The organism is Paraburkholderia sp. BR10882 (assembly GCF_040948855.1).
Lineage (GTDB): Bacteria > Pseudomonadota > Gammaproteobacteria > Burkholderiales > Burkholderiaceae > Paraburkholderia > Paraburkholderia nodosa_A.
Map to the genome: position 1 here is coordinate 229,991 of NZ_JBFPKP010000007.1, position 115,343 is coordinate 345,333.

Here is a 115,343-nt window from a genome sequence, read left to right on the forward strand (position 1 = left end):
TGCGGCGCATCGGCTACGCGCTGGACGATATCCGCATCGAGAAAATTGGGCCCGCGCTGTTTCAACTGTTCGGCAGAGAGCAGTTCAGGCTTCGCAGAAGGCACGAAGGACCAGCGCACCGTGCTGTCCTGCCCGGCCGTGTTGGTAAAGACAAAGCTGTCGAGGCTGTTGAACTGCTCCTCGGCAAACGAGGACGTCATCGGCGTCTTCGTGAGCCACGCGCCGAAAGCGGGGAACTCCGGGTGAGCTGCAATGAACTGCTTCATCGCGTCGGGGTCGTCCTTCTTTCCCAACGCCTGCAGCAACGCATAGAACGCCTCGGGCGTCGACACTGCAAAGAATGGCGCATCGATCATGGCAGAGCGCCACTCGCTGCCGTCAGGGGTGACGACGCGCAGGCCGAGTCCGCGCACCCGAACCGCCGCATCGGCCGCCTTGGGATCGGGGGAACCGAGATTGAAACGCCCGGTCACGGGATAGGTGCCGGCAACGAACATTGGCGCCTTCGAAACGGACGCCGCCGCGCCGCTGGATTCGAATACACCCGTGAAGCAAATTCCCTTGGCGTGATTTCGCCGGAATCCGGGCGCAGCTCCACCGGGCGGCGCGAGCGCGTCGATGAGTTTGGCGGGCGTCAGCCGGCTGGGAGAAAGCCAGCCTGCCGTGAAGCAAAACGCGATGACGATCACCACAACGGCAAGCACGATGATGACGACCGAACGTGTCTGTGAGCGCGCGGTATTCGGCTTGGTATCCATCTGGCCCTCCCGATCGACAAACCGCTGGATGGTGATTGCTGCTCGCAGATTATGCGCTTTCTCGAAACGTCGCCGCTCCCAGTGTGCCCGCGCAAAGCGTGCGGAAAGGAAAATCGGCAAATTTCCGTTCATCCCCGAAATCCATCGTATGTTTTTGAAAGAACCTCGATGGTATGCGGCGTAGCATCAACGCGGATTCATTTCGATTTCGTTTCGCCAAACAACGGAGGTGCCGTGATGAAGATTCAACAGGTAGTGACCGGATGTTTCGCACTGCTGTTTTCGTCGATGGTTTTTGCGCAGAACGCGGTCGAGTCGTCGGGTATGGTGGGAGCCGAGGCGAATGGCGATGCTGTGCAGAAGGCATCAAGCAAGTCATCCGCGCGCGAGGCGAATCGTCAGTTCGCACGCACCGTTCAGCGCGCGATCTATAAGGACCGCGCCCTTGGCGAAGCAGACATCATCGTTTTTGCCAATGCGGGAACGGGCAAGGTGGTTCTCGTCGGGCTGATCAACGATCCGACCCAGGAGCGCACCGCGATCGATGTAGCGCGTCAGGTTGCGGGGGTCACGGGAGTCACGAGCAAGCTCAGTTTGCACGAGGAAGGTAATTGACGAGCGTATGCGCTGTTGCGCTCGATCGGCATCGAATCGGGTTCGAATCGCCCTCGGCTCCGTCAAGCGGCCTCGGGCTTTTCGAACCAGTTTATTTTGCTGGGCCTATTTGTTCATGCTGTCCAACTTCTTCAGCAAGGCATGTGCGCCTGGTCCCGAGGATGCCGGATTCTGCCCCGTGATGAGCAATCCGGCTTCGAGAACGTACGGTTGCCAGTCTGCGACGCTCGAATAGTTGCCGCCTTTTGCCTTGAGTTCGTCTTCCACGAGAAATGGCACGACGTGTGTCAAGCCAACCGCGGCTTCCTCGGAATTGGAAAAACCTGTCACCGGCTTGCCTTTGACCATCGGTTCACCGTCCGCCCCCTTGACGTGACGCAGGACGCCGGGCGCATGGCAGACGAGCGCGACGGGTTTGCCTGCGCCTATCGTTCGCTCGATGAGCGAGATCGAATCCGCGTCTTCGGCGAGATCCCACATCGGACCGTGGCCACCCGGGTAGAAAACGGCGTCGAACGCGTCGTCGTGGGCAATATCTTTCAGTATCGCGGTGCTTGCGAGCGCCGCTTTCGCACTGGCGTCGGCCTCGAAGCGGCGAGTCATGTCGGTCTGGTTGGCGGGTTCGTTGCTCTTGGGATCGAGCGGCGCCGCGCCGCCCTTGGGCGACGCCAGCGTCAGCTCCACGTTCGCGTCCTTGAACACGTAGTACGGTGCGGCCAACTCCTCCAGCCAGAAGCCCGTCTTGCGGCCCGTATTGCCGAGTTGATCGTGCGACGTCAGGACTACCAGAATCTTCATGACTTTCTCCTTGCCCGGTGACGGGCGCTAGGGGGGACATCGAGGAGGTTTCATTGTGACTTGGGTTTGCCTGTCGTTGCTTCCGTAAATCGAGGCGTTATTTCGCTTTTGCACTGAAGACGTCAAACCGTGGCGAGTGCGCTGGCGATCGGATCCCTGCCGCCCGCGAAGCCGATGACCTTGCGCGACAGGGCCGCCTTGAGCGCTTCGACGACGACCTCGGCAACGTCTTCGCGCGCCACCGGTGGGTGCGGCGATCCCACGTTCGAGACGATCTGGATCGTGCCGACGCCGGGCTCCACGCTCAACTGGCCGGGCCGCAATACGACGTACTCCAGAGCGCTGGCAATCACGTAGTCGTCGGACGCTTGCTTCATTTCAGCGTAATGGCGCAGCGCATCCGGCGCGCGCTTCGGATCAAACGCCAGCAACGCGCTGACGACGAGAAAGCGATGCACGCCTCGCTGCGTCGCGTAGTTCGCCGCGTGAATAACCGCGTCGCGGTCGATCTGACGCTCCTGATCCGCGCCTTCGGTTTCGGCCGAACCGGCGGCATAAACAACGGCGTCTATCCCCTCGAAAGCGTGCGAGAAGTCGCTGGCAAGGTCCGCGATCGCTGTTTCGGCGCCGAGGCGGTGGAATTCATCGGCTTTTGCAGCGTTGCGTATCAGCGCCCGAAAGGGGATGGCTGCAGCGTGCAGCTTTTGCGCGACCGGCCGGCCGGTGCGACCGCTCGCGCCGATTAGCAAGACCTTCATGACGCTCTCTCCTGGGGTTCATGGTCAGTTTCCGCAGTCTAGTCCGATCCGCACTACGCTGCTTAGCAGGCGTAGCGATGTTATCGATCCGCATGGCTTGCCGATTCAAACTGTGCGCAGGGGGTATTGCGCCAACTGCTTTAGATTCCAGGGGACAGCCCACACTTTCCGCAGTTTCAGGCTGGAGAGCCGACATGACGTTGCGATGTTCCATCGTGACCGTGAGCGTGACGCTGGCATGCGCCGCAGGACCGGTTCGAGCCTATTCCGTGACTAGCTATGAGGCGCTCGGTGCGAGCCGGGTCGAGGCGTGTTCCACGGCCCAAAAAAAAGCAGAAGCTGACACGGATGAGCGAGCCCACGGGCGACTGGAGAGCGTCGGCGGCTGTCAATGCAGCCATGAGAGCGACCCGAAGGAATCGGGACAATGGCGATGTTTCGTCGAAGCGATCCGCAGCAAATAGGTCATGTCGCCGGAAAATCGGCACATCAACCGAGACCCGCAAGGAGGTAGCGCATGTCAACCGATGCAACGTGTCCGTTCACCCATGCGGCGGGAGACGGGACCAACAACCTCGAATGGTGGCCGCATCGGCTTCGACTGGATCTGTTGAGCCAGCACTCGAGCAGATCGAACCCATTGGGATCCGAATTCAATTACGCCGTGGCCTTCGGGAAGCTCGACTTCGCTGCGCTGAAGAAAGACCTCGCTGCGCTCATGACCGACTCGCAGGAGTGGTGGCCCGCCGATTTCGGCCACTATGGACCGTTCTTCATTCGCATGGCCTGGCACGGCGCCGGCACGTACCGCACGGGTGACGGGCGCGGGGGCGCGGGGCGCGGCCAGCAGCGATTTGCGCCGCTCAATAGCTGGCCGGACAACGCGAACCTCGACAAGGCGCGACGTCTGCTTTGGCCGATCAAGCAGAAATACGGCCAGAATATTTCCTGGGCCGATTTGCTGATCCTGACCGGCAATGTCGCGCTCGAAACCATGGGCTTCAAGACGTTCGGCTATGGCGCCGGCCGCGAGGATACGTGGGAGCCCGACGACGAAATCTATTGGGGAAGCGAGAAGACCTGGCTCGGTGGGGACCTGCGTTACGGTAAGGGCGCCGCCCCTCGGGACGACAGCAAAGACGGCACACTCGTGGCCGATGTGGCGATTCACGGCGAGGAAGCAACCCGCACCGCAAGCGGCCGGCATCTGGAAGCGCCGCTTGCAGCCGTGCAGATGGGGCTGATCTACGTGAACCCCGAGGGCCCGGAGGGCAACCCCGACCCGGTGGCCGCTGCGCACGACGTACGCGAAACATTCGCACGCATGGCGATGAACGACGAGGAAACGGTCGCGCTGATCGCAGGCGGCCACTCGTTCGGCAAGACCCACGGAGCCGCGCCGGCCAGCCATGTCGGTCCCGAACCGGAGGCGGCGAGTCTCGAGCAACTGGGCCTGGGCTGGAAGAACAACTTCGGAACCGGCAACGCTGCCGACACGATCACGAGCGGTCTGGAAGTCACGTGGACGAACACCCCAACGCAATGGGGCATGGGCTTCTTCATGAACCTGTTCGGCTTCGAATGGGAACTGACGAAGAGCCCGGCTGGCGCGCATCAATGGGTCGCGAAGAACGCGAGCGCAACGATTCCCCACGCGCATGACCCGTCGAAGAAGCTGTTGCCGACCTTGCTCACTACGGACCTTTCGCTGCGTTTCGATCCCGCCTACGAGAAAATTTCGCGCCGCTTCATGGAGAATCCCGATCAATTCGCCGATGCGTTCGCGCGGGCCTGGTTCAAGCTCACGCATCGCGATATGGGGCCGCGCGCACGCTATCTCGGACCGGAAGTGCCGACCGAAGAACTGATCTGGCAGGACCCGATTCCGGCTGTCGATCACGAACTCGTCGACGAAAGCGACGTCGCCGCGCTCAAGCAAAAGATAGCGGACTCGGGGCTTACCGTTTCGCAACTGGTTTCGACGGCCTGGGCGTCGGCGTCGGTGTTTCGTGGCTCGGACAAGCGCGGCGGTGCCAACGGCGCGCGTATCCGCCTCGCGCCGCAAAAGGACTGGGCCGCGAATCAACCCGCACAGTTGGCGCAAGTGCTGGAATCGCTAGAAGCTATCCAGCGCACGTTCAACGACGCGCAGTCCAGCGGCAAGAAAATATCGTTGGCAGACCTGATTGTGCTGGCGGGCGGCGCGGGCATAGAAAAGGCGGCGCAAGACGCGGGCCACAACGTCTGCGTGCCGTTCTCGCCGGGCCGCATGGACGCTTCACAGGAACAGACCGATGCGCACGCGTTCGAAGCGCTGGAGCCGTTTGCCGACGGGTTCCGTAACTTCCTGAAGGGACCATGCAGCGTGCCTGCCGAGCACCTGCTGATCGACAAGGCGCAATTGCTCACGTTGAGCGCGCCGGAGATGACCGTGCTGACAGGTGGCCTGCGCGTGCTGAACGTGCATCCGGAAGGAGAGGCTCACGGCGTGTTCACCGAAAGACCGCAGACGCTGACCAACGACTTCTTCCGCAATTTGCTCGACATGAATACGCAATGGACGCCACGTTCGCCCGCGCAGGATGTCTTCGAAGGGCGTGATCGCAAAACGAGCGCGCTGAAATGGACCGGCACACGCGTCGATCTCGTCTTCGGTTCGAACGCGCAATTGCGTGCGCTATGCGAAGTCTACGCAAGCGACGACGCGCAAGAAAAGTTCGTGAGCGATTTTGTGTCCGCGTGGGCGAAGGTCATGAACCTCGACAGGTTCGATCTGGCATGATTTGCCGCGAGACGTCGGACCTCGTCTCGCGAAGAGCGGATCATTCCGCTCTTCGAATCGTCATGGTGGCCACGAGGCCCGGATTATTGTCGGCGAACACCAGCGTGCCCTGATGGAGCGTAGCAACGGCCTTGACGAGCGCGAGCCCCAGGCCGACGCCTGGCGTACCTCTGCTGCGGTCGCCGCGATAGAAGCGTTCGGTGACTTTCGAGCGCTCGGCGACGGGGATGCCGGGGCCGTCGTCGGCAACCGTAATCTCGATCGAGTCTGAGGATTCGTCGAGTGAAACCGCCACCTCGCCGCCTTCCTGCGCGAACTTGAGGGCGTTGTCGATGAGATTCCCGATCGCTTGCGCCATCAACAGCGGATCGACGACGGCCATCAGCTTGCCTTGCTTGCGCAAATGGAGCGAGAGTGAAATGCCGCGCAACTCCGCGACGGGTTGATAGAACTCGACCGCATCGGAAACGATGGCGGTAAGGTCGGCTTCGATAAACCCCGAACGGCGCACGCCGGCGTCGATCTCGGCGAGGCGCAGCAGCGCATTGAAGATGCCGATGACGCGGTCGACGTCGGCGACGGCAACTTCGAGCTGATTCAATGTCTCGTCGTCGCCTTTCTTTTTCAGTCCGAGCATCAGGATTTCGAGTCGCGAGCGTAGCTCGGCTAGGGGCGTGCGCAGATCGTGAGCGATGGCGTTCGAGACGTGCTTGACCGCGCCGAGCACTTCGAGCAAGGCGTCCTGGGCGCGAATACGTGTCTTGATCTCCTCTTCGAGCCGCACGTTCTGCTCCTGCTGCGTGCGTTGCAGCGCGCGCAGCTTGAGATGAGTCTGCACGCGCACAGCGACTTCTTCCATCTGCAGCGGCTTGGTGACGAAGTCCATCGCCCCTACGCGGAACCCGTTGATCTTGTCCTCGGTCTGCGATAACGATGTCATGAAGATGACGGGGATATCGCGCGTTACCGGATTTTCCTTGAGCGCGCGGCAAGTTTGAAATCCGTCGAGGCCCGGCATGATGACATCGAGCAGGATGAGATCGGGCTTGACGATTTCGGCGCGGCGCAGCGCCTCCTGGCCGTCACGCGCCACCGCCGCGCGCAGACCTTCGGCTTCGAGCGTTTCGACGACGAGACCCAGATTCGCCGCGGTGTCGTCCACGACGAGCACCACGGGAGCGTCATCGCTCCTTATTTCTCCCATTGTCCTTTCCCTTCACTGTTGAGATAGCGTTCAATCAAGGAAAGCAATGCCTGCGATTCATAGGTCATCGCAAGCTGCCGCAAACGCGCGGCGAATGGTTCGTATCGCTGGTTCAACGCCACCAGGTGATCGGCGTGCCGATGGATGTCGCGCATGGAGCCCAGCAGTGCGTAGCGGTGCAACTGCGCCAGTTCGCTTTGAGGCGGCACGACGATCGGCTGGGCATGTTGTTCCAGGTGGGCCGCCTTGTCGGATTGCGACGTGGCTTGCTGGAGTGTCATGCCGAGCAAACCGGCGATCGCCTGTAGCAATTGGGCGATATCGATTGGTTTGTCGAGGAAGAGACTCGCGCCAGCCTCGATATTGGCGCGTGCGTTCTGTTCGGATGCGTCGGCGGAGACGACGATAACGAGCATTGCCGCGAGATCGACCGACTTGCGCAGGTTGCGAAGCACTTCAATGCCGCCCATCACGGGCATGACCGTGTCGAGGATCATCAGATCCGGTTTGTTCGAGGCGATTTTATCGAGCGCGTCGCGTCCATCCGCGCTTTCGATCACTTCGAAGCCCATGCGCTCCAGCACGTCGGCGAGCAGGCGCCGGTTGGTCGCCACGTCGTCGACGAGGAGAATGCGCCGTCCTGCGCCGTCCAGATTGCCGCTTTCGAGGCTCGTTGCGCGTGCATCGACCTCGAGCGCGGAAGCGGGCGCCGCAAGTTCGAACCAGAACGTGCTGCCTTCTCCCACGGTGCTCGTCACAAAGATCTCGCCGCCCATCATGCGCACGAGCTGCCGGCTGATTGCGAGGCCGAGCCCTGCGCCGCCGGTGCGCCGCACGTGATCGCCCGCCTGCTCGAACGGTTGAAAGATCGCCTCCAGCCGATCGGCGCTGATGCCGACGCCGGTATCATGCACGTCGAAGCGCAACCGGTCTGCTTCGCCGGGTCTCACGGTAAGCCGGATTTCCCCGCGATCAGTGAATTTGACCGCATTGGCGAGCAGATTGAGCAGCACTTGCCGCAGACGGCGTTCGTCCACGCGCACCACGGCGGGCAGGTCGAGCGCCGGAACATAGTTGAGGACGAGATTCTTCTGTTGCGCTCGCACGCCAACGATCTCGGCGATCGTTTCGAGAAATGCGCCGAGCGACACCTCCGTCACCTGGAGTTCCAGCTTGCCCGCGCCAAGGCGCGTAAAGTCGAGAATGTCGTTGATGAGCGTGAGCAGATGGTGACCGCTCTGTTCGATTACACCGACGCCGGCCAGTTGCCGCGCATCGAGCGCCGAGTCGCGCAGCAGCATCTGCGCATAGCCCAGAATGCCGTTCAGTGGTGTGCGCAGTTCGTGGCTGATGTTCGCAAGAAACTGGTCCTTGGCCCGGTTGGCGGATTCTGCCGCTTCCTTTGCAACACGCACTGTTTCTTCGAGCGCTTTGCGTGCCGAAATATCCTGGATGATGGCGATAACGTGACTGGGCTCGCTGGCTGTGCCGTGCTGAAGCGCGAGCGAGAGGCTAACCCAGATCAGTGCCTCGTCGGCGTTCACGAGGGGCACTTCTTCCGAGTAATGGGCGATTTTCCCTCCCGTCAGCAGGCGGAATTTCTCTTCGCTAGCCTCCCGATAATCCGCATGAACGAGCGCCTGCAGTCGCGTGTGCTGCAGTGCGTCCCGCGCATGGCCGAAGATTTCGCACGCGCGCTGATTGACGCGCAGGAAGCGGGCGTCCAGATCGCAATGCGCGACGCCCACGGCGGCGTTTTCGAACGTGCCGCGAAAGCGCTCCTCGCTGGCGCGCAGCGCCTGCTCGGTATGCTTGAGTTGAGTGATGTCCACGATGCTGCCGACGAAGCGCACCGGCTTGCCGCTCGCATCGTGCCGCGCCGTGCCGCGAACCAGCACCCAGCGGTCCGTTCCGTCGCGATGCCGCAGCCGGTTTTCGATTTCGAATATGCCGTGACTGTCCGCGAGAAATGTCTCCATGGCGCGGTCGGTGCTCACGCGATGGTCGGGGTGGAGAACGCTCATGTAGGCTTCATAGTCGAGACGCGCCTGTGGCGTCCCGAAGCCGAGCCATTCGTAGATATTCGAAAAGCGCGCAAAGCCCCGCTTGTAGTCGCCCTCAGGCATATCGATTTCCCACACGCCCACGTTCGACCCGTACATCGCCATTTCAAGCCGTGCATTCGTCTCGCGCAGAATCTCGGCTTCCTCGGCGCGGCGCTTTTGTGTGGCGTCGCGAAACACGATGACGACGCCGACGGTCTCGCCGCGTTCGTCGGTCATGGGTGTGCCGGTGCTCTCGACCGGTATTTCGCTGCCGCTGGGCGTCAGCAGGACGGCGCGGGCGGGCAGCCCGCTCTCGCGGTCGTTGCGCAGGACCGCGGCCATCGGGTCCGCAATCGGGGCGCGCGTGAGTTCGTCGAGCAGGCGGAACACGCCGGCGAGCGGCCGCCCGACGGCGTCGCCGCGTCGCCATCCGATCAGCACCTCGCCTGCGGGGTTCACGAAGGTCACGACCCCGGCAGCATCCGTGGCGATCACACCGTCGCCGATGCTCGAAAGCGTGACGGCGTAGCGTTGCTCGCTCTCGCGCAAGCGCCGTTCGGCGCGGTACTTGTAGAGCGCCATCTCCACGACGGTGCGCAGCTGGATGTCGTCGAACGGCTTGAGCACGTAGCCGAACGGCTCCGCCTGGGTGGCGCGCTGAACGGTTTCGTCGTCGGCATAGGCGGTGAGAAAAACCACCGGCACGTCACGCAGTTCGCGAATCCGGCGCGCCGCGTCGATGCCGTCGAGCTTGCCTTCGAGCCGCACGTCCATGAGCACCAGTTCGGGCGTGAGGCCGTTCTTCGCCTGCGCCACCAACGCAATCGCTTCCTCGCCGCTCACCGCGCTGCCGACCACGCGGTAGCCGCTGCGTGTCAACTGTTGCGCAATATCTCGCGCAACAATCCGGTCATCCTCGACGATCAAGATTCGTGCGGTCATGGCGAGTGTCGATCAGGGTTCGGCGGCGTCGAAATGAATCGTGAATGTGGTTCCCTGTTGCTGGCTGACGTCTACGCTGCCGCGCAGTTGCAGCACGAGATCGTGCACGAGCCGCAGGCCCAGCGTTTCGTCGCGCTCGAACGAGAATTCCGGCGCGAGCCCCACGCCGTCGTCAGCAACGCGCAACTCGCAGCGATGGCCGTCTATCGCGCGCAGGCCGATGTTCAGTACGCCCCCGCGCTGGTCGGGGAAAGCATGCTTGAGCGCATTGGAGACGAGTTCGTTGATGATGAGGCCGCACGAGACGGCGCGATTCATGTCGAGCTGGACGTCGTCGACGGCGATCTGCATCTCGACGCCCAGCCGTCCCATGTCGTAGACGCGCGCAAGATGGCCGCACAGTGTTTTCACGTGCACCGTCATGGGAATGCGCGCGAAGTTGCCCGCGCGGTACAGGTTCTCGTGAACCATGGCCATCGAGCGCACGCGATTGCGGCTGTCCGCGAACAGCTCGGCGACGGCTTTGTCTTCGACGCGTTCTGCCTGCAGGTTCAGCAGGCTGCTGATGAGCTGCAGATTGTTTTTGACGCGATGATGCACTTCGTGCAGTAGTGCGTCCTTTTCGGCGAGCAACGTCTGCTTTTCTTCGAGCGAGGCGTTTTCGAGTGAAATCGCCGCTTGGGAAGCAAGCAGCCGGAGCACGGCGAGCCTTGCCGGCGTGAAGGCGCCGGGCGCGAGTTCATTTTCCAGGTAGAGAACGCCTATCAGTTTCGACTGCTTGACGAGCGGCAGTGAGAGCACCGAGCGCGAGCGGTTGGCGACGAAATACTCCTCGGCATAGAACGCTTCATCGGATGAAGCATCGTCGATCAGCACCTGGCGGCGCGTCCTTATGCTTTCGTGGAGCACCGCTTCGGCCAGTTCCAGCGGCGAGACCGGCTTGCGCTCGATGCTCACGTCCGTTCCCTGGCGCGTCGCCACCGCCACGGCTTCTATCCAAAGCTTCTCCTCACGCGGCAAAACGAGCAGGGCGCGCCGTGCCCCGGCGTGTTCGAGCACGATGGTCATCAGCGTATGGATCAGGCGGCCGGGAACAAGTTCGGCCGAAATCGCCTGAGAGGCCTTCATGACGGTATCGACGTCGATGTGGCCTGCAACGGTGTCCGGAGCCGGTCCGTATGCCGCCTGCTCGCGAAGCAGTTCGGGATAGCGCCTGTCGAGTTCTTTTACCCGCGTAATCGCACCCCAGCGCAGCCAGTCGAGTCTTGCATTGCGCAGATACATACCGGCAATGGTCGTGAAGCCGCGCTCCAGATAGAACATCGCGGCAATGTCTTGTGCGAGCGCTTCGTTGTGGATGAAACCATATTCGCGTGCGAGCCGGATGGCTTCTTCGTAGCAGCGCATTGCATCGAAATCGTGGCCTTGAAGGCGGGCGATTTCGCCGCGCACCAGAGCCGCGCGGCTACCGAAATTGCTCGGGCAGTGCGTGGCCCACAGTTCGAGCTGCTGATGGTGGGCCGCCAGTTTCTCCAGATTCTCGGCTTGTTCGTCGCCTGGTGCCTCGGCGTGCCAGCGTGCGCGCGTGAGCGCAGCGAAGAACTGGAATTCGGCCATTTCGAAGTGCCCGGAGGACGTCCACAGGAGCGGGGCCGCCTTGTTCCCGGCATCCATCGCATTCCTGATGTCGCCGGCCAGATAGCGTGCCTGCTGCTTGCGTATCCAGTACCAGCAGGCGGCGATTGCGAGGCTCGGGTCGCTTTCGAGGCGCCGTTCGAACGTATCGTCACAGAAGGGGACATGTTCGTCGCCAGGATCGGCTGTGCCGGCGCGCAGCGAACGGATCAAGGCCAGTTGCGCCGTGATGATATCTACGATCAGGCCGAATTTTGCCGCCTGGACGATCTGCAGACGCCGTATCGCCTCCTGTTCCACCTCGCCGAGCGACTCTCCTGCGGCGAGCAGCGTGGTGACCGTGCAGCAGCTGCTAAAGCCGATATAGGTCAGGTCGCCGGCTTCGCTTGCGGCTTCGAAGGCGAGGCGCAGCAGCGGAATGCCCGTGCGGATCGGCTTGGTCCACGGCGTGACGTGATAGGCGAAACACATGTAGACGCGCGCCTTGAATCGGTCGAGCCCACGCTTGTCGACGAGCGCGAGCCCGAGCTGGCCAAAGCGGTAGCCAGCGTCGTAGTCGTCGAATAACGGTCCCGCAACCATGCCGAGGTAGGCATAGCCGAGCGATGAAGCGTCGCTGTTGCCGTGTGCGAGGCTCAGATTCGCCATTCGGCAAAGCACGAGGCAGACGAGATTCTCGTCGCTGAAGAACGCCGGCGGCAACACGGCCGTGAGCACGTTCATCGTCGCGGTCATTTCCGTATCGCCGAGCAACGGGAGATCGACGAGCGCTTCGATCGGCACATTGGCGATGCCATCGAGGAGCCGATCGTATTCCTCGCGCGCGGCGCTACGACCGGGATGGGCAACCCAGTCGATGCCGACATGCCGCAAATAGCTTAGACAGGTTTCGACAGCCACGTTGACCTGATCGAGCGCGGTATAAAGCGTGATGCGCAGGAAAGTGATGGCTGCGCGGTCGCATAAGGTGCGCGCGCGCTGATCGAGCATCGAGAGCCGCTCCTTGCTGCTCTCAGTGGCGCCGGTCAGGAATTCGCATTCGGCGCGTTGCGTTTCCAGCAGAAACTTGCGCGCGTAGTGATGATCCCATTCGTCGTCGCCGAGCAGTTCGCTGCCAACGGAAAGGTAGGTGAGCGCCGAGCCGTACGCCGATGAAGCGCGAGCGCGTCGCCCGGCCTCGAGGTTGAAGTCGACGACCCGTTCGCGCTCCTGCGAGGTATCGATGAGCGCGAGGACGCGGTTGTACTGGTTGACGATTTCAAAGACATCGCGCTCCTCGTCGGTCGGCGCCTGCGCGGCGAGAATGCGGCCAATGCGCAAATGGGCGCGCTCGCGCTCGTCTTCGCGAATCAGATCGTAGGTCGCTTCGTGCACGCGGTCATGGACGAAAGCGAAACCATTGCGGCGGCGATAAAGCAAACCCGCTTCCACGCCGCCGGCGAGTGTCGCTTCCACATCGGACTCGGTCATGCCGCTGATGCGCGCGAGCAGCGAGGAACTCGCGCGGCCGCCCAGGCAGGCAAACTGTGTGAGCAGTTGCTGAGTTGGCGCCGGCAGTCGTTCGATCTTCTCTACCATGAGATCCACGATGCTTTGCGCGAAGCTGGCCGCGCGCAACCTGTCGCTGTCCCAAAGCCAGATGCGGCGTTCGCGATCGAACACGAGATGATGCTCGTCGCTCAGGAACTTCAGGAACTGCACGACATAGAACGGGTTGCCTCCCGTTCGTTCGAAGACGAGTTTGCTCAAGTCGCGCAATTCGGCGCGCGTGGTTTTGAGGGCGTCGCCGATCAGTCGCAATACGTCGTCGAATTGCAGCGGCGCGAGCATGATTTCATCGACGTGCGTACCGGTCTGCCGGATCGAATCGATCGTCTGCCTCAGCGGATGCGTGAATCCCACTTCGTTGTCCCGATACGCGCCCACCAGCAGGACGTTTCGCACGTCGGACTGGCATAGTCGTTCGAGCAAGGCGAGCGTTGCAGTGTCGCTCCACTGCAGGTCGTCGAGAAACAGCACAAGTGGCCGCCCTTCATGCGGAAACGCGCCAATGAAGCGCGTAAAAACGGCGAGAAAGCGCGTGCGCGCGTCCTGGGGCGGAAGCTCCTGAACCGGTGCCTGCGGACCGATGATTTGTTCAAGCTCGGGAATCAGGCTGGTCATGAGTACGCCGTTTGCGCCGAGCGCTTCGACGAGGCGCGCGCGCAAGCCTTCGCGCGCGGCTGGACTGCCGTCGATCACCTGCCGGATCAGGTCCTGGAACGCTTGCGCGAGCGTGGCGTAGGGAATATCGCGCTTGTAGCGCTCGAACTTGCCGGATGCGAACCACCCGCGCGAGCTGGACCCCGATGTCGCGCGCAGGCTGTTGACGAGCGTCGACTTGCCGATTCCCGAATAGCCGGAAACGAGCGCAAGCACGATCTCTTTATGTCGAACCACGCGGCTCAGTGCGGCTTCGAGCATTTCGACCTGCTTTTCGCGGCCATACAACCGAAACGGATATTGCAATTGGTCGGGCGAATCGGCCGCGCCCAGTTCGAACGATTCAATGCGGCCTGACTGGCGCCAGGCGTCGAGGCAGCATCGCAGGTCGTGTGCAAGTCCCTCTGCGGTCTGATAACGCCGCGCGGCGTCCTTGGCCAGCAAGCGCGCAATGATGTTGCTTACCGGATCGGGCACGGCAGTGCCTATGCACTCGGAAACCGGTATGGGCATTTGCGCGGTATGGCAATGCAGCCATTCCGAAGGCGAGCTTGCGCGATAGGGCAATTGACCCGTAAGCATTTCATGGAGGACGATGCCCAGCGAATAAAGATCGGCGCGCGAATCGGACCATCGGTTCATCAGGCCCGTGCGTTCGGGAGAAAGATAGGCAAGCGCTTCGCTCGCGAGTATGGGCAGATCGCGTATGGGGCGCTCGCGCGGCTCCGCTGAAACGAGGCCTAGACCGGTGAAGGCGACTTCTTGTGTCTGCTCATCGAGAAGGATGTTGCCTGGCCTGATGTCGTTGTGCGTGAGCCCACGGTCGTGCAGCGTGCACAGCGCCGCTGCGAGGTTTGTCGCGACCGTGAGAAAACGTTCGAGTGAAAACGGGCCTTTGAGCGCGGTGCGCAAGGGTATGCCGCCGGGGTCTTCCAGTACGAGCGTGACACTGCCGTGGTCTTGCAGCAGCGAATGCGGCGCGGCAACCCGTGCGTCCTGGAGCGCGGCGCGCATCCGGTAGGCGCGTTCGAGACACTCCTGACTTTCGGGCAGCGGCCGGTAGGCGGACAACGTAACGGTGAGCCAGCTCTGGCTTTCCCCATGACTGCGCAGGCGCGACAGGACGAACTGGCCGTCGTCGCTCAAGTTCGTTCGATCGTAGTCCGTGAGCCTCATGGTTGCGCCCTCGCGAGAGACGCCGCGATTCAAGGATTGGCCGTCAGCATGTAACCCGCATTGCGGACCGTCCGGAGCATGGACCGCTCAAAACCGGTGTCGATCTTCTGACGCAGTTTGCTCACGTGCACGTCGATGACGTTGGTTTGCGGATCGAAGTGGTATTCCCAGATGTTTTCGAGCAGCATCGTGCGCGTCACGACCTGCTCGGCATGGCGCATCAAATACTCGAGCAGCTTGAACTCGCGAGGCTTGAGGACGAGCGCCTTGCCGTCACGCGCGACCTTGCGCGAGAGAAGGTCCATGCATAATTCCCCGACTTTTAGGGTCGTATCATAGTGATTGTCCTGGCTGCGCCGCGCCAACGCCTCAAGCCGCGCGACGACTTCGCCGAAGGAAAACGGCTTCACGACGTAGTCGTCGCCGCCCGCCTTCAGGCCGCGAATGCGCTCGTCCACTTCGTCGAGTGCGCTCAGGATCAGCACCGGGACCTTATTGCCGGATGCGCGCAGCGCCGCAACGATGCCAAGTCCGTCGATTCCACCGGGAAGCATGCGGTCGAGAATAATGGCATCGTAAGCTTCGCCGATTGCGAGTGCCATGCCATCGCGGCCATTGTCCGCCCAGTCGACGACATGGCCGGTTTCGTGCAAGCCCTTTCTCAGGAAGCCTGCCACCTGCTGATTGTCTTCGACCAGGAGAATTTTCATGTCCATTACTCGCGGTCAGCGCAACGAGCGTAAGACGTGCGCTGTCACAAGACCACTGAAACATGGCGGGCGGGCGCCCGGGATCCTGCCGCTTCGAGCACCTATTATCGCGCGGAGCGCGCGGACGGGGCTTCGACCGCAGATTAAATTTTTTTAACGTAGCCGCCTCGCCGGACCGAACTTGCCCGGCTAGTGCCATGAGAGAAGGTTGAGATGTCGCCTTAAATAAGATTAACGTTTCGGCCACCTTCTGCATAGCTGCGTCGGCCTAACATGGCAGCGTGATCTTTTCCGTGTAGCGCCATGAGCGAGATCGTCTTTACGTGCCAGGCGGAGGAAGTGGCGGGCGCGCCTTCCGAATGGAGTGCGCCTTGGGCTCAACCTGCTTTCGAAATCCTAACGATTAATGGCGTGACGCGTGAGCTCTCGCTTGCTGAGGGGAATATGCACCAGGGGACGATCCGCGCGAGAGCAGTTTTCGATTCGGTGTTTGAATTCGGACCGTTTACTTTCATGCCGGCGCGGCGGCTGCTGCTCGACGGCGAATCGCGCGTGCGGATTGGAAGCCGTGCCCTGGAGCTATTGGCGGTGCTGGTGGAACGTGCCGGCGAAGTCGTGACGAGGCAGGAGTTGATGGCGCGCGGCTGGCCGAGGTCCGTTGTTGACGAGGGCAATCTCAAGGTTCAAATCGCTGCCTTGCGCAAGGCGCTCGGAGAAACGAGTCTCGGTGAATGCTATCTGGCGACGGTCGTGGGGCAGGGTTATCGGTTTGTGGCGCCAGTCAGGACGACGACGCCGCTTGCAGACAATCCGCGGCCCTGCGAACGCCAGGGTGCCGCGCACAACGTGCCCGCGGGCCTCATGCGGCTGTTCGGGCGCACGGCAGACATCGTAGCCATTCTCGCGCGGCTGCCGTGCACGCGCATCATGACGGTCACGGGCGAGGGCGGCGTCGGCAAGACGAGCATCGCGCTGGCGGTCGCCCGATCGATCGTTGAAACGTCCCACTACGACGTTTGGTACGTCGACCTTTCCGCGCTTCCTGATCCGCGCTTCGTGCCGTGCGCGATCGCAACCGCGGTTGGCTTGACTGCGCATTCAAGCGATATCGCCTCGGCGCTCTCGGCATACCTTTGCTCGCGCAGCCGTCCGCAGTGGCTCGTCCTCGACAACTGCGAGCATGTCGTCGAAGCGGCGTCGGCCATCGCAGGGCGCCTGGTTTCGGCGGCGCCGCGCATGCGGATTCTCGCCACGTGCCGCGAGCCGCTTCATGCGACTGGAGAAAAGGTGTACCGGCTCGCGCCGCTCGCGAGTCCGGTCGAATCGGCGGGGCTCGGCGCGAGCGAAGCGCTCCAGTACCCGGTGATCCAGCTCTTCGCGGAGCGCGCCGCGGCTCGCTGTAGCGACTTTGCGCTGTGCGACGACAACGCGCCCGTGGTTGCAGAAATCTGCCGCCGGCTCGATGGCATTCCGCTGGCGATCGGACTGGCGGCGGCGCGTCTCGATGCATTTTGCGTTCGCGAACTGCTGGCTCAGCTCGACGACCGTTTTATCGCTCTCGGCAGCGGTCAGCGTACGGGAGCGCAGCGGCACAGGAGCTTGCTCGCGACGCTCGACTGGGGCCATCAATCGCTGACTGAACTCGAGCGTCTCGTCTTGCGGCGCCTCGGCGTGTTCGCCGGTGCGTTTTGCCTCGATTCTGCCATTACGGTTGCTGCCGACGAGGAACCTCGGGCGGCTCGAATCAGCGACGCGCTGGCGAGCCTGGTTGAGAAGTCATGGGTAACGGTCGAACTGAATGGCGAGAAGGTGCGCTACCGGCTATTGGAGACGACGCGCCATTATGCCCGCCGCAAGCTCGCGGAGGCAGGCGAACTCGAACTGGTAACCCGCCGATAAGCGTTGAGACTGGTTGTTGAGCATTCCTGGGTGACGGTAGCTGGGGCGAAGATGAATGTGCTGCTCGCGGTAGACAATGTTCGCGTTGCCCGCCATCTCGAGGCTGGGTTGCTGAAAGCCGGCCATTGCGTGGAATTCGCCGAGACCGGGCGCAAGCGAATCTTTCTTGCTGCCATTGAAACCTACGATGCAATCATATGGAACCGGAACCTGCCCGGCACGATTGCCGGCATCGGCGTTGTGTCGACGCTGCGTAGTTCAAGCAACGAGATACCGATTCTTCTAATCAGCGAGCCCGCGTCCGCAAGCGAGCGCGCACGAGATTCAACCGAAGGCGCGACCGATCGCGATGACGATCCGGCCCAGTTTGCGGAACTAGTCGCGTGGCTGGATGTATTGATCGGCTCGTCACGCGGCCGCACACCTGAAGCCGGGCGAAGCTACGGGAGTTTGCGCCCCGGAAATCGGGAGACAATACACCCGCAAACGCGGCTGGATGCGATCGAATCCATGCTCGCTCAGGTGCAGAGACTGAGCGAGACGGAAAGTTGGTGGTGGAATATTGAAACGGGTGAAATATGCCCTTCTTTGAAAATCGGGGCAATGCTTAGACTCCTCGCAAAAGGGACACCACATCAAACGATAAGCGGCTCGCTCGAGGCCATCCATTCGGACGACAGGACACGTGTTTCAGCGGTGATTTCCGAGGCGATAGAGAAGCGACAGGATTTCGACGTGCAGTTCAGAATCGTTGACGAGGATGCAGTACGATACTTTCGCACTGTTGGCGAGGGGCGAAGACGCCAAAACGGTGACCTGTTCTACCTTTGCAGCAGCATGGACGTGACGGGGCGAGAGCGGCGCAAGGAAGCGTTGTGCCGCGCCGAAGCGGAGATTGCGCATCTGGCGCGGGTGCATGCGCTCGGAAAGGTTACGTCGTCTATCGTGCATGAAGTGAATCAGCCTCTTTCCGCCATCGTGACCTACGGTACCGCCGCATTGCACTGGCTGCACCGCGAACCACCGGATGTCGACGAGGCAAGCATCGCCATGAACAGAATTATCCGCGATGCCACTCGCGCGAGGGACGTCATTACGCGAATACGCCGGCTGTCAAAGAACGGAATGCCGCAGAAGGCCCGATTTTCGATTACTGAGATCATCGAAGAGACGTTGACGTTGCTCGCCCGCGATCTTCACACGAGACACATAGCGATCGAATACGCCGTCTCGCACGCACTGCCAGCAGTCTCGGGCGATCGCGTGCAGATCCAGCAAGTCCTTATCAATCTCATTCTGAATGCCATCGAGTCACTCGAAGCAGCTCATTCGCAGATTCGGATAATTACCGTTTCGGCAGAGGCGGTGAACACGGGTCAACTGCGCGTGGTCGTGCGTGACAACGGCCCGGGCGTCGCCCCCGACGCCAGGGAGCGCCTGTTCGAGCCATTCTTTTCGACCAAGGACGAAGGCCTTGGCATGGGGCTTTCGGTCTGTCGGTCGATCATTGAGGCACACAACGGCGCTCTGGCATTGTTGTCGATGGAAGAGCCCGGTGCGGCGTTCGAATTCGTGCTGCCTGTCACGCAAACTCCTTGAACGAAGGGTGTATCGGGCGCTTGCGCACTTCCCCGTGCGCTTTGGAAAGCGCCAGCAAAACGCCGGACGTAACATTCTCTGGGCCGGAAGCGTGGCGCGCCTGGGCGGGCGCGCGTATGCGTGAACAGGATCGGCAAGGGGAAAAAGTTGCGTGTTCAACATTATCGTGGAGACGGCGATGAAGAGTGACGTGGTGGCACTGGAGGATGGATCGGTATCGCGCAACCCGGCAACGGGTCATCATGACCTACCCGCTTCAGCGGCCACACGAAGTCGAGCAGATGCTGGCGGACAACGCGGCTGCCGCGAGAAGCTGGCGCGCCACGGCGATGACGGAACGCGTCAGCTGCTACCGGCGGCTCGCAACGACACTGCGTGAAAGAATCGAGCCGCTGGCGCTGCTGGCCACGAGCGAGATGGGCAAGACGATCGGCGCCGCTCGTGCCGAGGTCGAAAAGTGCGCGGCGGCGGTGGACTGGTTCAGCGAACACGGTCCCGCAATGCTGGCCGACGAGCCCGCGCCCGTGGATAACGGCGATTGCGTGTACGTGTCCTTTCTGCCGATCGGCACTGTGCTCGGCGTGATGCCGTGGAACTTCCCGTACTGGCAGGTCATGCGCGCAGCGGCGCCCATCATGTTGTCGGGCAACGGGTTTATCCTGAAGCACGCGCCGAACGTCATGGGCTGCGCGTATGCGCTTCAGCAAGCCTTCGAGGCGAGCGGATTTCCGAAGGGGACGTTCGGCATCCTTCACGTAGGCAACGAGATGGTGGCGCGGGTCATCGAGGACCCGCGCACCTCGGCCGTGACGGTGACGGGCGGCATGCGGGCCGGTTCCGCAGTCGCGTCGATCGCGGGTAAGGCGCTCAAGAAGAGTCTCCTCGAACTCGGTGGCGCCGATGCGTTCATCGTGCTCGCGGACGCCGATCTCGACCGCGCAGTGGAAGTCGGCATCGAGGCGCGTTTCCAGAACGCGGGGCAGGTGTGCCTCGCCGCGAAGCGCTTTATCCTGGAGCGGCCGATCGCGGAAGCATTCACACGCAAATACGTCGCCGCGGCGTCAAAAGTCAAGACCGGCAATCCACTCGACCCCGCCACGACGATCGGACCGATCGCACGCAGCGATCTTCGTGACGGCGTGCACGACCAGGTCGTCAGAACGATAGCGAGCGGCGCGACAGTGCTGCTCGGCGGGAAGATGATCGAAGGCCCGGGTTTTTTCTACGAACCCACGGTGCTGGGCGATGTCGCGCCGGGAATGGCCGCGTTCGACGAGGAGATTTTCGGACCCGTCGCCGCGCTCACGGTGGCGGACGATCTGGAGGATGCGATCCGTCTTGCCAATATGAGCGACTACGGGCTGAGCGGCAATCTGTGGACGTCGGATACGGCGAAGGCGAGCGAGATCGCAAGGCGGCTCGAAACCGGGGGCGTGTTCGTGAATGGGTTCAGCGCTTCGAATCCGCGCGTTCCGGTGGGGGGCGTGAAAAAGAGTGGGTACGGTCGGGAGCTCTCGCATTTCGGTTTGCGCGAATTCGTCAATGCGCAGGGCGTCTGGGTCAAGAAGGTGCCGTGAATAAAATGCGTGCGTTACCGAAAGAACGATAACGTTTGCCTCGATACCATGATGGTGTGTTGGTTGCTTCAACCATCGTCCTGAAGAAAAGGGGAAATCGTGGCTACATCAAGCGCAAACCATTCATCGGATCGCCGGTACGTGTTGACCGCCGGAGCGGGCGCGGCAGTCGCGGCAATCGCGGCGCCGGCCGTTGCCATGGCAGAAGCGACTGTTGGAAACGGGCACACGCACACCGCTTCCCGCCATGCCGCCGACTCGGTCATGGCCAAAGACGGCACGCGAATTTTCTTCAAGGATTGGGGCAGCGGCAAGCCGGTGGTGCTTTCGCATGGCTGGCCGCTCGACGCGGACGCATGGGATGCCCAGATGCTGTTCCTCGTGCACAACGGCTACCGCGTCGTCGCGCACGATCGCCGCGGCCACGGGCGCTCTGGCCAGTCCGCGTCGGGCAACGACGTGGACACCTACGCCGACGATCTCGCAACCGTGATCAACGCACTCGACCTGAAGGGGGCGGCGCTCGTTGGCCACTCGATGGGCGGCGGCGAGGTTGCACGCTATATTGGGCGCCACGGATCGTCGCGGGTGGCCAAGGCCGTGCTGATCAGCGCCGTCGTGCCATACATGGTCAAGACCGACAACAATCCGGACGGCTTGCCTGAATCCGCATTCGACGGCATCCGCAAGAACCTGACCGGCAACCGGTCCGTGTTCTTCAAGAACCTGGCGCTGCCTTTTTACGGCTTCAACCGGCCCAATGCAAAAGTCGAGCAAGGCACCATCGACGAATTCTGGCGCGAGGCGATGGGCGGGTCGATCCTTGCACAATATCAATGCGTCAAGCAGTTCGAGGTGGATTACACCGGGGACCTGAAGAAGTTCGATGTGCCGACGCTGGTCCTTCACGGCGACGACGACCAACTCGTGCCGGTCGACGTTGCAGGGCGGATGACGGCGAAAATCGTGAAGAATGCAACCCTGAAGGTTTATCCGGGTGGGGCGCACGGCATGTGCACGACGGAGGCCGACAAGGTCAATGCCGATCTGCTCGCCTTCTTGCAAGGCTGATCCACGCTTTCCTCGATGGTGCGAATGCGTTGCGTGGCGTGTTCGCATTCCTGTTGGGAGGGAGAACAAGCGAATAGCGTGCGGCTCCGATCCGTGTCGCGACTCGACACCGCCCAAAGGCGTGATAAAAAAGTGCATAGTTTGCTGCGTCTATCCCATCAAATCGTGAAATGAACGGTTCGGATCTTTCCGCTCTCTCGCTGTTTGCCCGCGTTGCCGAGCAACAAAGCTTTAGCGCCGCCGCGCAGGCGCTCGGTATCTCCAACTCCGTCGCGAGCTACACGATCCGGCGACTGGAGGATCAAGTCGGCACGAAACTCTTCAATCGCACCACGCGAAGCGTCAGCCTGACCGAGGCGGGCAGCGAATTTCTGAAGCGCATCCAGCCCTTGATGGAGCAACTCGATCTTGCGTTCAACGAGGTTGGTCGCGCATCCAGCGGCACGATGGGCACGCTGCGGCTGAACGTGCTGCGAGCGTCGATCGCGCTGGTCATCGCGCCGGTGCTAAAGGATTTCCTGAATGCCTACCCGGATATGAAAATCGACGTGATATCCGATAACAGCCTCGTCGATATCGCCAGCAAGGGCTACGACGCCGGCATTCGCTACGATCATGTTTTGGCGCTGGACATGGTGGCGGTGCCGATCGTCTCCAATATGCGCTTTTGCGTTGTGGCGTCACCGGAATATTTGCGAGGCAAGTCGTTGCCCGGCCATCCGCGCGATCTACTCAAGCACGACTGCATCAACTACCGGAGCGCCGACACCGCGGCCCTCTATCGCTGGGAATTCGAAAAAGACGGAGAGAAGATCAGTATCGCGGTAGCGGGGCGTGTGGCGACCAACGATAACGATCTCCTGCTGCAGGCCACGCTCGATGGCCTTGGCTTCGGCTACCTCCAGCATCGTCTCGTGGAGCCGCACCTCAGTACAGGCCGGCTCGTGAATGTGCTGGACGAGTGGATTCCGCACGGTGCGCTATACCTCTACTACTACAATCCAAACGGCTTGCCACGCAAGCTGCGGGTCTTCATCGACTTCGTGCGTGAGCGTCTGAAATAAGGCGATGCGAAGGGCGCGGCGATCGCATCGAGTGCGCCCTGCGGGCAAGTGAGCTTGATATTCCCGCGTGTTGGCCGCTGCATCTGGAGGCGCGCATTATGCGAATTCATCGCATTGCGCATTCGGCTTGTGCTGCTTTTTGATAAGCAAGCGAGCTCCTATACTGCGACGCCATGCCGGAGTGAAACAGCATCCGGCGCGAAGGAGTTGGCGGCTTGCACGCCCCGAAAGTCCTGCCTTATCACGAAGCATTAGCACGTCTTTTTAGGGATCTACCATGTCATCATCAAACACCCCCGTCTGGTTCATCACAGGTTGTTCGACAGGCCTTGGGCGCGCGCTCGCCACGCTGATCGTCAAGCGAGGCTGGCGAGCCGTCGTCACGGCACGCGACGTCGCGAGCGTCGCCGACATCGTGAGCGGCGCGGAGAACCGCGCCATGGCGCTTGCGCTCGATGTCACGAAGCCGGCCCAGATCGAAGCGGCTGTTGCGGCAACGCGCGAGAAATTTGGCCGTATCGACGTGCTCGTGAACAATGCCGGCTACGGCTATCAGAGCACGGCGGAGGAGGGCGTGGAAGACGAGATCCGCGCACAATTCGACGCCAACGTATTCGGCCTCTTTGCGATGACCCGCGCCGTGCTGCCGCTCATGCGCGCGCAACGCAGCGGCAACATCATCAATATCAGCTCAGTGGCCGGCCTGATCGGTTTTCCGGGGTCGGGCTACTACGCCGCCTCGAAGCACGCGGTGGAGGGTTGGTCGGACTCGCTGCGCGCCGAACTGGAGCCACTAGGCATAGGCGTGACGTGCGCCGAGCCTGGTCCGTTCCGTACCGACTGGGCAGGCCGCTCGCTGCGCCAGACGCTGACCCAAATCGACGATTACGCGGAAACGGCTGGCAAGCGGCACACCGGCACCAAGCAGACGAGCGGCACGCAACCGGGCGACCCGGTGGCGGCCGGGGAGGCGATGATCGCCATCGCGCGGAACACGCAAGCGCCGCGTCATCTGGTGCTGGGCGCATGGGGCTTCAATACGGTCGTCGATTACCTGCAGAAGCTCACGAAGGATATCGAAAGCCAACGCGATTTGAGCCTCTCGGCCGACTTTGACAGCCATTGATGCATCGTTGCTGACTGGGGCCGCCGCGAAGCCGACATCTGAGCGGGGTCGCGGCGGCCCTTGCCACATCCGCATTCCTGATTTGATTTCAGCGTAGCGATCGAGCTTCAATTCCAGTGCGTTTCAGGAAGATCGACGCGCGAAGCCGTCCCATACTTTCCTCGACAGGTTAGATAGCGCCTGCTGTCGCGCCAGCGGACGCGTCGAGCCATGCGATATCGCCTAGCGCAATGTTGGTTGTATTCGCGCATAAGAGGAAAGCAAATGAACCGCAGACAAATGATGCAATCGACGCTTCTCGCATCGCTCGCCGTGGGTGGCAGTTCCACGTGGGTATCGGCGGGGGGCGCGGAGCAACCGGAGCCCGCCGCGGGCTTTCGCGAGGAAAGCGATAGTCTTGGCGTCGTCAATGTACCGGCAGACAAACTGTGGGGCGCACAAACCCAACGCTCGCTCCAGCATTTCAGCATCGGCGACGATCTGATTCCGCGTGAAATGATCATTACCTACGCGATTCTGAAAAAGGCGGCAGCCAACGTCAATTTCAAGGAACAGCGGCTTGGAGCGGTTCAGCACGATCTCATCGTCAAGGTATGCGACGAGATACTCGCCGGCCAGCATCACGACATGTTTCCGCTGCACGTATGGATGACCGGCAGCGGTACGCAGTTCAACATGAACGTCAATGAGGTGATATCGAATCGCTGCTGTCAACTAGCCGGCACACCGCTCGGCAGCAAGACACCCGTGCATCCGAACGATCATGTGAACATGTCACAATCGTCGAACGACTCGTTTCCGAGCGCCATGTACATGGCAGCGGCAATCAACGTCAAGGAGCGGCTCGCGCCGACGGTTACCGCCTTGCGCGACGCGATTGGTGTGAAAGCGATTGCCTGGAAGGACATCGTCAAGATCGGGCGGACCCATATGCAGGACGCGACTCCGATCACTCTGGGACAGGAGTGGTCTGGCTACGAGGGCATGCTCACCGATAACCTGGAGCGACTCGACGACGCGCTAAAAGGTGTCTATCGCCTTGCGCTCGGCGGCACGGCGGTCGGCACAGGCCTGAATTCCACGCCTGAATTCGCAGGCGCAGCCGCTGCCGAGATTGCCCTCTTGACGAATCTTCCGTTCGTCACAGCCCCGAACAAGTTCACCGTGCAAGGCGCGCACGATGCGCTCATCCATTTGTCCGGCACGATGCGCACGCTCGCATGTTCGCTCTACAAGATCGCCAACGACATTTCGGCTGATGTCCTGTGGGCCTCGCGCCGGATTCGCAGAACTGATCATTCCTGAGAACGAGCCGGGTTCGTCGATCATGCCTGGCAAGGTCAACCCTACGCAGGCCGAGGCGCTCGCGATGGTCGCAACGCAAGTGATCGGCGACGATGTGGCAACGGGTATCGGCGGCGCGAGCGGCTATCTGGAGATGAACGTCTACAAGCCGCTGATCATCTTCGACATCATGCACTCCATCGCTATCGTGAGCGACTCGTGCACGAACTTTCGGAAGTTTCTGGTGGAAGGCACGAAGCCGAATCTGAAGAAAATCCAGGAAGATGTCGATCGTTCGTTGATGCTCGTAACGGCGCTTTCGCCCGTTATCGGCTATGATAAATCGTCGAAGATCGCGCACTACGCATACGATAACGATCTCACGCTCAAGCAGGCAGCCTTGAAACTCGGCTATGTGACGGAAGCGCAATTTGACCAGATCGTCGATCCCAAGAAGATGGTCAGACCGTACGTTGCGCATCAATGACTGCCGATCGCGAGTAACATCTGCTGGATCCAAACGCCACCTGGCTGCTGCAGGCGCACGCGGATCGCCCGGATTTTCGTGCTGCGCTAAGTGCGCTTCGAAAGCGCTCGAGCGCGCCAGGCTGCGCCTTCTTGGCGATAATTGAGCATGACGGTGTTATGGACAACCTTGCCAGGCTGGTATCTATCGTCAGTCGCCGGACTTTCAGGGCTGAAGGTCATGTCTTCGCCGTCACGCCCGAGCGAGTGGCAATTGCGGAGGGCGTGCGCGCCGCCGTGGCGATGGCGCCGATGCTGGCCGCGGCAGTGCTGCTGGCACGACCTGAGGTTGCGCTTGGCGCCGTTGCGGCTTTCTGGAACTGCCTGTGCGATCCCCAAGGGGAGAAAGCCGCGCGCCTCAAAGCGATGGGCACCTTCACGATCCTCGGCGGCATCGCCATGCCGCTCTCTGCCTACGCAGCGAGTTGGGGCTATTTCGCAAGTCTCGTCACGTTGTTTGTCCTGGTGTTCCTGTGCGGACTGGCGCGATCCTACAAACCGGCGCTTGGCCCGATGCCCACGCAGGCGGGCCTCGTTGCCTCGCTTGCCGTCGTCATTGGGGTTGCGTTAGCGAGACCCCTGTTCGGCGCGCTCGAATTAGGCGGATATTTTTTGCTCGGCTCCGCCTGGACCATGCTGTTCTGTGTCTTCCTCTGGCCAATTCCATTCCGGCAATCGGCCAATCTGATGCTTTCGACGATCTTCGGAAGGCTGGAGATCATGACGGGTTTTTTGCTGGTGCTGGATCCGCTCCCAGGCGCGAATGTCACTGGTTGGGAGGAGTTCGATACGGTGCACCGCCGGGGTGTACGCATGTCTATCGAACGGGGCAGGGCGTTGGCGGCCCTCGACACCAGCAATGGATCGCGGCTTGGGCCGTATATCGATACGGCGGCTAGAATATTTTCCGCGTTGATTGCCATCGGTCACTCTCGGCGCATGTCAGAAACGGCCCTCAACGCGAATTCGCGCGACCTGCTGCAAGGACTGCTGCAGGTGCTTCAGGAACTGAGCGCCCACGCTCTGCTGGATCGTCCGCTTCCCGATGCGGTTGTCGTGCAGTCGAACGCTCTTGTGCGCCAGGCTGCGGGTCAGGACGACATGGCAGCACGCGCCGTGGCGTTTGCGGCAAGCGCCATTGTTCGCCTCGCGAAGGGTGGGTTAGCCTCAGTCGTCGGCAGCAAGGCCTCCCCGGTCGCTGCAGCGCATATGCGCCAGTTAGTGGACTCGCTGGTTTGGCGCCACGCGCTAAGAGTTGCGATCGCGACGGTAATCGCTTTTGCGATTGGTACCTGGCTAAACGTCACGCTCGCCTATTGGGGCGCGCTGGCCGCAATCATCGTGACGCAACCGATTTCCTCCAACACATGGCTGCGCGTTCTGGAGCGAGCAATCGGCAGCCTCATTGGCGGACTGATTGCTGCGGCACTTCTGGCGACGCTGCCGGGTCCTGGCGCAATGCTCCTCGCCATTCTGCCGCTTGCCGCCGCGGCCATTGCCTCGAGGCTGGTGAGCTACGGCTTGTTCGTGATCTTTCTGTGTCCCATGTTCATGCTGGTTTCCGACTTCATTCACCCGACAGGCGGCTTGATTGCTGCACGCTTTGTAAATGAGGTCATTGGCGCCTTTGTGGGCGTGGCGGCCAGCTTCCTCTTGTGGCCTGAGCGGAGCAGCGACACGCTTACAGCGGCGGTTTCCGCCGCGATCTCTGCGAACATGCGCTTCGCGTCAGCCGCGCTACGCCTGGACGCCGGCTCGGCAACCACGCTTGATAACCTGCAACGAGACGCCGGGCTCGCGAGCACTCGCCTGGAAGCTGCACGAGAGCGCCTGCTCCTGGAGGGGCGTTGGCGATCTGCGTGGCTCGAGCACCTGCGAGAGGTCATCGTGGCCTTGCGCTCGGTTTGCGGTGCTGCTGCGGTGCTCGAGGTCCTGCGGGAAGGAGACCCCGGCGCAGTAGATCGCCAAAGGGCTGACGGCTACGATGCGATGACCGTACAGCTGCTGCACGCGCTGGCCTCCCGGACTACCTGGCAGTTACCGGCGGCTCAACCGGCCGGCGTTGCCGAAGACGATCTCGGGCAGGCGATCCTCAACTTTGTAAGTGCTTTCAATGCGTACGTTTCCAGATAGCTGGGATACGTGCATTTCGATAAAAAGCATGTCGTTTTGGTCATCGCTACTTTGCCGATCCACATAGAATGACTTCGGCCTCATGTCTTCGCATAGGAAAGGTGCTAGCCATGGCAAAGCAGAATCTGACGTTTCTACTGAACAAGAATCTGGATTTTCCCGTCACCGCTGAACCCTGGACAAGCCTGCTGTCGGAGGCAGGCATGAACGCCGACGTGACGACGGACATTCCGGAGATGAACCGGCTGCTCGAGGCTGGCAGCCCGAATATGGCGTATGTTCCAGGGGCGGGTTTCTGCGTGATGATGCGAAAGGGTAATCCGCACTATCGCGGCCTTGTCATCGCAACGTCAAAGTTCTCCGGTCAACCCGCTCAACGCACGCTGCTTGTAGTTCGTCACGACGATCAGGCAAACAGCCTCGACGACCTTGAAGGATCGACCTACGGATACCTGAACAGGTCCTGTTCTTCCAGTTTCTTTCCGCCTGCCATTATGTTGAACGAGAAAGGAAAGAAGCTTGAAACCTTCTTCGAACTCAAGCAGGTTGCGGGATGGCAGGACCGGGTCGACGCAGTGGTCGCGAAGTCCATCCGTGCAACGATGATTCTGGAAGACGTGTGGAAGATGACACCCGCGAACGTGCAGGCGACGAAGGTCATCGGCGAATATAATTCTTGCGTACCCGCCGTCCTGATCGTGCGCAAGGATCTCAGTGCGGACGTCGCGACGGCATTTCGGGAGCAGCTCTTGAGCTACATGCCGGACTGGAAAAACGTCTACGGGGCCTTCCGGCCGTTTTATTTCGCCGATATCCAGACCTTTTACCACCAGGTTTGCCAACTGCCTGACGATGAGGTTTGATTGGCGTGAAGACGAATCGTGACACGTGGGGCCGGTTGAAGCCAGAACCGTTTATGCGCTTCTAGCCGTGATGCTCAAGTGCAAAGTCGAGCGAGAACCGTGCGGCATTGACGCTGTTCAATAATTTCTTGGCTGCACGTTGCCGATCGGACGGTAGCTCGAGCAGTTCTCCAACCAATGCATTCGTTGCGTCTTCGAGTTCGCTGTCCATCGCGAATTCAGTGGCAATGCCCCAGTCATAGGCCTGCACCCCGCAGATAAGCCGCGAGCGCATGACGATGTCCTTTGTACGCCCGGTACCGATCAAGTCACGGAGGGACGCCACGCTCTCGAAGCGGACGCCGTGGCCCGCGTTTTGCTCCGGAAGTCCGTACAGTGTCGTTTCCGTGGCTAGCCGCAGGTCGCACGCGAGGGACAACTCGAACGCAGCGCCGAAGCAATAACCTCTGGTCGCGGCAATGACCGGCTTGCTGCAACGCGATGGTGCACTTAGCGCCCACGCAAGCCTCGACTCATGGTCTGTAGAGACGTCAATAGACTCGTGCTTGAAGTGTCCGCTGGAGAAGTGTTCGCCCGCACCGCGCAGCACGATCACGCGGACGGCCGAGTCAGTGTCCAGAGTCTCGAACACGCGACGCAATTGCTCGCATTGCGTGAGGGACATCAGATTGAAGGGCGAGCGGTCGAGCACGATTTCGGCACAGGAGTTCTTCGGACTGAATTCGACGCGGAAGCCGTCGAAACGGGTTGGCAATCCGGGTGCCTGAAAGGCAAGCGTCGTCATGGTTTCCTCAGATGCTAAATCGCATATCGTCGAGCAACGCATTCATATGAACATGCGAGGTGTTACGATTTCAGCGCCGATGCGCCGCGGTTCCGCAAGGGCTCAATATCAATCTAACACGAGTTAGTAAATTTTCAACCGCAAAGTCACTTTGAGCCGGAAAGCGGAGATTTTGGGGCATTTGCCCTTGAAATCCTGAGCCACCAGCAAGCCGAAGAAGCCTTCCGCGTGGGAGGCCGGTATTTCCTTCCTCGCGCCGCAATCTCATCTTCAAGACGTTCGCAAATCACGCACTGCAAGCCGGACCGCCGTATGCCCACTTGAATGTTTCTGGCGAATTGCCTAGCCTGATATCAGGTTTCATCGGCAAGATCGGGAGTGTACGCATGGACGCACGAAGGCGTCCATTTTTTACACCCGGAACTAACGCGCGTTAGCGCTGCGATCCTCAGGAATGTCATGGCAACGGCTCCGGCAACAGGCGGTCGTAGGTCGCTTATCGCAACCGTGCGTCCGTCCGCGCGGCGGCGCAACGGGGAAGCGCTCACGGCGTGGATGCTGATTCTGCCTTCGCTGATCGGTCTAGTCGTGCTTTATCTGTTGCCGACGGTGAGGGCGATAGGGGTCAGCACAACCGACTGGAACCTCATGGCTGCGCCACGCGCCGTCGGAATGGATAACTATCGCGCTATGCTCGCCGATGGTGATTTCTGGCACGCACTCGAACTATCCGCATACTACGTCTTCCTGAATATACCGACGCAGACAGTGATCGGCCTGCTGCTCGCGGTACTGATGGACCGTCTATGTGGAGCGATTGCCATACGCGCGATCGTGCTGTTGCCTTTTCTTCTCTCCAATGTGCTCGTCGCACTGATGTGGGTATGGCTGCTCGATCCGATGCTCGGCTGGGTCAACGCGATGCTCGAGTCAATCGGCTTTGCAAACCGGTCATTCTTCGGCTCGCCGGTCGAGGCGCTCGCCACAGTCGCGGCTGTCAATACCTGGCGATATACAGGCATGGTCGCATTGCTGTTTCTGGCTGGCCTGCAGCGCATTCCCCGCTGTCTTTACGAAGCGGCACTACTGGATGGCGCCGGAGAATGGCAGCTGTTTCGCAGCATTACGGTTCCGTTGCTGAGGCCTGTGATGTTGTTCGTGATTGTCACGAGCATAACCGGTGCGTTCCAGATCTTCGATACGGTCGCCGTGGCAACACATGGCGGCCCGGCCAGCTCGACGCGCGTGATCGTCTACTACATCTACGAAAACGCGTTCAAATTCCACAGGATGGGCTATGCGTGCGCCATGTCGATCGCATTGCTGTCCATCATGGCTTTGTATAGTGCGGTGCAGATGCGCCTTTTTCATGCAAGCGAGTCTGAGCTGGCTCATTTAAGTTTCGATCTCGGTACGCTCGACCACGTGGTCACTACGCCAGCGCGTGTTGTGCGTATCAGCACGGGACGAGTGCTTGCCTGGTGTGTGCTCGCGGCGATGATCGCTGTGACGCTGGTTCCGCTCTTGATGGTCCTGCGCACTGCGCTTACACCGCCCGCTGACTTGTACACGTCAACTGGAAGATGGTTGTCACCGGCATTCACGCTGGAGAATTTTCTTCGTGCCCTCGGATTGGTGAACGATAACGTCGCTCTTGCCGATGGGGGATCCGGCGGCAACATCAATTTCCTGAGATCACTGCTGAATTCGGTGATCTTTGCAGGGCTCATAGTGGCGGGTCAGGTTGTGTTCAGCGCCATGGCCGCCTATGCGTTCGCGCGCTTGCGTTTCCCTGCGCGCGAGCCGTTGTTTGCGCTGTTCCTCGTCGCCCTGATGCTGCCGAATATCGTTCTGTTCATCCCGAACTTTATTCTGATCAAGGAACTGGGGTGGCTCAATACCTATGCAGGCATGGTGGCGCCGTTTTTTCTTGTATGGGCGTTTGCGATCTTCTTCCTCCGCCAGTCTTTTTTATCGATTCCGCGCGACCTGGAGGAGGCGGCGCTTCTCGACGGCGCATCGTACTGGAAGATATTCTGGCGCATCGTTCTTCCGGTGAGCCGGGCGCCGATAGCGACAGTCGCGATTCTATCGGCCGTTAACGCCTGGAATGAATTCCTTTGGCCGTTCATCGTGGCGAACGCCGACGACATGCAGGTGCTCACCGTTGCCTTGCAGGCGTTCAAGTCGCAAGCTCCCCAAGGCGCCCCGGACTGGACCGGCCTGATGGCTGCCGCCTGTCTGGCCGCGCTTCCGATGCTCGCTTTGCTGATTGCCTTCGGGCGTTATGTGGTCGAATCGTACAGGCCGGTCCGGACGCGCATATGAAGGGTCCCTCACCCCGCAGCGGGCGACATCCGATCCCGCAGATTACTGCGGCGTTCACTGCGATGGCTGCGGCGATCGTCGCGCACGCGGCCGGCAGCGTCGAGATCAGGTATGCCCTCTGGGACGCGAATCAGCGACCCGCATATCAGTCGTGCGCCACGCAGTTCGAGAAAGAAAACCCCGGAATCCATATCAGGATCTCGCAGGTCGGATGGTCGGACTACTGGACTGTGCTCACGACGCAGTTCGTGTCAGGCACGGCGCCCGACGTGTTCGCGAATCACTTGATGAAATATCCTGAGATGGTGACCAACGGGCAACTCGTCGATCTGACTCCGTACATCCACCGGGACAAGGTCGCGACTGGCAGCTTCTATCCTGCATTGCTGATGAACTGGTCGAGGAACGGACATCAATACGGCTTGCCGAAGGACTGGGATACCGTTGCGCTGGTCTATAACAAGCAGATGTTCAGGGATGCGGGCATCGCCCCGGCGGCGATCACAGACTGGACATGGAATGACCTGGATGGCGGTACCTTCGGGAAGGCGATCGCAAGGCTTACGATCGATACCAACGGCAATCGTGGGGATTCGAAGCAGTTCGACCCGCAGCACGTCAAGGTGCGCGGATATCAGATCGGTCGGGCGGGGGGCATGATGGGGCAGACCGAATGGAGCTCGTTTGCCGTGTCTGAAGGCTTCAAATATAACGATGGCCCATGGACCACTCACTACTACTATGACGATCCGCGGCTGGCGCGCACGCTCGAGTGGATCGTAGGCTTGTCGAAGAGGGGCTATTCGGCCCCTTTCGAAGAAGCCAGCAGGCTGGGAAGTTCAGCCATGCTTGCCGCAGGAAAGGTCGCCATGGTGAGCGACGGCTCGTGGATGGTCAACTGGTATGCGCAGAACGCGAAATTCGAGGTCGGATATGCGGTGCTGCCTAAAGGTTCGGCCGGCCGTGCGTCCATGTTCAATGGGCTGGCGGACTCGATCTGGAGTGGCAGTGTCCATAAGGAAGAGTCGTGGAGGTGGGTCAGATTTCTGGCTTCCACGACTTGCCAGAAGATCGTTGCACAGGACGGCGTGGTGTTTCCCGCAATACAGGGTCTCGACAGGATCACGGTCGATGTGCATGCAAAACGCAATATCGATACACAGGCCTTCCTCGATATGAGGCAGGCAACGACATACCAGCCTCCCATCGCAACGGGTGCCGCGCAGATCGACGCGATCATGGATACGACCATCGAATCCATCTTTTTGGGCCGCGTCGATGCTGCGATAGCGCTCAAAGAGGCGAATGAGAAGGTCAACGAGGTCGGGCGACGCCAGGAGTCACGCGCGCCCATCCAGGGGCACACAACGGAGTAGACGTGCATGTCATCGAGACAGCCAGTCAAGATCGCCTTGATCGGAGCGGGTAGCACGGTATTCGCGCGCAATCTGCTCGGCGACATTTTCAGCTATCCGGAACTCGCGGACGCGAGCATTGCCCTGCACGATATCGACGAGCGGCGGTTGGAGCTCTCCGCTCTCGTTGCGAACAGGGTGGCGGGGCAACTGCGGGCGAGTCCCCAGATTGTGGCGACGGCCGATCGCGTACGCGCGCTCGATGGCGCCGACTACGTGCTGAATCTGATTCAGGTTGGCGGCTATCAGCCAGCCACCGTGACCGACTTCGAAATCCCGAAACGGTACGGACTTGAGCAAACCATCGGCGACACCATCGGCATCGGCGGGATCATGCGAGGGCTGCGGACCATTCCGGTCATGCTCGAATTGCTCGCCGATATGGAGCGCGTCTGTCCCCATGCCGTGCATCTGAACTACGTGAATCCCATGGCGATCGTGTGTTGGGCGATGTACCGCGCGTCGTCGATCCGCACGATCGGGCTATGTCACAGTGTGCAGGCCACAGCGGCGGAACTCGCGAAGGACATTGGCGTGCCGTTCGATGAGATCCGATACACGTGCGCCGGCATCAATCACATGGCGTTCTTCCTGACATTTGGGCGACGCGGCGAAGATCTCTATCCCGAGCTGCATCGGGTGCGGACGCAGGGGCGTGTTCCCGACACGAATCGCGTCCGATACGAGATGCTCCATCGGCTCGGCTATTTCCCGACGGAATCGAGCGAACATTTTAGCGAGTATGTGCCCTGGTTCATCAAGCGCGGACGCGAAGACCTGCTCGACAGGTTCAATATCCCTGTGGACGAATACCTCGGCCGCTGCCAGGTCTATGAGGCTTCAAGGGAGTTCATGGAAAGGGAACTTCGTGAGCCTGGGTCGCAGGATCCAGAGGGCTTGCGAGCCGTGTTACTCGAGCATGGGTTCAAGGTCATGGACAAGCGTCATGACGGTGCGGTAGCGAGTCTCGAAGGTCTACGCACGATTACGCGCTCGCAGGAATTCGGGGCGACAATTATCCACTCGATTGAGTCCGGCACGCGCAACGTTGTCTATGGCAACGTACCCAACGCTGCGCTCATCGATAACTTGCCGCAAGGATGTTGTGTCGAGGTCCCCTGCCTGGTTGATGCGAATGGCGTGCAGCCGACCCATATCGGGGCCTTGCCGCCCCAGCTTGCTGCACTGATGCGCACGAATATCGGCGTGCAGGAGTTGACCGTCGAGGCTGCGCTCACGGGACGCCGCGATCACGTTTACCATGCCGCGATGCTGGACCCGCATACGGCGGCGGAACTGGATGTCGACCAGATCGTGGCGCTAGTCGATGATTTGCTCGACGCGCATCGCGACTGGCTTCCCGAGAGTCTGTCGAAGCGCATGCATGCCTGAACCGGGAGCCGATGCGCAAGTTCAGCGCAACGCATTCACGCTTACGCAGGTATGACGCGCCGCGTCGGTTGTGAATATAAAAAATGAGCCGAAAGATCACCACAACGAGAGTCACGAGCAGCCAGGTGGCAAAGCTTGCGGGCGTCTCGCGCACGACGGTCTCGTTTGTGCTCAACGATGTCCCGCATATGGGCATCAGCGAAGAGACGCGGGAGCGCGTGCTGAACGCTGCCCGTCAGTTGGGCTATGTGCCAAACGCGGCTGCGCGTTCGCTGGTGAGCGGCGCAACCCGCACCGTGGCGCTCGTGACGCCGCATAGCGAACACCTGAAGGTCGATGCCTTCATTCCGCGCATGCTTGCGGGAGTAAACGACACCTGTCACGCTCACGGATACAAGGTGATATTCGAGCCGATCATCGAGACGGGGCGTGCAGCGGGCGGCTTCCTCGAACTGGTCGACAGCCGCCGTATCGACGGACTCATTGCCATCAACACGCCGCGCTCCGACGACGTACACCTTGTGCGTCTCGCGTCCGAAGGCTTTCCGCTTGTGGTCTTCGGATCGAAGCTCGACGAACACGCGAACCTCTATAGCATCGACGTCGACATGCGCGAAGCGTCGCGCGTCGCAACGCGGCATCTTCTCGCGCTCGGGCACAAGCGAGTCGCCTATCTCGGGTTTGCATCCGACGAGTACCACGGGGTCACGGAGCGCCTCTACGGCTATCGCGACGCCTTGCGGGAGTTTGGTCTCGGCGTGGAAGCCGAGCGTGTCGGATTCGCGAACTTCAATGCGCAAAGCGGTTACGACGCCATGAACGCGATGCTCGAGCACGGTCCGTCTTTCACCGCACTGTTTGCAGGCAACGACACCGTCGCATTCGGTGCAATGGCCGCATTGCGCAAGGCTGGCTTGCGCATCCCCGATGACGTTGCAGTCGTCGGCTATGACGATATTCCGCTCGCCGCTTTTGCGACTCCGCCACTGACGACGATGCGGACCTTGCCTTATGAGCAGGCATGCGAGGCGTCTAACCTGCTGGTACGGCTTATGGCTGGCGAACGACCCGACGAGTTGCATTCGATGATGGCGGTTCCGCTCATCGTGCGTGAGTCTTGCGGCAGCGCAATCAGACAGGCGTAGCCGCTGACATGGCTTTTACTCGCGTTTCCTGACTGGAAGTCAGACGACTTACCGATTTTGAAATAGAAAGTAATGTTTCTCAGTGCCTCGCGCAAACTAATTCGACACCAAATGTTGTATTCGTCGTTCGATGTGGCATAGTGGAAAAAACTAACTTATCAAAGGAAATCCACGAATGGCTACGCTCCAATCGATTCAGGCAAGAATCGCAAAGCTGCAGGCTCAGGCAGAATCGCTGGTAACAACGAAATCGTCGGCGGTACTCGAGAAGATTCGCGGCCTGATGGAAAGGCATGCCGTGACGGTTGCCGACATCGAGGCATTTGTCGGCAAGCGGCGCGGCCGCAAGCCGGGAAAGGCCGTTGTCGCGAAGCAGGGCTCGTCGGCAGCGAAATATCGCGATCCCAAAACTGGCGCGACCTGGACCGGCCATGGTCGTGCTCCCGCGTGGATTGCAAACGCCAAGGACCGAAGCAAGTTCCTGATTGCAGGCGCGGCGCCGAAACCGGCTGCTGCAGTGAAGGCGCCCAAGGCAGGTAACTACGTGCGCGGGCCGCAACCGCCAAAATATCGCGACCCGAAAACCGGCGCGACGTGGTCCGGTCGTGGCATCGCACCGGCATGGCTCGCTGGCGCGAAGGACCGGTCGAAGTTTTTGATTGAAAAGGCCGAGCCTGTAGTGAAGACAGCCAAGGCGCCGGCAGCGAAGAAGGCCGCCGCAAAAAAGAACGCTGCATCGAAAAAGGCTGCTGTCAAGAAGGTATCTTCGCCGGCACGCAAAGCTGCGCCGAAGAACGGCGCAGCGGCGAAATCGCCGGCCGTCCGCAAAGCCCGTGCGCCGAAGCTTGTGGTGAAATCAACGGCGCCCGTCGAAGTTGCCGCGCCTGCGGCGGGCACTGAAGCTGTGAGCACGGCCGCTGCGGCCTGAGTTGCGCACACCGGGCTCCGGAAGCCTGCTTCCGGCCCGGTTCAGCGCTTGTTACTCGTGGCGGGGACCGCTTGAACACACGGACGGTTGCTGGCATCGACGTGGGCGGTGACAAGAAGGGCTGCCATCTGGTCATTCTGGAGGGCAGTCGAGCTTTCCGGCCTGCCGATACCAAAACCCCGCAGGAGATGCTGCGAGCCTGCCTCGAGTACGGCGTGCAGGCCGTCGGGATCGATGCTCCATGCCAATGGGGTATCGAACGTAAAGGGCGGCGTGCGGAACGGGAACTTGCGCGGCAACGCATCTTTTCCTTCGCCACGCCAACCCGACAACGGGCCGATGAGAATCCTGGGCGCTTCTACCTGGTGGATGTTCAACGGAGAAGCCATTTACCAAGTCTTTTCTTCCGACTATCCGCTACTGTCATCTCGCGATTTCCAGGGCGGGCGTGTTAGCTTCGAAACATTTCCCCATGCCGTGACTTGCGCTCTCCGCGGCAAGGAGGGGACGTCTGCGAAGGAGAAGCGCCGGCAACGGCCAGAAGTACTGGAAAGCGCTATGATCGACGCCTCTGGCTTGAAATCGATTGACGACTTCGATGCCGCGCTGTGTGCGCTGACCGCGAGATACCTGGTCGAAGGGCGCACATATGCTTACGGCGACGTGAAAGGTGGTTACATTCATGTTCCGATTCCACTGGCCTTGAACACGTATTGACGCTGAAACCGTGCCGCCGTGCGGGAACGCGTTGCAGTTGGCTTGCCGTGCGTTATGTGCCACTGCAGTTGTCACAAGGGCAATCACAGCTATTGACTGGATTCTGCACCCTCATCCCTTTCCGAGCGGCGGCCGACGTGAGAATCCCGCCATATTGCTCAACTGGGCCAGTTCATTGGCCGCCTCGCGTAGCAGTCCAGAGTACTCGTGAATCTTCCCGGTCGTTAGCCGTACCCGGGGACCGGCAACACTGATGACGCCGACGCAGCGCGAACCGTTCACCACGGGCGCCGCCACTGCCGACATACGCGGGGCAAACACCTCGTCGATCATCGCGTAGCCACGCACGCGCGCAGCATGCACGAAACCCAACAGCGCTTTTAGTGTCGTCGGCGCATTGGGTCCGAACTCATTCGGCTGTCCGAAGCCTTGCTTCAAGACCAGCGAGGCCGCCTGTTCATCGGTCATCGTCATGAGCCATGCATGTCCGGTCGACGTGCATGAAAGTCGTGCCGCCTGGCCCATGTCGGGATCGTAGCGGAAGCCGGTGCGCTGTCCGTCCGCCTTCCCGACCCAGATGATCGCTTCGCCATCCACCAGCGACAGTCGCGCGAGTTCGCCTGTCTGGGCAGCGACGCGTTCGATGATCGGCTGGGCGATGTCCGCGATGCCCGTGAGGCTCAGGAATTCGAGTCCGTTCGACGTCATGCGCATGGTGAGGATGTAGCGGCTGTGATCGACCCGTTGCCTGACATACCCGCTTTCGATGAGTTCGGCGAGCAGGCGGTGGCAGGTGCTGCGCGGCAGAGACAAGGCATCGGCAATAGCCGCGAGGCCTGCACCTTCGCCTTGCGACGCCAGCAGATCGAGAATTCTCAGGCCGTTCCTAAGCGACATCTTTCGCCAACTTCCATATTATGAAATGGAGTTCCGGTGCGGAACACCCCGCCTGTCCAGCGCAAACAATAGCACCTGTTCGTCGCCAGAAACGAACGCTTCGCCATATCGAGAATCCAGGAGACAACATGTCATTTTTTGCTGATTCGGACCTCGCCGGGGAAGGGCGGTCCGCGCAAGCTCACTTGATGGCGCGTCGGGCAGTAGCGGGGGCAACCGTCGGTACAGCGCTCGAATGGTTCGACTTTGCGCTGTATGGCGTCGTCGCGGCCACGATCTTTCCCAAGCTGTTTTTTCCGTCGCTCGACCCGACTGCTGCGCTGCTCGCGTCGCTGGCGAGTTTCTGGGCTGGATTGGCCGCCCGCCCGCTCGGCGCGGTGATCTGCGGGATGCTCGGTGACCGTTGGGGACGCCGCAAACTGATGCTGATCACCGTATCGGTGATGGGCGCGTCGTCGTTCCTGATGGGCTTGCTGCCCACTTACCACCAGGTTGGCATCCTCGCGCCGACACTGCTGGTGTCGCTACGCATCATTCAGGGTTTCGCGCTTGGCGGCGAATCGACGGGCGCGCAATTGATGGCGGTGGAGCATGCCTCTGCCAACCGACGCGGCTGGTATTCAGGTCTGCTTGGCATTTGTTCGCCACTCAGCCAGATTCTCGCCAACTTTTCGCTCTTTACGCTGGCCGCGTTGCTTTCATCGGACGACTTCGATACCTGGGGCTGGCGAGTGCCGTTTCTCGCGAGCTTCGTTCTGGTGCTGCTCGGCATCTACATCCGCAGGAAGGTGAGCGAGACACCGGCGTTCGAGGTGCTCAAGAGGACTGGCGAATCCACACGCGCCGCCAATCCGCTCGGCACGGTCTTCAAATATCACTGGCGCACCGCGCTGCGCCTGACGCTGTTCTTCTGCGGCCCGGCCGCGCTGTTTTATCTGATCGTGGTCTTCTCGCTCAGCTACCTGACGAAACACCTCGGCGTACCTAAGCAGACCGGTTTCATGCTGTTGATGGTGGCGAATGTCTGCGCCATCGTGGGCGCGCTGGCGGGCGGCTATCTGAGCGATCGGATCGGACGCAAACGTGCGCTGATGATCGGTTCGGCCTGCACGCTGATCTGCTGCCTGATTTACTTTCCAATCCTCAACCACAACTCGATCGCGATGACGATGGCAGTCATGGGCGCGTTCCTCGGCTTTACACAGTTCCAGAGCGGCATCCAGCCAGTCTGGTTCGCCGAGTCATTCCCGACCGAGGCGCGCTACACAGGGTCCGCACTGTCGTATTCGGGCGCCAACCTGCTCACCGGTGGCCCGATGCCTATCGTCGCCGTGGCGCTGCTCAATGCCTTTCACGGTTCCCCGTGGGCCATCGTAGCGGTCTGCGGCTCGCTGAACCTGATCTCCTTCCTGATGATCGCAATGTCCCGGGAAACCAAGGACACGGTCCTCGAACGCTCTTCTACACACTGACACCATGACGCGCAAACTCTACATCCTCAATGGTTCCAACCTGAACATGCTGGGCGCGAGGGAGCCTCATCTTTATGGCAGCACTACGCTGAAGGACATCGAACAGAATTGCCTCACGCTGGCCGACGCGCTCAAGTTCGACTGCGTATTTCGTCAAACGAACAGCGAAAGCGAGTTGATCGACTGGATTCAGGAAGCATTCCTGCAGGACGCCGCGCTGATCATCAATCCGGCCGGCTTTTCATTCGGTCGGATTCCGGTGCTCGACGCAGTCAAGCTCATCCGCCGGCCAGTCGTGGAATTGCATATCACCAATATTCACCAACGCTCGGAAGAATATCGTCACTCGACGATTTCGGTGGCGGCCACCGCGGTAATTTGCGGGGCAGGAGCGAACGGATACTTGCTCGCGATCCGTGCGATTGACGATCTGTGGGGCAAACAGGCTTGAACCGACTCTTCGATGTATGAAGCACGCGGGCGCCTGGATGGAGCCCGCGTCCGTCGGCATGCGCGACATCGTCATCTGTCCCGACTTGCAACATCCGGCAACACCGGTGGTAACATTTGTTGTCACCCACTGCCAGAGCGACGCATGCCAGACAGTTTCGACCAGCTCGCCGCGCTGATCCGCGCGCGTTTCTCCGATTTGAGCCCGCAGTTCCAGACCGGCGCTGCCTTCCTGCTCGACCATCCCGACGAAGTGGCCGTTTCGTCCATGCGCAAAGTGGCCGAGCGCGCCCGCGTGCAGCCTGCTTCGCTCGTGCGGCTTTCCCAGCAACTGGGCTTTCCGGGCTGGAACGAGCTGCGGGACCTGTTCGTCGCGCGCGTGCGCACGCGGCCGGAGCCGCTTTCCTCGCGGGCCCGCTCGCTCGTGGCGGGCAATGCGAAGGACGGCCTTGCGCGCGACCTGCTCGTGGCACAACAGCACAATCTGGAGGCGAGCGCCGCGCACAATACCCGCTCGATGGTCGAGGCGGCGCGCGTGTTGCGTCGCGCGAAGCATGTGCACGTGGCGGGCTTTCGCTCGTGCTATGCAGTGGCGTTCGGGCTCGTCTACGGATACCGCCTGTTCCGGCCTTCGGTTTCCTTGCTGGGCGGCGAGGCGGGGACGCTGGAGATGCAGTTGCTCGGCATCGAGCGCGACAGCGCAACGATTGTTGTCAGCTTCGCACCGTATTCGGTCGAGGCGGTGCGCGTGGCCGAGGCCGCGCTCGCCAAAGGCAGCCGCCTGATCGCGATTACCGACAGCGCCGTCTCGCCCATTGCGCTGAACGCCGACAAGGCGCTGATCTTCACGCACGAAAGCCCATCGTTTTTCCCTTCGCTCGTCGCTGCGACGGCCCTGGCCGAGTCGCTCGTCGCCCATCTGCTGGCGCTCGAAGGCTCGGGCGCGATCGCGCAGCTCGAACAGGCCGAGCGTTCCTTGAACGCACGCGGCGCTTACGTGCCCTGAGCGCCACCCCCCGGCATTTCCGCGCCATTTCGCGCCTGTTTTTCCCGCAGCCGGATGTCGTTGTGAGAAGGCATCCGGCTTTGCTTTGCACGTTTCCATCGCATTTGTTGTGATCGATTTTTAATTTGACAACATATGTTGCGGTGACGTATAAAGCGCACTATAGGAAGAGGTAGACCCATACCGGTAGCAAAAGCGAGAAACAGATGCAGGAACTCAAGACTATCCGCGTGGCCGGTTCGCCTGAGGCGATCGGCCGGCAGCTCGGCGCACACGTGAAGCCGATCTTTGCGGATTACATGGCGCAAAGCAGCGCCTGGCGGGCGGTGAGCCGCTGGCGCGACAGTGCGTTTGCGCAGCAGTTGCGCGCCGCAGCCGCACAGTATTTTCCGACCTATGTCGCGGAAATCGACGCAATGGCGCAGGCGCTGGACTGGTCCGCGGAAGACCTGTTCCTCTGGAATTGCCGCGGTGAACTGATCCACCACACACCGGACGGCTGCACGACGCTCGCGGTGCGCACGCCGGGTGTGGGCCTGATCGCGCACAACGAAGACGGCGACCCCTGGCTGCATGGCCACTGCAGCGTGGTCGAGGTCGAACCCGACGGAAAGCCCGGTTTCCTCAGCTTCTACTATCCGGGCTCGCTGCCGGGGCATACCTTCGCAGCTACGCGTGCGGGACTTGCGCAAGCGATCAACAACGTGCGCATCCGCGAGCCGCGCGTGGGTGTGCCGCGCATGATCCTGGCGCGCGCCGTGCTCGATTGCGCGACGCTGGAAGAAGCCCTCGCGCTGCTGCGCGACACGCCGCGCGCGAGCGGCTTCCACCACACGATCGGCGGGACCGACGAGGCGGGCGAGGTGCGTGTGGTTAGCGTCGAAGCCACTGCGCAGCGCGCTTCGGCGCGCGAAGTGAGCGCGCCCTCGGGACACGCGAATCACCTCATTCACTCGGGCTGCGAGCGTGAGGCGCAGATCGTCACCGACTCGTCGCGCGATCGCCAGACCCGTCTCGCCGAGCTGTTGCCCGCGCTTGGCGCGCAGCCCGACGGCGCGGCTTTCGTGCAGGTGCTGCAGGATCGCGCGGGCGCCGGCCTGCCGATCTTCCGCGACGATCCGCACGACCCCGACGACGAGAACACGCTCGCCACCGCCTGCATGCGCGTCGAGCCGCGCGGCGTGGCGTTCGACGTCTGGCAGGGCGGCGAGCGCGTGCTTGGCCGCTTTATCGATTCGAACGCGCGCCATGCAGACGGCGCGAACCGCTAAATATTCACGGACTTCATCGAGGACACATATGACCAAGGTGTTTCACCGGATGCCGAAGCAAAGCTTGCCCGTCGCGGTGGCAGGCGAAGGCATCGAAATCGTCGATTCCACCGGCAAGCGCTACATCGACGCAAGCGGCGGCGCCGCGGTTTCATGCCTCGGCCACAGCAACCAGCGCGTGATCGACGCGATCAAGCGTCAGGCGCAGCAACTGCCGTACGCGCACACCTCCTTCTTCACGACCGAGGTCTCGGAGCAACTCGCCGATCACCTCATCGCCGCGGCGCCCAAGGGGCTCGACCATGTGTACTTCGTGTCGGGCGGTTCGGAGGCGATCGAGGCCGCGCTCAAACTCGCGCGCCAGTACTTCGTGGAGAAGGGCGAGCTTGCGCGCCGCCACTTCATCGCGCGCCGGCAGAGCTATCACGGCAACACGCTCGGGGCGCTCGCGATCGGCGGCAATGCGTGGCGCCGCGAGCCGTTCCTGCCCATCCTGATCGAATCGCATCACGTGAGCCCTTGCTTTGCGTACCGAGAGCGCCACGAAGGCGAGACCGACGAGGCCTATGCGCAGCGCCTCGCCGATGAACTCGAGCAGAAGATTCTCGAACTCGGTTCCGAAACGGTTGCGGCCTTCGTCGCGGAAACCGTGGTGGGCGCAACGGCCGGCGCGGTGCCGCCCGTGCGCGACTACTTCCGCAAGATCCGCGCGGTGTGCGACCGCTACGGCGTGCTGCTGATCCTCGACGAGATCATGTCGGGTATGGGCCGCACCGGCCATCTGTTCGCCTGCGAAGAGGACGGCGTTGCGCCGGACCTGCTGACGATCGCGAAGGGCCTGGGCGCAGGCTACCAGCCGATCGGCGCGACGCTCGTGAGCCAGCGCATCTACGAGACGATCGTGGGCGGCAGCGGCTACTTCCAGCACGGCCACACGTATATCGGCCACGCCACGGCCTGCGCGGCGGCGCTCGAAGTGCAGCGCGTGATCGCCGAGGAGAAGTTGCTCGACAACGTGCTCGCCCGCGGCGAACAACTGCGTGCGCGTCTGCGCGAGCGTTATGCGAACCATCCGTACATGGGCGATGTGCGCGGCCGCGGCCTGTTCGTCGGTGTCGAGCTGGTGAAGGACCGCGCCACGAAGGCCACCTTCGACCCGGCGCTCAAGCTGCATGCGGCGATCAAGCGCGAGGCGTTCGCGCGCGGCCTGATGGTCTATCCGATGGGCGGCACCGTGGACGGCCGCAACGGCGATCATGTGCTGCTCGCGCCGCCTTTCATCTGCACGGAGCAGAACATCGACTCGATCGTCGAGCGGCTTGCCGCGGCCGTCGACGGTGCGCTCGACGTAACGGGCGTGGCGCGCCCGGCGTAAGCTTCGCTGTATGGAGTTGAAGTGCAACTAACTGTCCGCCGCTAGCGGCGGCCGAGATCGCGGCGACCGCAAACGGTCGCGCGCGCCGGTCATAACCTCCAACGGAGTCCATTGATGACGCAAAACCCGACCTCGCGGCTTCCCGCTTTCGACGCTGCCCAGGCTACGCCGGAGCAGAAGGCGGTGCTGGACGAGATCCTTTCCGGTCCGCGCGGCAACCTCAACGGTCCGTTCCTCGGCTGGATCCACAGCCCGGAACTGGCGCAGCATGCGCAGCGCCTTGGGGCGTTCTGTCGTTACCAGACAGGCCTGTCGCTGCGCCTCTCAGAACTGGCGATTCTCGTCACGGCCGCGCGCTGGCAGGCGCAGGCAGAGTGGTACATCCATTATCCCATCGCCCTGAAGGCGGGCGTGCCCGAGGTGCTGGCCGAGCAGATCCGCACGGGCGTCGCGCCCCGGTTCGACGAGCCCGACGACGCGCTGATCTACGCGTTCACGACCGAGCTGTACGACGCGAAGCGTGTGTCCGACGCGACCTACGCGCGTGCCGTCGAGCGCTTTGGCTACGAAACCACGATCAACCTGGTCGGGCTGCTTGGCTACTACGCGCTCGTCGCAATGACGCTCAATGTCTTCGCCATGCGCGCGGAAGGCCAGACGACCTTGCCGTTTGCCGAATAAGCGGACTGACCGCGTCCTGCGCGCGCAGCCCCATCCGGTTTTGCCGGATGGGGCATTTTTTTGCACCGCACTGCAATTCCATTTAAGTGACAACCGTATTTCAACCGCAGAATTTTGAGGGCATCGGTAAAACATGAGGATTCCCCCCCCCAGGAGAACAGTTCAAGTGCGGCGTGGGCGAATTAATCGAACGGACGGTTTATCCGCGTAGAAATCGTTTCCATTCGCTCTGGCAGGGTTTCCGGTTTTTGGACGAAATCGTTAATGCAGTTGCCGTGTGCCATGTTTATTGCCGCTGCATTGCGGGATTTTCTGGTTGTGAATTCGAAATAATATGACTGTTTCGTGGAGAAACCTTGCCCGGTAGCTTTTTCCAGCCATGTACGGCTTTCCGCGTAAATTGTGCGGGAAGGGATTAAACGGGGGTTTGGGCGTGCTTCGAATAACAGGGTTTTCAGCAGGTTTAATGGAAACCGCTTGCACGCATTAATTCGAGTTGTTAGTCTTGCCGAACTTATTAATGACCGTCCCATTCTGATTATCGAAAGGGCGGGCGGGAGCCAGGGGCTAGCCCGCCCGGGTTTTTTCTCTGTGCGACTTTTTTAACGGGGCACATCATGCTTGATACGACCATCGACGTAGCCGAAAAGCCGCTCGCTGCCATGGCCGGAATTGGCGACGTTGTCACCCTGAAATCGGGCGGTCCGCGCATGACCGTCATGTATGCCGGTTCGGTTGGCTTTGCCAGCGGTCACTGGCTGATCTGCCAGTGGTTCGACGAACAAGGCGAACTGCGCCAGGACATGTTCGCTCAGGACATGGTGCAGATCGAACCGCGCTCGATTCCCGCGGCGTTCGTCAAGATGCGCAGCCCGGCTGGCGGAAGGGCCATCGGCAGGGTCTGAGGCGTAGACCCACGCAGACTGCACAGGCGCCACAGGCGCGTCAAATACGATGAAGTAGCGGCCGGGCCGGATGCGCCCGGCCGTTTGCTTTAGCGCTGGCCTTCGGCGGCGATACGCACGGCGAGTCCGGCCAGCACCGTACCCATGAGCCAGCGTTGAAGCTTGAGCCAGCCCGGCCGGTCGCCGAGAAACGCTGCAATCGTGCCCGCCGTCATCGCCACGGCGGCATTCACGCTGATCGAAAGCGCGATCTGCACGCTGCCGAGCACGATGGACTGCGCGAGCACGCTCCCGTGATGCGGGTCGATGAACTGCGGCAGCAGCGACAAATACAGAATGGCAATTTTCGGATTCAGCAGGTTCGTGACGAACCCCATCAGAAAGAGCTTGCGCGGGCGGTCGGCGGGCAACTCGCGCACCTGGAACGGCGAGCGGCCGCCGGGCTTGAGCGCCTGCCACGCGAGCCAGAACAGATAGAGCGCGCCGCCCAGGCGCAGCGCGTCGTAGGCGAACGGCACGGCCATGAGCAACGCGGTAATGCCGAAGGCGGCGCACAGCATGTAGAACACGAAGCCGAGCGCGACCCCGCCCAGGGAGATCAGGCCCGCCTTGCGCCCCTGGCAGATCGAGCGCGAGATCAGGTAGATCATGTTGGGTCCGGGCGTGAGCGCCATGCCGAGTGCGACGGCGGCAAAGGCGAGCAGCGGGGCGGCGTGTGGCATGACGAGGCTCCGTGTTGATGTTTGCTTGGGTTGCTGATGGGTGTGAAGGCGACTCGAGCGATGGGCCCAACGCTGAGCGCTTCAGCCAGATATAGAACGATCAAAACGATCAAAACGGCGCGGCCAACGCAGCTTGATTCCCGGTGATTATTTCATGCGACGGCAGCGCTTGCGCGCCATGGCCTGAAACGTTGGCCAAACGGATAAGCCGCGACGGCCTCAATGCGGCGAGCGCTTGCTCTCAGTGGCGCGGCTTTCGCGCGCCTGGACCCGGTCGTCGAGCCGGCGCGAGAAGAGCAGCATCCCCAGCCGGCGGCTGCGAATCCTGGTCTGGCCGCCGAGATCCTTCGGCGGATTCGGTTGCAGCGCCCAGAAGAGCGCCAGCAGCCAGCCGAGCAGTGTCCAGCCGAGCACGGCATTGAAGACTGCGATGACCAGCAGGTCGTGACGCTGACGCCTGTCGGCGATCAGCGCTGGGAGAAAGTAGAGCGCGACCACCGCTGCGAGAACGATGATCTCGAAGACGGAACGGCTCACCATATTTCCATTCTCCAGAAAAAAGGGCGGAATATGCCCGAACGATCATTGTCGCGCGGATTGGCCCTGAGCGCACGCCATGCCCTGGCCGGACGGCCATCACCGGGCGCGAGGGGTGTCGGCCGGTGGGGGTTCGGGTCTATCATCGGGTTTTTCATCGCTGGGAACCCACACCATGATCTCCGACCCGTCCGAGGCCACCCGTCAACTCGACCACGACGAACTGCGCGCCTTCGTCGAACGCAAATGGCATGACGAGATCGTGCCCGCGTTGACCGACTACATCGCGGTGCCGGCCAAGAGCCCGGCATTCGATCCGCAGTGGGCCCAGCACGGCTATCTCGAGCGCGTCGTGCAGGAGGCCGCGAAGTGGGCGGAACAGCAGCCGGTGCGCGGCCTGAAGCTGGAGATCGTGCGGCTGCCCAATCGCACGCCGGTGATTTTCTTCGAAGCGCCCGCCACGCGCTCGGGAAGCAGCGAGACGGTCGTGCTCTACGGCCACCTCGACAAGCAGCCGGAATTCGCGGGCTGGCGCAACGACCTGGGCCCCTGGACGCCGAAGCTCGAAGACGGACGCCTCTACGGGCGCGGCGGCGCTGACGACGGCTACGCGATCTACGCGAGCGTCACGGCGCTCGCCGCGCTCGACGCGCAGGGCATCGAGCGTCCGCGTTGCGTGGGTCTCATCGAAACCTGCGAGGAGTCGGGCAGCTACGACCTGCTGCCTTATGTCGACGCGCTGCGCGAGCGGCTCGGTAACGTCGGTCTCGTCGTGTGTCTCGATTCGGGCGCGGGCAACTATGACCAGCTCTGGCTCACCACGTCGCTGCGCGGTCTCGTGGCGGGCGACCTCGAAGTCGAAGTGCTCGAGGAGGGCATTCACTCGGGCTCTTACGGCGGCATTGCGCCGTCCAGTTTCCGCGTGATGCGGCAGCTCTTCGAGCGTCTCGAAGACGCCGCGAGCGGCACGCTGCTGCCCAAGGGTTTCCATTGCGCGATCCCCTCGCAGCGCTTGAGCGAAGCCGAGGCCACGGCGAAGATCCTTGGTGAAAGCGTCTGGAAGACCATGCCTTGGGCGTGCGGCCAGGACGGCCGGCGCGTGCTGCCCACCACCACGGACCCGCAGCAGGCGCTGCTCGACTCCACGTGGCGGCCTTCGCTTTCGGTCACGGGAGCGGCGGGCCTGCCCGCACTCGCCGACGCCGGCAACGTGCTGCGGCCGCGGACGGCGTTCAAGCTCTCGCTGCGCCTGCCGCCGCTAGTCGAGGCTTCGAAGGCCGTAGCCGAACTGAAGGCGCTGCTCGAACTCGATCCGCCGTATAACGCCAAGGTCACCTTCAGGCCGGACGCGGGCGCGGCCAACGGCTGGAGCGCGCCGGAACTCGCTCCGTGGCTCTCGGAAGCGCTCAACGCCGCCTCGCGCACGCATTTCGGCGCGGACTGCGCGTATCTCGGCCAGGGCGGCACGATCCCGCTCATGAACGTGCTGCAGGCAGGGTTTCCCAAGTCGCAGTTCATGGTGTGCGGCGTGCTCGGCCCGAAGTCCAACGCGCACGGGCCGAACGAGTTCCTCCATGTGCCCTACGCGAAGAAGCTCACGGCCACGGTGGCCGAAGTGATCGCCGCCGCGCCTTGAATTGCCCTTGAGCGGCTAGTGGCGGGGAGGGGAAGGCGCGCCGTCTGCAGGCGGCGCGTCCTGTGCAGCGTGCCCGTCACCATGGCATGAGCAGCTTTCGTCGTCGACGGGCTGTTCGAGACTCTTCATGATCCCGCACTCCGCGCTGCTGCTCTGATTGGCATGGCAGCTCTCGCGCAGCGTGCGTAATTGCTGCTCGAGTACGCGCATCGCTTCGATCTGCTGATGGATGCGCTCGATCTGGCTGTCGATCAATTCGTTGACTTCGTCGCAGGGTTGGCTCGGGTCGGCCTGGAAGCGGCGCAGCATGCGAATGTCCGTGAGCCCGATGCCGAGTGACCTGCAATGACGGATAAAGTTGAGCTGCGCGGCATGCACGGCCGTGTAGCTGCGGTAACCGTTGGTTTCGCGCGCGGGCTCGTCCAGCAGGCCTTCGCGCTCGTAAAAGCGCACCGTTTCGACGTCGCAGTGCGCGCAGCGCGCCAGTTCACCAATTCGCATGGTCGCGGCTCTCCCAAATCACTTGACCCTGTAGCGGCTACAGGCTGTTCAATGATTGTGTCACTTTTGGGAGAAACCGGCTATGAACCAGAGCTACGTGTCGCGGCTCGGCATTGCGCAACGCCTTCGCGCGCGTGATGAGGAACGGACGGTGGGCGGCGCTCACGGGTCTGGCGGCGTGGGCGGCGCGTGCGGCGGCCACGGGCATAGGCACGACCAGGATCAAGGACAAGACCATGATCGTGCCCATGGTCACGAGCACGGCCACGACCAAGGCCATGCGCACGGCCACGACAACGATCAGGGCCGCGGTCACGGCCACAACCATGACCACGACAACGAGCACGGCCACGGACAAACCGAGCCGAACAGCCACGCGCACGCCCATAGCTGCTGTCACGGCGACACTGCGCACAGCACGCCGCCGCAAAGTCAGCGCAACACGGCTCCGGCGCCCGAAGGCACGCGCCGCGCTCGCTGGCGCATCCAAAACATGGATTGCCCGACCGAAGAGCGCCTGATCCGCATCCGGCTCGAACCCATGCCGGGCGTCGTGCGCCTCGATTTCGACCTGCTCGCGCGCGAGCTGACCGTCCATCATCGGCTCGACGATACACAGCCGGTCGTCGCCGCGCTGCGCGCACTCGACATGGCGCCGCGTGAGTTGGATGAAAGCGCGTCCGCGCAAGACGCCCCGCCTGCGCCGGTCGGTCTCGTACTGCGCCAGAAGCTGCTGCTGGCGGTGAGCGGCGTGGCAGCCGCAGGCGCCGAGGTGCTCGCCTGGCGCACCGGCCGGGAAACCAGCCTGCTCGTACTCGCTTGCGCAGCCATCTCGATCGTGTGCGCGGGTCTGCCCACGCTGCGCAAGGGCTGGATCGCGCTGCGCAACTTCACAATCAACATTTATTTCCTGATGTCGCTGGCGTTGATCGGCGCCATTGCGATCGGCAAGTGGCCGGAAGCGGCGATGGTGGTGTTCCTGTTCGCCCTTGCGGAGGAAATCGAGGCGCTGTCGCTCGAACGCGCCCGTCAGGCCATTCGTGCGCTGACCGCACTCGCGCCTGAGACCGCCGAAGTCTGGCAACCCAGCGAGGGCGCATCCGGGCAAGGCGAATGGCGCGAGTGCGCGGTGGGCGATGTGGCTGTCGGCAGCCGTATTCGTGTACGTACAGGCCAGCGCGTGCCGCTCGACGCGCGCGTGAACGCCGGCCGGGCTGCGCTCGATCAGGCGCCGATCACGGGCGAAAGCCTGCCTGTCGACAAGGAAACCGGCGCGGTGCTTTACGCGGGCAGCATCGTCGTCGATGGCGTGGTCGAAGCGCTCGTCACCGCGACCGCGAAGGACAGCACGCTCGCTCGCATCGCCGCGGCGGTGCAGGAGGCGCAGGCGCAGCGCGCGCCCACGCAGCGCTTCGTCGACCAGTTCGCGCGCTACTACACGCCGGCCGTGGTCGTGCTTGCCGTGGTGCTGGCGCTGGCCGGGCCGCTCGTCTTCGGCGGCGCGTGGAGTGCATGGCTCTACAAGGCGCTCGTTCTGCTCGTGATCGCCTGCCCGTGCGCGCTCGTCGTCTCGACGCCGGTGACGGTCGTGAGCGGCCTCGCCGCCGCCGCGCGCCACGGCATGCTCGTGAAGGGCGGCGTGTGGCTCGAACGCGGCCGGCTGCTCAAGGCCGTCGCGCTCGACAAGACCGGCACGCTCACACGCGGCGAACCTGTCCTGACCGATGCGCTCAAGGCGCCGATGCGAGCGCTGGTCGGCGCTGGGGCGTCCAGCGAACCGCCGCTTTCGACAGAACACGCACTGCGCATTGCCGCGAGCCTGGACGATGCGAGCACGCACCCCGTCGCTCGCGCGGTGGTCGAAGGCTGGCGGGCGCGACAGCCGGAGGCACGCCTGCTCGCCGTCGATCAGTTCGCGGTGCTGAACGGTCGCGGCGTGCAAGGCCGCGTCGACGGCACGCTCTGGCGCCTCGGCAATCACCGTCTGGTAGAGGAGCTCGGTTTGTGCTCGCCCGAACTCGAAGCGCAGCTGGCCGCGCTGGAACTAGCGGGCAAGACGGCGATCGTGCTGTGCGCGCCGCAGGAGGCCGTCGCCGTGTTCGCCGTGGCCGACGCGCTGCGTACGGAAAGCGCACCGGCCGTGCGCGCCTTGCGCGCGCTCGGCGTGACGCCCGTCATGCTGACCGGCGACAACGCGTCGACCGCGCGGGCGATCGCCGATCAACTCGGCATCGACGACGCGCGCGGCAATCTGCTGCCGCAGGACAAGCAGGACGCGATCGCCGCGCTCTCGAAGCAGTACGGGATGGCGGCAATGGTCGGCGATGGCGTGAACGACGCGCCCGCGCTCGCACGCGCCGACATCGGCTTCGCGATGGGCGCGGCGGGCACCGCGACCGCGCTCGAAACTGCCGACGTCGCGATCATGGACGACGATCCGCGCAAAATCGCCGCGTTCATCGGCCTCTCGCGCAAGACCGCGAGCGTGCTCAAGCAAAACATCGCGCTTGCGCTCGGCATCAAGGCCGTGTTTCTCGTGCTCGCGATGGCGGGCGAGGCCACGCTCTGGATGGCCGTGTTCGCCGACGTGGGCGCGAGTCTGCTCGTCGTGGCGAACGGTCTGCGCGTGCGCCGGCATTTCGACGGCACGCGCAACGTGCTGAAGCCTTGCGCGCAGGCAGAGCAACGCAACTAACAGCCAGTCCCACCCGCGCGCGCCCAGCGCGCCTCACCAGGGTTTGGCGAGCCGCGCGCGCAGTTCGGCGCGCGTGCTTTCGTCGAACTCGCCGAGAAAGCCGAAGCGGCCGGCAATCAGGGTGGCGGCCGGCACGCCGTCGCGGAACACGATGCGGTTGCCGGCGAGCGCGGGCACTTTCTCGCCGGGCAGCAGCGTGCCGACGAGATTGAGCGGATCGGCGGCGCTCACGCAAACGAGCGCGCCGCCTTCGCCTTGTGCCGCAGCGCGCCGCCGCACGTCGCGCAGCAGCGCCACGGCTTCGGGCAGCGCGAACTGCTCGCCCGAAATCCCGGTGACGAAGCGCCCGCCTCGCACCTCGCCGCGCGCCTCCATGCGATGCAGCACGCGCAGCAGGTCGCGCCACGGTGGCAGCCACGCGGCCTCGCGTCCGAGCAGATGCCAACTGACCACGCCATAACGGCGCAGCAGCACGTTGGCGACGTGCTCCAGCAGATCCGGGTCGGCGGGCGGCCGGCGCGCGGCGCTGGCGGTCGTTTGCCTGGCACGTGCAAGCGCCTCCGAGCGTGAGGCCGCTGCTACGCCCGAATTCGATACAGCCGGTTCTGTCCCGACGAACGCGGTTTCATCGTTCAGTTCCGCAAGAGGAGTGATCGACGCATCGGCCAATCCCTTGGCCAACGCAACACGCCGCAGCGTCGCCCAGCGCCCCGCGTCGGCCATGCCGCCCGCGAGCGGCCCGAAGCCGCGCGGCCGGCGTCTGCCGTGATGCGCGCTGCGCTGCGCCGCCGGCTTCACGAGCGCGCGCAGCCCGGCAAAGCTGTCTGCGTTGACGAGGCCTGCCGCCACCAGTTCACCGAGCGCGTTCTCCAGTTCGACGCCGAGCAGGTGCGCGTCGGCAGCCAGTTCGTCGAAGAACATCGCGCCGTGCCGCAGCAGCGCCTCGTACACGCGCTGCGCGCGCGCCGACAGGCCGCCCGTGTCGGTCGTTTCGACGAGCGCCATCCAGCGCGCCAGCTCGCGGCGCGTAAGCAGCACCACCGGCGTGCTGCGTACCGTCGAAGCGGCTGCCGCACGCGCGGGCAGCCGCGCCCAGGCAAGCCGCCCCGAGCGGCACAGCTCGTCGAGCAGCATGGGCGTGTAATCGTCGATACGCGCCGGCAGGATTTCGTCCTCCCATGCGAGTGCCGAGGCTTCCCAGCCTTCGAGCTGGTCGAGCACGGCGGCGAGCGCGTCGCGGCCAGAGCCGCGCGAGCCGGGGGCCACGCGTTGCCACTCGAACAGGAAGCGCATGAAGTCGTGACGCTCGACCGGCTCGATTTCGCGCCGCAGCTTGCGCACCGTGTAGCGGTGGATACGCGCGAGCAGGTGGCGTTCGCACCATTCCTCCTGGCCGCCGCCCATCGCTTGCGGCGTGAAGCGTCCGCGCATCACGGTGCCTTCGGTTTCGAGGCGCGTGAGCGCGAGCGCCGCCACGCTCGCCTCCAGCGCGAGCGGCCGCGCCACCTGCGCGATCGTGAGCGGTCCGAAGCCCGACAGTCGGGCGCGAATGATCTCGACGAGCGCCGCGTCCTCGGTCCACGTATCCGCGTATTCAGGCGGCGGCGTGAGCGGCGGCTCGCACTGCGCCTGGGGATAGATGGCCTGAACACACGCAAGCCGCTCGATGCCCACCCACAGCGCGTCGTGATCCGAGACCGGTAGCCGCGTTGCGCGGCCCGCCGCCGCCAGATCGGCGAGCCATGCGAGCCACTGCGGCGCCTGCTGCGCCTCGCTTTCGGCGAGAACGCCGAGGCTCGTGAGGGCGTCGTGCATTTCGTCGGCGTCTCGCACTTGCGGCCAGGCTTCTTCGCGCACGCTCGCAATCGCTTCGGGGTCGAGCGCGCCGAGATCGTCGGTGGATTCTGGGTCGCTCCACCGGCGCGACAGCACGGCCTGAGTACGCCGCTCTTCGATCGGGGCGTCGTCGAGGAACGCATAGGGGCGCGCGGTGAGGATTTCGGCCGCGAGCGGCGAGGGCGCGGGCAGTTCGCGCACCACGAGCTTCAGGTCGCCCGCCTCGATGCGCCGCAGCAGCGCGATCCATGCTTCGGTATCCATAGCATCATGGAGGCAGTCGTCGAGCGTCTGGTCGACGAGCGGATGGCGCGGCACTTCACGCTCGCCTGCGATGTTTTCGACGCACGCCACCTGGTCGGGAAACACGGCCGCGAGCAGGTCTTCGCTGCGCATGCGCTGGATCTGCGGCGGCGTCTTGCGTCCGCTGGTCTGACGCGGCAGCGCGAGCGACGTGGTCGCATTCCAGCGCCAGCGCACGCCGAACAGCGGCGCCTCGAGCAGCGCCTGCACGAGCAGATGTTCTGCGGAATTCGAATGGAGATAGCGCCATACCTCGTCCAGCGCGAAGCTGTGCGCACCGGTGAGAGAAAGGATGATGGCGTCCTCGGTAGCCGCGGCCTGGAGCTCGAAGTTGAACTGGCGGCAAAAACGCTTGCGCAGCGCGAGACCCCATGCGCGGTTCAGGCGGCTGCCGAACGGCGTGTGGATCACGAGCTGTGTGCCGCCCGCCTCGTCGAAGAAGCGCTCCATGACGAGCGTGTCCTGCGTAGGCAACACCGTGAGCGCGGCGCGGGCGCGCGCGAGATATTCGACGATCTGGCGCGCGGGGGCATCGTCGATCTCGAGCGATGCGGCGAGCGCCGCCGTGGCGCGATCGACCACGGCGGGCGACGCGGCGTCATCCGTCGCGCCAGCGCTCGCGCTCGCATCGATCAGCGCGGCTTCCACCTGCTTGCGCAGCCGCGAAATCGCGAACGAAAGCTCGTCGCTGCGACCTGGCGCCTCGCCTAGCCAGAACGGAATGCTGGGCGGCTGCCCCTGGGCGTCTTCCACGCGCACGCGGCCCGCTTCGATTCGCAGGATCCGGTACGAGGCGTTGCCGAGCTGGAACACGTCGCCCGCGAGGCTTTCGACGGCGAAGTCCTCGTTGACGGTGCCGATCTGCACGCCCTGCGGTTCGAGCAGCACCGAGTAGTCGGCGTTGTCGGGAATCGTGCCGCCCGACGTGAGCGCGACGAGCCGCGCACCGCGCCGCGCACGCAGTGTGTGGCTCACCACGTCGCGATGCAGGTAGGCGGCGCGCGGCCCGTGGCGGCTCGTGTAACCTTCGGCGAGCATGCGCAGCACGGCGTCGAACTGCGCGCGCTCGAGCGCCGCCCATGGCGTGGCGCGCCGCACTAGCGCATAGAGCGCGTCTTCTTCCCAGGCCTCGCAGGCCACTTCCGCGACGATCTGCTGCGCGAGGACATCGAGCGGCGCCTGCGGCAGCGCGAGGCGGTCGAGTTCGCCGCGCCGCACGCTATCCAGCAGCGCCGCGCATTCGATCAGGTCGTCGCGCGACGTGGGGAAGATCCGTCCCTTCGGCACGCCGCCGACCTGGTGGCCCGAGCGCCCGACGCGCTGCAGGAAGCCCGCGATCGAACGCGGCGAGCCGATCTGGCACACGAGATCGACGTCGCCGATATCGATGCCCAGTTCGAGCGACGCCGTCGCCACAAGCACGCGCAGATCGCCGCTCTTGAGCCGCTGCTCGGCGAGAAACCGATGCTCGCGCGCGAGGCTGCCGTGGTGCGCGGCCACGGCTTCGGCGCCCAGACGGTCGGTGAGATGGCGCGCCACGCGCTCGGCCATGCGGCGCGTGTTGACGAACACGAGCGTCGTGCGGTGCATGGCGACGAGTTCGGCCATGCGGTCGTACACGCGCTCCCACACGTCGTTTGCCATCACGGCTTCGAGCGGCACGGGTGGCATTTCTATCGCAAGATCGCGTTTGCGCGTATGGCCCACATCGACGATCTCGCACGCGGGCGGGTTTGCATTCGGATCTTGCGCCGCGTCGCCCATGCCCACCAGAAAGCGCGCGACGGTTTCGATCGGCTTTTGCGTGGCCGACAGCCCGATGCGCAGCAGACGCGCGCCGCACAACGCATCGAGCCGCTCGAGGCTCAGCGCGAGATGGCAGCCGCGCTTGTTGCCCGCGAGCGCGTGAATCTCGTCGACGATCACGCTGCGCGCGCTCGCCAGCATGCGGCGGCCCGATTCGGAGCCGAGCAGCACGTAGAGCGATTCGGGCGTCGTGACGAGGATGTGCGGCGCGCGTTTTCTGAGCGCCGCGCGCTCGGGCTGCGGCGTATCGCCGGTGCGCACCGCAGTACGGATGTCGACTGGGGGCAAGCCAAGCCGCGCGAGTTCCTCGCCGATACCTTCGAGCGGCCGTTCCAGATTGAGCCGGATGTCGTTGGAGAGCGCCTTGAGCGGCGAGACGTAAACGACAAGCGTCGTGTCGGGCAGTGCGCCACCGTTCGCGAGGCCATCGCGCACGAGTTCGTCGAGCGCAGCGAGAAAGGCGGTGAGCGTCTTGCCCGAGCCGGTCGGGGCGGCCACCAGCGTCGCGCGCCGGCTCGCAATTAACGGCCATGCGGCGCGTTGCGCGGCAGTGGGCGCGTCGAAGCTGCGCCGGAACCAGCCGGCCACAGCCGGATGAAAGCGCGCGAGCACGTCGCTTTGCTCGCCGTCTTGACTGGCGGCGGCTGCCGGGGCGTGCGGATCGGAAACGGGCGAAGGCGTTGTCATGCGGGCGATGTGCGGCAAAAAAAGCGGCAGAGGCGGCGGCATTGCACGTCTGCCAGTCTCGCAGCTTTCGTGCGCGTCTGCCTGGCGCGGGTCGATGCGGCTGCTGGCGTTGCAGGGTGCAGGCAGGAATGTACGGCCGCCTTGCTGCGTTTCAAGCCGTGACGGCCATCCGGCAGGCGCGGCCCGAACGCAGTATCCTCGCCGCGTTGGACTTTCCCTCGAACCCACGACGGAGTCACACCATGCGTTACAACCCCTTGGGCCGCACCGGCCTGTTCGTTTCGGAACTCTGCCTCGGCACGATGACCTTCGGCGGCGGCACCGGCATCTGGAACCAGATCGGCGATCTCCAGCAGTCCGACGCCGAACGGCTCGTTGGCCGCGCGCTGGACGCGGGCGTCAATTTCATCGATACCGCCGACGTCTACTCGCAAGGCGTTTCCGAGCAGATCACCGGCCAGGCGCTCAAGAACCTCAAGATCCCGCGCGAGCAGGTGGTGATCGCGACCAAGGTGTTCGGCGAAATGGGCTCGTCGCCGAACGAGCGCGGCGCCACGCGCTATCACATCATGGACGGCGTGAAGGCGAGCCTGAAGCGACTGCAGCTCGACCACATCGACCTGTATCAGATTCACGCCTTCGACCCCGTCACCCCGATCGAGGAAACGGTGCGCGCGCTCGATACGCTCGTGCAGCAGGGGCACGTGCGCTACGCCGGCGTTTCGAACTGGGCCGCCTGGCAGATCGTGAAGGCGCTGGGCATTGCGCAGCGCGAAGGGCTCGCGCGCTTCGAGTCGCTGCAGGCTTACTACACGATCGCAGGGCGCGATCTCGAACGCGAGCTCGTGCCGATGCTGGAGAGCGAGGGGCTCGGACTGATGGTCTGGAGTCCGCTCGCGGGCGGGCTCCTGAGCGGCAAGTATGGGCGCGACCAGCAAGGCGAGGCGGGCAGCCGCCGCACGACCTTCGATTTTCCGCCGGTGAACCGCGAGCGCGCATGGGACTGCGTGGACGCGATGCGGCCTATCGCGCAGGCCAAAGGCGTGTCGGTCGCGCAGATCGCGCTTGCGTGGCTGCTGCATCAGAAGGCGGTGACATCGGTGATCATCGGCGCGAAACGCGTGGACCAGCTCGACGACAACATCGCGGCCACGAAAGTGAAGCTCAGTGTCGAGGAGCTAGGCGTGCTGGGCGAGGCGAGCGGACTGCCCGCCGAGTATCCGGGCTGGATGCTCGCGCGTCAGGGCGAGCAGCGGCGCGCGCAGCTGCGGCAATCGCGGCAGGAAGAAGAATGACGCGGGAATGACGCGGGAATGACGCGGGAACGAAGCTGGAATGAAAAGCGCCGGCGGTGGAAGCCGCCGGCGCGGTCTGGCCTGAAACTGGGTCGATCCGGTTGCCCGGCCGATCGGTCAGCTCGCCGCCGAGACCTTCAGATGGTTCTTCACCGAGGTCACGCCGGAGACGCCTTCCACGACCTGCCTGGCGTTGTCGCGGTCCTCGGCGCTCGGCACGGTGCCGGTGAGCGAGACCACACCCTTACGCGTCTTCACGTGGATGTGCTCGGACTTCACGTTCTTCGCGCCGAGCAGTTCGGCCTTGACCTTGGTCGTGATGGTTGCATCGTCGACGTGCTGGCCCATGGACTCCGAACTGGCCGCGGGTGCGGAGCTGTTCGTCGTGGTCTGCGCACCGGCGAGAAGTGCGAACGTCATGCAAGCGGCGCCAGCCGCGGTCTTGAGGATCAGGATGCGCTTCATGGCTACTCCCTTTCTGGTTGTGGTCGCAGCTTACATCCGCAAGGTGCGTGCCTCGCCGCGCCGGTGCTCGCTGCGCACGCCGTTGAAAGCCTGCTGGAAGCCGTCTGCACAGCCCACTATGCGGGATTGCGGCCGATTCACGCGACCCGGTTTTCCCGACCGGCGCGCGCACAAATTTTTCCGCACCGTTGTAAAAATCTCCACGGTGGGGTCGGAAAAAGGCTCGCGTCGTAGGCGTTGCAAGTGCCGATCCCGTTTCAAAACAGTGCGTTGTAAAAACTGGCATGGCTGTTGCATGAGCGGTGTTACCACTCAATTCAACAAAACGGGATTGCCATGCCTTCCATCGCGTTACACGCGCGCCAGCATCTGGCGCTCACGCCGCGTCTTCAGCAGGCGGTGAGGCTGCTGCAACTGTCATCGCTCGAATTCCAGCAGGAGCTGCGCGAGGCGCTCGACACCAATCCGTTCCTCGAATATGTCCCGCCCGCCTCGGAGACCGGCGAGGCTGCCGAAGCGGCCGACGGCGCAGCGGGTATCGGCTCCGCGGCGGCGCCCGCGGCCGAAGTTCCCGCCATGGCGACCGAAGGCGCCGGCGAGTCCGGCCTCGATGCCGGCATGGCGCAGGAAGCGTCCCCCTACGCCGAGACCTCGTACGCCGAGGCCAGCTACAGCGACGAAGGCTCGGGCTACACCGCCGAGATGCCAACGCCCGGCGCGTTGCGCACGTCGAGCTATCGCGGCGGCGAGGATGGCGATTCCGAGGCCTCCGACTGGGTGCGCGTGCCGGTTACGCTGCGCGAGCAGTTGCACGAGGCTCTGCGCCTCTCGCCGCTCGACGACCTTGACCGGATCGCAACGCAGATCGTGATCGAGGCACTCGACGACGACGGCTACCTGCGTCAGGACCTCGCCGATCTCGCCGATGTGGAGGGCGCGGGCGACGCGCTCGACGAGGACCGTCTGCGCGTGGCGCTGCGGGTGGTGCAGACGCTCGATCGCCCCGGCATCGGTGCGCGCTCGCTCTCCGAATGCCTCGTGCTTCAGCTCGAGGCGATGCCGCACGACACCCCGCATCGCGAACTGGCCTTGCAGATCGTCTCGCAGCATCTCGAACGCCTCGCGCGCCGCGAGCACGGGGAGCTGCAGCGCCAGCTCGGCTGCGACGCCGCCTCGCTGCAGGCCGCGAGTGCGCTCGTGCGCCGGCTCGATCCGAAACCGGGCAACCACTATGGCCGCGCGGACGGCGGCTACGTCATTCCTGACGTGATCGTGCGCCAGGTGCGCGGCAAGTGGGTGGTGAGCGTGAACCCGGCCATCGAGCCGCGGGCGCGCATCCACAAGCTCTATGCGGAAATGTTCGCGCGCTCGGATCAGACGAGCCGCTCGCCGCTCGCCCAGCAGCTGCAGGAAGCGCGCTGGCTGATCCGCAACGCGCACAAGCGCTGCGAGACGATCCTGCGCGTGGGCGAGTGCATCGTCGCGCGTCAGAAGGCGTTCTTCCAGTACGGCGAAATCGCGCTGCGGCCTATGCTGCTGCGCGACGTCGCCGACGAATTAGGTCTGCACGAGTCGACCGTCTCGCGCGCCACGGGCAACAAGTACATGGCCACACCGCGCGGCATCTTCGAGTTCAAGCGCTTCTTCCCGCGCGAGCTGGAGACGCGCACGGGTGGCACGTGCTCGGCGGCTGCGGTGCGCGCGCTCATCAAGGAAATGATCGACGCCGAAGATCCGCGCGACCCGCTTTCCGACGTCATCCTCACGCAGGAACTCGAAAAGCAGGGCGTGCAGGTGGCGCGCCGCACGGTCACGAAGTATCGGCAGATGATGAAGCTGCCAGCGGCTGAGATGCGCCGGCAGATTTGAGGCATGCGGTTTCTTCTGCGTGCCGGAAGACGGGGGGAGGTCAGCGGCGCGTGACCGGCGTAACGACACGTGTGGTAGCGCGTGGACCGCATGTGACGTTACGCGCGCCGCGATCGGCGATTTGTGGCGCACCCAGCGCAGGGCGAAGCGCCGCGCGCGTCAGCCGGAAGTGCGTGGCGCAATGCCGAGCCATCGCGCCACACGTCCTAACGTGAGGCCGTTGCAGAGCAGATTCAGCAGGACGAAGGCAGCGGCCATCGCGGCCGCGAACGCGCGCGTGTCGGGCGAAAGCGCGTCGTTGCGCGCGACGCAAATCGCGAGCGTGAGCGTGACGGGCCCGCGCACGCCGCCCCATGCGATCAGCCATTGATGCGCGCGCGGCAACGGCTTGCAGATGCCAAAGCGGCTCAGCAGCGGCACGAAGATCGTGAGGATGCCGAATCGGCTCAGGGTGGCGGCCACCAGCGCCAGCCCGAGCGGGAGGGCGTCGCGCAGATGCAGCGTGTGCACCAGACCGGGCACATGCGCTGACGCGAGCAGAAAGACAGCGGCGGAGGCGATGCCAGCCTGGTACGCCCAAAGCTGGCGAAACAGCCCCTGGCTCGCGGCGCGCGGGCGTGTTCGCATGAGTTGGCTGGCCGCGAGACCCGCGCACACCACTGCGGCCACGCCGGAAACGTGAAGCCCGTGTTCCGCGGTCGGATAGAGCAGCGTGGGTAGCGCGAGCGACAGCGCGTACTCGGAAAAAGGCAGGCGGCGCAGCGCGCTCGACGTCGCCACGAAAAGCGCTCCCGCGAGCGCCCCAAACGTGCAGCCGCCGACGAGCGAAACGAGGAACGATGCGAGTGGATAGCCGTGGTTGTGCGCAGCGGTCGGCGCCAGCACCAGTGCACTCGTGAGGAGCGTGGAGATGGTGATAGCGGCGGCATCGTTGAGCAGGCTTTCGCCCTCGATCAGCCGGATCAGGCGTTCGGGCGCGCCGCTATTGCGAAAGAGCGCGATCACGGTGGAAGGATCCGTCGTGCTGACGATTGCGCCGAGCAGCAGGCAGACGATCAGGCTCTCGCCGCTGCTGATCCACGTGGCGAGGCCAACGCCTGCCGCAGCGGCCACCACCGCGCCGATCGCGAGCAGAAGGATGGGCGCGAGATCGGCGAAAAGACCGCGCGTATCGACCTGCAACGCCGCTTCGAAGAGGATGGGCGGCAGAAATATCCAGAGATACGCCTCGGGCGGAAGCGATGTCGTGAGCAAGGGTACGACAGTCGAAGCGGTGAAGGCTGGGGCGAACTGTTGCAAGGCGAGGTAGCCCGCGCCGAGCAGCACGCCGGCGCTGGTCAGGCCGAACGAATCGGAGAGACGAAAACGCTGTGCAGCGGCGTGGCAGAGCGCAATGATGAGTAGCAGGATACCGGCGCGGATGGTGAATTCGATTGCAGTTTGCAAAGGCAGGACACTCCGTGGTGCGGTTGGGCGCCGGGAGTGGCAGTGCCCGCAACGCATCGATTCAGTATCTCGCTGCGTTGCAACTTTGCATGTTGACCCATATCAACTCGCTGCTGACCAGGTCATGACGGCGGCATTACGGTCTTTTACGTGTCAGATGAGATTCGCCGTGCGCGGCTAGCTCGCACCGACGCGCTCGATCAGCGCCACCGCTGCCGCCGGGTTGCGCTCCTTGAAGCCGCTGATGACGTATAGATACACGTCGCGGCCGGCCTTCGCGGCGAGCGGCTTCGCGTAGGTGGCGAGGTCGTCGGGTGTTTCGCCGCGCGACCAGGCGAGCGCGCGCTTCGCCCAGAGGTCGAGATCGGCGGGAGCATAGCCCTGCGGGTGATTCTGCGCGGTTCCCATGATGCGGGCATAGACGAACGGCGCGCTCGTATCGCCGATCAGCGGATAGTCCGAATCGCCGCTGATGACGATCGCCGCCTTGTGCTTGCGCGCGAGTGCGACGAATTCCGGCGTGCAAAAACTCTCGTCGCGCACTTCGAGCGCGTGGCGCAGCGGGCGGCCTTCGGCCTCGTCCGGCAGCAGTTCGAGAAATCGTGCGTAGTCCTCGGGATCGAAGCGCTTGCCCGGCGTGATCTGCCAGTTGATCGGCCCGAGTTTGTCGCGCAGGTTCAGCACGCCGCCGCTCAGGAAGCGCTCGATCGTGGCCCCGGCTTCGGCCAGCACACGGCGATTCATCGCGAAGCGCGGGGCTTTCAGCGAGAACACGAAGTCCTCCGGGGTTTCATCGTGCCAGCGCGTGAAGCTTTCGGGGCGCTGCGCGCCGTAATACGTGCTGTTGATTTCCAGCGTCGAGAGATGACGGCTCGCATATTCCAGCTCGCGGCGCTGCGCAAGGCCGTCGGGATAGAACGTGCCACGCCACGGGGCATAGATCCAGCCGCCCACGCCGACGCGAATCCGGCCGTGCCGGGCTTTTGAAGTGGATGAAGGCGCCATTGGAAATCCGTCAGCGAAGCCGGGATGGCGCAGTGTAGCGCAGCACTGGCCGCGGCCGCTGGTTAGCGTGCCGATCTGAACCGGCGAGTTCATCCCGATTTTTAGGCATAGTCCGATATTTTCCTGTCCGCTGTGAGGCTACTTTAGTCCAGTTGTGTCAGATAACTTCACAGGGGCCATCAGATGTCTTCCCGTATATCTCCGGAACTTACCGATCTGCAGTGGCGCAGCATCGCGCCCATGTTTCACGAAATCCGCGTTGAAGGTCGCCGCCGCGGGCGCCCGGCGCACAATCCTCGTCGCGTTTTCGCGGGCATCCTTTGGGTACTGGCCACCGGCTCGGTCTGGTCGAAGCTGCCCGAGCAGTATCCCGATTTCCGCACCTGCCATCGCCGCTTCAAGCTGTGGTTCGACGCCGGTCTCGTGCATCACGCCATGGAGCGTCTGCACGGCGAGGAAGGCCTCGCCCTGTGCGCGGCCATGGCCGCACGCATGCAGCCGTGGCGCTCGCCGGCCGGCCGCAAGCCGCGCTTTCCGGTGGCGTCCTCGCTGCGCTGGCCGCTCTCGCGGCCTTTCGTGGAGCGATGAGCGGGCAGCGCGCAGGTATTCTGCGGCGGATCGTCGGTCCGCCGCAGCATCAAATTCCCCCATCCTCCGCTCGCATGCGTGCGAACAGCGGCGCCCACCAGGGCTCGCGCGAGAATGCCGCGATTTCCACGTCGGTATTGAGATCAACGGTGCGCTGCCGTTCGCGCGCATCGAGTGGGTCCGCTTGCGCCAATTGTGCGGCGAGCACCTCGGCGCCGGCGTCGGAAGCGTCGCGCGGCCCATGCGCGCGAGCGTTCACACGCTCGGCGAGCCGCGCTTGCGGCGCGTGGAAGTTCAGGATCAGCATTGGCCGGTTCAGCTCACGCGCGAGCGCTGCAAAACGTGCGCGATGCGTTGCCTTGAGAAAAGTCGCATCGACTAGCGCCGTGTAGCCCGCGTTCAGCACGTCGCGCACATGGGCGACGAGGCGTTCGTAAAGCGCATCGAGCGCGGCATGCGTGTAGGCGCTTGCCGGCAGCGCCTCGAGCGAGGGCGGGGCGAAGGGTTCGAGCCGCTTGCGCTCGAGATCGCTCGACACACGGATCGCCCCGCTCAATTCGGCGAGCGCGCGGCTCGCGACCGACTTTCCCGACCCCGAAAAGCCGTGGCAGAGCAGAAGCCAGGGTGCGGGCTCGCGCATGGCGCGCGCTTCGCTGGCCGCGAGCGCGAGGTAGCGAGAGGCGACGCCTGCGCGGGCTTGCGCATCGGACCGCGCGGGCGATCCCGCCTTGAGCGTCGCTACCAATGCCCGTACCAGCGCGCGATAAACGATATGGAGCCGCAACGCCGCGAGCCCCGCGAAATCGCCTGTCGCTTCGAGGTAGCGATTGAGCAGACGGTGGGCATAGGCGGAGCGGCCATGCGCGCGCAGATCCATCAGCAGGAACGCCAGATCGCAGGTCACGTCGATCCAGCGCAGTTCGTCGCTGAACTCGATGCAATCGAACATCAGCGCGTGCCGCCCGTACCGCACGATGTTGTCGAGATGCAGATCGCCGTGGCAGGCGCGCACGAATCCGTTCGTGCGGCGGCCGTCCAGGTGCTGCGCGAGACGTGCGAGTTCGCTTTCGCACGTCTCGCGCAACCCGGCGCGTGTCACTGCATGCGCGGTGCGCGGATCCGCTTCGAGGGGCGCGAGCGCCGCGAGCACCTGTTCGCGCAGCAGTGCTGCCGAGCCGAGGCGCGCTGCGGGCGCCATCGGCCCGCGTCCGGCCCGGTGCGCATGCCGATGGCTCGCGGCGAGGCTGGTTGCGGCTGCATCGATATCGTCCGTGCCCAGTTCACCGTGCGCGAGCAGGTTCGAAAACAGCAGACGCTGATCGAAGCGGCGCATACGTACCGCATAGTCGATGACCTTTACGTTGCCGCGCACGCCGCGTCTGGACCTGAGCCTGCAACGCCGACCGTCGAGAAATAGTTCGCCTGTGTCGCGATAAATCGGTCCGGCGAAGGGCGCATTCAGACGAATCTCAGCTTCGCAGCAGCGGAGCCGGGCATCGAGCCGCACAAAATTGACGAAGCCGAAATCGACGGGCTTCATGATCTTGTACGCGTACCGCCCGGCGAGATACACCACGGAAATATGCGTTTCGATGCGCACGATGCGCCCGGCCGGGTGCGCATACGTGGAGGCGCGCGAGAGCGCGGCGTCCACGAGGCGGCTGTGGCGGCGCGCTACGCGCTGGCGATTGGGGACATGGCGTGAGATAGGCGTGTCGGACATCGGCGTGGCTGTCGTGGGAAAAGAGGGCAACGGCGCGACAAGCGTCGGAACCAGCATAGCGCGAGCCAGCTCGGGAAGGCCGTTGCGCGGCATGTCAATGCCTTGGTCGAAACGGTCTGCATGGGCATCGGCGTCTTGTACCTTTTGTGCAATCGGGGGAGGCTGCGCGATACTGTCTAGTTCAACCCAACGGAATTCCGGATACATGGCGCATTTCGACGTATTCAACGGCGACGCAGACGGCATCTGCGCGCTGCATCAACTGCGGCTCGCAAGGCCGCGCGAGGCGACGCTCATCACCGGCGCGAAGCGCGACATCGCACTCGTCGAGCGCGTGCCCGCCAAGCCGGGCGACTCGCTAACGGTTCTCGACATTTCGTTCGATGTGAATCGCAAGGCGCTCACCGCGCTACTTGCGAAAGACGTCGTGATCGAATATTTCGATCATCACCACGCGGGCGACCTGCCTGTGAACAGGAATCTCGTCGCGCATATCGACACGACGGCGCAGGTCTGCACGAGCGTGCTCGTGGACCGCCATCTCGCCGGCCGCTACCGGCCGTGGGCGATCGCGGCGGCCTGGGGCGACAACCTGCCCGACACGGCGCAGGCGCTTGCCCAGCAGGCCGGGCTCGATGCCGGGCAGGCCGTGCAGCTGCGCGAGCTTGGCGAGTCGATCAACTACAACGCTTACGGCGACTGCGTCGAAGATCTCATGATCGCGCCGCTCGATCTGTACGCGGCGCTGAAGCCTTATGCCGATCCGTTCGATTTCATCGCCTCGGAGCCCATCGTCGGACAGCTCGCCCGTTGCCGGCGCGGCGATCTCGAACTGGCCCAGGCCATCGCGCCGCTCGTCGCGCTCCAGTACGGCAGCGTTTGCGTGTTGCCCGACGAGCCGTGGGCGCGCCGCGTGCGCGGCGTGTTCGCCAATGTGCTCGCGAACGAGGAGCCCTCGCGCGCGCACGCGGTGCTGAGCGTGAACGCGGACGGCAACTATGCGGTGAGTGTGCGCGCGCCGCTCACGGAACCGCGCGGCGCGGATGAACTCTGCCGCGCGTTCCCCGGCGGAAACGGCCGGGTCGGCGCGGCGGGCATCGATCGTCTCGAATCGGACCGGCTCGACGCCTTTGTCACTGCGTTCGCGCGCGTGTTCGGGCGCACGAAGCCGGCTTCGGCCTGAGCGGCGCAAGGCGCAACTAAGCCGTGTCACCTGAGCCCTGCGCGGCGCGCGCCGCCGGCCAGCGCCAGTCGCGGATTTCGGGCATGTCGTCGCCGTACTCGTCCACGTAGCGGCGGTGCGCGGCCAGCTTGTCATGCAGTGTCTGGCGCAGATGCGCCGCGCGTTGCGCGAGGCCGTCCACGCGGTCGATCACGGCTTCGCACAGGTGGTAGCGGTCGAGCCGGTTGAGCACCGTCATGTCGAATGGCGTGGTCGTCGTGCCTTCCTCGATGAAGCCGTGCACGTGAATGTTCGCGTGATTGGCGCGCCGGTACGTGAGCTTGTGGATCAGCGTCGGATAGCTATGGTGCGCGAAGATCACGGGCTTGTCGGTCGTGAACAGCGCGTTGAAATCGGCGTCGGGCAGACCGTGCGGGTGACGGTCGGCGGGTTGGAGCGTCATCAGGTCCACCACGTTCACCACGCGGATCTTCAGGTCGGGCAGGCAGGTGCGCAGCAGATCCACGGCGGCTAGCGTCTCCATGGTCGGCACGTCGCCGGCGCAGGCCATCACGACGTCGGGCTCGCCGTCGTCGTCGTTGCTCGCCCATTGCCAGATGCCAATGCCGTCCGCGCAGTGGCGAATGGCTGCGTCCATGTCGAGCCATTGCGCCTGCGGCTGCTTGCCCGCCACGATGATATTGATACGGTTCCAGGTGCGCAGCACATGGTCCGTCACGGCGAGCAGCGTATTGGCGTCGGGCGGCAGATACACGCGCACCGTGTCCGCCTTCTTGTTCACCGCATAATCGATGAAGCCCGGGTCCTGATGGCTGAATCCGTTATGGTCCTGGCGCCACACGTGCGAGGTGAGCAGATAGTTGAGCGAGGGCAGTGGCCGCCGCCACGGAATCTCGCGGATCACCTGCAGCCACTTCGCATGCTGGTTGAACATCGAATCGATGATGTGGATGAACGCCTCGTAGCACGACATGAAACCGTGGCGGCCCGTGAGCAGATAGCCTTCCAGCCAGCCCTGGCAGGTGTGCTCGGAGAGGATTTCCATCACGCGGCCGTTGGTGGCGAGCTGGACGTCGTCGGGCGTGACCTCCGCGAGCCAGGTGCGCGACGTCACGTCAAATACGTCGCCCCAGCGGTTCGACGCAGTTTCGTCGGGCCCGAAGATGCGGAAGTTGCGCGTGGCGTCGTTCACGCGCATCACTTCGCGCAGGAACGCGCCCATCACGCGCGTGGCTTCGGCGTCCACCTGGCCCGGTGCGGGCACAGCCACGGCGTGGTGCTCGAAGGGTGGCACGCGCAGTTCGCGCACGCGGCCGCCGCCGTTCGAACGCGGGTTCGCGCTCATGCGCTTTTCGCCTTGCGGCGCGAGCGCGGCGATGTCGGGCACGAGGCGGCCTTGTGCGTCGAAGAGTTCCTCGGGCTTGTAGCTGCGCATCCAGCCTTCCAGCAGCGCGAGGTGCCCCGGCTTCGAAATGTTGGCGAGCGGTACCTGGTGCGAGCGCCACGAGCCTTCGGTTTTCTGGCCATCCACGGTCTTCGGGCCCGTCCAGCCTTTGGGCGTGCGCATGACGATCATCGGCCAGCGCGGGCGCACATAGCCGGACGGCAGGTTGCCGTGTTCGTCCGCGAGTTCGCGCGCAGTCTTCTGGATGCGGGCGATTTCGTCGAATGCCGTGTCGAGCGCGGCGGCCATCAAGCGATGCGCCACGTCCGGTTCCTCGGCCTCCACGAAGATCGGCTCGTGGCCATAACCCTTCATCAGCGAGGCGAGTTCGTCGTCGCCTATGCGCGCGAGCACGGTCGGTCCCGCGATCTTGTAGCCGTTCAGATGGAGGATGGGCAGCACCGCGCCGTCGGTGGCGGGATTGAGAAACTTGTTCGAGTGCCAGGCGGTGGCGAGCGGGCCCGTTTCGGCTTCGCCGTCGCCCACCACGCAGGCGACGACCAGATCCGGGTTGTCGAACACCGCGCCGTAGGCGTGCGAGAGCGCGTAGCCGAGTTCGCCGCCTTCGTGGATCGATCCCGGCGTTTGCGGCGCGACATGGCTCGGAATGCCGCCCGGAAAACTGAACTGCTTGAAGAGCACGGCCATGCCTTCGACATCCAGCGGCACGTTCGGCCAGGTCTCGCTGTAGGTGCCTTCGAGCCAGGTGTTCGCGACGACGGCGGGGCCGCCGTGGCCCGGCCCCGCGAGAAACAGCACGTCGAGATCGCGCGCGTTGATGATGCGATTCAGGTGCGTGTAGAGGAAGTTCAGGCCCGGCGTCGTGCCCCAGTGGCCGAGCAGGCGCGGCTTCACGTGCGCGAGTTGCAGCGGCTCGCGCAAGAGCGGATTGGCGAGCAGATAGATCTGGCCAACCGAGAGGTAGTTGGCCGCGCGCCACCAGGCGTCCATGCGGCGCAGCAGGTCGTCGGAGAGCGGCGGGTAGGCAGGGGTGTCGGTGGCGTTCATGCGGGGCTCCGGTTGCGCGGCGGCGGAAGGCGGACCGAGGCGGACTGCGTGCGCGGCGCGGCGGCGTGCGTGGCGCGAGCCGGCGGCCCGCACGGCGGACGGACTCCGCGCGCCAGGCCGGGCTGCGGCCCTCGTGGTCCTGTGGGATTCGTCTTATGGTGCCACGATCGCGCGGCGCGCCACGCGTGGATGTCCTGTGGCGGCGAGTCGCATCGGGGTAGCTGCGCCGCAGCGCGCAATGCACGACAGCGCGCGGTCCGATTGCATAACATGGTTTTATGGTGATCGATGCGGCGCGTCTGCCGCGTTCTGGCGAGGAGGATAGCGATGCGGGCAATGCTGTTCGACGGCGAGAATCCGCGGCTGCGCGAAGCCGATCTACCCGACCCGGCACCGGGCGCGGGCGAACTGCTGATCGACGTGCGTGCGTGCGGCGTATGCCGCACCGACCTGCACGTCGTGGACGGCGATCTCGCTCACCCGAAAAGACCGCTCATTCCCGGTCACGAGATCGTCGGCACGGTCGCGGCGCTCGGGGCCGGCGTGACGGGTTTCGCGCCCGGCGACCGCGTGGGCGTGCCGTGGCTCGGTCGCACCTGCGGCCATTGCCGTTTCTGCGCCGACGGGCGCGAGAACCTCTGCGACGCACCCGGCTTCACCGGCTACACGATCGACGGCGGCTACGCCACGCGCACCGTCGCCGACGCCCGCTATAGCTTTCATCTGCCGCGCCAGTACAGCGACCTCGAGGCCGCGCCGCTCCTCTGCGCGGGACTCATCGGCTATCGCTCGCTCGCGCTGGCGGGCGATGCACGGCGCATCGGCATCTACGGCTTCGGCGCCGCGGCGCATATCGTCGCGCAGGTCGCGCGCCACCAGGGGCGCACCGTCTACGCGTTCACGCGTCCGGGCGATGTCGCGGCGCAGCAGTTCGCGCGGCGCCTCGGAGCAACGTGGGCCGGCGGCAGCGACGAGCGCGCGCCCGAGGAACTCGACGCGGCACTGCTGTTCGCACCGGTCGGCGCGCTCGTGCCCGCTGCGCTGCGGGCGCTGACGAAGGGCGGCACGGTCGTGTGCGGCGGCATCCACATGAGCGACATTCCCTCGTTTCCTTACGCATGGCTGTGGGAAGAGCGGCGCATCGTTTCGGTGGCGAATCTCACGCGCGAGGACGGGGCGACGTTCATGGCGATCGCTGCGCGGCACAAGCTCGAAATCGAAACCACGCCGTACCCGCTCGCGCGCGCGAACGAGGCGCTGGCCGATTTGCGCGAGGGACGGCTCACGGGCGCGGCGGTGTTGACGATGCGCTGAGCCGGTCAGGTGGATCACGATGGTGACGCAGTAGAGACAACGGGTCGCACTGGCCGGGGCGCGCATCCGTACCTGAATGCGCTACAACGATCTTTATCTAGATAGCGCGCGCCGGGAGCCGGTGCGCAACATGGGCGACGCCCGGGAGGTCCATGATGTACAAGCAGATTCTGGTAGCGGTCGATGGCAGCCGCAGCGGCCGGCGCGCGCTCGAGGAGGCCGTGAAGGTCGCAAAAGCGACTGGCGCCGCCGTTCAGGCGCTGTATGTCGTGCGGCATCCGGCGCGGCTCGTGGACGTCAGTACGGGCTTCGCCGAGGAACAGGCGCGCCACTCGGCGGAAAACGACGCGGCAACGGCGGCGCTCGAAGAGGCGAAACTGGTGTTCGCGCAGGCTCAGGTGCCGGGCTCCACGCGCGCGGCCGACGCAAGCGGCGAGGAGATCGCCGCAGTGATCTCGCGCATCGCCGCCGAGGACGGCGCGGACCTCGTCGTGATGGGTACGCGTGGCTTGTCGGGCATGAAGCGCCTGTTGCTCGGCAGCGTGGCCGAGTCGTTCCTGCGCATGGCGGACCGGCCGGTGATGCTGGTGCGCGACGAAGAGCTGCCGGCCAACTGACCGGTGTGCCCGGTTCCACCGGCCGGTTCGGGTCGAGGGCGCGATCGGCCGGGCAGCGTTCCCGCCCTTACAGTCCGTCGCGAAATACCCGCGATGACAAGCCTGGTGTTGACTCGCTGCGCATCAGGTATCTCGAAATGTGACGTCGATCAAGCGACAAATCGCCCATTCGTCGCGCGGGACGCCGTCTTCCTGCCTATGATGTTGGCTTGAGTCGGCCGTCTTGCGAACATACGGCACTCCGAAGCATCCCGTTCCCCATCGTCGCGCGTGAAGCGCTTTCATTTCGCTCGCCGCAGCCCGCGTCCCGTCGCGGTCCACCGCGGTCTCTTTGGCAGCAAACGCATCCGGCCGCGCCGGGCGAAAGCTACATAAGGAGGAGATTGACCATGGCAACCGCTTCCCATCCCTCATTCGACGCCGCCTCGCCCGGCAACGCGATGGGCGCCTCATTCGACACGTACCGTGCCAACACGTCGGCCGCGTTGCGCCTGCTCGTCGGGCAGCAGCAATGGCGCGAGCAGTTGCTGAAGCTGGAGCAGCGCCGCATCGCGCGCGACCGCGAGGCGGTCGAGGGCCTGCTCGAATCGCTGCGCACCGCGCGCGACTGGACCGATTTCGCGGTCGCCACGCAATCGGTCTGGCGCGACTATCTCGGCGCGAGCACCACGCTCTGGCAAGAGGGCGTCGCGGCGGCGATGCAGAGCGCGAGCACGTGGTCCGACAGTGCGCGCGACTTCACGCAGCAGTGGCAGGAGGCCTGTGCGGGCGCGCAAGCCAGCGCAGCCAAGGTGCCGGGTGCGCTGCCGATGCGCGAGTGGATGAACGCCTTCGAGCGCGCAATGAGCAGCGCCGCCAATGGTGCAGTGCATCCGGGCAAGGCGGCGGGCGCAGGCCGTGCGCAGGGCGCGAGCGCGGGCGGAGGCCAGCATGGCCACTAAGCGCGTTGCTTTCGTCACGGGCGGCATGGGCGGACTCGGCGAGGCGATCAGCCGGCGCCTGCACGATGCGGGCATGACCGTCGCCGTCTCTTGCTCGGCGGCGAACACGCGCGCCGATGCCTGGATTGCCGCCGAACGCGCGGCGGGCCGTGAATTCGGCTGCCACCAGATGAACGTCGCCGACTACGAGGCCTGCGAGCGCGCGGCGCAGCAAGCGCTCGACGATCTCGGCCAGGTGGACGTGCTCATCAACAATGCGGGCATTACGTGCGACCGCAGCTTCGTGAAGATGTCGAAATCCGATTGGGACTCCGTGCTGCGCACCGATCTCGACGCGCTCTTCAACGTGACGAAGCCGTTCCTGCCCGGCATGATCGAGCGCGGCTTCGGGCGCATCATCAATATCGGCTCGGTCAACGGCTCGCGCGGCGCTTTCGGGCAGACCAACTATTCGGCGGCGAAAGCGGGCATGCATGGCTTCACGAAGGCGCTCGCACTGGAAGTGGCGAAGAAAGGCGTGACGGTGAACACCGTGTCGCCGGGCTACCTCGCCACGCAAATGGTGGAAGCCGTACCGAAAGATGTGCTGGATGCGCGCATCCTCCCGCAGATTCCAGTAGGCCGTCTCGGGCAACCGAACGAGGTCGCGGCACTCGTGGCATTCCTCTGTTCGGACGATGCGGCGTTCATCACCGGCGCCGATATCGCGATCAACGGCGGCATGCACATGCAATGACGCGCCGCGCGGCGACACAAAAATTTCGCGCGCGGCAAAAAACGGGTCTTGCAAACGCGCGAGGCGCCTTCATGTTGGAACGGTAAGCGGCGGCGACCGCGCCGCGCGAGCGGCGCGCTTCGTTGCAGGCGATTCCCGGACGTCGGCCGCAGAGGTGTCATGCGCCTGTGCGAGTTGATGGGGGAACTTAGGAATCCGACGCAACGCCGTCGTTGTGTGGACACGAAAAACGTTCTGCCCATGGAGGCATCAATGAGCACTATCTCGCGTTACGATCCGTTTTCGATGGAAGGTGTGCCCGATCTGTTTCACGGGCTGTTCCGGCCGTTGCGTGCTACGAGCGGCGCGGAAGGGCAAGCGGCCAGTATCCGGATCGACGTGACGGAAGACGAGGCCGGTTTCACGGTGAAGGCTGAAATGCCCGGCGTCGACCGGAAAGACATCGACGTGAAGATCGATGGCAATCTCGTTTCGATTGCCGCGAAAGTCGAGCGCGGCAGCGAACTGAAGGAAGGTGAGCGCGTGGTGCGTCGCGAGCGCTATGCGGGCAGCGTGAGCCGCGCGTTCACGCTCGCCGCGGAAATCGACGATGCAACGGCGGGCGCGCAATACAAGGATGGCGTGCTGACGCTGACGCTACCGAAGCGGGCCGCAAGCGCCAGTAAGCGCCTCGAAATCAACTAAGGGCGAGAGGCTGTAAGCGGGCGGCGCGCAGACTGCATATCGTGCAGCTGCGCGCCGCTTTCTTGCTTCGGACACCGGCGCGTAACACAGCGAAACATGGCTGTAGCGAAACTGTACGATTGACTCGCTATGCTGGGGTGACTCAAGCCCACGGCCCTTCGGTCGATTGCTTTTTCGGGCATGTGGCTGGAATCGGCGCTTGCGCCTCGACTCCGGCCAACAACTGGAGAGACCTGATGCTCAGTCACCACGAACTAGCGACCCTGCTGCTGATCCGTGATGCGGACGCGCCGATTCAAATGATCGATTCCGATTTCCTTGCGCTGCAGCGCTATCGTCTCGTCGAAATGGACGAGGCGGCCGGCGACCCCACGCTGCGCCTCACCACCCGCGGTCGCGAACTGCTGCGGCGACTCACCCACGACGAGGGCGGCGAGCCCACTATTTGAGCGGCCGCCGCGAGCCGCTCTTGCGTATCAAGGCGTGTCAAGAGCGTTTCATCGAGCGCTACGCCCGTTACATCCGTGTAATACGTCGCGGAACGCTCTGCGATACAGTGCTGGCTTTTGATTCCCACCACGCTGTTTCCATACGCAAGAGCCGAGTCATGAACGCCGTTGCCAAGCCCGCTGTCCGCCTGTTTGCCCTGATTTCCTGCGCCGCGCTTTTCGCGCCGCTCGCTGCTGTCGCCCAACCGTATCACCACGAGGTGTGTCACGTCGAGCACGTCCACCATCACGCTGAGCGCGTCTGTCATCACGTGCGCTGATATTGCACCGCTTGCAAAGCTGAATGCAGGAAGACGCCGCACTTTTTGTGCGGCGTTTCTTTTTTATTCATGTAATTAGGATGGCAAAATAAATATCAGAAATTTGTGCTACGTCATGTCGTAATTAATTGAAAGAGTGGGTTTGCACAAAAAATGTCGCGTCGCGGTATGCTCCGCGTTCCGTTGCATACGTTTTCCTTGCAGCGAGTCACGTTATCCCAACCGCAAGGCCAAACGCACGCAATGAAAAACATCACGTCGCTAGCCGCAGCCGGTGTTGTCGGCAGCGCGCTCGCCTTGGCTTCGGGGTCAGTTTGCGCGCAGGAATTCACGCTCTACACAGGGCCGCTCAAAAGCGGCGCCGATCATACCTATTCGTGGCAAATGGATTACACGGAGGGTTTCGGCCAGTATTTTGCCGGCAGCATTGCCTGGCTCAACGAAGGCCATATTCCGGATCATCACCGCGACGGCCAGGCCATCCAGGCGTGGGCGCGTTTGCCGCTCGCGCAGCGCCGCTTCGTATTCGCACTGGGTGTCGGGCCGTATCGCTATTTCGATACCGAGGCCGCGTCACAGGGTCAGGGCTGGTCAGATACGCACGGCTGGGGCGTGCTCTACAGTGCGCGCGCCACGTGGTACTCCACGCATCGCTGGACAGCGAACCTGCAGCTCAACCGCGTGCAAGTGTCGCGCGGGCCATCGACGACATCGCTCATGCTGGGCGTGGGCTATCAGCTCGACGCGCCCGGCACACCAGGGCCGCGCGATTTCGCGCTGCCGCGCACGCAGAAAGTGACGAACAACGAGATCACGCTGATGGCGGGCGAGACGATCCTCAACAGCCTCGAATCGCAGACATCGGCGGCCGAGGCAATCGAGTACCGGCGCGGCATTAATTCCTTTCTCGACGCCACAGTGGGATATCTGCACGAGGGCAATGGCATCTCGGCGCGGCGCGATGGCGCGACGGCGCAAATCTGGCTCACGCGCGCGTTCTTTGACGAGCGTCTCACGCTCGGGTTCGGCGCGGGCCTCTACGCGGCGATCCATCACGGCGAGCATCCCGACGAGCGTGATACCGGCGATGGGGTTCTCTCGGGGCTCGTCTCCGTTTCGGCTTCCTATCGCTTGACGCAGCACTGGGCGGCGCGCGTCACCTGGAACCGCGTGGTCACGCGCTATAGCCGCGATACGGACGTGATCCTGGGCGGTATCGGCTACCGGTTCTGAGCGATGGTGAAGTAGCCAGCGCGGGCACGCCTTGCGTCGGCATGGACTTGCCCGCGCTAATCGCGACGTTAGCTACCCTGAGGCGGACGGCCACCGCCGCCGCCAGCTCCGCCACCGCCTCCCGGTCCGCCACCACCACCGCCGCCACCAGTCCCGCCACCAGTCCCGCCACCACCGCCACCACCGCCACCACCGCCACCACCGCCACCTCCCTGCGGTCGATTATTCCCGCCGCCGGACGGCCGCCCACCGCCTTGCCCCTGAGGCCGGCCGCCGCCCTGGCCGGGCGGACGGGCATTCCCTTGACCAGGCGGACGGGCATTTCCTTGTCCCGGCGGCCGCGCGTGCCCTTGTCCGGGCGGCCGCGCGTTGTTATTGCCGGGGCCCGCGCCGGGTGGCCGGTTTCCCTGTCCCGCGTTGTTGTTGGGCGGCCGATTCCCGCCGCCCTGGTTGGGCGGCCGTGTGCCGCCCGGCGGACGACCGACGGGCGGACGCGGCCGCACGGGCGGCGGCGGCAGAGGTCGTGGCCCTGGATGGCGCGCCCAGCGCGATTGATTGGAGTACCACGGCCGGTCGCGGTAGTGCATGCCCCAGTACGCGCCGAGCGAGAACGTCACGATAGGCAGACCGATGCGCGGGCCATAGTTCATCACCGGCACGCGTTGTCCTTGCCACGGATAGCTGATGAAGGTGCCGTAGACCCAGCCTCGCAGGCCCGGAAAACCGATGTCGCACCAGCTAAAGCCCGCGACGCAGCCCCATACCGTCACTGCCACGCCACCCGGAATCTGCGCGACGATAGGAAAGTCGGCTGCGGGTCCTGCGTAGATGTTGACGGTCTGATTCGTGAATGCCTGCGACTGGGCGTGCGCGGGCGGAGTAGCCACGAATATGCCGGCTAGCGTGGCGAGCACGACACCGAGAAACTGCTTGCGCATTGCTGCCTCCCGCTGGGTGGAATCACCCGGACATTTATTGAGATAGCAACCATAACGGTAGCAGATAAGGCTTTTAGGGCGCGTCGAGGCATGTAACGGCTTATTTCGTGCGGGTGCGCGCGCACCGGTCAGGCGCAGCGTTCAGCACGCATTTGGCCAATTGTCGGCGTGGCGCACGCAGTATGCCGCGCTGTGCAAAAATCGCGGCCTCGGTTCGCAAAGAAGAAAACAGGCGGCCGATTCCGTATCAGCAGACGAGGAGCAGACCACCGTGATTCAGCGTATTTCCCACTTCTTTACCGGCGTAGTGCATCGGATCCTGCCGGACCCGCTCATCTTCGCCATTCTCCTCACCGTCGTGACCTTCGTGCTGGCGTTCGCGCTCACGCCGCAGCCGCCTGAAGCGCTCGTCTTGATGTGGGGTTCGGGCTTCTGGAACCTGCTCGCGTTCGCGATGCAGATGGTCCTGATTCTCGTCACCGGCCACGCGCTTGCCAGCTCCGGCCCGGTCAAGCGCATGCTGGTCGCGCTGGCGAGTTGCGCGCGCACGCCGGGCCAGGGCGTGATGCTGGTTGCATTCGTGGGCGCAATTGCCTGCGCGATCAACTGGGGCTTCGGGCTCGTGCTCGGCGCGATGTTCTCGCGCGAAGTGGCCCGGCGAGTGCGCGGCGCGGATTATCGGTTGCTCGTTGCCGCCGCGTACATGGGCTTTCTCACGTGGCACGGCGGCCTTTCCGGCTCGGTGCCGCTCGTCGCGGCCACGAAGGGCAATCCGATGGAAAAGGCCGTCGGCCTGATTCCGGTCTCGCAGACCATCTTCACGGGCTATAACGCGTTCATCACGCTCGGACTGATCGTGCTGCTGCCGATTCTCGTGCGTCTCATGATGCCGAAGCCCGAAGATGTCGTCTCGGTCGACCCCGCGCTGCTCGAAGACCCGCCGAGCGTCGAGCGCAAGCTCGGCCCGGATGCGACCTTCGCCGAGCGCATCGAGGAAAGCCGCGCGCTCGCGCTGCTGGTGGCGGCACTGTGCTTCGTGTTCCTCGGCTTCCGCTTTCACACGAAGGGCTTTGCGCTCGACATCGACACCGTGAACCTCGTGTTTCTCGCGGCGGGCCTCGTGCTGCACAAAACGCCGATGGCCTACGCGCGCGCCGTGGCCGGCGCCGCAAAGGGCGCCTCGGGCATCATGATCCAGTTCCCGTTCTACGCGGGCATTCAGGCGCTCATGGACCACTCGGGTCTCGCGGGCGTCATTACGAAGTGGTTCGTCGATATCGCGAACGTGCACACGTTTCCGCTGCTCGTGTTTCTCAGCTCGGCGGTGATCAACTTCGCGGTGCCTTCGGGCGGCGGCCACTGGGTCGTGCAGGGGCCGTTCGTGATGCCGGCGGCGCAGGCGCTGGGCGCGGACCTCGGCAAGTCGGCGATGGCGATCGCTTACGGCGAGGCATGGACCAACATGGCGCAGCCTTTCTGGGCGCTGCCCGCGCTCGCGATCGCCGGCCTCGGCGTGCGTGACATCATGGGTTACTGCGTGACCACGTTGCTGTTCTCGGGCGTCGTATTCGTCGCGGGGATGTATCTCTTCTGAGCGTGAAACGGGCGGGGCGCGAGCCCCGTCCGGTCATTTGTGCCCGGTGGCGTGCTTCGCCAGAAAGTCGCGCAGCACGATTGCGTGATTGCGCTGCGTGTCGTGGGAGCCATAGAGCAGGGTGATGTGCCCGTTCCCGGCCGCTTCGGCGAGCGGCCGCCAGGCGTCCGGATTGGCGTTCAGCTCGGCCAGATAGCGCTTCCTGAATTCGGTCCACTGCTCCGGGTCCTTGTGGAACCATTGGCGCAGTTCGGTGCTCGGCGCCACCTCCTTGAGCCACTCCACGTTCGCGAGCTTTTCCTTGCTCAGGCCGCGCGGCCACAGCCGATCCACCAGATAGCAGTGGTGTCCCTGCTCGGGCAGCGGTTCGTAGACACGCTGGATATCGATTGCCGGGTTCGTCATCGTCGGCTCCTTTTTAGTGGTGTGCGCGTGGCGGCCTTCAGGTGCCAGCAATGCTTTTACGCGCGCCTGCAGCGCGGGCAGGACGTCGAGTTCGAACCACGGGTGGCGCTTGAACCACGCCTGATTGCGTGGCGACGGATGCGGCAGCGGCACGAAATTGGGTGCATAGTCGCGCCAGGCCGCCACCGTCTCGGTGAGCGAGCCGCGGCGCTCGCTGCCGAGAAAATAGCGCTGGGCATACTGGCCGACGAGCAGGGTCAGGCGCACGCCGCGCAACTGCTTGACGAGCCGCGCGTGCCACAGTGGGGCGCATTCCGGGCGCGGCGGGTTGTCTCCGCCCCCGCCGCGGCCGGGGTAGCAAAAGCCCATCGGCACTAGCGCGACCTGGGCGGCGTCGTAGAACGTTTCGCTGTCGACGCCGAGCCACGCGCGCAGCCGTTTACCGCTCGCGTCGTCCCACGGCACGCCCGAGGCGTGGACCTTCGCGCCCGGCGCCTGGCCGACGATCAGCAGGCTTGCCGTATCGCTTGCCTGCAGCACAGGGCGCGGCCCGAGCGGCAGCGCGTCGGCGCAGGCATGGCAGGCGCGGATTTCGGCGAGCAACGCGGGAAGCGGGCCCGATAGCGAATCCGGCCCGCGAAGCGGATGGGCATTCGACACGGCAAGGCAGGAAGGCGTGGCGGGAGATCCAGTCTACCAAAGGCCCTGGTGCGCCGCTGCGACCGGCCCGCCGCGCGCTGATCGCAGCGCGACTCCAGCGCGTTCGAGCCAGATTGCGCGCTGCGTCATTCTCGTGCGGCCATTTACGCTTTTCCTGTAATCTCGCCCGTGGTCTGTCTGGAACGGAGCCGCAATGCCTGCCGAAGCCGAGACGTCAACCCGCACGACCCGCACCGAGCCCTTGCTCGTCGATCTCGCACTGCAAGGCGGCGGCTCCCATGGCGCATACACATGGGGTGTGCTGGACCGCCTGCTCGAAGAGTCGTGGCTGCAGATCGAAGGCATTTCGGGCACCTCGGCGGGCGCGATGAACGCCGCCGTGCTCGCGAGCGGCCATGCGTTGGGCGGCGCGGCCGGCGCGCGCGAGGCGCTCGAACGCTTTTGGCGCCGCGTGGCCGACGCCGCGCGCTTCAGCCCGTTCCGGCGCGGCCCCGTCGACATCCTGCTCGGGCGCTGGACGCTCGATCATTCACCCGTGTTCGTCGCGCTCGACATGATGGCGCGCGTCGTCTCTCCGTACGACCTGAATCCGGGGCGCGTGAACCCGTTGCGCACGATCCTCGCCGACACCATCGACTTCGACGCGTTGCGCCGCTCGCGCATCAAGCTCTTCGTCACGGCCACGCGCGTTTCCAACGGGCAGGCGCGCGTGTTCCGCAATGCCGATGTCACGCCCGACGCGCTGCTCGCCTCGGCCTGTCTGCCCACGCTCTTTCAGGCCGTCGAGATAGACGGTGAGGCCTACTGGGACGGCGGTTACGCGGGCAATCCGACGATTACGCCGCTGATTCGCGAGACCGATTCGATCGACACGATCCTCGTGCAGGTGAACCCCGTGGAGCGCGGGGGCACGCCGCGCTCGGCGCGCGACATCATCAACCGCGTGAACGAGATCGCGTTCAACTCGCCGCTAATCAAGGAGCTGCGCATGATGGCGCTGCTGCACAAGGTCGCCGACGCAGGCAGCGAGGAGGGCCGCCGCTGGGCGCATATGCGCCTGCATCGCGTGCATAGCGCGAAGCTCGTCACGCTGGGCGCGTCGTCGAAGCTCAACGCAGAGTGGTCGTTCATCACGATGCTGCGCGACGAAGGCCGCCACACCGCCGATGAATTCCTGGCGCAACACGGTGCGCAGCTCGGCGAGGCATCCACGTTCAATTTCGAAGCGCTGCTCGAAGGGGTGCTGCAATGAGCGCGGGCACGCTCGTTATCGGCCTCGGGGGCATGCTCGCGAGTCTCGCGCTGCTGATCTGGCTCGCGTATCGCGGCTGGAGCGTGCTGCTGCTCGCGCCGCTGTGCGCCATGCTGGCCGCGCTCATTTCCGGCGAGCCGGTGCTCGCGCATTGGACGCAAACATTCATGTCGAGCACGGGCCGTTTTCTCGCCCAGTTCTTTCCGCTCTTCCTGCTCGGCTCGCTGTTCGGCAAGCTGATGGAAGACAGCGGCTCGGTGGACGCCGTGGCGCGCCTCATGATCGACAAGTTAGGCACGCGTCATGCACTCGTGGCCGTGGTGCTGGGCGGCGCGCTCGTCACCTATGGCGGCGTGAGCCTGTTCGTCGCGTTCTTCGTGCTCGCCCCCATGGCGCAGGCGCTGTTTCGCTCCGCCGATATCCCGCGCCGCCTGATGCCCGCTGCGATCATGCTCGGCACGGCGACGTTCACGATGTCGGCGCTGCCCGGCACGCCCGCGCTGCAAAACGCCATTCCGATGCCGTTCTTCGGCACGACGCCGTTCGCGGCGCCGGGCCTTGGCGTGATCGCGAGCCTCGTGATGGCGGGCTTCGGCCTCTGGTGGCTCGGGCGCGCGGCGGCGGCGGCGCGGCGCAACGGCGAGGGCTTTGTCGAGCCCGATAACGGCGGCGCCGATGACGAAGAGCGCGGCAAGTCCTCGCTCGTGCGCGAGCGCGCGAGTCTCGCCCAAGCCTTCGATCCCGCCGAGATCGGCGGCGCGGCTGTACCGGACCATGCGGGGCCGCCGTCGCCCTTCGTCGCGCTCGCGCCGCTCGTGGTCGTCGTGGCGATGAACTTCGTCATGAACGTCGTGGTGTTCCCGCGCATCGACGCGTCGTATCTCGCCGAACCGCGCTGGGGTTCGACCACGCTTTCGGCGGTGGCGGGCGTGTGGGGTGTCTCGGTTGCACTCGCACTCGGCATCATCGTGCTGGTGGCGCTCAATCGCGGGCGGCTCGGCGCGCTACGCGAGAGCGTCGATGCGGGCGCCAACGCGTCGGTGTTGCCGGTGCTGAGCGTGGGCAGCCTCGTGGGCTACGGCGCCGTGATTGCCGCATTGCCCGCGTTCGAGGCCGTGCGCGACTGGGTGCTCGGCATCGGCGGCGGCCCGCTCGTCTCGCTCGCCGTGGCCACGAACCTGCTCGCCGGGCTCACGGGCTCGGCCTCGGGCGGGTTGACCATCGCGCTCGACGCGCTCGGTGGCACCTACATGGAGCTCGCTGCCCAGCATGGCATCGATCCCGCTTTGCTGCACCGCGTCGCCGTGATGTCGTCGGGCACGCTCGACAGCCTGCCGCACAACGGCGCCGTCGTCACGCTGCTGGCCGTGTGCGGCTCGACGCATCGCGAAAGCTACCGCGACCTCGTGGTGGTGAGCATCGTCGGCGCGCTCATCGCGCTCGCCGTCGTGATCGTGCTCGGTTCGCTGTTCGGCAGTTTCTGACTGGCGTTCCTGCGCGAAACACGCCGCGGGGCAGCGATCCGCCAACGCGCGTAGACTCTCGCGAAGCGGCGGCCCTTCGCAAGGAGGCTTCATGAAATTGCTTGCTGTCCACCCGAGCGGACTGATGTACACGCGCGTGTTCCTGCGGCTCGAGCCGCTGGGTCTCGAATCCGTAGCCGGTACGGCGCGCGATGCGGGCCATGACGTGCGCCTGCTCGATCTGCAGGTCGAGACACACCGCGACCTCATGCGCATGGTGCGTGACTGGCAGCCCGAGGCGCTCTGCTTCTCGGGCAACTATCTGGCCAACATTCCCGAGATCATCGATCTCTCGAAGGCCGTGAAGGCCGCGCTTCCCTCGTGTTTCGTCTTCGTCGGGGGCCACAGCGTGTCGTTCACCGCACACGATCTGCTGCGCCATGCCGAAGGCGCGATCGATTGCGTGCTGCGCGGCGAGGGTGAAGCTTCGGTGAACGAACTGCTCGAAGCAGTGTCACGCCGCACCGACCTGCTCGCGGTGCCCGGCGTCCTCACGAGCCACGGATCGGGTCCGCCGCCAGGCTTCGTCGAGAATCTCGATCCGGTGCGGCCCGCGCGCGACCTGCTACGCCATCGCCGCAAGTATTTCATCGGTACGCTCGATCCTTGCGCCTCCATCGAGTTCGCGCGTGGCTGCCCGTGGGACTGCACGTTCTGCAGCGCATGGACGTTCTACGGACGCAGCTACCGCACGCGCAGCCCCGAAGTCGTCGTGGACGAACTGGCGGCGTTGCGCGAGCCGGGCGTATTCATCGTCGACGACGTGGCGTTCGTGCATGCCGAACACGGCATGGCGATCGGCGAGGCGATCAAGCGGCGCGGCATCGACAAGCGCTACTACCTGGAAACGCGTGGCGACGTGCTTCTGCGCAACAAGGACGTGTTCCGTCTGTGGCAGTCCATTGGCCTGAAGTACATGTTCCTCGGTCTGGAGGCGATCGACGAGGCGGGGCTCAAGGCGTTTCGCAAACGGATCAGCCTTGACAAGAATTTCGAGGCGCTCGAATTCGCGCGTTCGTTGGGGATTACCGTCGCGATCAACCTGATCGCCGATCCGGACTGGGACCGCGAACGCTTCGAGACGATCCGCCAGTGGTGCCTGGAGATTCCCGAGATCGTCAATATCAGCGTGAATACGCCATATCCGGGCACGGAGAACTGGCAGCGCGAGGCGCGGCGCCTCACGAGCCTCGACTATCGCCTTTATGACATCCAGCACGCCGTCGTGCCGACGCAGCTTCCGCTGCCCGAGTTCTACGCGGAACTCGTGAGCACGCAGCAGGTGCTCAATCGCAAGCACATGGGCTGGACCGCGCTGCGCGGCGCGGCGGGGCAGGCCACGCATCTGCTATTGCACGGCCAGACCAATTTCGTGCGCATGCTGTGGCGTTTCAACTCGGTGTTCGATCCGCGCCTGCAAATGGCCGACCACGCGCGCGAAGTCCACTACGAGATGACGCCGCCCCCCGGCACGAGCGGCGCGCCGCAGGTCGATATGAAGACCGTCTACATTCACGGCCCCTCCGGCCGCAAGGGCCGCAAGATCGACGACGCCACGGAGAAGTTCGTCGACGAGACACGCATGGGTCTAGGCTGATTGTTCGGCCGGCGCCGTCTTGACGCACACCGGTTGCGCGCGCGTCCTGCCGTCGAGGTTCGACGCGCGCGGCGCCGAATAGCCCGCTGAGCACAACGTCGGCCGTCTCTGCGATGCGAAGCCTGCGCTGAAGTCGTTTTACGAAACGCTCGATCCATGCAACTGCTTCAATCCCGGCATCGGCCATACATCGAAGTTCGCGCGATATCATGAGCCGCAGGCGCAGCGCGAACCGCAGGCGCATTAAACAAAAAGACGGCGGCGGTATCGAACCGTCGCCGTAAAGGGCACGTACCCTCGCGCTGCGCAGCGCGCTTCCTCCGTATCAGCTCTTCGTCGTCGTTGCCATCCAGCCGTTCTGCATGCTGATCTGCGTGATTTCCTTCGCAATCGAGCGGGCCAGCTTGCCGGCATCCGACGAGAGCGTGTCGCGCTTCGCCTCCGAGGCGCCGTGCAGACCGCCGCCCACCACCGCGGCCGTCGCCACATGGCCAGCCGCCGCGCCCACGCCCGCCGTCTCGGCCATGCCAGGCATATGGCCGCTATCCGCCTCCGTCTGGAAGCTCAGGAGCGGTTGCGGTTCTCCGCCGTTGGCGGGCCGGAACAGCACCGCGATCGTCGCGCCCACTTCGCTCTTGCCCGCGCCGAGACCAATCAGCATGCGGCGGCGGCTGCTGCCCGCGTCCATCGTGTCGATGCGGCCTTCCACGATCAGCGCGTTGTGGCCAGCGGGTGCGGGACCGTCCATGCGCACGGCGGGCAGGCCCATTTTCTGAAGTTCGCTCACGAGCTGATCGGCGAGATGCTCGCGCGTTTGCAGCGCGGCCTGCTGTTGCTGCTGCGCCGACGACTCGCCGCTCGTCATCGTCTTGAGCTTGTGCAGCATGCCGGTGCTGTCGAGCTTCACCTGGTCGGCGGCGGCGTCGAACGTATAGACGTAGACGACGTCGGCGTGCAGTTGCGGGAGCGGGCCGTTCGTCTGCACGACCGGCGCGGCCGACGCGCAGCCGCTCGCGAACAGCGCGCCGGCGAGGAACGTGGTGCCCGCGATGCGCTTGGCCTTGTTGACGAGGAAGTTGATGATCGTTTGCATGTCGATGTCCTTTTACCTGAAAGAGTGTCTCGTTTCTGCCGATACTCGCAATTTATTCAGGATGGCGAACTATCGACCAGGGTGCTTCGGCGTCTGGGCTTCGGTTTGTTCTGCTCCGTTGCTCAGGCTCAGGCGCAAGTATGGGGGGAAGGGCGCACGAAATCCACGCGCAAATTATGTCGAGTCATGTCATGGGCGCACGGCCGGCGGCGCGCCGTTCCGACTCGACGAGGGACGGTTCAACGGCAGGCGCACGACGGCTTCGAGGCCGCCGCCTTCGCGGTCGCGGAAGGTGAGCGAGCCGCCGTGCAGCCGAGCGATCCGCTCGACAATGGCAAGCCCGAGGCCCGATCCGCCCGAATGCGTACGGGCGTTCGCGCCGCGGCTGAAGGGCGATTTGAGGCGCTCCAGTTCCTCGGCGCGGATGCCGTTGCCACGGTCGGCAACGATCACGCAGGCGGTGTCGTCGTCGCGCCACGTGCGAATCGTCAGACCTGTGCGGCCATAGTTCACGGCGTTCTGCATGAGATTCATCAGCAGACGCATAACCGCGATGGGCCGGAACGCGAAAACCGGCAATTCACCCTCGTCGAAATCGAATTCATGCCCGAGCCCCGCGAAGTCGGCAACGAGTTGGCCTGCGAGCGCGTTGAGGTCGCCTGGTTGCGGCGCTTCGCGCTCGCCGCTGCCTGCGTAGTCCATGAACTGCTGGAGGATCGTGTCGATCTGGTCCAGATAGCTCTCGGACGAGGCCACGAGCGCATCGTTGCTGCCGCGCGGCAGCGCCATCGCAATCGCAAGGCGCAGTTTCGTGAGTGGCGTGCGGATGTCGTGCGAGACGCCGGCCAGCATCAGCGCGCGCGTGGCCTCAGCCTGCTTCAGCGCTTCGGTCATCTGGTTGAAGGCGCGGCTCACCTGGGCGATTTCGGTCGGGCCGTTGGTCGGCAGTGGCGGCGGCGTCTCGCCTGCGCTCACGCGCCGCGCCGCGCGCGCGAGTTTGCGCAGCGGGCGGTTGATGTGGCGCTGCAACAGGTAGCCGGTGAGCGCGGCGAGCAGCGCGAGCGCGGCGGAGAGGATCAACGCCGTAGTGATGCCGCTCGCTCGCGCGTCGGCGGTCACCGGCAGGGCGATCCAGACCGGTTCGCCCGCTGCGTGAAGGCGGATCCACAGGCGCTCCTGCGCGGCTTCGCCAGCTGCGGCAGGTGCGGTCTCGTCGTGACTCGCGTCCCAGCGCACCAGCAACTCGGGCGGCAGATGGCTTTGCAGCGCTTCGACGAACACGTCGCGCTGCCAGGTGCGGAAAAAGTCGACGAGACCCGGCTGCGCCTCGCTCGACGCTTGTGGCGGCGCCGCACGGCGCGCATCGAACCGCGCGGCCGCCGCGCGCCCTTCGTCGGGTGGCATGGACGCGAGCGTGGTGTCGAGCAGCTTGACGTAATCGGCGAAGATGATCGAGGCGCGCTCGATGCGCGGGCGCTGCACGAAGTGCAGCAGGACGACGAGCGAGCAGATCTGCGAGAGCGCGACGAGCGCCACCAGCAGCGCGATGTTGCGCGAGAGCAGCGAGCGCGGCAGCCGCAAGCGCATTACGATTCGACGCCGGCCACCAGCATGTAGCCGATGCCCCAGACGGTCTTGATGAAGCGCGGCTTGGCGGGATCGTCCTCGACGATCTGGCGCAGGCGCAGGATCTGCACGTCCACGCTGCGGTCGAGCGCGCTGTGGTCGCGTCCGCGCGCGCGGGCGAGCAGGTTCTCGCGGCTCACAGCGCGATTCGGCGACGAGCCGAGCGCGTGAAGCAGCAGCATCTGCGCCGAGTGGACTTCGATGGGCGTGCCGTCGCGGTAGAGCGTTTGTTTGCCAACGTCGAACTGAAAGTCGCCGAAGCGCAGCATTTGCGAGGTGACCGTGGGCTCGCCCGAGGCCATCTTCTGGCGACGCAACAGGGCGCGAATGCGCGCGACCAGTTCGTCGGGGAGAAACGGCTTGGCGAGATAGTCGTCGGCGCCGGTTTCGAGGCCGATCACCTTGTCGGCGGCATCGCCTTTCGCGGTGAGCATGAGGATCGGCAGCGTCTGGCCTTCGGCGCGCAGGCGTCGGCATACGGTGAGGCCGTCTTCGGGCTCCATCATGAGATCGAGCACCAGCAGGTCGTAGGGCTCACGCTGGAGCAGGCGGTCGAGGCGCTTGCCGTCGGCGACGGCGCGTACCTCGAAACCCTGGCTCGTGAGAAAGCGCTGCAGCATGTTGCGCAGTTCGGCTTCGTCGTCGAGCACGATGATCCTGTTTGCCTGCTCCATGTGACGCCTCCGGCGTTCATCGGGCTGCTGCGCGCGCTCGCATGAAGTCCTCGATCTGCGCGAGGGTGACAAAGCCGGCTTTTTGCGTGTCGATTTCGTCGAAGTGCTGCGCGACCTTCGGCATACCCGCCTGCGCCTGCTCGCGCGTGAGCTTGCCGTCGTGCGTCGTGTTCGCGGCGGCGAAACGCCCTTGCAGCTGCGCCATCATGCGTTCGACGCGCGCGCTGTCGCCTGAGCCGTCCGGCAAGGCCTGAGCCGATGCCGGCACGCAAACCGCTGCTGAAACGATACACAAAACGAGGGCAGCGATCATCTTCTTCATGGTGTTCTCCGTGAGGTGGCCGACGAAGCTCGCCGGCCGGTTGATCAAGCGAATGAGGCGGGCGGCTGCGGGTCATGCGAATCCACAGCCGCCGGTGATGGTTCAGGCCCAGTGAGCAGGGACCCACACGCGGCCGACCCAGTGGCCGGGAATCCACACGGCGGGGCGCGGGGCGATGTACACGGCGCGCGGCAGCGGCTGGCCCACATAGACGACCTTGGGTGCCGGCGGCGCCACGTAGACGACCTTCGGTGCGGGAGGCGCGACATAGACGGTCTTCGGTGCAGGAGTCGCGACATAAACCGTCTGCGGTGCAGGTGCGGGCGCGACGACGACCGTCTTGGGGGCGGGCGGCGGCGGGGCGACATACACCGTGGTGCTGGGCGGCGGCGGCGTGACGACGACCGGCGCGGGCACGGGGACCGGGGCGCCGACGACGGCGACCGTCGTGCCCGAGGTCGTTACCGTGCCGGTGGTCACGGTGCCGCCATGGACAACGGTCGTGCCGCCGCCCGTGGTCACCACGCCGGTTCCGACGCCCGTGGCGCTGCCCGAGTGGTAGACGCTGCCGCCCTGCGTGCCGGTGACGGTGCCCGCGCGATTGCACGTGTTGCCCGCGCAGCTCGTGGACGCCGAGTGCCCGTAGGTGTTGCCGTTGCCCGTCGTGACCGTGCCCGTCGACGAGTACTGGCCCGGCGCCGTGCGCGTCACGCTGCCCGCGGTGCTCGCGCTGCGGCCATCCGAGCCGTTGAGCGAGCCGGTGTGCGAGCAGGTGCCGCCCGCGCAGCTCGTATCGCCCGAATGCTGGACCGAGCGGCCGTTCGGACCGTAGGCCGTGCCGCTGTTGCTGAACTGGCCCGGCGCGGTGCGGGTGACGGAGCCGCTGTTGGTGGCGACGCCGCCCCAGGGACCGGCCACGCCGCCCGCATGCGAGCAGGTGCCGCCGCTGCAGGAACCGTAGTGCGCGCCGTTGTACGTGCCGTGCGGCGTGTATGCCGTGCCGTGGCCGGACCAGCCGGCGAAAGCGGGGGCGCTGGCGAAGCCGATAAGCGCGGCGACGACGAGGGGGAGCGTTTTCATCAGAGGTCCTTGCGGTTCGTTTCGGGAGGCACGCTGCGGCGTGTCAGCGGAACGAACTATAGGGCTGGGCCAGGCTCAAGTCGCGTCATAAACCATGTCACGGTGTTACACGTCGCGGGGCCGCTGGCGCGCCCTCCCCGCGCACGCGGCGCGGCGGGCGTATCGACGTATTTCGCGCGTGTGGCGCGTGACATATCCCGACATACTTTGCACGTGGTTTTTGCCGCTGCGCGCCACTACAGTGCCCTTCATCCGACGCGACGCCGCGACTCCTGCGTGCAACACGCGTCTTTCTTCACCGCGCAAGACGCGCTCAATGCACACGATCCATCATGCTCACGACAGGAAAACTCGCGTTCTATGTCACGCTGTTCGTCGTCGCCGTCTCGCTGATCGAGGCGTGCGTGCTCACGTTCAGGAAGCGCCGCGAAGCGGCGGGCGAGGCCGCATTCGATTGGTCTGAGGTTGGGCTTTCGCTCGCCGACCTCGCGGGCCGCAAGCTCCTCGCGTTTCTACCGCTTTCTCTCGCCGCGCCGATCCTGGATTTCGCGTGGGAGCATCGGCTCTTCACACTGAATATCGACACGGTTGCGCTCGTGCTGCTGGTCTTCATCGGTCAGGAGTTCTGCTATTACTGGTATCACCGCGCTTCGCACCGCATTCGCTTCTTCTGGGCCACGCATGCCGTGCACCATTCGCCGAACCAGTTGACGCTTTCGTCTGCCTACCGGCTGGGCTGGACCGGCAAGCTGACCGGCCCGGCCATGTTCTTCGGTCCGCTCGTGTGGCTCGGCGTGCGGCCCGAAGTCGTGCTCGCCATCCTCTCGCTCAATCTGCTCTATCAATTCTGGCTGCACAACACGTGGATTCCGAAACTCGGCTGGCTCGAGTACGTGTTCAACACGCCGTCCAACCACCGCGTGCACCACGCTTCGAACGTCGACTATCTCGATGCCAACTATGGCGGAGTCCTGATCATTTTCGACCGCCTGTTCGGTACCTACGTGCCGGAACGTGCCGAAGAGCCTTGCCGCTACGGGCTCGTGACGCCCGTGCGCTCGCGCAATCCGTTCGTCGTCGAACTGGAACACTGGGAGACGCTCGCACGCGACGTCGTGATGGCGAAGGACATCTGGACTGCCGTGCGCTATGTTTTCCTGCCGCCGGGCTGGCGCGCGGACGGCGGCGGCGACACCACGGAGAACCTGCGCAAGCAGCACGCGCTCGCCACGGTACGCGCGGAGGTTTCACGCGGACGCCCGCGCGCCGGTTGATGGAAGGCCGCGGCTCGCGTAACGTGGCGCCAGCGGCGCCCGCATCGATCGCGGGCCGCATCGAATTCAGGTTAGCAAAGGAATAAGAGCATGGAAAATGGTTTGAACGGCAAAGTGGTCGCGGTGACGGGCGGCTTCGGCAGCCTGGGTCTGGCGACGGCGCAATTGCTGGCCGAACGCGGCGCCCGCGTGGCGCTGATCGGCCGCGGCGCGGCCCCCGAAGTGGCGGCGCTGCCCGCCGCGCTCGCGAACGCGCTGCGCATGGGCGGCGTCGATCTCGTCGACGCGAAGTCGGCCCAGACTGCCTTCGGCGCATTGCAGGAGAGACTCGGCGGGCTCGACGCGCTCGTCAACGTGGCGGGCGCGTTCCGGTGGGAGATTATCGGCGACGGCGACGCGCGCACGTGGGATTTGATGTTCGATTTGAACGTGAAGACGGCGCTCAATGCCTCGAAGGCCGCGCTGCCTCATCTCGTGAAGAGCGGCGCGGGGCGTGTGGTCAACATCGGCGCGGGCGCGGGACTCAAGGCGGGGTCCGGCATGGGTGCGTATTCGGCGTCGAAGGCGGGCGTGGCGCGCTTGACGGAAGCGCTCGCGGAAGAGCTGAAGGACAAGGGTGTGACGGTGAACGCGATCTTGCCGAGCATCATCGACACGCCGCAAAACCGCGCCGACATGCCGGACGCCGATTTCACGCGCTGGGTGCAGCCGCGCGAGATCGCTACGGTGATCGCGTTCTTGCTGTGCGAGGACGCGCAGGCGATTACGGGAGCGCTGATTCCCGTGAACGGGCGCGTATAAGCGCGGCGCCGCGCTGACACGCACGGCATACGGACCGCTTCAACAGAGTGGTCCCGCTGTGGTCGCGCTGTGACGGGTTAGTGGCCGTGGCCGCCGCCGGCCCCCCTGCCACCGCCGCCGCCTTGCCACGTGCCGCCACCGCCTCCATGCCAGCCGCCGCCGTGTCCACCGCCACCGTGCCAGCCGCCGCCATGGCCACCGCCGTGCCAGCCGTGGTGATAGCAGCATCCGCCGCCACCGCCCCAAATTGCGATGCCGCCATAGCCGCCGCCGAAATAGCCGGGGTAGTAGTCGTAACCGTAGGCGTACGGATAGCCCGAGTCGTACGGGTAGCCGTAGTCATAACCGTAGTACCCGGGGTAACCGGGATAGGGCGCGACCGCGCAGCCCGCAAGCACCGCGGCCGCGCCGAGCGCTGAAATTCGCCGCAACACGATAATCTCCGCATATCTACGTTTGAAACCATTTGGCGCAGCCAGGTTCAGACGTATTTGTGTCCGCAGATTACCGCAGGGCCGCCGCTGCCGCCGACGCCGGCACGACGGCAGCTTCTAGGCGCGTCGGAAGGCTGCGCGGTCGAACAGCCAGACCGCCACGAGCGTCGCGCCCATCAGCGGAAACACGATGCCGAGCAGCACGAGACCGGTCTTCCAGGCGCACAGCGGGGGCGCGGCGCGCTCGCGTGAGGGCGCCGCCAACATCGATGCGCCCTTCGCGCGGGCGGGGCGGCGTAGCCACCACATCACGAAGCCCGTCACCGCGAGCGCGCCGAGGCCCAGCGAAATCGCCGCGCAGATCAACTGGTTGGCGAGGCCAAAGTAGCGGCCCATGTGCAGCGACGTGCCATATGAAATGGCCTGCGAAACTGCGCCGTAATCGTCATAGCGAATGTCCTTGAGCACGGCGCCGCTGTATTGGTCGATATACACGGTGCGTTCCGTTTTCGGATCGGGCGGAAAGTACGAGACCGTGTAGACGCCATCGGGCGTGGCGGGCAGCACGATGTCGTAACCGTCGCGCACGCCGAGATCGCGCATCTGGGCGACGACCTGGGCGAGCGTCCAGTGTTGCGATGCGCCGGACGCGTCGGGCGAGTGCGGCACGGGAACCGCGCCGACGGCCCAGGGCACGAGCGGCAGCGGCATGTCGTCCATCACCATGCCTGGCATCGACGCCATGTCGTGCCCCGCGTGCTCTCCGCTGTGTTCTTGTCGATCGGCGTGGCTTGCGGGAGGATTCGCCGCTGCGCCGCTAGCTGCTGCTGCCGGCGCACCCGGCAAGGCCGACTTCAGCGCGAGACCGCCGCCCCACGCGCCGCGCGGCGCGCCGAGGCTCGCGCGCGTGGCGAGCGCCTTGAACTGTTTGCCCCACGAGCCGGTCCACGGCAAGCCGCTCAACACGAACGCGAGCGCGCCCACGGCGAGCCAGATGCCGACGCTCGCGTGCACGCTCTTCCAGAACGGCCGCCCGCGCGCGGCGAAGCGAGGCAGCAGCGCGGCGCGCCACGACGCACCCGGGCGCGGCCACCAGAGCGCAATGCCGGTGGCGATCATCACCAGCGTCCAGCAGGCGGCCAGTTCCATCAGCAGCTCGCCGGGCTTGCCGAGCAAGAGCTTGCGATGCAGCATGCGGTCGACCTGCATGAAGCGGCGATCGACGTCGAGCGTGCCCAGCACCGCGCCATCGTATGGATTCACGTAGACGCTCTCTTTGGTCCCCCCAGGCAGCGCGAAAACGAATTCGGCACTGCGCGCGGGATTCGACTCGATGTGCGCGCGCAGCGCCCGCGCGTCGGGCGGCAGCGCGGCTCGCGCGCGGGCCAGCAGCGTATCCACGGGCAGGCGCGGTGTCGCCGCCGGCGCGACCACCAGCCGATGCGGGTAAAGCAGCGGTTCGATCTGCGGCTGGAAACAGTAGATCGTGCCCGTAATGGCGAGCACGAGCAGCAAGGGCATGACGAAGAGGCCGGCGTAAAAATGCCAGCGCCACAGCGTGCGGTAGCCGGACTGCGCCGCGTGGGCAGGCGGTGCGCTGACCGGGTCGGATATCGTGGACATCGGGGACTCCCTGTCGAGCCGGCACGGCTCGAATGCATGGATGATTCAAACGAAAACGAGCCGCTCAAATGCCGAGCTTCGCTTCGAGGTAGTAGGTACGGCCGGGATACGGGTGATAGACGAAGTAGCGCGCGTCGAACAGGTTGTCGATGCCCACGCCTATCTCGCTCTTCTTCGTCGGCCGGAAGGTGTACTTCACGTCGGCGACCGTGTAGGTGCTCGTGCCGCCGAATACGTTCGGGTTCGTGTCCGTGTTCGTGAGCGTGTTGTACTGGCGCCCCGAGTAGCGCGCGGCGAGCGTGAGCGCGGAGCGCGCGTCGAACCGGTAGGTCGCGACGAGATTCGCGCGCCACAGCGGAATGCGATAGAAGTACTTGCCGACGCTCGCCGGATTCTGCGCGTTCTCCAGGATCTTCGACTGCGTATAGGCCACGCTCGCCGCGAGATCGAGCCCGCGCACGATGACGTCTTCTCCCTGATAGCTCGTTTCCACGCCGCGCGAGCGCACCTTGCCAATGTTCTGGAAGTTCGTGACGTTCGGAATGACCGTCGTATCGGTCTGGCTAAAGATCGTGTTCTTTACGTCGTCCTGAAAGAGCGTCAGGCGGAACAGGCCGTTCCAGTGTGCCCATTCGGCGCTCAGTTCCTTCGAGAGATCGTCCTCGGGGCGCAGGTTCGGATTGTTGTTGACGATGGACGAGCCGTTCACCTGCCCCTGGAACAACTCGCTCACAGTCGGGAAGCGGTAGGCGCGCGCAATCGATGCACGCAGCGTGAGGTTGTCGGTCACGTCGAAAGAGAGCGAAGCTTTCGGCGAGACGTGATGGTCGCCCACGTTCGCATAAGGCACGTTCACACTGCCGAGCGCCTGATAGCCGTCGAAGGCGCGCCAGTTCTCGTAGCGCACGCCGTACACGAGCTTCCAGCGTGGCAGGAAGCGCCAGGCGTCCTGTGCATAGAGCGCCTGAGTTTCGGTCTTGCCCGCGAAGGCGTTGGCGAAACTATTCGCACCGCCGTCGCGCCACGCGAGCGTGTTGTACGTGCGGTTGTCGAGCGCGTAATCGTCGTAGTGATAGCCGAAGGTGAGCCAGTGGGCGGCGAGTCCGGCGTCGGGTGTGGCTGGCGTCCACGTCGTCTTGAGGTCGAGCGTCTTCCAGCCGGTGCCGTCGCCCAGCGTCATGACGCCGGGACCGTTGCCGGGTCCGCCCGCATTCGCCGTGCGCGCCACGCTGTTGCTTACGTCGTAGTACGAAGCAATGGCTTCAGCGTTCCAGCCGGTCGCCTGATGGGTGCGCAGCGTCGCGCCATACAGCCAGTTTTCGCTCCAGCCGCGGCTCGGTGCGAACGCGGCGGCGGGAATGGTGTACTCGTAGCCGTTGATCGACACCTTGCCGCTGTACACGGGGTTGCCGTTCGCGTCGTAAAGGAAGGTCGAGGTGGCGTTGTTGTAGGTCTGGTGCCAGTAGCCGAGCGTCACGCCGCCTTGCACGGTGGGCGTGAAGTCGTACTGCATGCGCAGCTTGAACTGGTCCTGCACCGTATGCTGCATGCCTTCGCCGTTCACGCCGAGCACGACCGTGGGCGTGTTCGTCTGGTTGTTGTAGAAGTACGCGCCACGCACGGGCACGTCGCCCGGTTGCGCGGGCTTCGTCGACTGCGCAAGCGTGGCGAACTGCAGCGGCTGGCTCGTGTTCTCCAGGTGGTTCACGCCAAGCAGATACGAGAACTTGCCGATGCGGTCGCCGATCGAAGCGCTCATCTCGCTGCCGTTGAAGTTCTGGTTTGCGCCGAAGAGGCTGAAATGCTGGGTGAACGCCTTTACGTCCGCGGTCGCTTCGAACGCCTTCGGCATGCGCGTGGTGATGAGCACAGTGGCGCCGAGCGAGTTGCCGGGATAGAGCGCGGAATACGGCCCGTAGATCACATCCACTTGCTGGATCTGGTCGGGGAACACCATCGACCAGCGTGGCGGAAAACTGTAACTGTTGCCGAGCAGGTTCGAGAGCAGCAGGCCGTCGGCATAGACGAGACCGCGCGCGCTTTGCGTATTGCTCGTGCCGCGCACGGCGATGATCGAGTTCAGATCGCCCACGTAGCGCTTGCGTACCGCGAGATTGGGCAGGTACTTGAGCACGTCCTCCGGGTTGACGACGTTCCAGTTCGCGAATTGCGCGGGCGTGACGGTTTCCACCGTCGCGGGCAGGTTGGGATCGACGGCGGGCGCCGCGGCGCTGCCAGCGGCGGCGCTGACCGTGACGGTGGGCAGCGTGGTGGCCGAGGCGGCATCGGCGGCTTGCGCCTCGGCAGCATGGGCTGCATGAAAGACGATGGGTGCAACGAGAGGCAGCGGCAAGACGCGCGGCAGCATGGCGAGCGCGAGGCGCCCGGCATGCTGCAGCGCGCGCGGCGTTGCGCATTCGCGCGAGCGAACGCCAGCGCCACGCGTGGTGAGCGTGGACATGAAATGCTTTCCTGGAAACGGGAATCGAGCAGTCGCGCGTGTCGTGCGTGCTCGTTGGGCACGCGATCAGATCGCGGTCGACCGGCTGGTAAAGGCGTAACTCAGGAAAGGACGGGTGGGGCGCGCGGCCTGCCCGAAGGGAAGGCGCCTAAGGGGAGGTCGTGGGTGACGGGCGGCGCGATCGTCTCGCGGGCGAGCACGAGGGCGGCAAGCGGAGCGGGCGCGGCGACCGAAGCCATCGCCACATGATGCTCGAGCAGATGGCAGTAGCCGCAGGCGCCGAATGCGTCGTCGTGCGAAAGATGCGGCGCGCTACCGGACTGCACCGGCTGCACGGCCGAGCAGAGCGTGGCGTCCGGCTCATGCGCGTGCTGCGCGGCGACGAGCTGGCTCACGAGCGGCGCAAGCACGATGAGCCACATGGCGACGAGGCCAAGCCATGCGGTCAGCAGTGAATGCTTGCGTGAATTCATGAGAATGAGAATGATTGCGCGGCGGAGTCTAACACGGCCTTTCGCGTTTGCGCACGCGCGCCCGCGGCCCTGAGGATGGCAATAAGCGCGGTGCGATGTCGCGTCCGTCGACGCCGTTGCGTGGCATCGAAACGCCCGCGGCTGGGGATTTCCTTACCTCTTCCCGCGAACTCGATGCCCGCTGCATGGTCCTATACCCCCAAGGATGAGCGGTCATGGCCGCCGCGGGCGGCCGGTGCCCACGCGCCGGATTGCGGGTTTGCCCCGGCGACGGCCATGCGCGCTATCCTGTAGCGCTTTGCGCACGGCCCGGATGTCCACGATCGGGCCGGCGCGGGCACCCGAAGCCCCATTTGCACAGGAAAAACCACGTAATGCGCCGACGTCAATTTCTTCTCAGCTCCAGCGCCGCTCTCGCCGCCAGCGGCCTCGCGCTTGCCGGCTGCACGACCACGCCGCTCGGCACGCAGAACAGCGCCTCGCAAAACACGGCGAAGCGCAATTCGATCGACGCAGGCGTCGACGCCACGCTCTCGCGCCTCTTCAGCACGGTGAGCGGGTCGCAGGAGCTGGTCTCGAAGGCGAGCGGCGTGCTCGTCTTTCCGCAGGTGCTTTCGGCAGGTTTCTGGATCGGCGGTCAGTACGGCACCGGCGCGCTGCGCGTGGATGGCCGCACGACGGGCTACTACAGCACCATTGCGGGCTCGTTCGGCCTGCAGATCGGCGCGCAGTCCAAAGCCATCATCTTCGCGTTCATGAACCCGGTCGCGCTCAACGATTTCACGAGCAGCCAGGGGTGGTCGGCAGGTGCGGACGCCACGGTTGCGCTCGTCACGGTGGGCGCGAACGGCAATGTCGATACCTCGACCGCGACGAGCCCCGTGGAAGCGTTCGTGCTGACCAACGCGGGCCTCATGGCCGGGGTGTCGCTGGAAGGCGTGAAGGTGTCGCGGCTCGTCATTTGACGCTGCCGCGCGCAGTGACGAGTTGGCATGAAAGGAGACACACGCATGGCGACGCTCACGTACCGCCGCAAACACAAGATTCACTTCTCGGAGTGCGATCCCGCCGGGATCGTGTTCTATCCGCAGTATTTCGTCCTCTTCAACGATCTCGTCGAATCGTGGATCGACGAGTTGTTGCCGCAGGAGGGCTATCACGGCGTGATAGGCGCTCGCCGCGTGGGCATGCCGACCGTGCGGCTCGAAGTGGATTTCAAGGCGGTCAGCAAGATGGGCGACGAGGTCTGGCTCTCGCTCGACGTCGAGCGCCTGGGCGGCGCGTCGCTCACGCTCGCGTGGGCCTGCACGGGCGTGGACGGCGTGCTGCGCATGGCGGCACGCCAGACCATCGTGACCACCTCGCTCGACACTCACAAGTCGATTGGCATTCCTGAGGACATTCGCGATGCGATCGCGCGGGCGATGACGGCCGCCGCGCGCGATTGATCATTGGACCACGTTCAGGCGGCAGCGCCGAGTGCCGCTTGCAACGTGACAAACGTTTTTTCGTCGGTGCGTTCGAAATGCAGCGGCGTGACCGAAACGCGGCCGGAGTTCACCACGGCCGTTTCGCTGTCGGGCCCGTTTTCGCGCGGGCCGCGATTGAAGCGCAGCCAGTGGTAGTCCATGCCGCGCGGGTCGATCTGCGGCACGACGTCGATGCCCTGCACGAGCCCGACGCCCTGGCGCGTGACCGTGAGCGGGCCCGCGGCGCTGGCGTCGATATTGGGAAAATTCACGTTCAGGCAGACCGGCGCGTCATGCGCGACGGCGGCGAGGCGGCGAATCACGTCCGGCGCGAGCGCGCGGGCGGTGTCCCAGCGCACCCGCTCGCGGTCGCGGAAGGTCTGGCTCAAGGCGATGGACGGCAGGCCGAGCAACAGGCCCGTCATGGCTGCGCCCACCGTGCCCGAGAACATCGTCTCCACGCCGAGGTTGCCGCCGCGGTTGATGCCCGAGAGCACGAGCGAAGGGCGCACGTCGCCCATCAGCTGGCGCACCGCCATCACCACGCAATCGCCGGGCGTGCCGAGCACCCCGAAGCGCCGCGCGCCGCGCCGGCTCACGCGCAGCGGCGTATGCAGGCTGATCGAGTGCGAGGTGCCGCTCTGGTCGTGCTCGGGCGCGACGACCCAGACTTCGTGCGCGAGTTCGGCGGCCACGGCTTCGAGCACGGCGAGGCCGGGCGCATCGATGCCGTCGTCGTTGGTGAGGAGCACGCAGGGCAGTTTCGTATCGGTTGCGGTCATGGCTGGCTCTTCTTCGTGGCAAGGTCGGGGGAAAGGGGCATTATTCCAGAGTGCGTTCCGTGCTGCCGTGCGGGACTTTTGAAACGGATTCGTAGCCTATCCGATATAGACTAGCGCGTCGGCGCCATGAGGCGCGCCCTGCATCGAGGAGAAGTACGTGAAGCCGCAAGCCCTGCCGGACCTGGCCCGCATCCTGTTCGTTGTTGCCATACTCTGCGCGCTGACGATCGGCAGCCTCTATGTCATGCGCCCGTTCCTCCCGGGGCTGATCTGGGCCACGACCATCGTCGTCGCGACCTGGCCCGCCATGAAAGCCATCGAGAGGCGCTGCGGCAACCGCCGCTGGCTCGCCACGCTCATCATGCTGCTGATCCTTCTGGTCGTGATCGTGCTGCCGCTCTATGAAGCCATCTCGACGCTCGCGGTGCACGGCGGCGAGATCATGGAGCTGATCCGCAAATTGCCCGACTATGCGTTGACCGCGCCGCCGCAGTGGGTCGGCGACATTCCCGTGGTTGGCTCGCGCATTGCCGCCAAGTGGCAGGAGTTTTCGGACGCCGGCCCCGGCGGTCTGCTCGCGCAGCTCGAACCCTACGTTTCGATCGCGGCGCACTGGTTGATCGGCCACGCCGCTTCGGTGGGCGTGTTCGTCATGCACATGTTCATCACCGTCATCATCACGGGCATTCTGTACAGCAACGGCGAGCAGGCCGCCGACTATGTCACGCGCTTCGCCATTCGCGTGGCTCCCGCTTATGGCGAGCAGGCCGTCAAGCTCGCGGGCGCTTCTGTCCGCGCAGTGGCGCTCGGCATCGTCGTGACGGCGGTCCTGCAGTCGGCGCTGGGCGGCATCGGTCTGTGGGTGGCGGGTGTGCCGGGCGCGGGCGTGCTCACGGCCGTGATGCTCATGCTGTGTCTCGCGCAGATCGGCCCGACGTTGCCGCTACTCGGCGGCGTGATCTGGCTGTTCGTGCACGACGCGCATGTCACGGCGATCCTGCTCGCGGTGTGGTCGGTGATGGTCGCCATGCTCGACAACCTCGTGCGTCCGGTGCTGATCCGGCGCGGCGTCAATCTGCCGATGCTGCTCATTCTCTCCGGCGTGCTCGGCGGCCTGTTCGCCTTCGGCATCGTCGGGCTCTTCATCGGGCCGGTGATCCTCGCCGTTTCGTCCACCTTGCTGAGCGCCTGGATACGCGACCCGGCGGCGCAAGCCCACGGGGCGTCCAGTTCGGCCGCCCATCAGGACGTTTGACGCCGCGCACCCAACACCATCGATTAGCAAACGTCTCCTCTTGCCGACGCGCAGTTCGATTCGACGTTACGATGACGTCTGAACTTCGCTTCGGCATTCGTTAGAGCATTCATGCGGTGCTCGCGTGGGCATGCCTCGTGCCGTTCCTGGTCGCGGGCAGCGCACCGCGCGCACCGCGCATCGCTTCCAAGGAGACGAAATGGCTCAGTTCAACTGCGATATCTGCGGCGTGCGCCCCGCGACGGTGCGGGTCGCCGTGTTGCAGGACGGCAGGCGGCGCTTTCTCGATGTCTGCGACTATCACTACGCGCAACTCACGCGGCATCAACGGACCTTGAGCCCGCTGGAGGCGCTGTTTCGCGCCTCGCAGCAGGGTGACGGCACGGACGATGCGGGCGGCCCGGCGGCTGAACCTACGCCACAGGCCATGGAAGCGGGCGACGGCGCCATCGTCGAACGCTATTTCAGCGACGTGGCGCGTGAATTGCTCCAGCGCGCGGCGGAGCGGGCGGTGCAGTTCGGGCGGCGCGAAGTCGACACCGAGCATCTGCTTTACGAACTCGCGGGCAACGACGCAGGCGCGGCGATCCTCAAGCGCCTCGGCATTCAGCCCGACGATGTGCGCGCGTTCATCGACGCCAACGCGCAAAAGCGCGAAGGCGCGCCCGCGCGGGAGGACGGCCGTATCGGCGTCTCCCCGCGCCTGAAGGGCGCGCTCGACCGCGCGTTTCTCGTCTCGCGCGAACTGGGTCACAGCTACGTCGCGCCCGAGCATCTGCTCTTCGGGCTCACGCAGGTGCCGGAAAGTTTTGCGGGCCATCTGCTGGGCCGCTACGGCGTCACGCCCCAGAAGGTATTGCAGCGGCTCGTGGAGGCCCAGGGCGACAAACGCGAGCGTCCCGCCGCGAAGGGGCCGAGCGCGACGCCGCAGCTCGACCAATACAGCCGCGATCTCACCGCGCTCGCGAGCGAGGGCAAGCTCGACCCCGTGATCGGCCGTTCGAGCGAGATCGAGACCGTGGTGGAAGTGCTCGCGCGCCGGCGCAAGAACAATCCGGTGCTGATCGGCGAACCGGGGGTGGGCAAGACCGCGATCGCCGAAGGCCTCGCGCAACGCATGCTCAACGGCGACGTGCCCGAATCGCTGCGCGGGCGGCGCCTCGTCGAGCTGAACGTCAACGGGCTGATCGCGGGCGCGAAGTATCGCGGCGAATTCGAAGAGCGCGTGAAAGGCGTGATGGAGGAAATCTCGGCGCAGCGCGAAAGCCTCGTGCTCTTCATCGACGAAGTGCACATGATCGTCGGCGCGGGCCAGGGCGGCGGCGAGGGCGGGCTCGACATCGCCAATGTCTTCAAGCCCGCGATGGCGCGCGGCGAACTGAACCTGATCGGCGCCACGACGCTCTCCGAGTACCAGAAGTACATCGAGAAGGACGCGGCGCTCGAGCGGCGCTTTCAGCCCGTGTTCGTCTCCGAGCCGAGCGTCGATCAGACGATCAACATCCTGCGCGGCTTGCGCGACAAGCTCGAGGTGCATCACCACGTCACCATTCGCGACGACGCGCTGGTCTCGGCGGCCGAGCTCTCGGACCGCTACGTGATGGGGCGCTTCCTGCCCGACAAGGCCATCGATCTCGTCGACCAGGCGGCGGCACGCGTGCATCTTTCGGCCACCTCGCGACCTGCGGCGATCCTCGAACTCGAGGCGGAGCTGGCGCAATTGCGGCGCGAGCAGGACTACGCGGCGACGCGCAAAAATTTCGAGCGCGCCCATACGCTCGACGAGCCGATCGCCGACAAGGAAAAGGCGCTCACGCAGGCCACCAACGACTGGAAAGGTCAGCTCGGCACCGTGACCTCGGACGTGACGAGCGAAGACGTCGCGGAGATCGTCTCGAAGCTCACGGGCGTGCCGGTCACGCAATTGACCGCCGAGGAGCGCACGCGGCTGCTCGAAATGGAAGCGCGGCTGCATGAGCGTGTGATCGGGCAGGAACAGGCCATCGTCGCGGTCAGCGACGCGGTGCGCCGTTCGCGCGCCGGGCTGCGGCGCGGCCGGCGGCCCACGGCAGTCTTCCTGTTCCTCGGGCCGACCGGCGTCGGCAAGACGGAGCTTGCGAAGGCGCTGGCCGAAGTGGTGTTCGGCGACGAAGACGCCATCGTGCGCATCGACATGAGCGAGTACATGGAGCGCCACGCGGTGTCGCGGCTGATCGGCTCGCCGCCGGGTTACGTCGGCTATGACGAAGGCGGCCAGTTGACCGAGAAGGTGCGCCGCCGACCCTATTGCGTGATCCTGCTCGACGAAATCGAGAAAGCACACGCCGACGTCTACAACGTGCTGCTGCAGGTGTTCGACGACGGCCGGCTCACCGACGGCAAGGGGCGCGTGGTCGACTTCAGCAATACGGTCGTGATCGCGACGAGCAATCTCGGCTCCGACGTGGTCTCCGGGCAAAAGCGCTCGGGGCCGGGTTTTCTGTCGAGCGCAGAAGGGTCGATGCAAGGCGCGGTGATGGGCGAGCTGCGCCAGCATTTCCGGCCCGAGTTCCTGAATCGCATCGACGAGATCATCATGTTCCAGCCGCTCACGAGCGACGAACTGCGCTCGATCGTGCGGCTGCAGCTCGAACAGGTCCGGCGGATGGCACACAGCCAGGACATCGACCTGACGTTCGACGACAGCGTGATCGATTACCTCGCGGCGGAGGGATATCGGCCGGAATTCGGCGCGCGCGAGTTGAAGCGCAAGATGCAGCAGGCGGTGGAGAACGAGCTGGCGAAGGAAATGCTCAAGGGCGGCGTGAAAGAGGGCGCCAAAGTCGTATGCCGTTACGACGCGGCGGGCAAACGCATGGCATTCGCGTTGCAGGGGGCGGCCGCAAGCTGATGCAGGCGGCCGGGCGGCGTTGCCCGTGCTCGCGCGCCTAACGCACCAGCTTCGGGCGCGAGACGGGTTTGACGCCCGGACGTTCGACGGCCCGCCGGATCCTGGCGAGCAGGTCGCCCTCGTGGAATCGCCGGTCCTGCGCAAAACGCTCGGCGACCGTGAGATAGGCGCCGTGCAGGCGGCTCATGATTTCCTCGCCTTCGGACTGCCGCAGGCCGAGGCGCCGCGCGAAGGCATGGAGTTCCGCCGGCAGCGGGAACGCCTTGCTCCGGTTGAGGCTGAGCGCCATGCGCCCATCGAGATCCGGATAGATGTCCGTGCAGACCACGTCGAACACCGGAGCGAGCCGGCGCGGTCCGGTCGGATCGATATAGAGGATTCCCAGGTTCTTCATGTGGGCGTCGCCGTCGCGCAACAGGCACGAGAGGGCGATGCGCTCGAACAGGCGGCGTTTCTGCGCCGGGTCCGATCGTGTATAGATGTCCACGGCCTTGGCGATCATCTCGTAGCTGCCCTCGTATTTCGCCTTGCCGGTGAGCACGCTCATGTCTTCGAATCCGATGGGCGTGCCGTCCGCCTCGCGGTCAAAGCGTGACATGACGAAGAGTTTGCCGTCTTCGGAAAGCCAGAAGTCGGGGACTTCGAGCGCGGCCTCTTTCGCCACCGACATGCAGAAGTATTCGTTGCGCGCGAGCCCGGGGAAGTCGTCGCCTTCGGCCTTCACGATCACCGTGCGCAGGGGCAGCGCCGTGTGTTCGGCGGGGCGCGGGGCGTTTTCTGCGGCGAGCGGGACGACCGCCTTCGGCTGCACGCCGGAGATGCCCGAGCCGAGTGCGTAGCGGTCGATCAGGCGCTCGAACAGCCGCCCCGACGGCGAGGAAAGCAATTCGTCCAGACGTTCGCCGTCGCTCTGCGGCACCCGCTCTCCCGGCACGGAATAGGTGAGCCGCCCGATTTGATTGGTGCCGGCGAGAAAGAGCAGAAACATGTCGCTCGGCGCACCGTAACGCGCGAGCCGTTCCTCGATGACGAAACGCAGGTAGCCCTCTGGCCGGTTCATCGCGAAGATGCCCATCAGGTCGCCGCTCGCGTAACTCTGGCGCCGCACGGGCATGGTGAGTGATACGGCGGCCATGTCGGGCGCGTCGCCGTAATTGAAGACGAAGCGGCTCTCGCGCGCCAGCAGACCGCTCGGTCCCTGCGGCGTATGGACTTCCAGGTTGCGGATTTCGCGCAGGAGCCGCTCGAGGTCGAATGAGGCGCCGGCAGTCATTCGTCGTCCCTGAATATGTCGTTCAGGTCCTCGAGGATGACGGTATCCATGGGGCGAAGCACGACTTCATAGCCGAGCGCGTTCACGAGCCGGCAGAGTTCGCGTACGCCGACGTTGCCTGCGTGTTCGGCGTTCGTGACGGTGCGACGGGCGACGCCGGCCTGCTCCGCCAAGGCCTGCTGGGTCAGCTTGCGCTCGCGGCGCGTCGCGCGCAGGCCTTCTGCCAGGCGCTCGGCGTTGGAAATCGAGAGGTTCGCGGGTTTTTTGCGCATCATGGTGCGCATTATAGGTCGTTATCCAGCATCTTGCGCAGAATTCTGCGCATCCAATCAATCGGGATTCGCGGCGGAAAATGCGCGCAATTTTGCGCAAGATGGTGGATAAAACGCCGATATGCGCAATATCGTGCGCATGTCGGCGTTTCAGGGGTCAATGCGTGTTCGTTGAAGATTCAACGGTTTACGTCGTATTTTTCCGCCGGGGGCTGCTTCACATCGACCGCAGCGCCGAGCGCTTGAGCTTGCCGGTCTCGGTGCGCGGCAATGCGTCGATAAAGGCGATCAGGCGCGGATATTTGTACGCCGCCACCGCGTTCTTCACGAAGTTCTGCAACTCGGCGACCAGGGCGTCGCCGGCGCTGAAGCCCGGGCGCAAGACGACGAACGCCTTCACCACCTGGCCACGCACTTCGTCGGGCACGCCCGTTACGCCGCACTCGGCCACGGCGGGGTGCTGCATGAGCACCGTCTCGACTTCGGGACCCGCGATGTTGTAGCCCGACGAAACGATCATGTCGTCGGAGCGGGCCTGGTAGAACACATAGCCGTCGGCGTCGATGGATACGGCGTCGCCGGGCAGGTTCCAGCCGCCGCGCACGAACACGGCCTGGCGTTCGTCGGCGAGATAGCGGCAGCCGGTCGGGCCGCGCACGGCCAGATTGCCCGTCACGCCGGGCGCCACCGGCTGCAGGTCATTGTCCAGCGCCTGCACGACGTAGCCCGGCACCGCGCGGCCGATCGAGCCGGGGCGCACATCGGCGCCGGCGGACGACACGAAAATATGAATCAGTTCCGTGCCGCCAATCCCGTCGATCATCTCGATGCCCGTCGCGTCGCGCCATAGATCGCGCGTGGCCTGCGGCAGCGCTTCTCCGGCGGATACCGTCTTGCGCAGGCTGGCCAGGTCGTACTGCGTGACGAGCGCCGCCATCTGCCGGTAGAACGTGGGCGCGGTGAAGACGATCGTCGCGTGAAAACGCTGGATCGTGTCGAGCAGCAGCGCCGGCGTGAGCTTTTCGATCAGCACCGTCGACGCGCCGACGCGCAGCGGAAAACACAGCAGCCCGCCCAGCCCGAACGTGAACGCGAGCGGCGGCGTGCCGCAGAACACGTCCTCGGCCGTGGGCTTCAGAATGTGGCGCGGGAACAGGTCGCACATGGCGATCACGTCGCGGTGAAAGTGCATGCAGCCCTTGGGCGTGCCCGTCGTACCGCTCGTGAAGGCAATCAGGCAGACGTCGTCGCTGGCCGTGTCGCAGGCCGTGAAGTCGGCGGGCTTGTCTGCCGCGAGCGCTTCCAGCGTGCCCGGCGCGGTGTCGTGAAAGTAGCAGACCTGCTTGATGCTTTCGCAAAAGAACTCGTCGGCGGAGTCCATGCAGCGCGCGAGCTCTTCAGTGAGCCGCACGTCGCACAGCGCCGCGCAAACCTGCGCCTTGTCTGCGATCTGCTTGAGTTCCTTTGCACGCAAGAGCGGCATGGTGGGAATCACCACGAGCCCCGCCTTGAGCGACGCGAGAAACGCCACCGCCATTTGCAATGTGTTCGGCCCGCGTAACAGGACGCGGTTGCCCGGCTTCAGTCCCATGTCTTCCACCAGCACGCGGGCGCTGCGATTGACGAGCGCGAGCAGTTCGGCGTACGTGGTGGCTTGTGGCTTGCCATCGATATCCGACCAGATGGCCGGGCGTTCGCCGTGTCCCGCCTCGATCGCGCGGTCAAGCAACTCGACCGCGCAATTCATGCGCGCAGGGTAGGCAACATCGGGATTGTCGAGCAGCATGTCGGGCCACTGCGACTCGGGCGGCAGATGATCGCGTGCGAACGTATCGACATGGGCGGTGGGTTGCATGGCGTCTCCGGCTGTCTGTATGAGCTGATCGTGCTGTTGCGCGGGCGCCGGTCTACTGGCGCGAGAGACGCGCGTCGTCGGGAATCACGGCCGTCGCTTCGATTTCCACTTTGGCGTCGTCTTCCATGAGGGCCACCACCTGCACCGCGCTCATGGCGATGTCGTAGTCGCCGATCAGCTCGCGAAACGCAGTGCCAATTTCCTTCAGCGATGCCAGGTACTCCTTCTTGTCGGTGACGTACCAGGTCATGCGCACGAGGTGCTCGGGCTTGCCGCCCGCGGTTTCGAGAACGGCAACGATATTGCGTAGCGCCTGCACGGCCTGGGCGCCGAATTCGCGGCTCGTGAAGCGCGCGTTCTCGTCCCAGCCGATCTGGCCGGCGATATAGACCTGCGTGCCGGCAGCGGCGACGCCGTTGGCATAACCGCGCGGCTTGACCCAGTCTGCGGGAAGAAGGGCTCGTTTCATGTTTCGTCCGGTTCCGTAGTGAAGCGTCGCGCAGCAGGCGCTTACGCGGCGTTGTATGCCTTGAGCAAGTCACGCCCGACAATGAGCTGCTGCACCTCGGTCGCGCCTTCGTAAATGCGCAGCGAGCGAATCTCGCGGTAGAGCGACTCGACGATGTTGCCGCTTTGCACGCCCATGCCGCCCCAAAGCTGCACGGCCGCATCGATCACCTGCTGCGCGCCTTCGCTTGCATGCCACTTCGCCATGGCGGCTTCGCGCGTCACGCTTTCGCCCTGGTCGCGCAGCCACGCCGCGCGATAGACGAGCAGGGCGCTGCTGTCGATGGTGAGCGCCATCTGCGCGAGTTTTGCCTGGGTCAGCTGAAAATCGCCGAGCGTCTGGCCGAACATCTTGCGCGAAGCGGCGCGCGCGAGCCCTTCGGCCATCGCGCGGCGTGCGAAGCCGAGCGAAGCCGCGGCGACCGAGGTGCGGAAAATATCGAGTGTGCGCATGGCGATCTTGAAGCCTTCCCCCGGCGCGCCGAGCATCTGGCTGCGCTTCACGCGCGCGCCGGTAAAGCGCAGGCGCGCGAGCGGATGCGGCGCGATCACGTCGATGCGTTCGGCGATTTCGAGCCCCGGTGTGTCGGCATCGACCACGAACGCGCTGATGCCGCGCGAGCCCGGCGCCTCGCCGGTGCGGGCGAATACCACGTAGAAGTCGGCGATGCCGCCGTTCGAGATCCACGTTTTTTCGCCGTCGAGCACGTAGTCGTCTCCCTCGGCGCGTGCGGCGAGCGCCATCGCGGCGACGTCGGAGCCGGCTTCGGGCTCGGAGAGCGCAAACGCGGCGATGGCTTCGCCGCGCGCGACGCGCGGCAGATAGCGCGACTTTTGCGCTTCGTTGCCAGCCAGCGAGATCGCGCCGGAACCGAGGCCCTGCATGGCGAGCGCGAAGTCGGCGAGACCCGAGTGTTTCGCGAGCGTTTCGCGCAGCAGGCAGACGGCGCGCGTGTCGATCGTGTCGCCATGGCCGCCATAAGCGGTGCCGCCCACGCCGTAGCACAGCCAGCCGGCTTCGCCGAGCTTGCGCACGAGCGCGCGGCAGGTCGCATCGACGTCGTCGTGCGGCACGTGCGCGAGATGCTCACGCGCCCATGCTTCGATTCCCGCGCCGAGCGCGCGATGGCGATCTTCGAAGAACGGCCACGCGAGTGCGTCGTGGAGATTCGTTTCAACGGCAGCGTTCAATTCAGTCCCCTTCGAAGACCGGGCGCGTTTTGGCCGCGAACGCCTCATAGGCGCGGCCGAAATCGCGCGTGGCCATGCAGATCGCCTGCGCCTGCGCTTCGGACTCGATGGCCTCGTCGATGCTCATGGTCCATTCCTGATGCAGCATCGTCTTGGTGATGCCGTGCGCAAAGGTCGGACCGGAGGCGAGATCGGCGGCGAGTTTCTGTGCATCGGCGAGCAGCATTTCGGGCTCGCAAATGCGGTTGTAGAAGCCCCATGCGTGGCCTTCTTCTCCGCTCGCGGAGCGGCCCGTGTAAAGCAGCTCGGCTGCGCGGCCCTGACCGATGATGCGTGGCAGGATCGCGCACGCGCCCATGTCGCAGCCCGCGAGCCCCACGCGCGTGAAAAGGAACGCGAGCTTGCTGCGCGCGGTGGCGTAGCGCATGTCGGAGGCCATGGCGAGAATCGCGCCCGCTCCGGCGCAGACGCCGTCCACGGCGGCGATGATCGGCTGCGGGCAGTGGCGCATGGCTTTCACGAGGTCGCCGGTCATGCGCGTGAACATCAGCAGTTCGGGCATCGGCAGATCGATGAGCGGCGCGATGATGTCGTGAACGTCGCCGCCCGAGCAGAAGTTTTCGCCCGCGCCATGCAGCACGATGGCCTTCACGTCCGTCGCATAGGCGAGCTGGCGAAACAGATCGCGTAGTTCTGCATACGATTCGAACGTGAGCGGATTCTTGCGTTCGGGGCGGTTCAGCGTGATGCTTGCGACGCGGCCTTGCACCGACCAGCCGAAATGTTGTGCCTCATAACCGGCAAGCGTGACGCGGTTGCCCGCGAAGAGCGCTTCGGCGCTGGAACGTGTCGTCAAGATATGTCTCCCGGATCTTTGCAATTTCAGTGTGATCAGTTTTCGAGCCCGTTGCGCAGATGCTGTTTGAGCTTGCCGAGCCGCTCGTGCATCTTCGACTTCTCGTCGAGCGAGAGGCCGCCGAACAGTTCCACCACCCATTGCTCGTGCGCGGCCGCCATGCGGTCGAACAGGGCGCGGCCCTCGGGCGTGAGGCGCACCACGAAGGCGCGCCGGTCGTCGGGGGCGACGTCGCGCACGACGAGGCCTTCCTTTTCGAGCTGATCGGTAATGCCCGTGACGTTGCCGCCCGTCACCATCAGGCGGCGCGAGAGTTCCGTCATGCGCAGACCTTCGGGGTGGCGCTCGAGCTGCGCCATCAGGTCGAAGCGCGGCAGCGTCGTGTCGAACTCGACGCGTAGGCGGCGGCGCAATTCGGCCTGCACGAGGTTCGTCGTGGTGAGCAGGCGCAGCCACAGGCGCAGGCCCATGTGGCTGTCGGCGCCCGTGCTCATTTCCATGTCGACGACATTCTCCGCCGGCTTTTCGACGCCCTTGCGCGGCGCTTTCGTTGCGGCCTTCGCGGTGGCGTTCTTGCGCGTGGATGCGGGCGATGTCATGTGATTTCTCCACCGGAAACGGATAGGGACTGGCCCGTGATCGCGGACGATCCAGGCGCGCAAAGCCACAGCACGGCGTTGGCGACTTCTTCCGGCGTGACGAAACGCTGCTGCGGGTTGTGGCGCACGAGAATGCTGCGCGCCTCGGCTTCGCTGCGCGAAGTCTTGCGCGCGATCTGTTCGAGCGACGCCTGCAGCAGTTCCGTTTCCGTGTAGCCGGGGCACACGGCGTTCACGGTTACGCCCTGGGTGGCCACTTCGAGCGCAAGCGCGCGCGTCAAGCCGATCACGCCATGTTTCGAGGCGCAATAGGCGGCGACATACGGATAGCCGACCTGGCCCGCCGTGCTCGCGACATTGACGATGCGTCCGGCCTTGCGCGCGAGCATGCCGGGCAGCACCGCGCGCGTGCACAGAAACGCGCCCGTGAGATTCACGTCGAGCATGCGCTTCCACAGCGCGAGGTCGGTTTGCGTGAACGGCGCGGCCTGAGCCTGGCCCGCGTTGTTCACGAGGATATCGACGGCGCCGAGCGATTGCGCCGCATGCACGAACGCGGCGTTTACGGCGTCTTCGTCGGTGATATCGACGCTCACGCAAGCCACGTTCTCGCCGCCGCCGAGCGCGGCACGCTGGGCGTCGAGCCGCGTGGCGTCACGGCCCATCAGTGTGACGCGCGCACCGGCATGCAGGAGCGCGGCGGCAGTCGCCGCGCCGATGCCGCTGCCGCCGCCGGTCACGACGGCATGACGATCGTTCAGGATTGCCTGGTTCATGCTCACACGGTTCCTTCGGCGCGTTGCGCACGCTCGATCGGCGACAGGCCGGCCGCGGCTGCCGCTGCGGCGCGTTCGCGCTCGATGTTGCGTTCGAGTTGGGTCTTGGCCGCCATGTACTGGTTCGGCCACTTGATGTCGAGATAGCCGATGCGCGCCGCTTCGGTGAGCGTCCACGAGGGGTTGGCCAGGTGCGGCCGCGCCACGGCGCACAGGTCGGCGCGACCGGCAGCGATGATGCCGTTCACGTGATCCGCTTCGGAAATCGCCCCGACGGCGATCGTCGCGATGCCCGCTTCGTTGCGGATGCGGTCGGCGAAAGGCGTCTGGAACATGCGGCCGAAGACGGGCTTTTCTTCCTTGCTCACCTGGCCCGACGAAACGTCGATCATGTCCGCGCCTGCCGCCTTGAACGCGCGCGCGATTTCGATGGCGTCGTCGGGCGTGTTGCCGCCTTCCACCCAGTCGTGTGCCGAGACGCGTACTGAAATGGGCTTGTTTTCCGGCCAGACCGCGCGCATCGCCTTGAAAACCTCGAGCGGATAACGCAGCCGGTTTTCGATCGATCCGCCGTACTCGTCGGTGCGCTGATTCGTGAGCGGCGAGAGGAAGCTGGAAAGCAGGTAGCCGTGCGCGCAGTGCAATTCGAGCCAGTCGAAGCCCGCTTCGTCTGCCATTTGCGTAGCTTGGACGAATTGCGCCTCGATGTCGCGCAGTTCCTGGGTGCTCGCTTCATGCGACCACTGGCTCACACCGCGCAGATATTGCTGCGGCGAAGCGGAGACGAGCGGCCAGTTGCCGTCGTCGAGCGGCTGGTCGATGCCTTCCCATGCCACGCGCGTCGAGCCCTTGGCGCCGGAATGGCCGAGCTGCATACCTATTTTCGCGTCCGAGTTCGTGTGCACGAAGTCGACGATGCGCTTCCACGCCTGCAGATGCTCGGGCGCATACATGCCGGGGCACGCGGGCGTGATGCGGGCCTCGGGCGAGACGCAGGTCATTTCGGTCATCACGAGCGCGGCGCCGCCCATGGCGCGCGCGCCCAGATGCATGAGGTGATAGTCGCCGGCCACGCCGTCATGGGCGGAGTACTGCGCCATCGGCGAGACGATCACGCGGTTTTTCAACGTCACGCCACGCACCGTAAAAGGCGTGAACATGGGCGGCACGGCGCGCGCCTCGCCACCCGCGCGTTGCGCGAGCCACGTTTCGAAGCCGGACAGATAATGCGCGTCGCGCTCGCGCAGATTCTCGTGCGAGATGCGCTGCGAGCGCGTGAGCAGCGAATAGGCGAACTGCTCCGGATCGAACTTCGCGTAGCGGTCCACGTGCTCGAACCACTCCGTGGAATTGCGCGCGGCGTTCTGAATGCGCAGGACGTCCACGCTACGCACGTTCGTGTAGTGCGTGAGCGCCGCGCGCAGATCGCCGGGATGCGCTTGCATGCTGTTGGCGAGTTCGATCGCGTCTTCGAGCGCGAGCTTCGTGCCTGAGCCGATCGAGAAGTGCGCGGTGTGCGCCGCGTCGCCCATCAGCACGACAGGCGTTTGCTTACCGTCGGCCGCGGTTTTCCAGTGCACCCATTCGCGATTGACCACGCGTGGAAAGCGGATCCATTGCGACGAGCCGCGCAGATGCGACGCGTTCGAGCGCAGCGCGTGGCCGTCGAGATAACGCGCGAACAGCTTCTCGCAGAACGCGATGCTGTCTTCCTTGCTCATGGTGTCGAGGCCGGCTGCGCGCCACACCTGATCGGGCGTTTCGACGATGAACGTCGACGTGTTGTCGTCGAAGCGGTAGGCGTGCGCCTGGAACCAGCCCCATTCGGTTTCTTCGAACGCGAACGTGAACGCGTCGAAGAGTTTCGACGTTCCGAGCCAGACGAAGCGGCAGTTGCGCAAATCGATATCCGGCTGATACGTGGCGGCGTACTTCTGGCGCGTGGCGCTGTTCAGGCCGTCGCTCGCAATGATGAGGTCCGCGTGGGCGACGTCGTCGTCGGTGATCTGCGATTCGAATACGAGCTTCACACCGAGCGCCTCGCAGCGCGCCTGCAAGATGTTGAGCAGACGCTTGCGGCCAATGCCGCAGAAGCCATGGCCCGACGAGCGGATTGCGCTGCCGCGAAAGTGAATCTCGATGTCGTCCCAATGATTGAAGGCGTCGAGAATTTCGTCCGCGCTTTCGGGGTCGGCCGCGCGCAGGTTGCCCAGCGTCTGGTCCGAGAACACCACGCCCCAGCCGAACGTGTCGTACGGGCGGTTCCGTTCGATTACGGCGATTTCGTAGTCGGGGTGACGGCGCTTCATCAAAAGGCCGAAATAGAGGCCTGCGGGCCCGCCACCCATGCAAACAATGCGCATGCTCGCTCCTTCGTTCAGTCTGCAAGGCCAATGTAGGTTCAATTACTTTAGGTGTCAAGTAATATGCGAGCGAGGGCGGGATGACCCTGGGCGCAGCGGCGAAACATCTGAATATTTGTGGAACCCTTGGTGCGGCGCGGCGTCAACTCGCCAATGACGCAAGCAAAGGGAACACGCAGGCTTTCGTGCGCCTTTCCACGAGACGCGACGGCCCAAATGCCGCGACGGTGCAGACGCCGGGACGCCATAGGATGTGGCACCAGAAACGGGCGGACGCCGATTCCGTGTGCATGGCGCGCACCGTCCGGGGCTGCGCGCGCGACTGCGTGCAACCGTGAAGTGGGCGAAATGCTTACCATGGGTTACGCAGGCCCATTGCGCGTCGAGCTGGCATTAAAGTCGCTTGGTGAGGCGGCGCTCCGGCGCGGCCTTTTACGGAACCCTTTCATGCGTTGCGCGTGTGGCCATGAATCGATCAGGCATCCTTACAAAAATAGCCGTAAAGCTGACAGCTTCATCGAATCGAAGTCGCGCACCCCTTCAATCGTAATCTTCGACACGAACGGGAGTCGTCACCCATGAGTCAGACAGCGAAGCGATCGCTCGAAATCGACTTTTTCCGGGGTTTCGCTTTGATTTCCATCGCGCTCGATCACATTCCTTCCAGCGTGCTTTCGCATGCGATGCTGCACAACTTCGCGTTCTGCGACTCCGCGGAAGTGTTCGTGTTCGTGAGCGGCTATGTATGCGCGGCGAGTTGGCTCGCCATTGCCGGACGCAAGGGCGAGGGCGCGGCCAACCGGCGCTTCTGGCGTCGCGGGCGCGAGATCTACGCCGCCTACCTGTGCACCGCTGCGCTCATGCTGCTGTCGGGCGCCGCCGCGGTAATGATGCGGGTGGATTCGCCGCTGGTCGCAGAGTCGGGTTATCTGCGCTTCGCCGCGCAGCCGTTCACGATGCTCGCCAATATCGCGGTGTTTCGCGACCAGCCGTATCTGGCCGGCGTCTTGCCCATGTACATCGTGCTCGTGATGCTCCTGCCATTCGTGATGCCACTTGCGCGCCGCTCGCCCGATCTCGTGCTCGTGGGCAGCTTCGTGCTGTGGTTCGGCGGGTGCTGGCTCGTGGGGTATTTGCCTACCGCGCCCGGCGCCATCTGGCCGTTCAACCCGTTTGCCTGGCAGGCCATGTTCATGCTGGGGCTGCTGTGCCGCATCTATCCGGTGTCGCATGCGTTCCAGGTCTCCTGGACGGGCCGCGCGTTGACAGCGTTCGCGCTGGTGCTCGTCGCCACGTTCGCGTTCATCCAGTTGTTCGCCGATCTGGACCCTCAGCCTGGCTACATGAAGCAGAATCTCGCGAGCGTGCGCATCGTGAACTTCGCCGCCGTGGCGTGGCTCGCCGCGCAGGCGGTGCGCAAGGGCTGGATAGCGTGGCTTGCGCAGCGGCTGCCGGCCGTCGTCACCGTGGGGCAGCAGGGCCTCGTCTGTTTCGTGGGGGGCGCGGTGGCTTCGAACGTCATCGACACGCTGCTGCGTGCAACGCATGTCACCGCTTCGTTGCCCGCACGGCTCGCGGGCGACGTGCTCGCGGTCGGCGCATTGCTCGCGCTCGCGGGTGGCATGCGGCGCCTGAAAGCGGTACGGCCGCGCGTCGCGCTTACGTGAAGCGCGACGGCAACGATTCAACGCACGACGCGCTCACGCCTTGCCAGGTTCGCGCACATCAGTGACGGGCAACGAGCCGAAGGCATCGCTCAACGCATAGTCGATCAATTGTTGCGCGGCCGCTTCGGGCGTGGACAGCAAACCGTTCTGCTTGAGCTGTTCGAAGCGCTCGCGCATCGGGAACTGGTCGACGCTCGTCGCGCGGATCATCTTTTGCATGCCGGTATCGATCACGCCAGGTGCGATGCTGCAAATGCGCAGGCCGGCCGGCGCATCGAGGGCGACGGCGCGCGCGTGGTGGTCGAGCGCGGCCTTGGTCGCGCAATACACGCTCCAGCCCGCATACGCGTTGCGCGCGGCGCCGCTCGAAATATGCACGATGCGTCGTGATGCGCTCGCGCCGGGCGCAGACGTGGCGGCGAGCGCATTCGCGAGCATCAACGGCGCTGCCACGTTGAGCGTCACGGCGCGTGCGATGGCGAGCGGGTCCTGCGCGCCGAGCGGGGCAATCGGCTCGACGCTGCCCGCGTTGTTGAAGAGCAGCACGCACTGCGCGCCGAGCGCGAACGCATCGAGCGTGTCGCCCGCCAGCCAGCGTTCGAGTGCGGCGGGATCGGCGAGGTCCACGACGGCCTCGGCGAACCGTTCCGGATGGCGGGAAGCCAGTTCCGCATGCGCGCCACGGCCGAGGCCGAGCACCTCGATGTCCCGTTGCAGCAGCGATTGCGCGAGCGCCGCACCCAATCCGCGCGTATGGCCGGTCACGATGGCGCGAATGGTGGAACGGGGGGCGGATGTCGAAATCGTCATGGTGTCGTGATGATAAAGGGATGCGATCCTTGCGTGCGCAAGGTGTCGATGCATGAAATCGAGGGATTTTGCCGCGCGCCGCGTGCAGTCGCGGTGTGGCGCGGCACACGACGGCGGACGCGAAACGGGGCGCAACAAACGATTGCCCGGTTGGATCGGCCGTGTTTTCGGTATCATAGCGTCCGGTTCCATATGGAAGAGATCTGGACGTGAAAGCCGCATCGCAACAACGCCGTACCCTGAGCTTCAAGGAAGGTCTTCTTGAGATCAAGAAGAGCATGGGGGGCGGCTCAGGCCAGCCAGCCGAAGAACAGGCGCAAAAATCGCAAGGCAAGCCCGCTCACAAGGGCGCGAAGGGCCATGGCGGCTCGCACGCCCCGAAGGGCCCGCGTGCGCCGAGAGAGGGTTCGGCGGCTGCTGGCGCAGCCGGCGGCAAGGACGAGCGTGCGCGCTCGCGCCATGGCCGGCCTCAGGGCGCGCGAGCGCAGGAGCAGAATCAAGGTGAGCAGGGGCAGCGCGCGCAGCAGCCGCGCCGGCCGCAGCAGCCGAAGCCGGCCCGCGGACCTGAGGCGGCCGAGCGTTCCGGGCAGCAGCAACGCCGCCGTCCGGCGCGTCCCCAGCAGCCGCCGGCCGCGAATCTGAGCGAGGCCGAAAAGGCGCGCATCGAGCGCAATCGCCAACTGAACACGGTCTGGAATGTGTTCGCGAAGCACTACCCGGCTTTCCGCGACCGTTTGCCGCTCAAGATCGGCGTGGCCGAGGACCTCGTCGCGCGTCACCCCGAGTACGAGCGCACGATGATCGTCGCCGTGCTCAAGCGCCATGTGAACCATCCGCGCTATCACGAGCGCGTGGCCGCAGGGGGCTCGCGCTACGAACTCGACGGCACGGCTTCGGAAGGTCCGGGCATCGACCCGTCGCACGTCGGCCGCGCAAATGCGGCGCTGGCGCGCCAGAAGGCCAAGGCCGAGGCGCAAGCCAAGGCGCGCGAAGAGGGCAACGCCCAGCCGGAGGTCAAGACAGAGGCCAAGGCCGAGGCGAAGACCGAACCCGCGCCCCAGCTCGAAGCCCAGAGCGTAGAGCCGCAAGGCCCGTCCAGCGCGCCGGAAGCCGCGGTACAGCAACCGGAAAACGGCGAGACGCCCGCAAGCGGAGCCTGAGCCCGCGCGCCGGAAGTTCCCTCGTCGAAACGCCCCTCTCGCGGCACCGCCGCGCGAGGGGCGTTCGCACGTCTGGCGAGGCGCTGCCGATCGATGCGCGCGCAACCTTCGGCGCGCACGTCGGCCTTCGTATCGGGAACTCGGGTGCTTTCAATGCGCATCGCATGGCCGCCGATCGCACGCGAGGCAGCCTGAGCGAAGCAGGTAGCAGTGTTAGCGCGCGCTGGCCGAAGCGGTGCCTTGCGCGGCAGCCTGCGCGGAGGCCGCCGATGTCGCGGAGGGTGCAGCGGCAGGGCCGGATGCGCCGATCGCGGCCGTTGCCGCCGCAGCCGCAAAGGCGGAAGCCGCCGATGCCGCCAGCCCGACGCTCGCCCGCGCATCGCTCGCGGCAGGCGTGCTAGCGGTGTCGAGTACCCGGCTGAACTCCACGGCGCGCGTGCGGATCTTTTCCGCATAGGCCTTAGAGCCGCCATAGTTCTTCATCGCGGCATTGAGGTCGCCGCCGGCCGCGCGCTGGTAGCCATAGAGGATCGACGAGCCCACGTCGATGTTGACCTCGGGGTCGGTGAGATCCTTGTTGTGCAGGAGATTGCGATGCGCCGACGGCACGACCTGCATGAGTCCGGTCGCGCCATTCGCGCCGTGCGCCTTCTCGCGAAAGCGCGACTCGATCGAGATGATGGCGAGCAGCACCGCGGGCGGCAGCGAATATTTCTCGGCGGCGCCCGTGACGGCTTGCGAGATTTGCGCCGCTTTCCCTTTCGCGATACCGAACTTTTGCGTGAGGTATTTCGAAACCGCGCCGGACATGGCGCTGGAGCTTGCGGGAGCAACCTCGCTCGCAGCCGATGCGCTGACGACGTCGCTAGCGGGCGCCTGCTGCTGCGCCTGCGCGGCCGCGGTCTGCACGAGGCCCGGCAACAGGACGAGCAGGCAGAGGAACTGCCTCATGGCCGGTGCATAGGAGAAAAAGAAGGCGCAAGTATAACCGGCCCCGATTAATGAGGCCGGCTGCGCGTCATCCCGTTTTCACATCCCTGACCGGTGTGGGTGCCGGGCGCAGCGCCCGGCGCGGCGTGAGGCCGAGTTCAGGCCGGATTCAGTCCTTCCGCACCGAAGCCTTCCAGATTTCGTCGATACTCGCGGCGAGCGCGGCATCGAACTCGGCATCGCTCATCGACTTCGTCAGGTCGTTGATCAGCGCGCGCGAAAA

Annotated in this window: 92 protein-coding genes and 3 pseudogenes (2 of these 95 running past the window's edge); 52 read left to right on the forward strand and 43 right to left on the reverse strand. The window is 64.6% G+C overall.

The annotated features are described in order from the left end of the window. Positions 1-758: the 5' portion of a catalase family peroxidase gene (locus tag AB3X99_RS20015; RefSeq protein ID WP_368617990.1), read on the reverse strand. Its footprint begins 304 nt before the window's first position; only the first 758 of its 1,062 coding nucleotides appear in the window; it begins with the start codon at positions 756-758; its stop codon lies off the left edge, out of view. A gap of 237 nt (positions 759-995) precedes the next feature. Here AB3X99_RS20015 and AB3X99_RS20020 point away from each other — a divergent pair, with 237 nt between their 5' ends. Further along, positions 996-1,373, forward strand: coding sequence for a BON domain-containing protein (locus AB3X99_RS20020; protein WP_368617907.1), 378 nt, complete (start codon positions 996-998; stop codon positions 1,371-1,373). Between the two features lie 105 nt (positions 1,374-1,478). Here the strand turns inward: AB3X99_RS20020 and AB3X99_RS20025 are convergent, their stop codons facing one another. Next, a complete protein-coding gene (locus tag AB3X99_RS20025; RefSeq protein WP_368617908.1) occupies positions 1,479-2,171 on the reverse strand; it encodes a type 1 glutamine amidotransferase domain-containing protein in 693 nt (230 codons plus the stop codon). Positions 2,172-2,293: 122 nt separating this feature from the next. Continuing rightward, complete coding sequence (locus tag AB3X99_RS20030) at positions 2,294-2,929, reverse strand: SDR family oxidoreductase (RefSeq protein WP_368617909.1); 636 nt, start codon at positions 2,927-2,929, stop codon at positions 2,294-2,296. Between the two features lie 517 nt (positions 2,930-3,446). Here AB3X99_RS20030 and katG point away from each other — a divergent pair. Continuing rightward, entirely contained in the window at positions 3,447-5,711 is a 2,265-nt protein-coding gene (katG, locus tag AB3X99_RS20035) for a catalase/peroxidase HPI (protein WP_368617910.1), read from the forward strand. A gap of 40 nt (positions 5,712-5,751) precedes the next feature. On the opposite strand, the gene AB3X99_RS20040 is transcribed toward katG, so the two are convergent. From AB3X99_RS20040 to AB3X99_RS20055, 4 genes are read right to left on the reverse strand one after another with little or no spacing between them, the layout of a single operon-like run. Continuing rightward, entirely contained in the window at positions 5,752-6,915 is a 1,164-nt protein-coding gene (locus tag AB3X99_RS20040; protein ID WP_368617911.1) for a response regulator, read from the reverse strand. Continuing rightward, positions 6,903-9,902, reverse strand: a complete 3,000-nt coding sequence (locus tag AB3X99_RS20045; protein ID WP_368617912.1) for a PAS domain S-box protein — start codon at positions 9,900-9,902, stop codon at positions 6,903-6,905. Before AB3X99_RS20045 ends, AB3X99_RS20040 begins: the two co-directional genes overlap by 13 nt. A gap of 12 nt (positions 9,903-9,914) precedes the next feature. Beyond that, positions 9,915-14,915, reverse strand: a complete 5,001-nt coding sequence (locus AB3X99_RS20050; protein WP_368617913.1) for an AAA family ATPase — start codon at positions 14,913-14,915, stop codon at positions 9,915-9,917. A 29-nt stretch (positions 14,916-14,944) separates the two neighbouring features. Further along, a complete protein-coding gene (locus AB3X99_RS20055; protein ID WP_368617991.1) occupies positions 14,945-15,625 on the reverse strand; it encodes a response regulator transcription factor in 681 nt (226 codons plus the stop codon). Between the two features lie 486 nt (positions 15,626-16,111). Here AB3X99_RS20055 and AB3X99_RS20060 point away from each other — a divergent pair, with 486 nt between their 5' ends. The 9 genes and pseudogenes from AB3X99_RS20060 (at position 16,112) to AB3X99_RS20100 (ending at position 28,766) form a co-directional block, all read left to right on the forward strand. Further along, positions 16,112-17,524, forward strand: coding sequence for a winged helix-turn-helix domain-containing protein (locus AB3X99_RS20060; protein WP_368617914.1), 1,413 nt, complete (start codon positions 16,112-16,114; stop codon positions 17,522-17,524). Between the two features lie 51 nt (positions 17,525-17,575). Next, entirely contained in the window at positions 17,576-19,123 is a 1,548-nt protein-coding gene (locus AB3X99_RS20065) for an ATP-binding protein (protein WP_368617915.1), read from the forward strand. Positions 19,124-19,365: 242 nt separating this feature from the next. After that, positions 19,366-20,700 carry an NAD-dependent succinate-semialdehyde dehydrogenase gene (locus AB3X99_RS20070; protein WP_368617916.1) on the forward strand — a complete coding sequence of 445 codons (1,335 nt, stop codon included), beginning with the start codon at positions 19,366-19,368 and terminating at the stop codon, positions 20,698-20,700. Between the two features lie 198 nt (positions 20,701-20,898). Continuing rightward, positions 20,899-21,771 (forward strand): alpha/beta fold hydrolase, encoded by an 873-nt coding sequence (locus AB3X99_RS20075; RefSeq protein WP_368617992.1) that lies wholly within the window; start codon positions 20,899-20,901, stop codon positions 21,769-21,771. Between the two features lie 170 nt (positions 21,772-21,941). Next, a complete protein-coding gene (locus tag AB3X99_RS20080; RefSeq protein WP_368617917.1) occupies positions 21,942-22,835 on the forward strand; it encodes a LysR family transcriptional regulator in 894 nt (297 codons plus the stop codon). 277 nt (positions 22,836-23,112) lie between these two features. Then, a complete protein-coding gene (locus AB3X99_RS20085; protein ID WP_368617918.1) occupies positions 23,113-23,961 on the forward strand; it encodes an oxidoreductase in 849 nt (282 codons plus the stop codon). Positions 23,962-24,387: 426 nt separating this feature from the next. Further along, positions 24,388-25,732, forward strand: a pseudogene (locus tag AB3X99_RS20090) (class II fumarate hydratase). Positions 25,733-25,890: 158 nt separating this feature from the next. Beyond that, on the forward strand, positions 25,891-27,903 hold the full coding sequence (locus AB3X99_RS20095) for an FUSC family protein (protein WP_368617919.1): 2,013 nt from the start codon (positions 25,891-25,893) through the stop codon (positions 27,901-27,903). Positions 27,904-28,013: 110 nt separating this feature from the next. Beyond that, positions 28,014-28,766, forward strand: coding sequence for a phosphate/phosphite/phosphonate ABC transporter substrate-binding protein (locus AB3X99_RS20100; RefSeq protein ID WP_368617920.1), 753 nt, complete (start codon positions 28,014-28,016; stop codon positions 28,764-28,766). A 61-nt stretch (positions 28,767-28,827) separates the two neighbouring features. Here the strand turns inward: AB3X99_RS20100 and AB3X99_RS20105 are convergent, their stop codons facing one another. After that, positions 28,828-29,550 (reverse strand): enoyl-CoA hydratase/isomerase family protein, encoded by a 723-nt coding sequence (locus tag AB3X99_RS20105; protein ID WP_368617921.1) that lies wholly within the window; start codon positions 29,548-29,550, stop codon positions 28,828-28,830. Between the two features lie 459 nt (positions 29,551-30,009). Here AB3X99_RS20105 and AB3X99_RS20110 point away from each other — a divergent pair, with 459 nt between their 5' ends. The 7 genes from AB3X99_RS20110 (at position 30,010) to AB3X99_RS20140 (ending at position 37,475) form a co-directional block, all read left to right on the forward strand. Continuing rightward, positions 30,010-31,878: an ABC transporter permease subunit gene (locus AB3X99_RS20110; protein ID WP_368617922.1), complete on the forward strand. Its 1,869-nt coding sequence runs from the start codon at positions 30,010-30,012 to the stop codon at positions 31,876-31,878. After that, positions 31,875-33,254 (forward strand): sugar ABC transporter substrate-binding protein, encoded by a 1,380-nt coding sequence (locus tag AB3X99_RS20115; protein WP_368617923.1) that lies wholly within the window; start codon positions 31,875-31,877, stop codon positions 33,252-33,254. Before AB3X99_RS20110 ends, AB3X99_RS20115 begins: the two co-directional genes overlap by 4 nt. A 6-nt stretch (positions 33,255-33,260) precedes the next feature. Next, entirely contained in the window at positions 33,261-34,685 is a 1,425-nt protein-coding gene (locus AB3X99_RS20120) for an alpha-glucosidase/alpha-galactosidase (RefSeq protein WP_368617924.1), read from the forward strand. 125 nt (positions 34,686-34,810) lie between these two features. Then, positions 34,811-35,830 (forward strand): LacI family DNA-binding transcriptional regulator, encoded by a 1,020-nt coding sequence (locus AB3X99_RS20125; RefSeq protein ID WP_368617925.1) that lies wholly within the window; start codon positions 34,811-34,813, stop codon positions 35,828-35,830. Between the two features lie 175 nt (positions 35,831-36,005). Beyond that, positions 36,006-36,758: an H-NS family nucleoid-associated regulatory protein gene (locus tag AB3X99_RS20130; RefSeq protein ID WP_342946058.1), complete on the forward strand. Its 753-nt coding sequence runs from the start codon at positions 36,006-36,008 to the stop codon at positions 36,756-36,758. A gap of 101 nt (positions 36,759-36,859) precedes the next feature. After that, a complete protein-coding gene (locus tag AB3X99_RS20135; protein WP_368617993.1) occupies positions 36,860-37,213 on the forward strand; it encodes a DUF429 domain-containing protein in 354 nt (117 codons plus the stop codon). Next, positions 37,128-37,475: a DUF429 domain-containing protein gene (locus AB3X99_RS20140; protein ID WP_368617926.1), complete on the forward strand. Its 348-nt coding sequence runs from the start codon at positions 37,128-37,130 to the stop codon at positions 37,473-37,475. The genes AB3X99_RS20135 and AB3X99_RS20140 overlap by 86 nt, the downstream gene beginning before the upstream one ends. 111 nt (positions 37,476-37,586) lie before the next feature. Here the strand turns inward: AB3X99_RS20140 and AB3X99_RS20145 are convergent, their stop codons facing one another. Further along, the gene (locus AB3X99_RS20145) at positions 37,587-38,372 is read right to left on the reverse strand and encodes an IclR family transcriptional regulator (protein WP_069261980.1); all 786 of its coding nucleotides are present in this window, start codon (positions 38,370-38,372) and stop codon (positions 37,587-37,589) included. Between the two features lie 188 nt (positions 38,373-38,560). Here AB3X99_RS20145 and AB3X99_RS20150 point away from each other — a divergent pair, with 188 nt between their 5' ends. The 7 genes from AB3X99_RS20150 (at position 38,561) to AB3X99_RS20180 (ending at position 45,532) form a co-directional block, all read left to right on the forward strand. Beyond that, positions 38,561-39,844, forward strand: coding sequence for an MFS transporter (locus AB3X99_RS20150; RefSeq protein WP_368617994.1), 1,284 nt, complete (start codon positions 38,561-38,563; stop codon positions 39,842-39,844). 4 nt (positions 39,845-39,848) lie between these two features. Beyond that, a complete protein-coding gene (locus AB3X99_RS20155) occupies positions 39,849-40,295 on the forward strand; it encodes a type II 3-dehydroquinate dehydratase (RefSeq protein WP_069261978.1) in 447 nt (148 codons plus the stop codon). A 144-nt stretch (positions 40,296-40,439) separates the two neighbouring features. After that, positions 40,440-41,300: a MurR/RpiR family transcriptional regulator gene (locus tag AB3X99_RS20160; RefSeq protein WP_069261977.1), complete on the forward strand. Its 861-nt coding sequence runs from the start codon at positions 40,440-40,442 to the stop codon at positions 41,298-41,300. A gap of 206 nt (positions 41,301-41,506) precedes the next feature. Further along, entirely contained in the window at positions 41,507-42,571 is a 1,065-nt protein-coding gene (locus tag AB3X99_RS20165; protein WP_368617927.1) for a C45 family autoproteolytic acyltransferase/hydolase, read from the forward strand. A 28-nt stretch (positions 42,572-42,599) separates the two neighbouring features. Then, positions 42,600-43,946, forward strand: a complete 1,347-nt coding sequence (locus tag AB3X99_RS20170; protein ID WP_368604816.1) for an aspartate aminotransferase family protein — start codon at positions 42,600-42,602, stop codon at positions 43,944-43,946. Between the two features lie 114 nt (positions 43,947-44,060). Next, the gene (locus tag AB3X99_RS20175; protein WP_069261974.1) at positions 44,061-44,627 is read left to right on the forward strand and encodes a carboxymuconolactone decarboxylase family protein; all 567 of its coding nucleotides are present in this window, start codon (positions 44,061-44,063) and stop codon (positions 44,625-44,627) included. Positions 44,628-45,244: 617 nt separating this feature from the next. After that, the gene (locus AB3X99_RS20180) at positions 45,245-45,532 is read left to right on the forward strand and encodes a YodC family protein (protein ID WP_368604817.1); all 288 of its coding nucleotides are present in this window, start codon (positions 45,245-45,247) and stop codon (positions 45,530-45,532) included. A gap of 89 nt (positions 45,533-45,621) precedes the next feature. On the opposite strand, the gene AB3X99_RS20185 is transcribed toward AB3X99_RS20180, so the two are convergent. Together AB3X99_RS20185 and AB3X99_RS20190 are read right to left on the reverse strand one after the other, a co-directional pair. Then, positions 45,622-46,254: a LysE family translocator gene (locus tag AB3X99_RS20185; RefSeq protein WP_069261972.1), complete on the reverse strand. Its 633-nt coding sequence runs from the start codon at positions 46,252-46,254 to the stop codon at positions 45,622-45,624. A gap of 219 nt (positions 46,255-46,473) precedes the next feature. Continuing rightward, positions 46,474-46,794, reverse strand: a complete 321-nt coding sequence (locus tag AB3X99_RS20190; protein WP_368604818.1) for a superinfection immunity protein — start codon at positions 46,792-46,794, stop codon at positions 46,474-46,476. A gap of 172 nt (positions 46,795-46,966) precedes the next feature. Between AB3X99_RS20190 and AB3X99_RS20195 the strand changes: the two genes are divergently transcribed. Next, positions 46,967-48,427 (forward strand): M20 family metallopeptidase, encoded by a 1,461-nt coding sequence (locus AB3X99_RS20195; RefSeq protein ID WP_368604819.1) that lies wholly within the window; start codon positions 46,967-46,969, stop codon positions 48,425-48,427. A 15-nt stretch (positions 48,428-48,442) separates the two neighbouring features. Here AB3X99_RS20195 and AB3X99_RS20200 read toward each other — a convergent pair whose 3' ends face one another. Next, positions 48,443-48,928: a Cd(II)/Pb(II)-responsive transcriptional regulator gene (locus AB3X99_RS20200; protein ID WP_342946065.1), complete on the reverse strand. Its 486-nt coding sequence runs from the start codon at positions 48,926-48,928 to the stop codon at positions 48,443-48,445. 178 nt (positions 48,929-49,106) lie between these two features. On the opposite strand from AB3X99_RS20200, the gene AB3X99_RS20205 reads away from it, so the two are divergent. Beyond that, positions 49,107-51,623 carry a heavy metal translocating P-type ATPase gene (locus tag AB3X99_RS20205; protein ID WP_368617995.1) on the forward strand — a complete coding sequence of 839 codons (2,517 nt, stop codon included), beginning with the start codon at positions 49,107-49,109 and terminating at the stop codon, positions 51,621-51,623. 33 nt (positions 51,624-51,656) lie between these two features. Here the strand turns inward: AB3X99_RS20205 and AB3X99_RS20210 are convergent, their stop codons facing one another. Then, on the reverse strand, positions 51,657-56,255 hold the full coding sequence (locus AB3X99_RS20210) for a DEAD/DEAH box helicase (RefSeq protein ID WP_368617928.1): 4,599 nt from the start codon (positions 56,253-56,255) through the stop codon (positions 51,657-51,659). Positions 56,256-56,497: 242 nt separating this feature from the next. On the opposite strand from AB3X99_RS20210, the gene AB3X99_RS20215 reads away from it, so the two are divergent. After that, positions 56,498-57,550 (forward strand): aldo/keto reductase, encoded by a 1,053-nt coding sequence (locus AB3X99_RS20215; RefSeq protein ID WP_069261967.1) that lies wholly within the window; start codon positions 56,498-56,500, stop codon positions 57,548-57,550. A 117-nt stretch (positions 57,551-57,667) separates the two neighbouring features. On the opposite strand, the gene AB3X99_RS20220 is transcribed toward AB3X99_RS20215, so the two are convergent. Continuing rightward, positions 57,668-58,015 carry a BON domain-containing protein gene (locus AB3X99_RS20220; protein ID WP_069261966.1) on the reverse strand — a complete coding sequence of 116 codons (348 nt, stop codon included), beginning with the start codon at positions 58,013-58,015 and terminating at the stop codon, positions 57,668-57,670. Between the two features lie 336 nt (positions 58,016-58,351). Here AB3X99_RS20220 and AB3X99_RS20225 point away from each other — a divergent pair, with 336 nt between their 5' ends. Beyond that, on the forward strand, positions 58,352-59,884 hold the full coding sequence (locus tag AB3X99_RS20225; RefSeq protein WP_069261965.1) for an RNA polymerase factor sigma-54: 1,533 nt from the start codon (positions 58,352-58,354) through the stop codon (positions 59,882-59,884). Positions 59,885-60,043: 159 nt separating this feature from the next. Here the strand turns inward: AB3X99_RS20225 and AB3X99_RS20230 are convergent, their stop codons facing one another. Together AB3X99_RS20230 and AB3X99_RS20235 are read right to left on the reverse strand one after the other, a co-directional pair. After that, a complete protein-coding gene (locus AB3X99_RS20230; protein ID WP_368617929.1) occupies positions 60,044-61,330 on the reverse strand; it encodes a cation:proton antiporter in 1,287 nt (428 codons plus the stop codon). Between the two features lie 177 nt (positions 61,331-61,507). Then, positions 61,508-62,335: a DUF72 domain-containing protein gene (locus AB3X99_RS20235; RefSeq protein ID WP_342946070.1), complete on the reverse strand. Its 828-nt coding sequence runs from the start codon at positions 62,333-62,335 to the stop codon at positions 61,508-61,510. Between the two features lie 183 nt (positions 62,336-62,518). Here AB3X99_RS20235 and AB3X99_RS20240 point away from each other — a divergent pair, with 183 nt between their 5' ends. After that, positions 62,519-62,923 (forward strand): transposase, encoded by a 405-nt coding sequence (locus AB3X99_RS20240; protein ID WP_342946071.1) that lies wholly within the window; start codon positions 62,519-62,521, stop codon positions 62,921-62,923. Positions 62,924-62,972: 49 nt separating this feature from the next. Here the strand turns inward: AB3X99_RS20240 and AB3X99_RS20245 are convergent, their stop codons facing one another. Next, complete coding sequence (locus AB3X99_RS20245; RefSeq protein ID WP_368617930.1) at positions 62,973-64,646, reverse strand: AAA family ATPase; 1,674 nt, start codon at positions 64,644-64,646, stop codon at positions 62,973-62,975. A 205-nt stretch (positions 64,647-64,851) separates the two neighbouring features. Here AB3X99_RS20245 and AB3X99_RS20250 point away from each other — a divergent pair, with 205 nt between their 5' ends. Then, complete coding sequence (locus AB3X99_RS20250) at positions 64,852-65,829, forward strand: acetyltransferase (protein ID WP_342946073.1); 978 nt, start codon at positions 64,852-64,854, stop codon at positions 65,827-65,829. A 16-nt stretch (positions 65,830-65,845) separates the two neighbouring features. On the opposite strand, the gene AB3X99_RS20255 is transcribed toward AB3X99_RS20250, so the two are convergent. Further along, a complete protein-coding gene (locus tag AB3X99_RS20255; protein WP_069261960.1) occupies positions 65,846-68,281 on the reverse strand; it encodes a phosphoketolase in 2,436 nt (811 codons plus the stop codon). Between the two features lie 327 nt (positions 68,282-68,608). Here AB3X99_RS20255 and AB3X99_RS20260 point away from each other — a divergent pair, with 327 nt between their 5' ends. The 8 genes from AB3X99_RS20260 to AB3X99_RS20295 all read left to right on the forward strand — a co-directional run bounded on the left by AB3X99_RS20260 (position 68,609) and on the right by AB3X99_RS20295 (position 74,575). Continuing rightward, positions 68,609-69,595, forward strand: coding sequence for a zinc-dependent alcohol dehydrogenase family protein (locus AB3X99_RS20260; RefSeq protein WP_368617931.1), 987 nt, complete (start codon positions 68,609-68,611; stop codon positions 69,593-69,595). Positions 69,596-69,750: 155 nt separating this feature from the next. After that, the gene (locus AB3X99_RS20265; RefSeq protein ID WP_342946628.1) at positions 69,751-70,212 is read left to right on the forward strand and encodes a universal stress protein; all 462 of its coding nucleotides are present in this window, start codon (positions 69,751-69,753) and stop codon (positions 70,210-70,212) included. A gap of 389 nt (positions 70,213-70,601) precedes the next feature. Then, positions 70,602-71,153 carry a hypothetical protein gene (locus tag AB3X99_RS20270; RefSeq protein ID WP_368604828.1) on the forward strand — a complete coding sequence of 184 codons (552 nt, stop codon included), beginning with the start codon at positions 70,602-70,604 and terminating at the stop codon, positions 71,151-71,153. After that, positions 71,143-71,889: an acetoacetyl-CoA reductase gene (gene phbB / locus AB3X99_RS20275; protein ID WP_368617932.1), complete on the forward strand. Its 747-nt coding sequence runs from the start codon at positions 71,143-71,145 to the stop codon at positions 71,887-71,889. The genes AB3X99_RS20270 and phbB overlap by 11 nt, the downstream gene beginning before the upstream one ends. A 252-nt stretch (positions 71,890-72,141) precedes the next feature. After that, the gene (locus tag AB3X99_RS20280) at positions 72,142-72,573 is read left to right on the forward strand and encodes an Hsp20/alpha crystallin family protein (RefSeq protein ID WP_368617933.1); all 432 of its coding nucleotides are present in this window, start codon (positions 72,142-72,144) and stop codon (positions 72,571-72,573) included. Between the two features lie 236 nt (positions 72,574-72,809). Then, complete coding sequence (locus tag AB3X99_RS20285) at positions 72,810-73,022, forward strand: hypothetical protein (RefSeq protein ID WP_368617934.1); 213 nt, start codon at positions 72,810-72,812, stop codon at positions 73,020-73,022. A 158-nt stretch (positions 73,023-73,180) separates the two neighbouring features. Next, the gene (locus AB3X99_RS20290; protein WP_368617935.1) at positions 73,181-73,342 is read left to right on the forward strand and encodes a hypothetical protein; all 162 of its coding nucleotides are present in this window, start codon (positions 73,181-73,183) and stop codon (positions 73,340-73,342) included. Between the two features lie 243 nt (positions 73,343-73,585). Further along, on the forward strand, positions 73,586-74,575 hold the full coding sequence (locus AB3X99_RS20295) for a hypothetical protein (protein WP_368617936.1): 990 nt from the start codon (positions 73,586-73,588) through the stop codon (positions 74,573-74,575). A gap of 68 nt (positions 74,576-74,643) precedes the next feature. Here the strand turns inward: AB3X99_RS20295 and AB3X99_RS20300 are convergent, their stop codons facing one another. Then, positions 74,644-75,513 (reverse strand): SH3 domain-containing protein, encoded by an 870-nt coding sequence (locus tag AB3X99_RS20300; protein ID WP_368617937.1) that lies wholly within the window; start codon positions 75,511-75,513, stop codon positions 74,644-74,646. 271 nt (positions 75,514-75,784) lie between these two features. On the opposite strand from AB3X99_RS20300, the gene AB3X99_RS20305 reads away from it, so the two are divergent. Beyond that, positions 75,785-77,107 (forward strand): TIGR00366 family protein, encoded by a 1,323-nt coding sequence (locus AB3X99_RS20305; protein ID WP_069262390.1) that lies wholly within the window; start codon positions 75,785-75,787, stop codon positions 77,105-77,107. Positions 77,108-77,140: 33 nt separating this feature from the next. Here AB3X99_RS20305 and AB3X99_RS20310 read toward each other — a convergent pair whose 3' ends face one another. Together AB3X99_RS20310 and AB3X99_RS20315 are read right to left on the reverse strand one after the other, a co-directional pair. Continuing rightward, positions 77,141-77,512, reverse strand: coding sequence for a DUF488 domain-containing protein (locus AB3X99_RS20310; RefSeq protein ID WP_368617996.1), 372 nt, complete (start codon positions 77,510-77,512; stop codon positions 77,141-77,143). 42 nt (positions 77,513-77,554) lie between these two features. After that, a pseudogene (locus AB3X99_RS20315) lies at positions 77,555-78,172 on the reverse strand (uracil-DNA glycosylase family protein); the annotation flags it as partial. Positions 78,173-78,365: 193 nt separating this feature from the next. On the opposite strand from AB3X99_RS20315, the gene AB3X99_RS20320 reads away from it, so the two are divergent. The 4 genes and pseudogenes from AB3X99_RS20320 to AB3X99_RS20335 form a co-directional block, all read left to right on the forward strand. After that, positions 78,366-79,424 carry a patatin-like phospholipase family protein gene (locus AB3X99_RS20320; RefSeq protein WP_176732819.1) on the forward strand — a complete coding sequence of 353 codons (1,059 nt, stop codon included), beginning with the start codon at positions 78,366-78,368 and terminating at the stop codon, positions 79,422-79,424. Beyond that, positions 79,421-80,908, forward strand: coding sequence for a GntP family permease (locus AB3X99_RS20325; protein WP_368617938.1), 1,488 nt, complete (start codon positions 79,421-79,423; stop codon positions 80,906-80,908). Before AB3X99_RS20320 ends, AB3X99_RS20325 begins: the two co-directional genes overlap by 4 nt. A gap of 91 nt (positions 80,909-80,999) precedes the next feature. Then, positions 81,000-82,544, forward strand: coding sequence for a hopanoid C-3 methylase HpnR (gene hpnR / locus AB3X99_RS20330; RefSeq protein WP_069261950.1), 1,545 nt, complete (start codon positions 81,000-81,002; stop codon positions 82,542-82,544). 61 nt (positions 82,545-82,605) lie between these two features. After that, positions 82,606-82,791 (forward strand): annotated as a pseudogene (locus AB3X99_RS20335) (hypothetical protein); the annotation flags it as partial. A gap of 78 nt (positions 82,792-82,869) precedes the next feature. Here the strand turns inward: AB3X99_RS20335 and AB3X99_RS20340 are convergent. From AB3X99_RS20340 to AB3X99_RS20360, 5 genes are all read right to left on the reverse strand, one after another. Further along, the gene (locus AB3X99_RS20340; protein WP_342946083.1) at positions 82,870-83,637 is read right to left on the reverse strand and encodes a DUF4410 domain-containing protein; all 768 of its coding nucleotides are present in this window, start codon (positions 83,635-83,637) and stop codon (positions 82,870-82,872) included. A gap of 189 nt (positions 83,638-83,826) precedes the next feature. Further along, on the reverse strand, positions 83,827-85,224 hold the full coding sequence (locus tag AB3X99_RS20345; RefSeq protein WP_342946084.1) for an ATP-binding protein: 1,398 nt from the start codon (positions 85,222-85,224) through the stop codon (positions 83,827-83,829). Further along, positions 85,224-85,937: a response regulator gene (locus AB3X99_RS20350; RefSeq protein ID WP_342946085.1), complete on the reverse strand. Its 714-nt coding sequence runs from the start codon at positions 85,935-85,937 to the stop codon at positions 85,224-85,226. Before AB3X99_RS20350 ends, AB3X99_RS20345 begins: the two co-directional genes overlap by 1 nt. Positions 85,938-85,953: 16 nt before the next feature. After that, positions 85,954-86,259, reverse strand: a complete 306-nt coding sequence (locus AB3X99_RS20355) for a hypothetical protein (RefSeq protein ID WP_069262388.1) — start codon at positions 86,257-86,259, stop codon at positions 85,954-85,956. A 102-nt stretch (positions 86,260-86,361) separates the two neighbouring features. After that, complete coding sequence (locus tag AB3X99_RS20360) at positions 86,362-87,339, reverse strand: hypothetical protein (protein WP_368617939.1); 978 nt, start codon at positions 87,337-87,339, stop codon at positions 86,362-86,364. 332 nt (positions 87,340-87,671) lie between these two features. Between AB3X99_RS20360 and AB3X99_RS20365 the strand changes: the two genes are divergently transcribed. Together AB3X99_RS20365 and AB3X99_RS20370 are read left to right on the forward strand one after the other, a co-directional pair. Then, the gene (locus tag AB3X99_RS20365) at positions 87,672-88,613 is read left to right on the forward strand and encodes a sterol desaturase family protein (RefSeq protein ID WP_342946087.1); all 942 of its coding nucleotides are present in this window, start codon (positions 87,672-87,674) and stop codon (positions 88,611-88,613) included. A 90-nt stretch (positions 88,614-88,703) separates the two neighbouring features. Further along, positions 88,704-89,414, forward strand: a complete 711-nt coding sequence (locus AB3X99_RS20370; protein WP_368617940.1) for an SDR family NAD(P)-dependent oxidoreductase — start codon at positions 88,704-88,706, stop codon at positions 89,412-89,414. A 77-nt stretch (positions 89,415-89,491) separates the two neighbouring features. On the opposite strand, the gene AB3X99_RS20375 is transcribed toward AB3X99_RS20370, so the two are convergent. From AB3X99_RS20375 to AB3X99_RS20390, 4 genes are all read right to left on the reverse strand, one after another. Beyond that, positions 89,492-89,848, reverse strand: a complete 357-nt coding sequence (locus AB3X99_RS20375; RefSeq protein ID WP_368606860.1) for a hypothetical protein — start codon at positions 89,846-89,848, stop codon at positions 89,492-89,494. 117 nt (positions 89,849-89,965) lie between these two features. Continuing rightward, on the reverse strand, positions 89,966-91,471 hold the full coding sequence (locus tag AB3X99_RS20380) for a PepSY-associated TM helix domain-containing protein (protein WP_368617941.1): 1,506 nt from the start codon (positions 91,469-91,471) through the stop codon (positions 89,966-89,968). A gap of 64 nt (positions 91,472-91,535) precedes the next feature. Next, positions 91,536-93,839: a TonB-dependent receptor gene (locus AB3X99_RS20385; RefSeq protein WP_368617997.1), complete on the reverse strand. Its 2,304-nt coding sequence runs from the start codon at positions 93,837-93,839 to the stop codon at positions 91,536-91,538. A gap of 194 nt (positions 93,840-94,033) precedes the next feature. After that, positions 94,034-94,405 carry a DUF2946 domain-containing protein gene (locus AB3X99_RS20390; protein WP_069261940.1) on the reverse strand — a complete coding sequence of 124 codons (372 nt, stop codon included), beginning with the start codon at positions 94,403-94,405 and terminating at the stop codon, positions 94,034-94,036. Between the two features lie 374 nt (positions 94,406-94,779). Here AB3X99_RS20390 and AB3X99_RS20395 point away from each other — a divergent pair, with 374 nt between their 5' ends. Together AB3X99_RS20395 and AB3X99_RS20400 are read left to right on the forward strand one after the other, a co-directional pair. Continuing rightward, complete coding sequence (locus AB3X99_RS20395; protein ID WP_069261939.1) at positions 94,780-95,370, forward strand: YSC84-related protein; 591 nt, start codon at positions 94,780-94,782, stop codon at positions 95,368-95,370. A 45-nt stretch (positions 95,371-95,415) separates the two neighbouring features. After that, entirely contained in the window at positions 95,416-95,853 is a 438-nt protein-coding gene (locus tag AB3X99_RS20400; RefSeq protein ID WP_368617942.1) for an acyl-CoA thioesterase, read from the forward strand. Between the two features lie 14 nt (positions 95,854-95,867). On the opposite strand, the gene surE is transcribed toward AB3X99_RS20400, so the two are convergent. Continuing rightward, positions 95,868-96,656, reverse strand: coding sequence for a 5'/3'-nucleotidase SurE (surE, locus tag AB3X99_RS20405; RefSeq protein WP_368617943.1), 789 nt, complete (start codon positions 96,654-96,656; stop codon positions 95,868-95,870). 157 nt (positions 96,657-96,813) lie between these two features. Here surE and ydiK point away from each other — a divergent pair, with 157 nt between their 5' ends. Together ydiK and AB3X99_RS20415 are read left to right on the forward strand one after the other, a co-directional pair. After that, positions 96,814-97,911: an AI-2E family transporter YdiK gene (gene ydiK, locus AB3X99_RS20410; RefSeq protein WP_368617944.1), complete on the forward strand. Its 1,098-nt coding sequence runs from the start codon at positions 96,814-96,816 to the stop codon at positions 97,909-97,911. A 199-nt stretch (positions 97,912-98,110) separates the two neighbouring features. Further along, the gene (locus AB3X99_RS20415) at positions 98,111-100,801 is read left to right on the forward strand and encodes an ATP-dependent Clp protease ATP-binding subunit (RefSeq protein ID WP_368617945.1); all 2,691 of its coding nucleotides are present in this window, start codon (positions 98,111-98,113) and stop codon (positions 100,799-100,801) included. 37 nt (positions 100,802-100,838) lie between these two features. On the opposite strand, the gene AB3X99_RS20420 is transcribed toward AB3X99_RS20415, so the two are convergent. The 9 genes from AB3X99_RS20420 to AB3X99_RS20460 all read right to left on the reverse strand — a co-directional run bounded on the left by AB3X99_RS20420 (position 100,839) and on the right by AB3X99_RS20460 (position 110,493). Further along, positions 100,839-102,074 carry a type II toxin-antitoxin system HipA family toxin gene (locus AB3X99_RS20420; RefSeq protein ID WP_368617946.1) on the reverse strand — a complete coding sequence of 412 codons (1,236 nt, stop codon included), beginning with the start codon at positions 102,072-102,074 and terminating at the stop codon, positions 100,839-100,841. Continuing rightward, a complete protein-coding gene (locus AB3X99_RS20425; RefSeq protein WP_069261934.1) occupies positions 102,071-102,349 on the reverse strand; it encodes a helix-turn-helix domain-containing protein in 279 nt (92 codons plus the stop codon). Before AB3X99_RS20425 ends, AB3X99_RS20420 begins: the two co-directional genes overlap by 4 nt. Before the next feature lie 214 nt (positions 102,350-102,563). Continuing rightward, positions 102,564-104,201, reverse strand: coding sequence for an AMP-binding protein (locus AB3X99_RS20430; RefSeq protein WP_368617947.1), 1,638 nt, complete (start codon positions 104,199-104,201; stop codon positions 102,564-102,566). 52 nt (positions 104,202-104,253) lie between these two features. Next, on the reverse strand, positions 104,254-104,670 hold the full coding sequence (locus tag AB3X99_RS20435) for a RidA family protein (protein ID WP_342946096.1): 417 nt from the start codon (positions 104,668-104,670) through the stop codon (positions 104,254-104,256). Between the two features lie 41 nt (positions 104,671-104,711). Beyond that, positions 104,712-105,899, reverse strand: a complete 1,188-nt coding sequence (locus AB3X99_RS20440) for an acyl-CoA dehydrogenase family protein (protein WP_368617948.1) — start codon at positions 105,897-105,899, stop codon at positions 104,712-104,714. 1 nt (position 105,900) lies between these two features. Next, a complete protein-coding gene (locus tag AB3X99_RS20445) occupies positions 105,901-106,755 on the reverse strand; it encodes an enoyl-CoA hydratase family protein (RefSeq protein WP_342946098.1) in 855 nt (284 codons plus the stop codon). A 35-nt stretch (positions 106,756-106,790) separates the two neighbouring features. Beyond that, positions 106,791-107,354: a MarR family winged helix-turn-helix transcriptional regulator gene (locus AB3X99_RS20450; RefSeq protein WP_368617949.1), complete on the reverse strand. Its 564-nt coding sequence runs from the start codon at positions 107,352-107,354 to the stop codon at positions 106,791-106,793. Beyond that, positions 107,351-108,130 carry an SDR family NAD(P)-dependent oxidoreductase gene (locus tag AB3X99_RS20455; RefSeq protein ID WP_368617950.1) on the reverse strand — a complete coding sequence of 260 codons (780 nt, stop codon included), beginning with the start codon at positions 108,128-108,130 and terminating at the stop codon, positions 107,351-107,353. The genes AB3X99_RS20450 and AB3X99_RS20455 overlap by 4 nt, the downstream gene beginning before the upstream one ends. A 2-nt stretch (positions 108,131-108,132) precedes the next feature. Continuing rightward, positions 108,133-110,493, reverse strand: a complete 2,361-nt coding sequence (locus AB3X99_RS20460; RefSeq protein ID WP_368617951.1) for a bifunctional salicylyl-CoA 5-hydroxylase/oxidoreductase — start codon at positions 110,491-110,493, stop codon at positions 108,133-108,135. 578 nt (positions 110,494-111,071) lie between these two features. On the opposite strand from AB3X99_RS20460, the gene opgC reads away from it, so the two are divergent. Next, positions 111,072-112,160 carry an OpgC domain-containing protein gene (gene opgC, locus AB3X99_RS20465; RefSeq protein WP_342946102.1) on the forward strand — a complete coding sequence of 363 codons (1,089 nt, stop codon included), beginning with the start codon at positions 111,072-111,074 and terminating at the stop codon, positions 112,158-112,160. Positions 112,161-112,193: 33 nt separating this feature from the next. On the opposite strand, the gene AB3X99_RS20470 is transcribed toward opgC, so the two are convergent. Then, the gene (locus AB3X99_RS20470; protein ID WP_342946103.1) at positions 112,194-112,970 is read right to left on the reverse strand and encodes an SDR family oxidoreductase; all 777 of its coding nucleotides are present in this window, start codon (positions 112,968-112,970) and stop codon (positions 112,194-112,196) included. Positions 112,971-113,179: 209 nt separating this feature from the next. Between AB3X99_RS20470 and AB3X99_RS20475 the strand changes: the two genes are divergently transcribed. Next, positions 113,180-114,130 (forward strand): ProQ/FINO family protein, encoded by a 951-nt coding sequence (locus AB3X99_RS20475; protein ID WP_069261924.1) that lies wholly within the window; start codon positions 113,180-113,182, stop codon positions 114,128-114,130. Positions 114,131-114,343: 213 nt separating this feature from the next. Here the strand turns inward: AB3X99_RS20475 and AB3X99_RS20480 are convergent, their stop codons facing one another. Both AB3X99_RS20480 and AB3X99_RS20485 read right to left on the reverse strand, forming a co-directional pair. After that, entirely contained in the window at positions 114,344-115,081 is a 738-nt protein-coding gene (locus tag AB3X99_RS20480; RefSeq protein ID WP_368617952.1) for a transglycosylase SLT domain-containing protein, read from the reverse strand. Positions 115,082-115,229: 148 nt separating this feature from the next. Then, on the reverse strand, positions 115,230-115,343 hold the end of the coding sequence (locus AB3X99_RS20485) for a fructose bisphosphate aldolase (protein ID WP_342946106.1). Its footprint extends 783 nt past the window's final position; 114 of the gene's 897 nt are visible here — the last part of the coding sequence; its start codon lies beyond the right edge, outside the window — the gene reads right to left on this strand; it ends in the stop codon at positions 115,230-115,232.

Excerpts from the sequence above, each read along its gene's own strand:
- AB3X99_RS20020 (WP_368617907.1), top strand. The coding sequence starts at position 996 with ATGAAGATTCAACAGGTAGTGACCGGATGTTTCGCACTGCTGTTTTCG.
- AB3X99_RS20025 (WP_368617908.1), bottom strand. The coding sequence starts at position 2,171 with ATGAAGATTCTGGTAGTCCTGACGTCGCACGATCAACTCGGCAATACG.
- AB3X99_RS20030 (WP_368617909.1), bottom strand. The coding sequence starts at position 2,929 with ATGAAGGTCTTGCTAATCGGCGCGAGCGGTCGCACCGGCCGGCCGGTC.
- katG (WP_368617910.1), top strand. The coding sequence starts at position 3,447 with ATGTCAACCGATGCAACGTGTCCGTTCACCCATGCGGCGGGAGACGGG.
- AB3X99_RS20040 (WP_368617911.1), bottom strand. The coding sequence starts at position 6,915 with ATGGGAGAAATAAGGAGCGATGACGCTCCCGTGGTGCTCGTCGTGGAC.
- AB3X99_RS20045 (WP_368617912.1), bottom strand. The coding sequence starts at position 9,902 with ATGACCGCACGAATCTTGATCGTCGAGGATGACCGGATTGTTGCGCGA.
- AB3X99_RS20050 (WP_368617913.1), bottom strand. The coding sequence starts at position 14,915 with ATGAGGCTCACGGACTACGATCGAACGAACTTGAGCGACGACGGCCAG.
- AB3X99_RS20055 (WP_368617991.1), bottom strand. The coding sequence starts at position 15,625 with ATGAAAATTCTCCTGGTCGAAGACAATCAGCAGGTGGCAGGCTTCCTG.
- AB3X99_RS20065 (WP_368617915.1), top strand. The coding sequence starts at position 17,576 with ATGAATGTGCTGCTCGCGGTAGACAATGTTCGCGTTGCCCGCCATCTC.
- AB3X99_RS20070 (WP_368617916.1), top strand. The coding sequence starts at position 19,366 with ATGACCTACCCGCTTCAGCGGCCACACGAAGTCGAGCAGATGCTGGCG.
- AB3X99_RS20075 (WP_368617992.1), top strand. The coding sequence starts at position 20,899 with ATGGCAGAAGCGACTGTTGGAAACGGGCACACGCACACCGCTTCCCGC.
- AB3X99_RS20080 (WP_368617917.1), top strand. The coding sequence starts at position 21,942 with ATGAACGGTTCGGATCTTTCCGCTCTCTCGCTGTTTGCCCGCGTTGCC.
- AB3X99_RS20085 (WP_368617918.1), top strand. The coding sequence starts at position 23,113 with ATGTCATCATCAAACACCCCCGTCTGGTTCATCACAGGTTGTTCGACA.
- AB3X99_RS20095 (WP_368617919.1), top strand. The coding sequence starts at position 25,891 with ATGGACAACCTTGCCAGGCTGGTATCTATCGTCAGTCGCCGGACTTTC.
- AB3X99_RS20100 (WP_368617920.1), top strand. The coding sequence starts at position 28,014 with ATGGCAAAGCAGAATCTGACGTTTCTACTGAACAAGAATCTGGATTTT.
- AB3X99_RS20105 (WP_368617921.1), bottom strand. The coding sequence starts at position 29,550 with ATGACGACGCTTGCCTTTCAGGCACCCGGATTGCCAACCCGTTTCGAC.
- AB3X99_RS20110 (WP_368617922.1), top strand. The coding sequence starts at position 30,010 with ATGGCAACGGCTCCGGCAACAGGCGGTCGTAGGTCGCTTATCGCAACC.
- AB3X99_RS20115 (WP_368617923.1), top strand. The coding sequence starts at position 31,875 with ATGAAGGGTCCCTCACCCCGCAGCGGGCGACATCCGATCCCGCAGATT.
- AB3X99_RS20120 (WP_368617924.1), top strand. The coding sequence starts at position 33,261 with ATGTCATCGAGACAGCCAGTCAAGATCGCCTTGATCGGAGCGGGTAGC.
- AB3X99_RS20130 (WP_342946058.1), top strand. The coding sequence starts at position 36,006 with ATGGCTACGCTCCAATCGATTCAGGCAAGAATCGCAAAGCTGCAGGCT.
- AB3X99_RS20140 (WP_368617926.1), top strand. The coding sequence starts at position 37,128 with ATGTTCAACGGAGAAGCCATTTACCAAGTCTTTTCTTCCGACTATCCG.
- AB3X99_RS20145 (WP_069261980.1), bottom strand. The coding sequence starts at position 38,372 with ATGTCGCTTAGGAACGGCCTGAGAATTCTCGATCTGCTGGCGTCGCAA.
- AB3X99_RS20150 (WP_368617994.1), top strand. The coding sequence starts at position 38,561 with ATGGCGCGTCGGGCAGTAGCGGGGGCAACCGTCGGTACAGCGCTCGAA.
- AB3X99_RS20155 (WP_069261978.1), top strand. The coding sequence starts at position 39,849 with ATGACGCGCAAACTCTACATCCTCAATGGTTCCAACCTGAACATGCTG.
- AB3X99_RS20160 (WP_069261977.1), top strand. The coding sequence starts at position 40,440 with ATGCCAGACAGTTTCGACCAGCTCGCCGCGCTGATCCGCGCGCGTTTC.
- AB3X99_RS20165 (WP_368617927.1), top strand. The coding sequence starts at position 41,507 with ATGCAGGAACTCAAGACTATCCGCGTGGCCGGTTCGCCTGAGGCGATC.
- AB3X99_RS20170 (WP_368604816.1), top strand. The coding sequence starts at position 42,600 with ATGACCAAGGTGTTTCACCGGATGCCGAAGCAAAGCTTGCCCGTCGCG.
- AB3X99_RS20175 (WP_069261974.1), top strand. The coding sequence starts at position 44,061 with ATGACGCAAAACCCGACCTCGCGGCTTCCCGCTTTCGACGCTGCCCAG.
- AB3X99_RS20180 (WP_368604817.1), top strand. The coding sequence starts at position 45,245 with ATGCTTGATACGACCATCGACGTAGCCGAAAAGCCGCTCGCTGCCATG.
- AB3X99_RS20185 (WP_069261972.1), bottom strand. The coding sequence starts at position 46,254 with ATGCCACACGCCGCCCCGCTGCTCGCCTTTGCCGCCGTCGCACTCGGC.
- AB3X99_RS20190 (WP_368604818.1), bottom strand. The coding sequence starts at position 46,794 with ATGGTGAGCCGTTCCGTCTTCGAGATCATCGTTCTCGCAGCGGTGGTC.
- AB3X99_RS20195 (WP_368604819.1), top strand. The coding sequence starts at position 46,967 with ATGATCTCCGACCCGTCCGAGGCCACCCGTCAACTCGACCACGACGAA.
- AB3X99_RS20200 (WP_342946065.1), bottom strand. The coding sequence starts at position 48,928 with ATGCGAATTGGTGAACTGGCGCGCTGCGCGCACTGCGACGTCGAAACG.
- AB3X99_RS20210 (WP_368617928.1), bottom strand. The coding sequence starts at position 56,255 with ATGACAACGCCTTCGCCCGTTTCCGATCCGCACGCCCCGGCAGCCGCC.
- AB3X99_RS20215 (WP_069261967.1), top strand. The coding sequence starts at position 56,498 with ATGCGTTACAACCCCTTGGGCCGCACCGGCCTGTTCGTTTCGGAACTC.
- AB3X99_RS20220 (WP_069261966.1), bottom strand. The coding sequence starts at position 58,015 with ATGAAGCGCATCCTGATCCTCAAGACCGCGGCTGGCGCCGCTTGCATG.
- AB3X99_RS20225 (WP_069261965.1), top strand. The coding sequence starts at position 58,352 with ATGCCTTCCATCGCGTTACACGCGCGCCAGCATCTGGCGCTCACGCCG.
- AB3X99_RS20235 (WP_342946070.1), bottom strand. The coding sequence starts at position 62,335 with ATGGCGCCTTCATCCACTTCAAAAGCCCGGCACGGCCGGATTCGCGTC.
- AB3X99_RS20240 (WP_342946071.1), top strand. The coding sequence starts at position 62,519 with ATGTCTTCCCGTATATCTCCGGAACTTACCGATCTGCAGTGGCGCAGC.
- AB3X99_RS20245 (WP_368617930.1), bottom strand. The coding sequence starts at position 64,646 with ATGTCCGACACGCCTATCTCACGCCATGTCCCCAATCGCCAGCGCGTA.
- AB3X99_RS20250 (WP_342946073.1), top strand. The coding sequence starts at position 64,852 with ATGGCGCATTTCGACGTATTCAACGGCGACGCAGACGGCATCTGCGCG.
- AB3X99_RS20255 (WP_069261960.1), bottom strand. The coding sequence starts at position 68,281 with ATGAACGCCACCGACACCCCTGCCTACCCGCCGCTCTCCGACGACCTG.
- AB3X99_RS20260 (WP_368617931.1), top strand. The coding sequence starts at position 68,609 with ATGCGGGCAATGCTGTTCGACGGCGAGAATCCGCGGCTGCGCGAAGCC.
- AB3X99_RS20265 (WP_342946628.1), top strand. The coding sequence starts at position 69,751 with ATGTACAAGCAGATTCTGGTAGCGGTCGATGGCAGCCGCAGCGGCCGG.
- AB3X99_RS20270 (WP_368604828.1), top strand. The coding sequence starts at position 70,602 with ATGGCAACCGCTTCCCATCCCTCATTCGACGCCGCCTCGCCCGGCAAC.
- phbB (WP_368617932.1), top strand. The coding sequence starts at position 71,143 with ATGGCCACTAAGCGCGTTGCTTTCGTCACGGGCGGCATGGGCGGACTC.
- AB3X99_RS20280 (WP_368617933.1), top strand. The coding sequence starts at position 72,142 with ATGAGCACTATCTCGCGTTACGATCCGTTTTCGATGGAAGGTGTGCCC.
- AB3X99_RS20285 (WP_368617934.1), top strand. The coding sequence starts at position 72,810 with ATGCTCAGTCACCACGAACTAGCGACCCTGCTGCTGATCCGTGATGCG.
- AB3X99_RS20290 (WP_368617935.1), top strand. The coding sequence starts at position 73,181 with ATGAACGCCGTTGCCAAGCCCGCTGTCCGCCTGTTTGCCCTGATTTCC.
- AB3X99_RS20295 (WP_368617936.1), top strand. The coding sequence starts at position 73,586 with ATGAAAAACATCACGTCGCTAGCCGCAGCCGGTGTTGTCGGCAGCGCG.
- AB3X99_RS20300 (WP_368617937.1), bottom strand. The coding sequence starts at position 75,513 with ATGCGCAAGCAGTTTCTCGGTGTCGTGCTCGCCACGCTAGCCGGCATA.
- AB3X99_RS20310 (WP_368617996.1), bottom strand. The coding sequence starts at position 77,512 with ATGACGAACCCGGCAATCGATATCCAGCGTGTCTACGAACCGCTGCCC.
- AB3X99_RS20320 (WP_176732819.1), top strand. The coding sequence starts at position 78,366 with ATGCCTGCCGAAGCCGAGACGTCAACCCGCACGACCCGCACCGAGCCC.
- AB3X99_RS20325 (WP_368617938.1), top strand. The coding sequence starts at position 79,421 with ATGAGCGCGGGCACGCTCGTTATCGGCCTCGGGGGCATGCTCGCGAGT.
- hpnR (WP_069261950.1), top strand. The coding sequence starts at position 81,000 with ATGAAATTGCTTGCTGTCCACCCGAGCGGACTGATGTACACGCGCGTG.
- AB3X99_RS20340 (WP_342946083.1), bottom strand. The coding sequence starts at position 83,637 with ATGCAAACGATCATCAACTTCCTCGTCAACAAGGCCAAGCGCATCGCG.
- AB3X99_RS20345 (WP_342946084.1), bottom strand. The coding sequence starts at position 85,224 with ATGCGCTTGCGGCTGCCGCGCTCGCTGCTCTCGCGCAACATCGCGCTG.
- AB3X99_RS20350 (WP_342946085.1), bottom strand. The coding sequence starts at position 85,937 with ATGGAGCAGGCAAACAGGATCATCGTGCTCGACGACGAAGCCGAACTG.
- AB3X99_RS20355 (WP_069262388.1), bottom strand. The coding sequence starts at position 86,259 with ATGAAGAAGATGATCGCTGCCCTCGTTTTGTGTATCGTTTCAGCAGCG.
- AB3X99_RS20360 (WP_368617939.1), bottom strand. The coding sequence starts at position 87,339 with ATGAAAACGCTCCCCCTCGTCGTCGCCGCGCTTATCGGCTTCGCCAGC.
- AB3X99_RS20365 (WP_342946087.1), top strand. The coding sequence starts at position 87,672 with ATGCTCACGACAGGAAAACTCGCGTTCTATGTCACGCTGTTCGTCGTC.
- AB3X99_RS20370 (WP_368617940.1), top strand. The coding sequence starts at position 88,704 with ATGGAAAATGGTTTGAACGGCAAAGTGGTCGCGGTGACGGGCGGCTTC.
- AB3X99_RS20380 (WP_368617941.1), bottom strand. The coding sequence starts at position 91,471 with ATGTCCACGATATCCGACCCGGTCAGCGCACCGCCTGCCCACGCGGCG.
- AB3X99_RS20385 (WP_368617997.1), bottom strand. The coding sequence starts at position 93,839 with ATGCTGCCGCGCGTCTTGCCGCTGCCTCTCGTTGCACCCATCGTCTTT.
- AB3X99_RS20390 (WP_069261940.1), bottom strand. The coding sequence starts at position 94,405 with ATGAATTCACGCAAGCATTCACTGCTGACCGCATGGCTTGGCCTCGTC.
- AB3X99_RS20395 (WP_069261939.1), top strand. The coding sequence starts at position 94,780 with ATGCGCCGACGTCAATTTCTTCTCAGCTCCAGCGCCGCTCTCGCCGCC.
- AB3X99_RS20400 (WP_368617942.1), top strand. The coding sequence starts at position 95,416 with ATGGCGACGCTCACGTACCGCCGCAAACACAAGATTCACTTCTCGGAG.
- surE (WP_368617943.1), bottom strand. The coding sequence starts at position 96,656 with ATGACCGCAACCGATACGAAACTGCCCTGCGTGCTCCTCACCAACGAC.
- AB3X99_RS20415 (WP_368617945.1), top strand. The coding sequence starts at position 98,111 with ATGGCTCAGTTCAACTGCGATATCTGCGGCGTGCGCCCCGCGACGGTG.
- AB3X99_RS20420 (WP_368617946.1), bottom strand. The coding sequence starts at position 102,074 with ATGACTGCCGGCGCCTCATTCGACCTCGAGCGGCTCCTGCGCGAAATC.
- AB3X99_RS20425 (WP_069261934.1), bottom strand. The coding sequence starts at position 102,349 with ATGATGCGCAAAAAACCCGCGAACCTCTCGATTTCCAACGCCGAGCGC.
- AB3X99_RS20430 (WP_368617947.1), bottom strand. The coding sequence starts at position 104,201 with ATGCAACCCACCGCCCATGTCGATACGTTCGCACGCGATCATCTGCCG.
- AB3X99_RS20435 (WP_342946096.1), bottom strand. The coding sequence starts at position 104,670 with ATGAAACGAGCCCTTCTTCCCGCAGACTGGGTCAAGCCGCGCGGTTAT.
- AB3X99_RS20450 (WP_368617949.1), bottom strand. The coding sequence starts at position 107,354 with ATGACATCGCCCGCATCCACGCGCAAGAACGCCACCGCGAAGGCCGCA.
- AB3X99_RS20455 (WP_368617950.1), bottom strand. The coding sequence starts at position 108,130 with ATGAACCAGGCAATCCTGAACGATCGTCATGCCGTCGTGACCGGCGGC.
- AB3X99_RS20460 (WP_368617951.1), bottom strand. The coding sequence starts at position 110,493 with ATGCGCATTGTTTGCATGGGTGGCGGGCCCGCAGGCCTCTATTTCGGC.
- opgC (WP_342946102.1), top strand. The coding sequence starts at position 111,072 with ATGAGTCAGACAGCGAAGCGATCGCTCGAAATCGACTTTTTCCGGGGT.
- AB3X99_RS20470 (WP_342946103.1), bottom strand. The coding sequence starts at position 112,970 with ATGACGATTTCGACATCCGCCCCCCGTTCCACCATTCGCGCCATCGTG.
- AB3X99_RS20480 (WP_368617952.1), bottom strand. The coding sequence starts at position 115,081 with ATGAGGCAGTTCCTCTGCCTGCTCGTCCTGTTGCCGGGCCTCGTGCAG.